At 72.6% G+C, this 92,689-nt stretch carries 69 protein-coding genes; 50 read left to right on the forward strand and 19 right to left on the reverse strand.

Annotated elements, in window-relative coordinates; translation table 11 throughout:
* Nucleotides 1-255: 255 nt before the first annotated feature.
* Entirely contained in the window at nucleotides 256-1,731 is a 1,476-nt protein-coding gene (locus tag ABZ671_RS18060) for an NADH-ubiquinone oxidoreductase-F iron-sulfur binding region domain-containing protein (protein ID WP_357858822.1), read from the reverse strand.
* Nucleotides 1,728-2,822 (reverse strand): ferric reductase-like transmembrane domain-containing protein, encoded by a 1,095-nt coding sequence (locus ABZ671_RS18065; RefSeq protein ID WP_357858825.1) that lies wholly within the window; start codon nucleotides 2,820-2,822, stop codon nucleotides 1,728-1,730. The genes ABZ671_RS18060 and ABZ671_RS18065 overlap by 4 nt, the downstream gene beginning before the upstream one ends.
* A 466-nt stretch (nucleotides 2,823-3,288) precedes the next feature.
* On the opposite strand from ABZ671_RS18065, the gene ABZ671_RS18070 reads away from it, so the two are divergent.
* From ABZ671_RS18070 to ABZ671_RS18080, 3 genes are all read left to right on the forward strand, one after another.
* Nucleotides 3,289-5,100 carry a hypothetical protein gene (locus ABZ671_RS18070; protein ID WP_357858828.1) on the forward strand — a complete coding sequence of 604 codons (1,812 nt, stop codon included), beginning with the start codon at nucleotides 3,289-3,291 and terminating at the stop codon, nucleotides 5,098-5,100.
* Nucleotides 5,101-5,337: 237 nt separating this feature from the next.
* The gene (locus ABZ671_RS18075; protein WP_357858831.1) at nucleotides 5,338-5,826 is read left to right on the forward strand and encodes a hypothetical protein; all 489 of its coding nucleotides are present in this window, start codon (nucleotides 5,338-5,340) and stop codon (nucleotides 5,824-5,826) included.
* A 180-nt stretch (nucleotides 5,827-6,006) separates the two neighbouring features.
* Nucleotides 6,007-6,813, forward strand: a complete 807-nt coding sequence (locus tag ABZ671_RS18080) for an AfsR/SARP family transcriptional regulator (RefSeq protein WP_357858834.1) — start codon at nucleotides 6,007-6,009, stop codon at nucleotides 6,811-6,813.
* Between the two features lie 122 nt (nucleotides 6,814-6,935).
* Here ABZ671_RS18080 and ABZ671_RS18085 read toward each other — a convergent pair whose 3' ends face one another.
* The 3 genes from ABZ671_RS18085 to ABZ671_RS18095 form a co-directional block, all read right to left on the reverse strand.
* Nucleotides 6,936-7,607, reverse strand: coding sequence for a response regulator transcription factor (locus ABZ671_RS18085; RefSeq protein WP_357858837.1), 672 nt, complete (start codon nucleotides 7,605-7,607; stop codon nucleotides 6,936-6,938).
* Nucleotides 7,604-8,689, reverse strand: coding sequence for a sensor histidine kinase (locus tag ABZ671_RS18090; RefSeq protein WP_357858840.1), 1,086 nt, complete (start codon nucleotides 8,687-8,689; stop codon nucleotides 7,604-7,606). Before ABZ671_RS18090 ends, ABZ671_RS18085 begins: the two co-directional genes overlap by 4 nt.
* A 92-nt stretch (nucleotides 8,690-8,781) precedes the next feature.
* On the reverse strand, nucleotides 8,782-9,444 hold the full coding sequence (locus ABZ671_RS18095; protein ID WP_357858843.1) for a DUF3995 domain-containing protein: 663 nt from the start codon (nucleotides 9,442-9,444) through the stop codon (nucleotides 8,782-8,784).
* A gap of 199 nt (nucleotides 9,445-9,643) precedes the next feature.
* Between ABZ671_RS18095 and ABZ671_RS18100 the strand changes: the two genes are divergently transcribed.
* The 25 genes from ABZ671_RS18100 (at nucleotide 9,644) to ABZ671_RS18220 (ending at nucleotide 53,473) form a co-directional block, all read left to right on the forward strand.
* Nucleotides 9,644-10,849 (forward strand): beta-ketoacyl-[acyl-carrier-protein] synthase family protein, encoded by a 1,206-nt coding sequence (locus tag ABZ671_RS18100; protein ID WP_357858846.1) that lies wholly within the window; start codon nucleotides 9,644-9,646, stop codon nucleotides 10,847-10,849.
* Nucleotides 10,849-11,970, forward strand: coding sequence for a beta-ketoacyl synthase N-terminal-like domain-containing protein (locus ABZ671_RS18105; protein ID WP_357858849.1), 1,122 nt, complete (start codon nucleotides 10,849-10,851; stop codon nucleotides 11,968-11,970). Before ABZ671_RS18100 ends, ABZ671_RS18105 begins: the two co-directional genes overlap by 1 nt.
* Before the next feature lie 4 nt (nucleotides 11,971-11,974).
* Nucleotides 11,975-13,075, forward strand: a complete 1,101-nt coding sequence (locus tag ABZ671_RS18110) for a beta-ketoacyl synthase N-terminal-like domain-containing protein (RefSeq protein WP_357859014.1) — start codon at nucleotides 11,975-11,977, stop codon at nucleotides 13,073-13,075.
* Nucleotides 13,065-13,982 carry a beta-ketoacyl synthase N-terminal-like domain-containing protein gene (locus tag ABZ671_RS18115; RefSeq protein WP_357858852.1) on the forward strand — a complete coding sequence of 306 codons (918 nt, stop codon included), beginning with the start codon at nucleotides 13,065-13,067 and terminating at the stop codon, nucleotides 13,980-13,982. The genes ABZ671_RS18110 and ABZ671_RS18115 overlap by 11 nt, the downstream gene beginning before the upstream one ends.
* On the forward strand, nucleotides 13,979-14,791 hold the full coding sequence (locus tag ABZ671_RS18120; protein WP_357858855.1) for an alpha/beta fold hydrolase: 813 nt from the start codon (nucleotides 13,979-13,981) through the stop codon (nucleotides 14,789-14,791). Before ABZ671_RS18115 ends, ABZ671_RS18120 begins: the two co-directional genes overlap by 4 nt.
* Nucleotides 14,788-15,690, forward strand: a complete 903-nt coding sequence (locus tag ABZ671_RS18125; RefSeq protein WP_357858858.1) for a thioesterase — start codon at nucleotides 14,788-14,790, stop codon at nucleotides 15,688-15,690. Before ABZ671_RS18120 ends, ABZ671_RS18125 begins: the two co-directional genes overlap by 4 nt.
* A complete protein-coding gene (locus ABZ671_RS18130) occupies nucleotides 15,687-16,406 on the forward strand; it encodes a DsbA family protein (RefSeq protein WP_357858862.1) in 720 nt (239 codons plus the stop codon). Before ABZ671_RS18125 ends, ABZ671_RS18130 begins: the two co-directional genes overlap by 4 nt.
* A gap of 21 nt (nucleotides 16,407-16,427) precedes the next feature.
* Nucleotides 16,428-17,372 (forward strand): beta-ketoacyl-ACP synthase 3, encoded by a 945-nt coding sequence (locus tag ABZ671_RS18135; RefSeq protein WP_357858865.1) that lies wholly within the window; start codon nucleotides 16,428-16,430, stop codon nucleotides 17,370-17,372.
* 166 nt (nucleotides 17,373-17,538) lie between these two features.
* Nucleotides 17,539-18,528 (forward strand): 2,3-diaminopropionate biosynthesis protein SbnA, encoded by a 990-nt coding sequence (gene sbnA / locus ABZ671_RS18140; RefSeq protein ID WP_357858867.1) that lies wholly within the window; start codon nucleotides 17,539-17,541, stop codon nucleotides 18,526-18,528.
* A 17-nt stretch (nucleotides 18,529-18,545) separates the two neighbouring features.
* Entirely contained in the window at nucleotides 18,546-19,565 is a 1,020-nt protein-coding gene (sbnB, locus tag ABZ671_RS18145) for a 2,3-diaminopropionate biosynthesis protein SbnB (RefSeq protein WP_357858870.1), read from the forward strand.
* Nucleotides 19,566-19,582: 17 nt separating this feature from the next.
* Nucleotides 19,583-20,545: an ATP-binding cassette domain-containing protein gene (locus ABZ671_RS18150; RefSeq protein ID WP_357858873.1), complete on the forward strand. Its 963-nt coding sequence runs from the start codon at nucleotides 19,583-19,585 to the stop codon at nucleotides 20,543-20,545.
* Nucleotides 20,542-21,330 (forward strand): ABC transporter permease, encoded by a 789-nt coding sequence (locus ABZ671_RS18155; RefSeq protein ID WP_357550464.1) that lies wholly within the window; start codon nucleotides 20,542-20,544, stop codon nucleotides 21,328-21,330. Before ABZ671_RS18150 ends, ABZ671_RS18155 begins: the two co-directional genes overlap by 4 nt.
* Before the next feature lie 112 nt (nucleotides 21,331-21,442).
* The gene (locus ABZ671_RS18160) at nucleotides 21,443-30,664 is read left to right on the forward strand and encodes an amino acid adenylation domain-containing protein (RefSeq protein WP_357858876.1); all 9,222 of its coding nucleotides are present in this window, start codon (nucleotides 21,443-21,445) and stop codon (nucleotides 30,662-30,664) included.
* A 2-nt stretch (nucleotides 30,665-30,666) separates the two neighbouring features.
* Complete coding sequence (locus ABZ671_RS18165) at nucleotides 30,667-45,612, forward strand: amino acid adenylation domain-containing protein (RefSeq protein ID WP_357858879.1); 14,946 nt, start codon at nucleotides 30,667-30,669, stop codon at nucleotides 45,610-45,612.
* A complete protein-coding gene (locus ABZ671_RS18170; protein ID WP_357858882.1) occupies nucleotides 45,609-45,842 on the forward strand; it encodes an MbtH family protein in 234 nt (77 codons plus the stop codon). Before ABZ671_RS18165 ends, ABZ671_RS18170 begins: the two co-directional genes overlap by 4 nt.
* Before the next feature lie 10 nt (nucleotides 45,843-45,852).
* Nucleotides 45,853-46,590 (forward strand): 3-oxoacyl-[acyl-carrier-protein] reductase, encoded by a 738-nt coding sequence (gene fabG, locus ABZ671_RS18175; RefSeq protein WP_357858885.1) that lies wholly within the window; start codon nucleotides 45,853-45,855, stop codon nucleotides 46,588-46,590.
* Between the two features lie 74 nt (nucleotides 46,591-46,664).
* Entirely contained in the window at nucleotides 46,665-47,081 is a 417-nt protein-coding gene (locus ABZ671_RS18180; RefSeq protein ID WP_357858888.1) for a 3-hydroxyacyl-ACP dehydratase, read from the forward strand.
* Complete coding sequence (locus ABZ671_RS18185) at nucleotides 47,074-47,556, forward strand: 3-hydroxyacyl-ACP dehydratase FabZ family protein (protein WP_357858891.1); 483 nt, start codon at nucleotides 47,074-47,076, stop codon at nucleotides 47,554-47,556. The genes ABZ671_RS18180 and ABZ671_RS18185 overlap by 8 nt, the downstream gene beginning before the upstream one ends.
* 36 nt (nucleotides 47,557-47,592) lie before the next feature.
* Nucleotides 47,593-47,850 (forward strand): acyl carrier protein, encoded by a 258-nt coding sequence (locus tag ABZ671_RS18190; RefSeq protein ID WP_357858894.1) that lies wholly within the window; start codon nucleotides 47,593-47,595, stop codon nucleotides 47,848-47,850.
* An 81-nt stretch (nucleotides 47,851-47,931) separates the two neighbouring features.
* Nucleotides 47,932-48,747, forward strand: a complete 816-nt coding sequence (locus ABZ671_RS18195) for an alpha/beta hydrolase (RefSeq protein ID WP_357858897.1) — start codon at nucleotides 47,932-47,934, stop codon at nucleotides 48,745-48,747.
* Nucleotides 48,748-48,766: 19 nt separating this feature from the next.
* A complete protein-coding gene (locus tag ABZ671_RS18200; protein ID WP_357858900.1) occupies nucleotides 48,767-49,390 on the forward strand; it encodes a DsbA family protein in 624 nt (207 codons plus the stop codon).
* On the forward strand, nucleotides 49,387-49,854 hold the full coding sequence (locus ABZ671_RS18205) for a cobalamin-dependent protein (protein ID WP_357858903.1): 468 nt from the start codon (nucleotides 49,387-49,389) through the stop codon (nucleotides 49,852-49,854). Before ABZ671_RS18200 ends, ABZ671_RS18205 begins: the two co-directional genes overlap by 4 nt.
* A 44-nt stretch (nucleotides 49,855-49,898) precedes the next feature.
* Complete coding sequence (locus ABZ671_RS18210; protein WP_357859017.1) at nucleotides 49,899-51,194, forward strand: methylaspartate mutase; 1,296 nt, start codon at nucleotides 49,899-49,901, stop codon at nucleotides 51,192-51,194.
* 95 nt (nucleotides 51,195-51,289) lie between these two features.
* Complete coding sequence (locus ABZ671_RS18215; RefSeq protein WP_357858906.1) at nucleotides 51,290-52,888, forward strand: FAD-binding oxidoreductase; 1,599 nt, start codon at nucleotides 51,290-51,292, stop codon at nucleotides 52,886-52,888.
* 33 nt (nucleotides 52,889-52,921) lie between these two features.
* Nucleotides 52,922-53,473, forward strand: coding sequence for a GNAT family N-acetyltransferase (locus ABZ671_RS18220; RefSeq protein ID WP_357858909.1), 552 nt, complete (start codon nucleotides 52,922-52,924; stop codon nucleotides 53,471-53,473).
* A gap of 244 nt (nucleotides 53,474-53,717) precedes the next feature.
* On the opposite strand, the gene ABZ671_RS18225 is transcribed toward ABZ671_RS18220, so the two are convergent.
* Nucleotides 53,718-54,947, reverse strand: a complete 1,230-nt coding sequence (locus ABZ671_RS18225; protein ID WP_357858912.1) for a helix-turn-helix domain-containing protein — start codon at nucleotides 54,945-54,947, stop codon at nucleotides 53,718-53,720.
* Nucleotides 54,948-55,031: 84 nt separating this feature from the next.
* On the opposite strand from ABZ671_RS18225, the gene ABZ671_RS18230 reads away from it, so the two are divergent.
* Both ABZ671_RS18230 and ABZ671_RS18235 read left to right on the forward strand, forming a co-directional pair.
* Complete coding sequence (locus tag ABZ671_RS18230) at nucleotides 55,032-56,114, forward strand: ferredoxin reductase (RefSeq protein ID WP_357858916.1); 1,083 nt, start codon at nucleotides 55,032-55,034, stop codon at nucleotides 56,112-56,114.
* A 16-nt stretch (nucleotides 56,115-56,130) separates the two neighbouring features.
* Nucleotides 56,131-57,267: an acyl-CoA desaturase gene (locus tag ABZ671_RS18235; RefSeq protein WP_357858919.1), complete on the forward strand. Its 1,137-nt coding sequence runs from the start codon at nucleotides 56,131-56,133 to the stop codon at nucleotides 57,265-57,267.
* Between the two features lie 11 nt (nucleotides 57,268-57,278).
* Here the strand turns inward: ABZ671_RS18235 and ABZ671_RS18240 are convergent, their stop codons facing one another.
* Nucleotides 57,279-57,992 carry a VOC family protein gene (locus ABZ671_RS18240; RefSeq protein WP_357858922.1) on the reverse strand — a complete coding sequence of 238 codons (714 nt, stop codon included), beginning with the start codon at nucleotides 57,990-57,992 and terminating at the stop codon, nucleotides 57,279-57,281.
* 263 nt (nucleotides 57,993-58,255) lie between these two features.
* Here ABZ671_RS18240 and ABZ671_RS18245 point away from each other — a divergent pair, with 263 nt between their 5' ends.
* The 8 genes from ABZ671_RS18245 (at nucleotide 58,256) to ABZ671_RS18280 (ending at nucleotide 65,577) form a co-directional block, all read left to right on the forward strand.
* Nucleotides 58,256-59,431 (forward strand): alanine--tRNA ligase-related protein, encoded by a 1,176-nt coding sequence (locus ABZ671_RS18245; RefSeq protein ID WP_357858925.1) that lies wholly within the window; start codon nucleotides 58,256-58,258, stop codon nucleotides 59,429-59,431.
* Nucleotides 59,432-59,594: 163 nt separating this feature from the next.
* Nucleotides 59,595-61,361: a CocE/NonD family hydrolase gene (locus tag ABZ671_RS18250; protein WP_357858928.1), complete on the forward strand. Its 1,767-nt coding sequence runs from the start codon at nucleotides 59,595-59,597 to the stop codon at nucleotides 61,359-61,361.
* Nucleotides 61,362-61,536: 175 nt separating this feature from the next.
* Nucleotides 61,537-61,872, forward strand: coding sequence for a hypothetical protein (locus ABZ671_RS18255; RefSeq protein ID WP_357858931.1), 336 nt, complete (start codon nucleotides 61,537-61,539; stop codon nucleotides 61,870-61,872).
* 256 nt (nucleotides 61,873-62,128) lie between these two features.
* Entirely contained in the window at nucleotides 62,129-62,896 is a 768-nt protein-coding gene (locus tag ABZ671_RS18260) for a hypothetical protein (RefSeq protein WP_357858934.1), read from the forward strand.
* 416 nt (nucleotides 62,897-63,312) lie between these two features.
* The gene (locus tag ABZ671_RS18265; protein ID WP_357858937.1) at nucleotides 63,313-64,503 is read left to right on the forward strand and encodes a helix-turn-helix transcriptional regulator; all 1,191 of its coding nucleotides are present in this window, start codon (nucleotides 63,313-63,315) and stop codon (nucleotides 64,501-64,503) included.
* Between the two features lie 126 nt (nucleotides 64,504-64,629).
* Nucleotides 64,630-65,016 (forward strand): hypothetical protein, encoded by a 387-nt coding sequence (locus ABZ671_RS18270; RefSeq protein WP_357858940.1) that lies wholly within the window; start codon nucleotides 64,630-64,632, stop codon nucleotides 65,014-65,016.
* 172 nt (nucleotides 65,017-65,188) lie between these two features.
* Nucleotides 65,189-65,407, forward strand: coding sequence for a hypothetical protein (locus ABZ671_RS18275; RefSeq protein WP_357858942.1), 219 nt, complete (start codon nucleotides 65,189-65,191; stop codon nucleotides 65,405-65,407).
* Nucleotides 65,404-65,577 (forward strand): hypothetical protein, encoded by a 174-nt coding sequence (locus ABZ671_RS18280; protein ID WP_357858945.1) that lies wholly within the window; start codon nucleotides 65,404-65,406, stop codon nucleotides 65,575-65,577. Before ABZ671_RS18275 ends, ABZ671_RS18280 begins: the two co-directional genes overlap by 4 nt.
* Before the next feature lie 125 nt (nucleotides 65,578-65,702).
* On the opposite strand, the gene ABZ671_RS18285 is transcribed toward ABZ671_RS18280, so the two are convergent.
* Nucleotides 65,703-66,566 (reverse strand): NAD(P)H-binding protein, encoded by an 864-nt coding sequence (locus ABZ671_RS18285; RefSeq protein WP_357858948.1) that lies wholly within the window; start codon nucleotides 66,564-66,566, stop codon nucleotides 65,703-65,705.
* Nucleotides 66,567-66,703: 137 nt separating this feature from the next.
* Here ABZ671_RS18285 and ABZ671_RS18290 point away from each other — a divergent pair, with 137 nt between their 5' ends.
* Nucleotides 66,704-67,318 carry a TetR family transcriptional regulator gene (locus tag ABZ671_RS18290; RefSeq protein WP_357858951.1) on the forward strand — a complete coding sequence of 205 codons (615 nt, stop codon included), beginning with the start codon at nucleotides 66,704-66,706 and terminating at the stop codon, nucleotides 67,316-67,318.
* Between the two features lie 150 nt (nucleotides 67,319-67,468).
* Here ABZ671_RS18290 and ABZ671_RS18295 read toward each other — a convergent pair whose 3' ends face one another.
* On the reverse strand, nucleotides 67,469-68,089 hold the full coding sequence (locus ABZ671_RS18295; protein ID WP_357858954.1) for a TetR/AcrR family transcriptional regulator: 621 nt from the start codon (nucleotides 68,087-68,089) through the stop codon (nucleotides 67,469-67,471).
* A gap of 126 nt (nucleotides 68,090-68,215) precedes the next feature.
* Here ABZ671_RS18295 and ABZ671_RS18300 point away from each other — a divergent pair, with 126 nt between their 5' ends.
* Nucleotides 68,216-69,082 (forward strand): SDR family oxidoreductase, encoded by an 867-nt coding sequence (locus ABZ671_RS18300; RefSeq protein ID WP_357858957.1) that lies wholly within the window; start codon nucleotides 68,216-68,218, stop codon nucleotides 69,080-69,082.
* Between the two features lie 110 nt (nucleotides 69,083-69,192).
* Here ABZ671_RS18300 and ABZ671_RS18305 read toward each other — a convergent pair whose 3' ends face one another.
* Nucleotides 69,193-69,744, reverse strand: coding sequence for a MarR family winged helix-turn-helix transcriptional regulator (locus tag ABZ671_RS18305; protein WP_357858960.1), 552 nt, complete (start codon nucleotides 69,742-69,744; stop codon nucleotides 69,193-69,195).
* Nucleotides 69,745-69,835: 91 nt separating this feature from the next.
* Between ABZ671_RS18305 and ABZ671_RS18310 the strand changes: the two genes are divergently transcribed.
* The 4 genes from ABZ671_RS18310 to ABZ671_RS18325 all read left to right on the forward strand — a co-directional run bounded on the left by ABZ671_RS18310 (nucleotide 69,836) and on the right by ABZ671_RS18325 (nucleotide 72,529).
* Nucleotides 69,836-70,411 carry an NADPH-dependent F420 reductase gene (locus ABZ671_RS18310; RefSeq protein WP_357858964.1) on the forward strand — a complete coding sequence of 192 codons (576 nt, stop codon included), beginning with the start codon at nucleotides 69,836-69,838 and terminating at the stop codon, nucleotides 70,409-70,411.
* Between the two features lie 101 nt (nucleotides 70,412-70,512).
* Entirely contained in the window at nucleotides 70,513-71,406 is an 894-nt protein-coding gene (locus ABZ671_RS18315) for a class III extradiol ring-cleavage dioxygenase (RefSeq protein ID WP_357858967.1), read from the forward strand.
* 222 nt (nucleotides 71,407-71,628) lie between these two features.
* Nucleotides 71,629-72,201: a DNA alkylation repair protein gene (locus ABZ671_RS18320; protein WP_357858970.1), complete on the forward strand. Its 573-nt coding sequence runs from the start codon at nucleotides 71,629-71,631 to the stop codon at nucleotides 72,199-72,201.
* A gap of 19 nt (nucleotides 72,202-72,220) precedes the next feature.
* A complete protein-coding gene (locus ABZ671_RS18325) occupies nucleotides 72,221-72,529 on the forward strand; it encodes a hypothetical protein (protein WP_357858973.1) in 309 nt (102 codons plus the stop codon).
* 79 nt (nucleotides 72,530-72,608) lie between these two features.
* Here the strand turns inward: ABZ671_RS18325 and ABZ671_RS18330 are convergent, their stop codons facing one another.
* From ABZ671_RS18330 to ABZ671_RS18350, 5 genes are all read right to left on the reverse strand, one after another.
* Nucleotides 72,609-73,694 carry a hypothetical protein gene (locus ABZ671_RS18330; RefSeq protein WP_357858976.1) on the reverse strand — a complete coding sequence of 362 codons (1,086 nt, stop codon included), beginning with the start codon at nucleotides 73,692-73,694 and terminating at the stop codon, nucleotides 72,609-72,611.
* 298 nt (nucleotides 73,695-73,992) lie between these two features.
* Nucleotides 73,993-74,496 (reverse strand): GNAT family N-acetyltransferase, encoded by a 504-nt coding sequence (locus tag ABZ671_RS18335; RefSeq protein ID WP_357858979.1) that lies wholly within the window; start codon nucleotides 74,494-74,496, stop codon nucleotides 73,993-73,995.
* Between the two features lie 31 nt (nucleotides 74,497-74,527).
* Entirely contained in the window at nucleotides 74,528-77,056 is a 2,529-nt protein-coding gene (locus ABZ671_RS18340) for an FtsX-like permease family protein (RefSeq protein WP_357858982.1), read from the reverse strand.
* A gap of 1 nt (nucleotide 77,057) precedes the next feature.
* Complete coding sequence (locus ABZ671_RS18345; protein WP_357859020.1) at nucleotides 77,058-77,831, reverse strand: ABC transporter ATP-binding protein; 774 nt, start codon at nucleotides 77,829-77,831, stop codon at nucleotides 77,058-77,060.
* 38 nt (nucleotides 77,832-77,869) lie between these two features.
* A complete protein-coding gene (locus ABZ671_RS18350; protein ID WP_357858985.1) occupies nucleotides 77,870-78,001 on the reverse strand; it encodes a hypothetical protein in 132 nt (43 codons plus the stop codon).
* A gap of 126 nt (nucleotides 78,002-78,127) precedes the next feature.
* Here ABZ671_RS18350 and ABZ671_RS18355 point away from each other — a divergent pair, with 126 nt between their 5' ends.
* On the forward strand, nucleotides 78,128-78,373 hold the full coding sequence (locus ABZ671_RS18355; protein WP_357858988.1) for a cation transporter: 246 nt from the start codon (nucleotides 78,128-78,130) through the stop codon (nucleotides 78,371-78,373).
* Here the strand turns inward: ABZ671_RS18355 and ABZ671_RS18360 are convergent.
* The gene (locus tag ABZ671_RS18360) at nucleotides 78,370-81,315 is read right to left on the reverse strand and encodes a BTAD domain-containing putative transcriptional regulator (protein WP_357858991.1); all 2,946 of its coding nucleotides are present in this window, start codon (nucleotides 81,313-81,315) and stop codon (nucleotides 78,370-78,372) included. The two genes, ABZ671_RS18355 and ABZ671_RS18360, sit on opposite strands and share 4 nt — an antisense overlap.
* A gap of 398 nt (nucleotides 81,316-81,713) precedes the next feature.
* On the opposite strand from ABZ671_RS18360, the gene ABZ671_RS18365 reads away from it, so the two are divergent.
* Complete coding sequence (locus tag ABZ671_RS18365; RefSeq protein WP_357858995.1) at nucleotides 81,714-82,139, forward strand: CBS domain-containing protein; 426 nt, start codon at nucleotides 81,714-81,716, stop codon at nucleotides 82,137-82,139.
* Nucleotides 82,140-82,188: 49 nt separating this feature from the next.
* Nucleotides 82,189-85,890 (forward strand): FHA domain-containing protein, encoded by a 3,702-nt coding sequence (locus ABZ671_RS18370; protein WP_357858997.1) that lies wholly within the window; start codon nucleotides 82,189-82,191, stop codon nucleotides 85,888-85,890.
* Here the strand turns inward: ABZ671_RS18370 and ABZ671_RS18375 are convergent.
* A complete protein-coding gene (locus ABZ671_RS18375) occupies nucleotides 85,873-86,259 on the reverse strand; it encodes an NAD(P)-binding protein (RefSeq protein ID WP_357859000.1) in 387 nt (128 codons plus the stop codon). The genes ABZ671_RS18370 and ABZ671_RS18375 overlap by 18 nt on opposite strands.
* Before the next feature lie 12 nt (nucleotides 86,260-86,271).
* The gene (locus ABZ671_RS18380) at nucleotides 86,272-86,469 is read right to left on the reverse strand and encodes a heavy metal-associated domain-containing protein (protein WP_357859002.1); all 198 of its coding nucleotides are present in this window, start codon (nucleotides 86,467-86,469) and stop codon (nucleotides 86,272-86,274) included.
* Between the two features lie 222 nt (nucleotides 86,470-86,691).
* Here ABZ671_RS18380 and ABZ671_RS18385 point away from each other — a divergent pair, with 222 nt between their 5' ends.
* Together ABZ671_RS18385 and ABZ671_RS18390 are read left to right on the forward strand one after the other, a co-directional pair.
* Entirely contained in the window at nucleotides 86,692-89,937 is a 3,246-nt protein-coding gene (locus ABZ671_RS18385; RefSeq protein WP_357859005.1) for a heavy metal translocating P-type ATPase, read from the forward strand.
* Between the two features lie 29 nt (nucleotides 89,938-89,966).
* The gene (locus ABZ671_RS18390; protein WP_357859008.1) at nucleotides 89,967-90,602 is read left to right on the forward strand and encodes a DJ-1/PfpI family protein; all 636 of its coding nucleotides are present in this window, start codon (nucleotides 89,967-89,969) and stop codon (nucleotides 90,600-90,602) included.
* 79 nt (nucleotides 90,603-90,681) lie between these two features.
* On the opposite strand, the gene ABZ671_RS18395 is transcribed toward ABZ671_RS18390, so the two are convergent.
* A complete protein-coding gene (locus ABZ671_RS18395; RefSeq protein WP_357859011.1) occupies nucleotides 90,682-91,395 on the reverse strand; it encodes a spermidine synthase in 714 nt (237 codons plus the stop codon).
* Between the two features lie 172 nt (nucleotides 91,396-91,567).
* Here ABZ671_RS18395 and ABZ671_RS18400 point away from each other — a divergent pair, with 172 nt between their 5' ends.
* Nucleotides 91,568-92,572, forward strand: coding sequence for a zinc-binding dehydrogenase (locus ABZ671_RS18400; protein ID WP_357859023.1), 1,005 nt, complete (start codon nucleotides 91,568-91,570; stop codon nucleotides 92,570-92,572).
* Nucleotides 92,573-92,689: the final 117 nt, after the last annotated feature.

Genomic DNA, 92,689 nt, shown 5'->3' on the forward strand with positions numbered 1-92,689 from the left:
GCCAGGCCATGTCCAACCCGGCCACCAATCTGGCGATAACCGAGAACGTCGAGCCCGCCGCCCGAGCCGGTGCGCCGCGGAGAACGCGGCGACGGCGGGGTCAGGGGATTCGCAGTACGCGGCGGAGGACGGCTGGTGAACGCATCCCGGCCAGTCGGACCACACGGGTGCCACCGGCAGCGGCTGAACGCGCCGACCGTGCCCGCATGGCCGCTGGCGCGACGTGGTCCTCCTGGAATGCCGCAGCACCCAGGATCACTTGGCGGACAGCGGCGCTTCCTGACGCAGGGCGAGGGCTGGGCACATGGCGATCGCCTTCCGCGCGCTACTGTCCAGCCAGGGTGGGACCGGCGCCTCCGGCAGGGACGGATAGCCGTTCGGGTCCAGCGTGATCAGTTCGGGCGCGAGTTGGGCGCACAGTCCGTGTCCGTCGCAGCGGGACCAGTCGACCATGAGCCGGCCGGCTGTCGATTCCTCGCTCTCGGGTAGCGGCAGTACGCCCCGCACCGGCGCGCCGCAACCGCCGCGCGCCAGGTGCGTCGCGATGTCCTCGGTGAACGTGTCGATCGCGGAGAGCGCGAATCGGACGGTGCCGTCCGGGTGGCTGCACGCGCCCCGCCCGCGGACCCCGCCGGCCGCCGCGCGGATGCGCTCCAGCGCGGCGGCGCCGCCGCTGCCGTCGCTGAGCGCGCTCATCGCCCGCGCCAGATCGGGCAGGCCCAACTGGCACGGTCCGCACTGGCCGGCAGACTGCCCGGCGAGGTAGCGCAACACTCGGGCGGCCTCGCCGAGCGGACAGGTCCCGTCCCCAAGGGGCAGCATGATGCCCGCCCCGAGTGTGCCGCCGACCGTGTCCAGGCCGGCGCGGGACACCTCCGCGCGGGCGGCCGCGGCCGGGGTGATCCATTTGCCGTGGAATCCGCCGGTCAGGAGGCCGGGACCGATGGTGGCGGCGCAGAGGTCGAGCACGTCCGCCAGGGGCATGCCGGTGGGCACTTCCAGCACGGCCGGCTGCCGGGCGGAGCCGCCCACGGTGAGCAGCACGGTGCCGGGTTCGTCGGGGGTGCCGACCTCGCTGTACGCGTACGGACCGAGATGCGCGGCGACGGCCAGTTGCGCGTACGTCTCGGCGTTGGACAGCAGGGTCGGCCGGCCGCCCACGCCGGCGTCGCTGGCCAGGCTCTTGCGTCCGGGCGGGATCGGGACATCTCCATTGAGGCCACGGATCAGCGCGCCGCTCTCGCCGGAGATGAACCGGTGCGGCATGGTGACCAGTCGGGTGGGGGCCGGCATCCGGCGTTCGGCGACGGCCGCGAGCACCGAGTCGGCGGCCACGCCGTCGTCGGTCACCCCGATGACGATGCTCTCGGCCTTGAGCGCGTGCGCGGCGAGCGCGGCGCCGTCCAGCACCAGATGGGGGGCGCGGGTCAACAGCGCCTTGTCCTTCCAGCTGGCCGGCTCGCCCTCGGTGCCGTTGACGACCACGGTGACCGGAAGGTCCCGCCGCTGGGCCGAGCGGGCCACCGCGTCGAGCTTGCGGGCGAACGGGAAACCGGCCCCGCCGCGTCCCTTCAGGCCGATTTCCTTGGCGAGGTCGAGGATGGCCGCCAGGCTGAACGGGCGGAGATTCCCGTGTACGGCCAGGTGCACCCGGTGGTCCAGGCGTTCGGCCCGGTCCAGCCCGGCGGTCAGGCGTGGCGGGCCGAGGTGCCCGACGACAGGTACGGTCACCGGCCGACCTCGTTGCGGATGTACGCCCAGAACTCCTCGTCGGTGATCTCGACGGTCTCGTCGAGTTGACGCGCCAGGACGGGTTCGCCGGCCGGGGCCGGGCTGTGCGGCGGGGACACCGGTCGTTCCTCGCGCAGCGGCCGGTACGGCCGGTAGTCACTCGCCCGGCGCTGGCGGGGCGCGGCGACGGTGCGTTCAGCCGCGGGCGCGGCGACGGTGCGTTCAGCCGCGGGCGTGGCAGCCGCGTGCGCCGGTCGGTGGGCCGTCTTTTCGTCCGGTTCCACGTCGGCCCACTCGGTTGCGCCCAGGGTGGGAATGAGAACGTTCGTCGCCAGTGGGGTGGCGGCGGCCGGTTCCGGCTGGCGCGTCGGGCGCATCCGGCGGGTGGTCTGCGCCGCGGCTAGGTGTGTGCGGCGGCTCAGGGCCACGAAGAGGCGCACCAGCAGGGCCAGGGTGACCAGACCGATGCAGATGCTGTAGCTGACCACCACCCAGGTGGGGGCGGGCCGGCCGGACGTGAGCCCGTGGACCAGGGCGAGGCCCCAGGCGGCGTACGCGGTGGCGTGCAGGACCCGCCAGCGGCCCGGCCGTCGGCTTTGCGCGTACGAGGCGCGGGTGACACCGGTCCAGGTCGCCACGATCATGAGGTAGCTGGCCAGCGTGCCGAGCCCGACCTGGATCGGCCGGTGCGAGGCGAGGAACGGGACCGCTGGGTCCCACAGTTGGGCGTGGCCCTCGATGAGCTTCGTCGCGACGTGGATCGCCAGGCAGACCATGGCGGTGGCCGCGGTGGCCCGGTGCACGATCTGCAGCAGGATCCGGTGGCGGATCAGCAGAAGCAGCCGGTCGGTCGCGGCCAGCCCGATCATCACCGTGATCGAGAGGCCGACCAGGCTGAACACGCCGGTGAAGAACTCCAGGAACGCGAAGGACCTGGCGATGGCGACCCTGCCGACCGGCGTGAAAGCCGCGGCCGTGACCACGGCCACGGCCGCGCCGAGGGCGAGTCGCCGGGTGCCGTTGCGGCGCGCCGGCCGGGCGGCCAGGCCAGTGGTGCGGAGCGGCGACCGGGTTGTCCTCCCGCCGTCCATGTCACCTCCGATATCGCGACGCGCTGCGCCGTTGTCCCCGGCGGTCGCCGCGTGCGAACATCCGGCTGCGCAGGGGGATTGGCCTGGTGCCCGGTGGGTTTCTACCAGTGTCGGGCATAGCAGGCAACCGTCCTTTATGAGAACTTAAGGTTTGCCGCGCCGGGCATAGGCCGCCGCACGGTTCGATCGCCGACGATGCGCAGATCACGGGAGGGATGACGATCGAACGGCACCGAGCCGCAGGCGAACTTGGTTGCGCCGCAGCACTCCCGGCGTCATCGGTGCGGACCTACGGCCGATAGCCGCGATGGCGCTGGCGCGCTTACCCTGACCGGGTTGCTTGCTGTGACGTACCTCGGAAGTGTTCTGCACGCCGCCTTCCGATCGCCGCATGCCTGGCGAGGCGCGGTCACTGTGAATGTTGGCTTTTCCGGAACGAGTCGCTGCCGCAAGGGAGTCGGGCTTGATGGGGCAAACGGGCATCAGTCAGGTGGTCAGCGCCCCGTCCGGGGTGCGGCGCATTCGTTCAGAGGCTGAGGCCGGCGAGCTCGCGTACCGGTTGTTGATGCCGGGGCGGCGGTGGCCGATCGTGGTGTTGACCATCCCGGGGGAGCACGACGAGCCGTTCGGTGATCCGGGCGAGATCAAGGAGGCGGTCGGCGACCTGGCTGAGGTGGTGCTGATGCCCACGAGCGACATCTCGTGGGCGTTCTCACGAGCAATGCCACCGATGACCCAGGTGTACGGCGGCGCGGGCCGGGTCTATCCCGTCGATCACGCCTGGGTTTCTGATCCTGGGCGCAGCCGGTTGCGGTTCGCCTACTCGCCGCATGACCGCAAACGGATCACCGACCAGTTGATCAGCGATGCGCTGCAGGCGGCTCTGGCAGCCGGACTGGTCGAACCGCGGACTCGTTCCGGAACGCAGGAGCGGTCCGGCCGGGTGCAGGGCGTCATCGGATCGCGCGCGCTGGTCACGTTGGCCGACATGTCCATGGCCACGGTGTGGGAGGAGCTGACCGTCCCCGGCGTGGCGTTGGACCGGGTGCTGGTCAAGGGGCAGACGGTGTCGGGCCGCTACGACCCTGAGTCGCGGCGGCTGGATCTCCGTGCCGCGCTGCGGTTCGCCGACGCCGCTACCGCCCGCGCCGGCATCGATCAGGCCTACCGTGTCGGCGACGTCATTCTCGCCGAGGTGGCGGCCGTGGCCGACGACGCGGTCGCCGTCCGGCTGCTGCCCGGCCTTGAGGTCGAGGTCGACAGGGCGGCGGTCACCAGCAACCACAAGGACACATTGGGCAATCTCTTCAGCGTCGGCGAGATCGTCGCCTGTCGCCTCGTCGCGGCCGAACCGCTGCGGCTGCGATTGGACGACGTCGACGACGAGGAGGTGCCCAGGCCGGCGCCGAGCCTGCTTCCGGGTGGGCCGCCGTGGCTGCGCCCGCCCGAGCCGGAGCCGCAACCGCCAACTGCGGCGGCGTCCCGGCCACCGGTGGCGCCGCCGCGGCAACTCGTCGAGCCAAACGTGGCGCCTCGGCAGCCGACGCCGTTGGACCTGGCCCGACGGCTACCCCCGTCGCAGGGACCGGCGACGGCGCGAGCCACCCCGGCGGCGCCGGGGGTTGACCTGACGTACGTGTCGCAACTGAGTAACGAGCTGGCGGCCGAGCGGGCCACCCGCAAGGCCCTCGCCGACGAGCTGGGTGGTTTACGGGCGCGAGCCGCCGAGCTCGAGGCCCAGCTTGCCCAGGCGACCCTCTCCATCGAGCAGCTACAGACCCGTTACCGTGGCGCCGACCTGGCTCGGCAGCGTCTGGCCAGGCAGCTCAAGAGCGCGCAGGGCCGCGCCGACCAGACGGCCCGCGTGGCCGGCCCGCTGTTCCTCGATCCCGAGGAACAGTTCCGCTACGAGGTCACCTGCGAGTGGGCGCAGCGCATTCCCGCCGCCGAGAAGGCCGACAAGCCCCTCGCCAAGTACGCGCTGGCTCCGGATTTCCTTGAAACCGTTGAACAGCTCGAAGGCATCAGCCGGGCAAAGGTCGTAGCCGTGGTGGTGGAGGTGCTCACCGGCCAGGTCCAGCACCTCGCGGGCCGTGACCTGCACCCACTGCGCACGGGCGCCGCCGGCAGCCACAACGTTCGCCGGCCTGACGGAGCGACCTGCTGGCGGGTGGCGCTCCAGCGAGAGTCGGCCTCCGCGCGCCGGCTGCACTACTGGCATACCCGCGACGGGTACGAGTTCTCTCGCGTCGCGCTCCACGACGACTTCCGGCCGTGACAGTCGGCGTTCGCGCGCCGGTCCGTGGCCCGGCCGGCGGTGCGGACCGCCTTCGACCGGCCATCGATGTCGCCTCGACCCGGGCATGGTCACGTCGGTGACGGGCGGAAGCCCCGGGTGCGGATCGGGCGTCCGGCCGTGGCGTTGGCCAGGCCGGTGGAGCAGAGGCGGTCAGTTGTGCTGCGAGAGACACTCCGGCGATGGGATCCTCGGGTCTGGAACGCGACGCCGGAAGAGGTGGCGTCCGACTATCCGTGTGATCGCCACCTGACCGTGCCGTTCCGCTCGTTCGTCCGGGCCGTCGACGTGGCGGCGCCGGTCCCCGTGGTGTATCGGTGGTTGTGCCAACTCAAGGTCGCGCCGTACAGCTACGACCTGGTCGACAACCTGGGGCGGCGCAGCCCCCGGGTCCTCACCCCGGGCGCCGAGGAGCTGGCGCTGGGCCAGAAGTTCCTCATTTTCGAGGTGGTCGATTTCGTCCGCGATGAGCATCTCACCGGCCTGATCGGGCAGCGGCACCGGCGCAGCTACGGCGAGGTGGCGGTGACCTACCGGGTGACACCGTGCGCGGCCGGCACCCGGCTGGTCGGGCGACTCGACGTCGGCGCCACGACCGTCTTCGAGCAGGCCCGCCGGGCCGCGCTGGCGGTCGGTGACGCGCTCATGGGCCGCAAGCAGCTGCTCACCATCAAGGAGCTCGCCGAAGCCACCGCGGTTCAGGAGTGAGTCGTGTCGGAGGCGGCTGGCACACTCATTTCGGCGCCATCGGTGCGCCGGTTGTGCGCACCCTTCGGCGCGGTGCCGTACCTCTAAAGTTGTATCGACGGTGGACTATTGATGCGAGGTGGCTCTCCTTGGACGCAGCGGCATTGATGTTGGCCGGCGGACGGCTAGCGTCTAGGCCAGATGCAGAGAGAAGAGGGTCACAAAATGCTCCGCTTCAACATTCTTGGCGGTCTGGAAGTCCGGCAGCACGGCCTTGATTGCACGCCGACCGCGCCCAAGGTTCGTGCCGTTCTCGCGCTGCTGCTGCTACGGGCGAACCAAACGGTGAGCCAGGACGCCATCTTCGACTGGTTGTGGGGTGACCGGCCGCCACGAAGCGCCGCCACCACCACACAGACGTACGTCTACCAGCTCCGCGCACTGTTCGAGCGGGTGGGCGTCGCCGGCTCCGCCGACCAGCTCCTGATCACCCGACCGACCGGTTACCTGCTGTCGCTCGGCGAGGAACAACTCGACGCCACCGTCTTCGCCCGCCTTTGTGCCGAGGGCGGCGCGTTGCTGGACGCGGCTCAGCCGGCCGAGGCCGCCCAGCGACTGCGCCAGGCGCTGTCCCTGTGGCGGGGGCCGGTGCTCGCCGACGTCCGCGTCGAGGACTCGATGGCCGCCGACATCGCACACCTCAGCGAACTGCGGATGCGGGCGCTGGAGCTGCGCATCGAGGCGGACGCCCGGCTGGGCCGCTACCGGGAACTCGTCACCGAGCTGCGGGGCCTGGTCGCGGCGCATCCGTTCAACGAATGGTTCCACGCCCAGCTGATCACCGCGTTGAACCGGTGCGGCCGGCGGGCCGAGGCACTGCACGCGTACCGGAACCTCCGGCAGACCCTCTCCGACGAACTGGGCCTGGAACCAACGCCGGAGCTGCAGGAACTCCAGCGGCAGGTGCTCAACGGCAGCCCCGTGCGGCTGCTCGCAACCGTCAGCTGACCGCAGGCCGGCGCCCCCGACTTCCGGCCCGCGCGAGCGGATGTCGAGGAGCGGGGCGCCGGCCGGTTCGGGCCGGCAACGTCAGCGACGCCGACCCGGCCACGGGCCGCCGTCGAAGGTGGTCAGCCGCGTAGCCGTGGGGCCGACGGCTTCTCCGGGCTGACCAGGTTCATCGCGATGGCCTTGTTCACCGCGTCGATCCGGGACACCGCGCCCAACTTGGCGAACACGTTGCGCAGATGCCGTTTGACCGTGCCCTCGGTGATGTCCAGCCGCCGGGCGATCTGCGAGTTGCTGTACGCCTGCGCCACCAGGCCGACGATTTCCACCTCTCGATCGGACAGAACCCTGGCGCCGGTGTCGCTGACCTGCTCGAAGCTCTCCCGCGAAATCGACAACATGATCCGGTCGGGGTCGGCCCGCACGCTCCGCAGCGTCGCGACGAGGTCGTCCCGGGTCACGCTCTTCAACAGGTACGCCCGAGCGCCGGCACCGAGCAGCTCCCGCACCACGGTCGGCTCGTCGAACATGCTCAGGATGATGATGCGGGTGGCCGGCGCCGCCGCGAGGGTCCGGGTGATGGTGGTGGCGGCGTGATCGCCGGGGATGCCCACGTCGAGCAGCATCACGTCCGGCCGGTGCGCGGCGACGAACGCCACCGCCTCGCCGCCGGTGCCGGCCTCACCGATCACGGTCAGGTCCGGTTCCATCGACAGCAACTCACGAAGCCCGTGCCGGAACAGGGCGTGGTCGTCGACGAGCAGGATCCTGGTGGGCGCGGAGGACGGTGTCATGCCACGGCCCCGGCCAGCGGGATGTACGCCTCGATCATGGTGCCGTGCCCCGGCGTACTGTGCAGGGCGAGCTTGCCGCCGAGCAACTCGACACGTTCCCGCATCGAAGCCAGCCCGCCCCCGCCGCTGGCCGTGCCGGCGTCCGGATCGAAGCCGACGCCGTCGTCGCTGACCCAGGCCCGGACCTCGTGCGGCGCGATGTCCACGTGACTCAGGATGGTGTTGGCCGACGAGTGGCGGAAGGCGTTGCGCAGTGCCTCCCGGACCACCAGGAACAGCTCGGCCAGCACCTCGGGAGGCACCCACGCCTCATCCCCGCGGACCGCGAGGTCGACCGTCGCGTTGCCCTCGCCCATCACGTCGAGGAAGCCCCGTAGGGCCTGCTCCATGTTGTCGAACTTGGACTCCAGCCGCAGGTCGGTGGCCACGCCCCGGACCGCCTCCAGGGTGTGCAGGCTGGCCCGGTAGGCCACGTCCATCTTGCTCTGGCTACGGTCGGGATCGGTCTTTGCGTATGCTCCGGCCAGTTCGAGGTTACGGCTGACGACGCTGGCTGATCCGCCGACCCGGTCGTGCAGCTCGCGGGCGATCCGGCGTCGCTCGGCGAGCTGAGCCTCCTGGACGCGGTCGAGCAGGAACGCGACGTACATCTCGGAGGCCCAGCGGATCCGGGTCGTGATGCTGCGCTGCAGAGCCTGGGTGGCCGTCCGGATGATGCAGGTGGCGTCCGGCTGGCCGGACGCGGTCTCGATCACCGCGTCGAGCACCGGCTCGAACAACTCGTTGGCGGTTCGCAGGGACTCGACCGGGTGCACATTGCTCTGGACCCCCGCCGACCCGGTCTGCCAGAGAAAGGCGATCGCCGTCTCGTCGACCTGAATCTGTCCTGTTCGGACACTGTCGGTGACATCGATGAGCACCTGCCGTGCCTGCGCGATCGCCTGGTTGAGAAGGGCTTCTTCCAGCCCCAGCGGGCCGCAGATCCCGATCAGACGCTTACGGAAAGTGTCTAAAACGGTTTCGTGGCGGGCCTCGAACGCGCTCGCGACAGCGATTCCCGTAGCGAGCGCGTTTTGATCCATCGGTCCCTTACCCTCCGTCGAGCCATCCCCCCGACAGGCAAGTTTCCATGGCTTCCCGGTTGGCCGGCAAGATCCGCTGGTACATGAATCAACTAGTTCACCAATTTGTGTTGTTGCGTTGTCCGCGCGGTGAGCCGCGTGTAGCGGATTGCCGTGAGGTTGAACAGCAGGCCACCAGAAAGCCAAATCGGATCCCACAACAGCAGATGCCACGGCAGCGCCGCGCGGCCCAGCCCGGCGGGGACGTCGACCACCCCGGCCACGATCAGCAGGTGCTGCACCACGTTGGCCAGGGCGTACAGCGACAGCAGGGTGGCGGCGCCCCAGCCGGCGAGCAGCAGCAGCCAGCGTGGCGCCCAGCGCGGTAGTTGCCGCACCAGCGCGAAGGCGAGGGCCGCAGCGATCAGCTTGAGCACCGCGGTGGCCCACAACAGGGCCACGAACGACGGCTCCCGGGCCAACGCCGGGCCTTCCACGGCCGGGCCGATCGTGCCCGCGCCGACCAGGCCACCGGCCGCCCAGTAGAAGCTGAGCGCGGCGAACAACAGCGACCAGAGGCAGGCGCCGTATCCGGCCCACGCGCCCGGCCGGACGCCGTCGCCCTTCGTCGGGTCGGCTGGGCCGCCATCACGCCGGCCATTGATGCTCGCTGCGGTGCCGCGGGTCAACGGGTCCTCCCGTTTGGTCGGGTTCGTCAGGTCAGTCGGGATGGTATCGGTGGCCGTCGGTGCGGTCGCGCCGCCGGCATTCGCCACGCTCGCCCGGCCTGCTCGAAGTGCCCTCTACCCTCGCTCGACCGGCAGCCCGGTGTGTTCGAGGCGACGTCGAGGCCGACGCGAGGCCGCCACAAGGCGGTGCCTCGACGGTGAGAACCCGACCACGCTGCGGATGACGGGACGGCGCGCGGCGCTCGCCGCCGGACGCGGCCCAAGGACTCACAAAGGACTCCGGGTGATGAACCGACGGGTTGTGGTAACCGGGCTCGGTCCGGTGTCGAGCATCGGCATCGGCGTCGACGCCTTCACGACGGCGCTGCGCGCCGGGCGCAGCGGGATCACGCCGATCGCCAGCTTCGACACCACCGGCTTCCTCACCGACCGGGCCGGCGAGGTGCACGACTTCGCGCCGGAGGGGATGCTGGCCCGACTCGACCCGGCGGAATGGGGCCGCAGCAGCCAATTCGCCGCCGCCGCGGCTCGGCTCGCGCTCGCCGACGCGCAGGCCACCGACCTGGCGGACCGGTCCGACCGGTTCGGCGTCTGCATGGGTACGACCAGCGGCGAATCCCAGGTCGTGGAACGGCTCACCGAGCACTGGCTGGCCCGCGGTTACCCCAGCACACCGGAAGCGCTGGCCCGCCAACTGCCCGCGGGCCGGGTCGCCGAGGCGGTCAGCCGCGAACTTGGCCTGCGAGGTACGACGCTGACCGTCTCGACCGCCTGCTCGGCGAGCAACTACGCCCTCGGGTACGCCTTCGACGCCATCGCCACTGGCGAACAGGACTACATGATGGTCGGTGGCGCCGACTCGGTGTGCCGGTGGGCGCACGCGGGCTTCTACCGGCTGGGCGCGCTCGCCGCCGAGCAGTGCGCGCCGTTCGACCGGGACCGGGCCGGCGTGATCACCGCCGAGGGCGGCGTCGCGCTGTTCCTGGAAAGCCTGGACTCGGCGCGGGCCCGCGGCGCCCGCGTCTACTGCGAGGTGCTCGGCTACGGGCTCACCTGTGACGCCAAGCATCCGACCGCCCCGGACGCGGCGAGTGTGGCCCGCTGCATGCGGCTGGCCCACCGGGACGCCGGCATCAAGGCCGACGAGGTCGACTTCATCTGCGCCCACGGCACCGCCACCCCTGCCAACGACACCGCCGAGTACGAGGCGGTGCGTGACGTCTTCGGCGACCGGATGCCGCCGATGAGTTCGATCAAGTCGATCCTCGGCCACACGATGGGCGCGGCGAGCGGATTCAGCGCCCTCGCCGGCGCGCTGGCCATCTCGGCCGGCTTCCTCGCGCCGACCATCAACCACGTGACCACCGACCCGGCGATGCCCGGTCTGGACGTCGTGCCGAACGAGGCACGCCCCGCGCAGCCGCGCATCGTCCAGGTCAACGGGTTCGCCTTCGGCGGCAACAACGCCATCACCATCCTTGGACGGCTCTGATGACCGTGACGACAGATTCGCGTGCCGAGACCTTCGCGCTCGGCGTCTCCGGCTGGGGTGTGCTCTCCCCGTACGGGCTGGGCGCCGACGAGTTCACCGCCGGGCTGCGCACCGGGCGGGACGGCACGACCGACGCGGCGAAGCTGACCGACGCCCCGGTCCCGGACCCGCGGGCGTACGCCCTGGCCAGTTTCCGGGCCCGCGACCACCTGGGCCGCAAGGGCACCAGCTTCCTCGACCGGCGGACCGCCTTCGCCGTACTGGCCTGCCGGCAGGCGCTGGCCGACAGCGACCTCGTCGTCGGCGACGACAACCGGGACCGGGTCGGCGTGGTGCTCGGCACCGGCGTCGGCAGCCTCCAGTCGACCAGCGACTACAGCCGCGACACGCTGGTGCAGGAGAAGCCCTACCTGGTCAACCCGATCCTGTTCCCCAACACCGTGCTCAACTGCGCGGCCGGCCAGGCGGCGATCTGGCACGGGCTGCGCGGAATCAACGCCACCCTCGCCGGCGGTCCGATGGCGACCCTCGCCGCCCTCCGCTACGCGATGACCGTTCTCGGGCGCGGCCGGGCGGAGGCGCTGCTGGTCGGGGCGATGGAGGAGTACACCCCGCACATGGCGTGGGCCGACCACCGGGCCGGCGGCGCGTCGACAACCGCCGGGGGCGAGGGCGGCGCGGTCTTCCTGGTCGAGGACGCCGCCGCCATGCGGGCCGCCGGCCGGGAACCGGTCGTGGAGATCCTCGCAGTCGACCTCGGCCACACCGGCGGGCGGACCGACCTCGCCACGGCGCTCGCCGACCGGGTGCGTCGGATGCTGCGCCGGGCCGGCGTCGCCCCCGAGGAACTGGCCACCGTGGTCACCTCCGGCGCCGCCGCCGAGCAGGACGCGCTCAACGCGACCATCGGCCCGGACGCGAGCCGCGTGGCGATCACCGACCTGGTCGGCAACTGCCCGACCGCAGCCGGAGCGCTCCAGGTCGCCGCCGTGCTGGCGCACCACCGGGGCGAGCCGGAGCACGACGACTGCCTCTCGCTGATCGTCGCCAGCACCGCCGACGGCTCCGTCGGCGCCGCTCTGCTGAAGGGGAACGGGCGTGCCGCTCGCGATCACCGGTAGCGCGATGCGCACCAGCCTCGGCGACAGCACCGAGACGTACCAGGCGTTGCTGGCCGGGGAGTCCGGCCGGCAGCCGCTGCGGCACGTCGCCCCGGACGGGGTCAACGTCCGCTACGGCTATCACGTCGACGCGACCGGACCGGAGCGCCCGTACCGGGCTGGCGGCTGGCTGACCGAGTGCGTGGCGGCGGCGGCCCGCGACGCCGGCCTCGACTGCGCCCGGCAGCGTGTCGTCGCGATCGTCGGCACCGGGCTGCGCGAGCTGCGCGCGGTGGAGCGGTGGCGGGCGGACGGGCAGCCGGTGGACCCGGACGCGCTGCACTTCGGCACCGCCGTCCGCAGCGCGCTGCCCGGGATCGAGGACGTCGTCACCGTCTCCAACGCCTGCGCGGCCTCGTCGCACGCGCTCGCCCTGGCCGCCGACCTGATCGAGCTCGACGAGGCGGACGCGGTGCTGGCCTGCGGCGCGGACGCGATGGCCGAGAGCATGCTCGCCATGATCGGGCGGGTCGGTGACGAGTCCAGCGACGCGGTACGGCCGTTCGACGCCGACCGGAAGGGGGTGCTGCTCGGCGACGGCGCGGTGGCCGTCGTGGTGCAGCGCGCCCCGGACACCGGGGCCGCCGTCGAGCTGCGCGGGGTGGGCCTGTCGTGCGACGCGTACCACGAGACCGCGCCCGACCCGGACGGCCTGCGCGCCGCGATGACCGACGCCTACCGGCGGGCCGGCCTGCACCCGGCCGACGTCGGCCTGGTGCTGGCCCACGGCACCGGCACCGCGCTGAACGACCCGACCGAGGCCCGGGTGCTGGCCGGGCTCTTCGCCGACGCCCACCCCGGGCCGCTGGTCACCGGGATCAAGGGCGCGATCGGGCACACCTCCGGCAGCGCCGGGCTGATGAGCCTGCTCGTCGCCGTCGAGGCACTGCGCCACGGCCAGGTGCCGCCGGTGGTCGGACTGCGTACGCCGATCCCCGAGGCGGCCCCGCTGAACCTGGTCGTCGGCGAGCCGGCCGCCACCGACGCCCGGGTGGCCCAGGTCAACGCGTTCGGATTCGGCGGCGTCAACGCCGTCTGCCTGGTGGAGGTGCGGCGTGAGCGGTGACCGGGTGGCGATCGAGGCCGCGAGCGTACACGTGCCGGGGATCGCCCCGGACCGGCTGATCGCCTCGGCCACCGAGCCGGACTGCGGCCCCGACGATGCGCACACCCTGCTCGGCCGCAAGGGGCTGCTGTTCAAGGAGCCGGCGGTGCGGATCGCGATGTGCGCCGTACACCGGGCTCTGAGCCTGCCGCCCGGCCGGCCGGCCGCACCGGTGGCCGGCGCCGTCGGCACGGCCGTGGTGGTCAGTTCCAACTTCGGCAACGTCGCCACCGTCTGCGACATCGTCGACCAAGTGCGCGTGGGCGGCCTGCGCGGGGTGAGCCCGATGCAGGCGCCGAACGCCTCCAGCAACATCATCGCGAGCAGCATCGCCATCCGGTACGGCTTCACCGGCCCCAACCTGATGGTCTGCTCCGGCGCGACCGGCGGGCTCGACGCGCTGCGGCTCGGCGCCCTGCTGGTGCGCAGCGGCCGGGCACCCCGCGTCATCGTGGTGGGCGCCGAGCCGGCCGACGAGATCGCCACCGCGCTGCGTGCCGCCGCCGGCCTGCCGTCAGGCCCGCCGCACGGGATCGCCGCCTGCGTGGTGCTCGCCCCGGCCCGGCGGCCCGGCGGGGTGCGGTTGCACTCGGTACGCCGACACCGCGCACCGGAGGCGATCCCGGCGGCCGGACCGCGGGCCATCCGACTGTCCGGCGGCGACGCGTCCGACGACCTGGCCGCCCTGATCGACGCCGGCTACGGCGCGGCCGGGGTGCTGCAGACCGCGCTCGCCGCCCGGTGGCTGACCGACCCGGCCACCCGACCCGACGGCGTCGACGACGCCGGCGAGGCGGTGCTGACCTGCGGCTCGGCCGGCGACGGATTCGCCACCGCGCGGCTGTACCGCGACGGAGACCCGACATGACCTGGCGTCTGCTCACCGCGCCCGGGGCTGACCCGGCTCCCAGGCGCGGGCGGGTGGTGGCGGCGGTGCACGGCCTGGCCGACAACGGAACCACCTGGCAGCACCTGGCCGCGCTGCTCGGCGCCGGATACCGGTGGTACACGGTAAACGCCCCGTGGAGCGCCGACCCGGGCCGATCCCTGACGGACGGCGCGAGACCCGCCGACTGGCTGCGGCGGGCCCTGGCGGCCCTGCCCGAACCCGTCGACATTCTCGTCGGCCACTCCTTCGGCGCCAACGCCGTACTGGATCACCTGGCCGCCCGGCCGGAGCCCGCGGTCCGCGCCGCAGTGCTGCTCGCTCCGCTGGTTCGCCCCGAGGATCGGGCCCCGCACCCGGTGCTGGTCGCCCGCACCCGAGCGGCGATCCAGCAGGTCGTGGCCGACGGGCTGCGGGCCCGGCTCGGCCCGCGCGCCGCCCACGTCGACGACGACGTGCTCGCCGCGATGGTGGACAAGGCCGTCGCGCGGGTGCCCGACGGCGCCACCGAAGTGGTCCTCGACCGGCTGCTCGCGACGCCACGGCCCGCGCTGGGGCAGATCGACACCCCGACCCTCGTCCTGGCCGGCCGAGGTGACCAACGGCTGGCCGGGGTACGGGCCCGCTCGCTCGCCGTGATGCCGGCGGTGGAGGTGCACATCCACCCGCACTACGGCCACTTCTGTCACATCACGCAGGCGGCCGAGGTGGCCGCCGAGTGTGCCGAGTTCCTCGACCGCGTCGCCCCGGCACCGTCGCCGACCGGTCCCACCCTGGAGGTTGTCACATGACCGTTGCCCTCGACGCCCGACCGACCACCTACCGCGGGCGGCCGCGGTACGAGGGTGCCAACATCGGCACCTGGGTCGGCTTCAAACAGTTCGTATACCTGGCCGAGGACGCGGTGCTGCAGCACTACCGCGACCGGGGAACCGGGCCCGGCCGGCTGTTCCACGACTCCGGCGTTCAGTTGTCCATCGTGGAGCATTCGGTGCGGCTGCCCGGCCCGGTCTTCGTCGACGACGAGGTGCACGCCGAGGCGACGCCCGTGCCGAGCGCCAACGGCGCCGAGGACACCTTCGTCGTCACGCTGACCGTCGAGCGCGACGGGCAGCCGGTGCCGGTGCTCAAGGGCAAGGTCCGGGTCGCGTTCGTCGCGCCCGCCGGGACCCTCGACGCACCACCGGCCGAGGTCGCCGGCCGGGTGGTGGCGGACCTCGCCGCCCTGCGCCCCCCGGCCGAGGCGCCCGCCGCGTTCCGGTCCGGCTTCCGCTGGAGTGAGACCATCCCGTACCCGCACTGCCAGTTCTCCGACCGGATGCAGCACTCCGGCTACGTACGCGACCTGGAGGAGGTGGTGCACCGGTACCTCGCCGCGCGGGGCATCTCGATCCGGCGGATGCTCACCGAACGCAACTGGATCCCGGCCGTGACCCGGTCCCAGGTGCGGCTGCTCGCCGACGCGTACCTGGAGGAGGAGCTGCACACCGTCTTCACCGTCGACGACATCGTCAAGGACGTCATGTTCACCGGCCGGATGGACTGCTACGTGGTGCGCGACGGCCGGATCGTGCACACCGCCACCGCATCGATCACCCACGGGTACGGGGTGGCCAGCGGCCCGGACGCCGGCCAGGTCGCCGTCATGGACGAGCAGACGCAGACCGCGCTGCTGTGGAGCGCGCCGTGACCGATCGACCCAGGGTGTACTTCTCGTTCCAGAGCCCGTTCAGTTGGATGGCGCTGCGCCAGCTCGAGGAGCGCGTGCCGGGCTTCGCGGACCGGTTCGAGTACGTGCCGTTCTGGGACCCCGACGCCCGGACCCGCGCCGGTCTGGAGGCCCAGGGTGCGGACTTCCACTACACGGTGATGAGCAAGGCCAAGCACCTGTACATCCTGCACGACACCAAGCGGCTCGCCGCCGGCTTCGGCTACCGCCTGGTCTGGCCGGTGGACGTGGCCCCCTGGTGGGAACCGTCCGCGCTGGGCTGGCTGCGCGCCCGCGAACTGGGCTGCGAACGACAGTTCTACCGGGTCGTCACCGAGGCCCGCTGGGATCGGGGCGACAACATCAGCGATCCGGCGGTGCTGCGGGCCGCCTGCGACACCGCGGGGCTGCCCGGCGCCGAGCTGATGGCCGCCGTCGACGACGACCGGATCCGGAACCTGGGCGTGGCGGCGCTGGTCAGCGCGCACCACGACGAGGTGTTCGGCATCCCGTTGTTCATCGTCGACCGGCAGCGCTACTGGGGCGTGGACCGGGTCACCGACGTCGAGGCGGCGGTGTGGGCGTCGCGCGGTACCGGCCCGGCAACCGGGTCACCCGATCTGCTGGACAGCCTGCCGGTGGCGGCGCTGGCCACGGTCGGCTCATTCGACCACGACGAACCCGGCGGCTGCGGCTAGCCGGTACGGAAGGAGACGACAGTGCGCACCTGGCAGGGATCCCGCATCGCCGGGCTCGGGTACTACCAACCGCCGCGGGTACTGACCAACGAGCACCTTTCCCAACTGGTCGACACCGACGACGCGTGGATCCGCAGCCGGGTCGGCATCCAGCAGCGACACGTCGCCGAGGATCAGTCGGTGGCGGACATGGCGACCGCAGCCGCCGGCAAGGCGCTCGGCGCGGCCGGCGTGCAGCCCGCAGAGGTGGACCTGGTGGTCGTCGCCACCTGCACGTCCATCGACCGGGTGCCCAACGTGGCGAGCCGGGTCGCCGCGAGCCTGGAGATGGCCGGGCAGGCCGCCTACGACATCAACACCGCATGCTCCGGCTTCTCCTACGCGCTCGCCACCGCCGACCACGCCATCCGGGCCGGCGCCGCCGGCACCGCGCTGGTGATCGGCGCGGAACGGCTGACCGACTTCCTCGACTGGCAGGACCGCAGCACCTGCATCCTCTTCGGCGACGGCGCGGGGGCCGCGGTGCTGGTCGGCGCCGACGAACCGGGCGTCGGCCCGGTGGTGTGGGGCGGGTCCGCCCAACGCGGGCCGGCGATCCGCATCGAGGGCCGCGAGGCGCGGATCGCGCAGGACGGCCAGACCGTGTTCCACTGGGCCACCACCGCCCTCGCGCCGATCGCGGAGGAGGCCTGCCTGCGGGCCGGCATCAAGCCGGCGGAGCTGGCCGGATTCGTGCCGCACCAGGCGAACCTGCGCATCATCAACGCGGTCGCCCGGGACCTCGGGGTCGAGCAGGCCGTGATCGCCCGGGACATCGTCTCGTCCGGCAACACCTCGTCGGCGAGCACACCCATCGCCCTGGCCAAGCTGGTGGAGCGCCGGGAGATCCCCACCGCCGCACCCGTGCTCCTCCTGGGCTTCGGCGGCGGCCTGACCTACGCCGCCCAGGTAATCCACTGCCCTTGAGGGGCGCGCCGCCCGCTCGGGCTCGAGCAGGTTGCAAGCCGTCTCCGATTGTGATCCGAGGACAACCCGAGGTGGGTGGTCGACCGTGAGCGCGTCACCTGGCGTGAGCCGCCGGGCCCTATTCGAGCCGGGGGAATACGAGTGTTCCAGTGCGGAAGTGATAGCCGTGAACCGTGAGGCGCTGCTGGGCAGCCTGGCCATGGTCGGGCGGGCGATGCCGCGTACCCCGCTGGTGCAGTTGCGTCACGACCGGCTGAACCTGTACGCCAAGTTGGAGTACGTCAACCCGAACGGCAGCTCCAAGGACCGCTCGGCGTACTGGATCCTGAAGCGGGCCGTCGAGCGCGGTGACATCACCGAGCGGACCACCATCGTGGAGTCCTCGTCGGGCAATTTCGCCATCTCGCTCGCCTCGTTCTGCCGCTGGATCGGGCTGACCTTCATCCCGGTGATCGACCCGAACGTCAACGCCAGCACCGAGGCGTACCTGCGCCGGCTGTGCGACCGGGTGGAGAAGGTCACCGAACCGGACGCGGCGGGTGGTTACCTCTCCACCCGGCTGCGTCGAGTGGAGGAGCTGCGGGCGGAACTGCCCTCGGTCTACTGGCCCAACCAGTACGCCAACCCGGACGCCCTGGAGGCGCACGACCTGCTCACCGGCGCCGAACTCTGCCGGGACCTGCCCCGCATCGACTACCTGTTCGTCGGGGTGAGCACCGGCGGCACCATCGCCGGGCTGTCCACCCGGCTCAAGCGGCTGCACCCGGACGCCTGGGTGGTCGCCGTCGACGCCGAGGGCTCGGTCATCTTCGGCGGCCCGGCGGCCAAACGGCGTCTGCCCGGGCTCGGCTCCAGCATCGTGCCGCCGCTGGTCGGCAAGGCCAGCGTCGACGACGTGATGATCGTGCCCGAGGCGGACGCCGTACGCGGCTGCCACGAGCTGTTCGAGCGGCACGGACTGTACACCGGCGGGTCGACCGGCAGCGTCTACAGCGCCATCGAACGGTACTTCGCCGACCACCGGGGACCTCGACCGACCGTCGCCTTCCTGTGCGCCGACCGGGGCCACGGCTACGCCGACACCGTGTACGACCCGGAGTGGGTCGCCCGCTTCATCGCCCAACGCGACCGCGGCCAGTCCGTGGCGCTGGTGTGAGAGGAACCCGAGACAGCATGTCCCAGACCCCGCCGACCGTTCAGCCGTTCACCGTGGTCACCGCGGCCGAGGTGGCCGCGGCCATCGAGGCCGACCGGGCCGCCTGCCTGGACGCGGTACGCCGCGCCTACCTGACCCACGACGAGGCGGACACCGCGCTGCCGCACAGCAGCTTCCTGCGCTTCCCGCAGCTGCCCCGGGACCGGATCATCGCCCTGCCCGCCTACCTGGGCGGCGACTTCGAGGTGGCCGGCATCAAGTGGATTGCCAGCTTCCCCGGCAACACCGCGCACGGCATCCCGCGCGCCTCGGCGGTGCTGCTGCTCAACGACCTGGCCACCGGCTACCCGTACGCCTGCCTGGAGTCCTCGCTGATCTCCGCGACCCGCACCGCGGCGTCCGCGGTACTCGGCGCGCAGGAGCTGGTCGGCGGCCGGCGGGTGGCCAGCGTCGGCTTCATCGGCACCGGCCTGATCGCCGAGCACGTCCGTCGCTTCCTGCGCGACCTGGACTGGGAGATCGGCGAGTACCGGCTGTTCGACCTGGACCCGGCGGCGGCCGAACGGTTCGCCGCCACGGTGCAGGCCGACGGGGTCGGCGCGGTCAAGGTGGTCCCCGAGGCGGCCGACGCGTTCGGCGCCGACCTCGTGGTGCTGGCCACCGTGGCCGGCGAGCCGCACCTGCACGACCCGGCGCTGCTCGCCCACCGACCGGTGGTGCTGCACCTGTCCCTGCGCGACCTGTCGCCGGAGATCGTGCTCGCCGGCCAGAACATCACCGACGACGTCGAGCACGCGGTCCGCGAACGGACCTCGCTGCACCTGGCCGAACAGCGGGTCGGGCACCGCGACTTCGTCGCCGGCACCCTCGCCGACGTGCTGCGCGGCCGTATCCGCCGGGACCCCGACCGGGCCGCGATCTTCGCGCCCTTCGGCCTCGGGGTGCTCGACCTCGCCGTCGGGGCGTGGGCCTTCGACCGGGTACGCGCCGCCGGCGGCGGCCGCCCGATCGCCGACTTCTTCCCGCCGGCGAACTGACTCTGGAGGGCTGGCACGTGGACCTGACGATCGAGGCCGAGGGGCTTCGCAAGAGCTACGGCAAGCACACCGCGCTGGCCGGGGTGGACCTCGCCGTGCCGGCCGGCACCGTGCTCGGCATGCTCGGCCCGAACGGCGCCGGCAAGACCACCATGGTGCGGATCCTGTCGACCCTGCTCGCGCCGGACGGAGGCACCGCCCGCGTCTGCGGGCACGACGTGGTCCGCCAGCCGCGCGAGGTGCGCCGCCGGGTCGGCCTCACCGGCCAGTACGCGGCAGTGGACGAGCTGCTCACCGGCCGGGAGAACCTCGCCCTGATCGGCGTGCTGCACCACCTCGGCCGCCGGGCGGCCCGCGCCCGGGCCGACGAGCTGCTGGAGCGGTTCGGGCTCACCGACGCCGCCGGCCGGGCCGCCCGCACCTACTCCGGCGGCATGCGGCGTCGGCTCGACCTGGCCGCGAGCCTGGTCGCCGACCCGCCGGTGCTGGTGCTCGACGAGCCCACCACCGGGCTGGACATCACCAACCGCCGGACCCTGTGGACGATGGTCCGCGAGCAGGTGGCGCGCGGCACCACGGTGCTGCTCACCACGCAGTACCTGGAGGAGGCCGACCAGCTCGCCGACCGGATCCTCGTCCTCGACGGCGGCAAGGTGATCGCCGAGGGCACGCCCGACGAGCTCAAGCGCAAGGTCGGCGACGAGCAGCTGCAGATCCGGCTGCGCGACGCCGGGCAGCGCACCGCCGCGGTGACCGCCCTGACCGCCGTCACGGCGCACCAACCAGTGCTCGACGACGACGGGACGACCCTGCGGCTGCCGTTGACCGACGGGCTGACCGGCATCGCGACCGTGGCGACGACGCTCGACGCCGCCAAGATCGACGTCGAGTCCTTCGCCAGCTGCGCGCCGACCCTGGACGACGTCTTCCTCTCCCTCACCGGACGCAGCACCGCCGAGAAGCCGGAGGCCACGGCATGACCACCCTCGCCGTCGAGACCTCGGCCCTGGTGGGCCGCCACCTGCGTCACCTTTCCAGGGTGCCGATGCGGTTGCTCGGCGTGACCGTGATGCCGGTCGCGTACGTGGTGATCTTCGGTTACCTCTTCGGCAGCGTCATCGAGGTGCGCGGCGGCGGCTACCGGGAGTTCCTGATGGCCGGCATCTTCGCCCAGATGATGCTCACCAACCTGCAGCACACCGGGCTCGGCGTCGTCGACGACCTGGGCAACGGCATCGACGACCGGTTCCGCTCGCTGCCCATCGCCGGGCTCGCCGTACCGCTGGCCCGGGCCGTGGCCGACCTCACCCGGGTGGTGGTCGCCTGCGTCGCCATGGCGGTGGTGGGCTTCGCGATGGGCTGGCGGACGCACGCCGGGGCGGGATCGGTGCTCGCGGCCTTCGGGCTGCTGCTGCTGCTCGGCTTCGCCGCCTCCTGGCTCGGGGTCCTGCTCGGGCTGAAGCTGCGCTCCTCGGAGGCGGTCAGCGCGGTGGCCTTCCTCGTCGTCATGCCGATGACGTTCCTGTCCAACGCGTTCATCCCGCTGCACGGGCTGCCGGGCTGGCTGCGCGCGGTGTGCGAGTGGAACCCGCTTTCCGCCGTCGTCGCCGCCTGCCGGGACCTGTTCGGCAACCCGGGTTCGGCCGGCGACGCGCTGCCGATGCGGCACCCGGTCGCCGCCTCGCTGCTGCTGACCGGCGTGCTGCTGGTGGTCAGCGCGACGCTGGCCACCCGCACCTACCGGGCCGCCGCCCGGGGCCGCTGACCCGGCCGCGTCCGCAGCGCCGCCCGTGTCGGTCCGACCGGCCGGGCGGCCACCCGCCGAGCTCTTGTTCACCCCCGCGAACACGCCGCGTCCGTAGCTCCGGAGGACTGCTGTGCCCGACCACGAGCCTGGTTCCTGCCCGCTGACCACCGCGCAGTTCGGGGTCTGGCTGGCCCAGCGACTCGACCCGGACAACCCGATCTACCACCTCGCCGAGTACGCCGACCTGACCGGCCCGCTTGACCGCGCGGCGTTCGAGGCGGCGCTGCGCCGCACCGTCGCCGACACCGAGGCGCTGCGGATCCGGGTCGAGGAGCCCGTCGAGGGGCAGCCCGTGCTGTCGGTGTCGCCGTCGGTCGACTGGGCGCTGCCCGTGCTCGACCTGCGCGCCGAGGCCGACCCGTACGCCGCCGCGCTGGACTGGATGCGCGCCGACGCCGCCCGGCCGGTCGACCCGGGGCAGGCGCCGCTGTTCCGGTACGCGCTGCTGCGCCTGGCCGACGACCGGACCCTGTGGTACCAGTGCTATCACCACCTGGCCCTCGACGGGTACGGCATGGTGCTGGTGGCCCGGCGGGTGGCCGAGGTCTACACCGCACTGAGCGGCGGCGACGAACCCGCCCCGGCGCCGTTCGGGCCGCTGCGGGCACTGGCCGAGGCGGAGGCCGCCTACCGGGACGGTGAACGGTTCGACCGCGACCGCCGGTACTGGACCGAGCGGTTCGCCGACCGGCCCACCCCGGCCAGCCTCGCCGACCGGCAGCCGGCCACCCCGCGCCGGCTGATCCGGCGTACCGCCGGGCTGGATCCGGCGACGATGGGCCGGCTGCGGGCGGCGGCCCGGGAACACGGCATCGCCGTGCCGGCGATCGTGGTGGCCGCGGTGGCGGCCTACTTCCACGGGTTGACCGGCAACGAGGACGTGGTGCTCGCCCTGCCGCTGACCGCCCGACAGAACGCGGCGGCTCGCAGCACCCCCGGCATGGTGTCGACGATCGCGCCCCTGCGTCTCGCGGTACACGCCGAGGCCGCCCTCGGCGCGCTGGTCGCCGGCGTCTCCCGGGAACTGCACGACGTGCTGCGCCACCAGCGCTACCGGTTCGAGGACCTGCACCGCGACCTGGGCCTGACCGGCGGCGTGTCGGTGCTCGGCCCGCACGTCAACCTGCTGCTCGACGCCGGTCCCGGCGGGGCCGCCACCATGTTCGGCGCCGCCACCGGCACCGACCACAACCTCGCCGGTGGTCCGGTCGACGACCTGGCCGTCGTGCTGGACGCCCGGCGCGGCGACACCGACGTCCGGCTGGACCTGGACGCCAACCCCGACCTCTACGCCGACGCGCAGGTCGCCGGGCACGCCGAACGCCTCGCCGCCTTCCTCGACACGTTCGCCCGCGCCGCCGCAGACACGCCGGACACCCCGGTCGGCCGGCTCGACCTGGCCGGTGCGGCCGAGCGCCGGCTGGTGCTGCGCGAGTGGAACGACACGAGCCGGCCGGTGCCGGACGTGCGGCTGCCCGCGCTGATCGAGCAGCAGGTGGCCCGCACCCCGGACGCCCCGGCGGTGACCTGCGGCCCGACCACGCTGACGTACGCCCAGCTGAACGCCGCCGCCAACCGGCTGGCCCGGCTGCTGGTCGCCCGCGGCGCCGGCCCGGAACGGCTGGTCGCGCTGGCGCTGCCCCGGTCGGCGCAGATGATGGTCGCCCTGCTCGCCGTCCTCAAGGCCGGCGCCGGATACCTGCCGGTCGACCTGCGCTACCCGGCGGACCGGGTCGAGTTCATGCTGGCCGACGCCGACCCCCGCCTGGTGCTCACCGTCGGCGGCGCCGGGGACGGCCTGCCGGTACGCGACCCGAACCGGCTGCTGCGCCTCGACGAGCCCGCCGTCGCCGCCCTGCTCGCCGCGCAGGACGACACGGACCTGACCGACGCCGACCGGCGGCGTCCGCTGCGCGGCGCCCACCCGGCGTACGTCATCTACACCTCCGGCTCCACCGGCCGGCCCAAGGGTGTGGTGGTCAGCCACGACAACGCGGTCGACCTGGCCTGCTGGGCGGTCGCGGAGATCGGCCCGGCCGCGCTGTCCCGGGTGCTGGCCAGCACCTCGCTCAACTTCGACGTGTCGGTCTTCGAGATGTTCGGCCCGCTGGCCTGCGGCGGCGAGATCGAGGTGGTCGACGACCTGCTCGCGCTCGCCGAGCGGGCCGACGGCTGGTCCGGCAGCCTGATCAGCGCGGTCCCGTCGGCATTCGCGCAGCTGCTGGCCGGGGGCGCGGTCGAGGCCCGCGCCGACCTGGTGGTCCTCGCCGGTGAGGCGCTGTCGGCTCAGGCGGTCCGGGACATCCACGCGGCGCTGCCCGACGCCCGGGTGGCGAACATCTACGGCCCGACCGAGGCCACCGTCTACTCCACCGCCTGGTACGGCGGGGACCTCACCGACGCCGTCGCCCCGCCGATCGGCGCGCCCACCACCAACACCCGGGTGTACGTGCTGGACAGCGCGCTGCGTCCGGTGCCGCCCGGCACCGTCGGCGAGCTGTACCTGGCCGGCGCGGGCCTGGCCCGGGGCTATCTCCACCGGCCCCGGCTGTCCGCCGAACGCTTCGTCGCCGACCCGTTCGGCCCGGCCGGCGCCCGCATGTACCGCACCGGCGACCTGGTCCGCTGGCGGGCGGACGGCCACCTCGACTACCTCGGCCGGACCGACCACCAGGTCAAGGTGCGCGGCTACCGGATCGAGCTGGGGGAGATCGAATCGGTGCTGCTGGCGCACCCGGGCGTGGCCCAGGCCGCGGTGGTCGCCCGCGACGACAGTGGGGTCACCGCCCAGCTCGTCGGGTACCTGGTGCCGGTCGACGCCGAGGCCGCGCCGACCCCGGCCCAGCTGCGCGAGCACGTCGCCGCGGCGCTGCCGGAGTACATGGTGCCGGCGGCGTTCGTGCTGCTGGACGCGTTGCCGCTGAACCCCACCGGCAAGCTGGACCGTCAAGCCCTGCCCGCACCGGACTTCGCGGCGGCGGCCGGCGCCGGACGGGCCGCGGCCACCCCGCGCGAAGAACTGCTGGCTCGGCTCTTCGCCGAGGTGCTGGGCCTGCCCGAGGTCGGCGCCGAGGACGGCTTCTTCGACCTGGGCGGAGACAGCATTGTCTCCATCCAACTGGTCAGCCGGGCCCGGCAGGCCGGGCTGCGCCTCACCCCCCGCGACGTGTTCACCCACCGCACGGTGGCCGCCCTGGCCCGGGTGGCCGGAGAAATCGGCTCGGCCGAGACCGAGGACCCGGACGCCGCGCTCGGGGACGTGCCCCTGCCGCCGATCGTCGACTGGCTGCGCGGCAGGGCGGGCAGCACCCGTTCGGTCGACGGCGTCGCGCAGAGCGTCGTCGTGCGTACTCCGGCCGGGCTGCGGGAGGCGGACCTGGCGGCCGGGTTGCAGGCGCTGCTGGACCACCATGACGCCCTGCGGCTGACCCTGCACCGCGAGGGCGGGGCCTGGCGGCTGACGGTCCCGCCCCGGGGCACGGTGTCCGCCGCAGACTGCCTGCGCCGAGTCGCCGCCGGGCCGGCCGCCGCAGGCACCGCCGGGTCGGACGCCGAGATTGCCGCCGCCCGCGCCGACGCGCTGGCGGGGCTGCGCCCCGACGCCGGGCAACTGGTGCGGGCGGTGTGGGGCGACGCCGGGGCGGACGGCCCCGGCTGGCTGGTGCTCGCCGTCCACCACCTGGCCGTGGACGGCGTGTCCTGGCGGATCCTGCTCGACGACCTGGCCGCCGCCGTGGCCGCCTGCGCCGCCGGTGCGCCAGCCCGGTTGACGCCGGTCCCCACGTCGTATCGCACCTGGGCGCGGCAGGTCACGGCCGCAACGCCCTCCTCGCCGGCTGCCGCCGATTCCGGGGTGGCGGCGGCCGAGCCGGCCGGGTCCGTCGTGGACCCACCGCTCGGGTGGCGTCCGGTCGGCCCGGACGACACCGAGGCGGCGGCCCGCCGCCGCACCGTGGCGCTGCCGGCGGACCGCACCGAGGCGCTGCTGCGTACCGCCCCACGGTGGCACGCCGGCGTCGACGACCTGCTGCTGGCCGCGCTGGCGGTCAGCGTGGCTGACTGGCGCCGCCGCCGCGACCCCGCTGCCGGCGGCGGTCTGCTGGTCGACGTCGAGGGACACGGCCGCGACGGCGTCGACGGGCTGGACCTGTCCCGTACCGTCGGCTGGTTCACCCGGCTGGCCACGGCGCGGCTCGACCTCGGCGACCTCGACCCGACCGAGGCCCTCGCGGGCGGCCCGGCCGCCGACCGGGCGGTCAAACGCATCAAGGAACAGCTGCGGGCTACCCCGCGCCTTGAGGGGGCCGCGCAGGTCGGCTTCAACTACCTGGGCCGGCTGACCGCCGACGACGGCGCCGACTGGTCGCCGCTCACCGTCGCCGGTGAGGTCGCCGCCGGTGGGACCAGCACCCTGCCGATGGCCCACCCCCTCGACATCAACGCCGTGGTGGTGGACGGGCCGGACGGGCCCCGGCTCACCGCCGAGTGGAGCTGGCCGGACGGGGTGCTCACCGACGGCGACGTGCGGGACCTCGCCGACGGCTGGCTCGCCACGATCGAGGCGATCACGCGGTACGCGACCCGGCCCGGCGCCGGCGGTCGCACCCCCTCCGACCTGCCCCTGGTCGAGCTGGACCAGGCCGAGGTGGAACGCCTGGAACGGCGGTACCCGGCGCTGGTCGACGTGCTGCCGCTCGGCCCGCTGCAGGAGGGGCTGCTGTTCCTGTCCGCCTACGACGAACAGGCCCCGGACATCTACACCGTCCAGTTCGTCTTCGACCTCGACGGCGAGCTGGACGCCGCACGGCTGCGCACCGCCGCTCAGGCGCTGCTCGACCGGCACCCCGGGCTGCGCGCCGGCTTCACCCACCGCGACCTGCGCCGCCCAGTGCAGGTGGTGCCCGAAACGGTCGAGGTGGCGTGGCGCGAGCCGGACCTGACCGGGATCGACCCGGCCGAGGTGGACGCCCGGCTCGCCGACCTGCTCGCCGCCGACCGGGCGGAACGCTTCGACCTGACCCGCCCGCCGCTGCTGCGCTTCACCCTGATCCGGCTGCCCGGTGGGCGCTACCGGCTGGTGCTGACCAACCACCACATCCTGCTCGACGGCTGGTCGATGCCGGTGCTCGCCGGGGAACTCTTCGCGCTGTACCGCACCGCCGGCCGCACCGACGCGCTGCCGCCGGTCGCCGACGCGCGGGCGTACCCCGGCTGGCGGGCCCGGCAGGACGGGCCCGCGGCCGAGGCGGCCTGGCGCGACGCGCTCGCCGGCCTGACCGAGCCGACCCTGGTGGCGCCGGCCGCCGCCGAGCGTGGCCCGGTGCCGCCGGCCAAGCTGCTGCGCGAGGTGCCGACGTCGCTCACCGAGGCCCTGGCCGGCGCGGCCCGGGCGGCCGGGGTCACCCTCAACACCGTCGTGCAGGGCGCGTGGGCGGTGCTCGTCGGCAGCCTCACCGGCCGCGACGACGTGGTCTTCGGCGCCACCGTCGCCGGCCGCCCGGCCGAGCTGCCCGGCGTGGAGACCATGGTCGGTCTGTTCATCAACACCGTGCCGGTGCGGGTACGCCTGGACCCGGCCGAACCGGTCACCGCCGTGCTGGCCGGGTTGCAGGAACGGCAGACCGCGCTGCAACCGCACCAGCACCTCGGCCTGCCCGACATCCAGCGGCTGGCCGGCCACGGCGAACTCTTCGACACCCTGGTGGTCTTCGAGAACTACCCGGTCGACCCGTCCGTGCTCGACCTGGCCGGCACCGGGCTTGCCGTGCGCGGGGTGCACGGGCTCGACGCCACCCACTACCCGCTCACCCTGGTGCTGGTGCCCGGCGACCGGCTGGGGCTGCGGCTGGAGTATCGGCCGGACCTGATCGACGAGACCACCGCCGGGGCGCTGCTGGAGCGGATGCACCGGCTGCTGGCCGACATCGCCGCCAACCCTGCCGTCCCGGTGGGCCGGCTCGACCCGGCCACCCCGACCGAACGCCACCGGGTGCTCGCCGAGTGGAACGCCACCCGACACCCGGTCGACACGGCCACCCTGCCCGACCTGCTGGCCCGGCAGGCGGCCGCCACCCCGGACGCCACCGCGGTGGTCTTCGAAGGCACCCGCCTCAGCTTCCGCGAGTTGGACGAGGCGAGCAACCGGCTGGCCCGGCTGCTGATCGGCCACGGCGTCGGCCCGGAACGGTTCGTCGCCGTGGCGGTGCCCCGCTCGCTGGAGCTGGTCGTCGCGCTGTGGGCGGTGCTCAAGGCCGGTGCCGCGTACCTGCCGGTCGACCCGGACTACCCGGCCGACCGGATCGCGTACCTGCTCGACGACGCGCGCCCGGCGCTGCTGCTCACCACCCGGGCCACCGCCGCGCTCGGCGCCGGCCTGGTCCTCGACACCGACGAGGTACGCCACGCCGTGGCGCAACACTCGCCCGCCACGCTGACCGACGCCGAGCGGCACGGGCCGCTGCGCCCGGCCAACCCGGCGTACCTGATCTACACCTCCGGCTCGACCGGCCGCCCGAAGGGCGTGGTGGTGCCACACGCGGGCATCGTCAACCGGCTGGCCTGGATGCAACACGAATACCAACTCATTCCGGCCGACCGGGTGCTGCAGAAGACCCCGTCCGGCTTCGACGTGTCGGTCTGGGAGTTCTTCTGGGCCACCATCGTCGGCGCCGCCCTGGTGGTGGCCCGACCCGAGGGGCACAAGGACCCGGCCTACCTGGCCGGGCTGATCCGCGCCGAACGGGTCACCACACTGCACTTCGTACCGTCCATGCTGGCGGCGTTCCTGGCCGAGCCGGCCGCCGCCGGCTGCACCGGCCTGCGCCGGGTGATCTGCAGCGGCGAGGCGCTCCCCGCCGACCTGGCCGACCGGTTCTTCACCACCCTCGACCCGGCCGACGTCGGCCTGCACAACCTGTACGGCCCGACCGAGGCGTCGGTCGACGTGACGTACTGGGCGTGCCGGCCGGGGGAGCGGACCGTGCCGATCGGCGCGCCGGTCTGGAACACCCGGCTGTACGTGCTGGACGGGTTCCTCCGGCCGGTGCCGCCCGGCGTGGCCGGCGAGCTGTACCTGGCCGGCGTGCAACTGGCCCGCGGCTACCAGGGCCGGGCCGGGCTCACCGCGCAACGGTTCGTCGCCGACCCGTTCGCCGCGACGCTGGCCGCCACCGACCCGTCCGTCACGCCCGGCGAACGGATGTACCGCACCGGGGACGTGGTGCGCTGGCGCCCCGACGGGGTGCTGGAGTACGTCGGGCGGACCGACCACCAGGTCAAGATCCGAGGCTTCCGGATCGAACTGGGCGAGATCGAGGCGACCCTCGCCGAACACCCGACGGTGGGGCAGTGCGTGGTCCTCGCCCGGGAGGACCAGCCGGGCGTGAAACGACTCGTCGCGTACGCCGTACCGGCCGCCGGGCGGCAGGTCGACGCGGCCGTGCTGCGTGAGCACGTCGCCGAACGGCTGCCGGAGTACATGGTCCCGGCGGCGGTGGTGGCCCTCGACGCCCTGCCGGTGACCGCAAACGGCAAGCTCGACCGGGCCGCCCTGCCGGCCCCCGACTTCGCCGAGGCCACCGCCGACGGGCGGGCACCGTGCACCCCGCGCGAGGAACTGCTCGCCGGTCTCGTCGCCGAGGTGCTCGGGCTGCCCCGGGTCGGCGTCGACGACAGCTTCTTCGACCTCGGCGGCGACAGCATCGTCTCCATCCAACTGGTCAGCCGGGCCCGGCAGGCTGGGCTGGAACTCACCCCGCGCGAGGTGTTCACCCACAAGACCGTCGCCGCGCTGGCGACGGTGGCCCGCGAGGCGACCGGCACCGCCACGACCGATCCCGACGCCGGCATCGGCGAGCTGCCACTGACCCCGATCGCGCACTGGTGGCTGGACCGGGCCGGCCCGCTGGGCGGCTTCCACCAGTCGGTGGTGGTGCCCACGCCGGCCGGGTTGACCGCCGGCCGGCTGCGCGACGCGGTGCAGGCGCTGCTCGACCACCACGACGCGCTGCGGCTGCGACTGACCGGCCCGGCCGGGCAGCGGGGACTGGTGATCGGCCCGCGCGGCAGCGTGCCCGCCACTGACCTGATCACCCACGTGCCCGCCACCGAGCCCGACCTCACCGTGTTGGCCGAGTCGGCCCGGGCCGACCTGGACCCGGTGGCCGGCCGGATGCTGCGCGTGCTCTGGTGCGACGCCGGCGCCGATCGGCCGGGGCAGCTGCTGATCCTGGCCCACCACCTGGTCGTCGACGGCGTCTCGTGGCGGATCCTGCTGCCCGACCTGGCCACCGCCCTCGACACCGCGCCCGGCATGTCGCCCCGGCTCACCCCGGTCGGCACGTCGCTGCGGGAATGGGCGCGGCACCTGGTCCGGGACGCGCACAGCCCGACCCGGCTGGCCGAGCTGCCACTGTGGACCAAGCTGCTCGACCAGGCGGAGCCGGCGCTGGCCCGGCGCCCGCTGGACCCGGCCCGGGACACCGTCGCCACCCTCGCGCAGCTGCACGTGGAACTGCCCGCCGAGCTGACCGAACCGCTGCTGACCGTCGTACCGGCGCTGTTCCACGCCCGGGTCGACGACGCGCTGCTGGCGGCGCTGGCCCTCGCCGTGACGCGGTGGCGGCAGCGGCGCGGCCTGGGCGCCGACCCGGCGGTGCTGGTGGACCTGGAGCGGCACGGCCGCGCCGACGACGTGCCGGGCATCGACCTGTCCCGCACCGTCGGCTGGTTCACGAGCCTGGCTCCAGTCCGCCTCGATCCGGGGGCGGTGGAGTGGGACCAGGTGCGCGACGGCGACGCTGCCGTCGGAAGCGCACTGAAGCGGGTCAAGGAACAACTTCGGGCCGCGCCCGACGACGGCCTCGGCTACGGCCTGCTTCGACACCTGAACAGCGAGACCGCGCACGTGCTGGCCGAACTGGCCGAGCCGCAGATCATGTTCAACCACCTCGGCCGGCTGGGCGGCGCCGAGGGGAGCGGTTCCGCCGCGCAGTTCGGCGGCGGGGCGGACCCGGCGCAGCCGGTGGCGTACCCGATCGAGGTCACGAGCTGGACCGTCGACACCGCCGACGGGCCGAGGCTCACCGCGGTGTGGCGCTGGCCCGGCGGCCTGCTCGACGACAACGACGTCCGTCAGCTCGCCGACGACTGGCGGACCGCCCTGGACGGCATCGTGGCGTACGCGGCGGCCGGCGGCACCGGCGGACACACCCCGTCGGACCTGACGCTGGCCTCGCTGTCGCAGGACGAGATCGACGAGTTCGAGGACGAACTGGAAGCGGAGTGGGAGTAACGATGGTGAAGCAGTCACGCGTCGAGGACATCCTGCCGCTGTCACCGTTGCAGCAGGGGCTGCTGTTCCACGCGCTGTACGACGGAACGGCCTCGGACCTCTACACCGTGCAGTTCGCGCTGGACCTGACCGGTCCGGTCGACGGCGACCGGATGCGCCGCGCCGTCGCCGCGATCCTGGCCCGGCACGCCAACCTGCGGGTCGGCATCCGGCAGCGCAAGACCGGCGAGTCGGTCGCGGTGGTGCCGCGCGAGATCGCCCCGGCGTGGCAGGAGCACGACCTGACCGGCCAGCCCGCCGCCGACCGCGACGACGCGGTGGCCCGGCTGCTCGCCGCCGACCGCGCCGCCGGCTTCGACCTGGCCCGCCCGCCACTACTGCGCGCCGCGCTGATCCGGACCGGACCGGAGCAGTCCACACTGGTGCTCACCAACCACCACGTGCTGCTCGACGGCTGGTCGATGCCGCTGCTGGCCAAGGAGCTGTTCGCGCACTACGTCGCCGGTGGGCACGACCGCACGCTGCCGCCGGTCACCCCCTACCGCGACTACCTCGGCTGGCTTGACCGGCAGGACCGGTCCGCCGCCGAGGACGCCTGGCGGGAGGCGCTGCGCGGGCTGGCCGGGCCGACCCTGCTCGTACCCGCCGACCCGGCGCGGCCCCCGGCGGCCCCCGAACAGCTCGCCGTGGCCCTGCCCGCACAGCTGACCGCCGGGCTCACCGCCACGGCCCGCAAGCTCGGCGTCACCCTCAACACCGTCGTGCAGGGCGCCTGGGCGCTGCTGCTGGGCGCCCTCACCGGCGACGACGACCTGGTCTTCGGCGCCACCGTCGCCGGCCGGCCGCCGGAGCTGCCCGGCGTCGAGTCGATGCTCGGGCTGTTCATCAACACGGTGCCGGTGCGGATCCGCCTCGACCCGGCTGAGCCCCTGGCCGCCCTGCTGACCCGGGTGCAGGACGAGCAGGCGGCGCTGATGGCGCATCAGCACCTCGGCCTCGCCGAGATCCGCCGGCAGGCCGGCACCGGCGACGGCGACCTGTTCGACACGCTGACCGTCTTCGAGAACTACCCCCTCGACCCGGCCGCGCTGGACCTGCCCGGCACCGGCCTGCGGGTCACCGCCGTCACCGGCCACGACGCCACCCACTACCCGCTGACTCTCGCCGTGCTGCCCGGGGACCGGCTCACCCTGCGGCTGGACCACCGACCGGACCTGTTGGACGCACCGGCCGCCCGGCGTATCGCCGACCGCCTGGTCCGCCTGCTCACCACCGTCGTCGACGCGCCACACACCCCGGTCGCCGCGCTCGACGTGCTCGATCACGCCGAGCGCGCCGCCGTCCTGCACACCTGGGCGGCCGGACCGCCGCCCGTGCCGGCGCGCACCTTCCCCGAGCTGTTCGCCGCCCAGGCCACGGCCCGACCCCAGGCGCCCGCCCTCATCGGCGACGACGACACCATGTCGTACGCCGAACTGGACGCCGCCGCCGACCGGCTGGCCCGGCTGCTCGTCGAGCAGGGTGTGGGGCCCGAGCGGCTGGTCGCGCTGGCCCTGCCGCGTAGCCCGGAACTGGTCACCGCCGCCCTAGCCGTCAGCAAGGCCGGCGGCGCCTGGCTGCCGGTGGACCCCGACTATCCCGCCGACCGCATCGCGTTCATGCTCACCGACGCCCGGCCGGTGCTGCTGGCCACCCTGACCGGGATCGACCTGCCCGACACCGACGTGCCCCGACTGCTGCTCGACGAGCCGGCCACCGTCGCGGCGTGGTCGGCCCGGCCCGCCGGCCCGGTCACCGACGCCGAACGCGCCGCCCCGCTGCGGCCCGAGCATCCGGCGTACCTCATCTACACCTCCGGCTCCACCGGCCGGCCGAAGGGCGTCGCGGTCACCCACGCCGGCCTGGCCAGCTTCACCGCCGCGATCGTGGCCGACTTCGACGTCAACCCCACCAGCCGGGTGCTGCAGTTCTCCTCGCCCAGCTTCGACGCCTCCGTGCTGGAGCTCTGCGCCGCCTTCGGCGCCGGGGCGGCGCTGGTCGTGCCGCCGCCCGGTCCGCTGGTCGGCGACGACCTGGCCGCCGTGCTCACCAGCCAGCAGGTGACCCACGCGCTCATCCCGCCGGCCGCCCTCGCCGGCCTGCCCGACGTGGCCCCGCCGGTGCTGCGCACCCTGGTGGTCGGCGGCGACGCCTGCGGCGAGGACCTCGTCGCCCGGTTCGCGCCCGGCCGGCGCATGGTCAACGCGTACGGGCCGACCGAGATCACCGTGGCCGCGACGCTCAGCCGGCCGTTGACGCCCGACGCCGGCGCCCCGCCGATCGGCACCCCGGTCACGGGCGCCCGCGCCTACGTGCTCGACCGGTTCCTGCGCCCGGTGCCGCCCGGCGTGCCGGGGGAGCTGTACGTCGCCGGGACCGGGCTGGCCCGCGGCTACCTGGACCGGCCGGCGCTGACCGCCGAACGGTTCGTCGCGGACCCGTTCGGCGTCGAGCCCGGCAGGCGGATGTACCGCACCGGCGACCTGGTCCGCTGGCGCGCCGACGGGACGTTGGAGTTCGTCGGCCGGGCCGACGCCCAGGTGAAGATTCGCGGCTTCCGGGTAGAGCCGGGCGAGATCGAGGCGGTGCTCGCCCGCCACCCGGCCGTCGCGCAGGTCGCGGTCCTCGCCCGGGAGGACCAGCCGGGCGTGAAACGCCTGGTCGGGTACGTCGTACCGGTCGCCGGCGCGCTGGTCGACCCGGCCGCGCTGCGGGCGCACGTCGGCGCCAGCCTGCCCGAGTACATGGTGCCCGCGGCCATCGTCGGCCTGCCGGCGCTGCCGCTGACCCCGAGCGGGAAGCTGGACCGGCGGGCCCTGCCGGCCCCCGGGTTCACCGGCGCGGGCGGCGGCCGGGCCCCGGCCAACGAGCGCGAGACGCTGCTCGTCGGGCTGTTCGCCGAGGTGCTCGGGCTGGACACGGTGGGCGTCGACGAGAGCTTCTTCGACCTCGGTGGCGACAGCATCGTGTCGATCCAGCTGGTCAGCCGGGCCCGCAAGGCGGGACTGTCGTTCAACCCCCGGGACGTCTTCGTACACCGCACGGTGGCCGCCCTGGCCGCCGCCGCGGCCACGGACGACGCCGCTCCGGTGGCCGCCGACGACGGCACGGGCGAGGTGCCGCTGACCCCGATCGTGCACTGGCTGCGCGAACGCGGCGGCCCGATCGACGGCTTCCACCAGTCGATGCTGGTGAACACCCCGGCCGGGCTACGACCGGAGCACCTGGTCGCCGCCGTGCAGACGCTGGTCGACCACCACGACGCGCTGCGGCTGCGGCTGGTCCGCGACGAGCCGGGCGGCTGGCGGCAGGTGATCGGCGAGCGGGGCAGCGTGATCGCCGCCGAGCTGGTGACCCGCCTCGACGCGACCGGCCTGGACGCGGCCGAGCTGCGCGGACTCGTCGACGAGCAGGCCAAGGCCGTCCAGGCCCGGCTGTCGCCGGGCGACGGGCGGGTGCTGCGGGCGATGTGGTTCGACGCCGGGCCCGACCGTCCCGGCCGGCTGCTGCTGGCCCTGCACCACCTCGTCGTCGACGGGGTGTCGTGGCGGATCCTGCTGCCCGACCTGGCCGCCGCCGCGCGGGCGGTCGCCGCCGGGCGTACCCCCGAACTGGAACCGGTACGGACCTCGCTGCGCCGCTTCGCCGGCCAGCTGGTCGCCGAGGCCGCGCGTCCGGAACGGACGGCCGAACTAACCGGCTGGCTGGACCGCCTCGACACCGCCGAGACCCCGCTCGCGGGCCGGCCGCTCGACCCGGCACGGGACACCGTGGACACCGGCCGGGCGCTGACCGTCACCCTGCCCGCGGAGCGCACCGCGCCGCTGCTGACCCGGGTGCCGGCCGCCTTCCACGGCCGGGTCAACGACGTGCTGCTCACCGCGCTCGCCCTCGCCGTCACCCGGTGGCGACACCGGCGCGGCGAGCAGGACACCACCGGCCTGCTGGTGGACCTGGAGGGCCACGGCCGGGAGGAGCTGGCCGCCGGCCTGGACCTGTCCCGCACCGTCGGCTGGTTCACCACCATGTACCCGGTCCGGCTCGACCTCGGCCGGCTCGACCTGACCGAGGCGTTCGCCGGGGGCGCCGCCGCCGGCCGCGCGGTCAAGCGGGTGAAGGAGCAGCTGCGCGCGGTGCCCGACAACGGCATCGGCTACGGGCTGCTGCGCTACCTCAACCCCGCCACCGCCGGCCAGCTGGCCGAGCGGCCCGCCGCGCAGATCGGCTTCAACTACCTCGGCCGGTTCGCCACCGCCGACGGCGGGGACAGCGACTGGGCGGTCGCCGCCGACACCCAGGCCCTCGGCGGCGGTGCGGACGGCGCCCTGCCGGTGCCGCACGCCATCGAGGTCAACGCGGTCACCCGCGACCACGCCGACGGTCCCCGCCTGTCGGCGACCTTCTCCTGGCCGCAGAGCCTGCTGGGCGAGGCGGAGGTACGCGAGCTGGCCGACGACTGGCTGGCCGCGCTGGACGCCCTGGTCGACCACGCCGCCGCCCCCGGCGCCGGCGGGCACACCCCGTCCGACCTGCTGCTGCGCCTGTCGCAGGAGGAGATCGAAGCGATCGAAGCCGCCCAACCGGCCGCGAGCGACCTCCTGCCGCTCTCGGCGCTGCAGGAGGGGCTGCTGTTTCACGCCCTGTACGACGGGCCGGACCGCGACGTCTACACCGTGCAACTCTGCTTCGACCTGGCCGGCGAGCTGGACGCAGTGGCCCTGCGCGACGCCGCCGACGCCCTGCTGGCCCGGCACGCCAACCTGCGCGCCGCGTTCCGTCAGCGCCCCACCGGTGAGTCGGTGCAGGTGGTGGTGGACGGGCTCCGCGCCGGCTGGCGTACGCACGACCTGCGTACGCTGGCCGGCGCGGAGCAGGCCGAGCGGGTCCGTGAGCTGCTCGCCGCGGACCGGGCCGAGGGTTTCGACCTGACCCGCCCGCCGCTGCTGCGGTTCACCCTGCTGCGCCTGGCCGACACCGCACACCGGCTGGTGCTCACCAACCACCACATCCTGCTCGACGGCTGGTCGGTGCCGACACTGATGCGCGAGCTGCTGGCCCTGTACGCGGCCGGCGGCGACGACCGGCAGCTGCCTCGGGTGGCGCCCTACCGCGACTACCTGGCCTGGCTCGGCACCCAGGACCGGGCCACCGCCGAGCGGGCCTGGGCCGACGCCCTCGCCGGCCTGGCCGAGCCGACCCTGCTCGCCCCGGCCGACCCGGCCCGGGCCCCGGAACTGCCCGAGCGGATCACCGTCGACCTGCCGGCCGAGCTGACCGCCGCGCTGCAGGCGCAGGCCCGCCGGCACGGGGTCACCCTCAACACCATCCTGCAGGGCGCCTGGGGCGTGCTGCTCGGCGCGCTGACCGGCCGCGGCGACGTGGTCTTCGGCGGCACCGTCTCCGGCCGCCCGCCGGAGATCGCCGGGGTGGAGACCATGGTCGGGTTGTTCATCAACACCCTGCCGGTGCGGCTGCGGCTCGACCCGGCCGAGCCGGTCGCCCGAATGCTGTCGCGCCTGCAGGACCAGCAGTCCGCGCTGATGGCCCACCAGCACCTGCCGTTGACCGAGGTGCAGCGGCTCGCCGGGCACGCCGACCTCTTCGACACCCTGGTGGTGTTCGAGAACTACCCCCTGGACCCGAAGCTGCTCAGCCTGCCCGGCACCGGCCTGCGGCTGACCGGGGTGTCCGGGCGGGACGCCACCCACTACCCGATCACCGTCACCGCGATCCCCGGCGAGCGGCTGAAGCTGCAGCTCGACCACCGCGCCGACCTCTTCCCGGCCGACGCCGCCCAGCGACTGGCCGACCGGCTGCTGCGGCTGCTCGGCACCGTCGCCGCCGACCTGGACACCCCGGTCGGACGGTTGGACGTCCTCGACGCGGCCGAACGGCGGCTGGTGCTGGCCGACTGGAACGACACCGCCCAACCCGAGCCGACACTGGCCGGCGGGGTGGCTGCCCGGTTCGCCGCGCAGGCCGCCCGCACCCCCGACCAGGTCGCCGTCCGCGCCGCCGACGGCACCGCGCTGACCTACCGGGAACTCGACGCCCGTGCCAACCGGCTGGCCCAGCATCTGGTGGCGCTCGGCGTCGCCGTCGAGGACCGGGTCGCGCTGCTGCAGGAACGCTCGATCGACCAGGTGGTGTCGGTGCTGGCGATCCTCAAAACCGGCGCCGCCTACGTCCCGTTGGACCCGCGCTACCCGGCCCACCGGCTGACCCACATCGCCGTCGACACCGCCAGCTCGCTGCTGCTCACCGACCGGGCCATGGCCGGCCTGCGGTTCGACCACGACCTGACGGTGGTGACCGTCGACGGCGCCGCCGCCGCCGAGATCGCCGCCCGGCCGGACGCCGACCCGGCCCGTCCCGCCCACCCCCGACAGCTCGCCTACGTCATGTACACCTCCGGGTCGACCGGCACCCCCAAGGGCGTCATGGTCACCCACCACGACGTGCTCAGCCTCGCCGCCGACCGGTGCTGGCGCACCGACCGGCAGCGCCGGGTGCTGCTGCACTCGCCGCTGGCCTTCGACGCCTCCACGTACGAGCTGTGGGTGCCGTTGTTGAACGGCGGCGAACTGGTCGTGGCGCCGCCCGGCGAGTTGAGCATGGACGACCTGCGGGCCGTCCTCACCGGCGGGCAGGTCACCGCGCTGTGGCTGACCGCCGGCCTGTTCCGGCTGCTGGCCGAGGAGACCCCGGAGGCGTTCGCCCGCGTCCGGGAGGTCTGGACCGGCGGCGATGTGGTGCCCGCGCCGATGGTGCGCCGGGTGCTGGCCGCCTGTCCCGGCCTCGTGGTCGGCGACGGCTACGGCCCCACCGAAACCACCACCTTCGCCTCCCATCACCTGATGCACGTCGTGGCCGAGGTGCCCGACTCGGTGCCGATCGGCCGGCCGTTGGACAACATGCGGCTGTACGTGCTGGACGACTACCTGCGCCCCACCCCGCCCGGGGTGGCCGGCGAGCTGTACATCGCCGGCGCCGGCCTGTCCCGCGGCTACCTGAACCGGCCCCGGTTGACCGCCGAGCGGTTCGTCGCCGACCCGTCCGGTGCCGGCGACCGGATGTACCGCACCGGCGACGTGGTGCGCTGGCGGCCCGACGGCACCCTGGAGTTCGTCGGCCGCGCCGACGAGCAGGTGAAGATCCGCGGGTTCCGCATCGAACTCGGCGAGATCGAGGCGGTGCTGGCCCGCGACCCCGCCCTGGGCCAGGTCGCCGTGGTGGTCCGCGAGGACCGGCCCGGCGACAAACGCCTCGTCGCGTACGTCGTACCGGCCGCCGGGGCGGTGGCACCCGACCCGGCCGCGCTGCGCGGGCACGCCGCGCAGGTGCTGCCCGAGTACATGGTTCCCGCCGCGGTGGTGGTGCTGGACACCCTGCCGCTGACCGGCAACGGCAAGGTCGACCGGCGGGCCCTGCCGGCCCCCGACTACGCGGCCGGCTCCACCCGCCGGGCGCCGCGCACCCCGACCGAGGAGACGCTCTGCGCGCTCTTCGCCGACGTGCTCGGCCTGCCCGAGGTCGGCATCGAGGACAGCTTCTTCACCCTCGGCGGCCACTCCCTGCTGGCCACCCGCCTGGTCAGCCGGATCCGCACCGCGCTGAACGCGGAACTGGCCATCCGGGACCTGTTCGAGTCGCCCACCGTGGCCGGGCTCGCCGAGCGGCTCGGCGGCGCGCGGCAGGCCCGTCGGGCGCTGGAGCCGATGCCCCGCCCGGAGCGGATCCCGCTGTCGTACGCGCAGAACCGGCTCTGGTTCATCAACCGGCTCTCCGGCGCCGACTCCCCGTACAAGATCCCGATCCTGCTGCGGCTGACCGGCGACCTGGACGTGGCCGCGCTGCGCGCCGCCCTGCGGGACGTGCTCGACCGGCACGAAAGCCTGCGCACGATCTACCCGGACGCCGACGGCGACCCGTACCAGGTGATCCTGGACGCCGACGGGGTCTGCCCGGAGATCATCGTGGAGGCCGTCGACCCGGCGCAGGTGCGGGAGCTGATGCTCGCCGAGACCCGGCGCGGCTTCGACCTGGCCGTCGACCCGCCGCTGCGGGCCCGGCTGTTCGCCCTCGGCGACGGCGAATACTTCCTGCTGCTCGTGCTGCACCACATCGCCGGTGACGGCTGGTCGATGGCCCCGCTGGGCCGGGACTTCACCGCCGCGTACGCCGCCCGGGTCGCCGGGCGGGCACCGCAGTTCACCCCGCTGCCCGTGCAGTACGCCGACTACGCCCTGTGGCAGCGCGCGGTGCTCGGCGACGAGTCGGACCCGGACAGCGAGATCGCCCAGCAGGTGCGGTTCTGGCGGGACGCGCTGGCCGGCGCCCCGGACGAGCTGACCCTGCCGGCCGACCGGCCCCGCCCGCCGGTCGCCAGCCACCAGGGCGGCATGCTCAGCTTCGCCATCGAACCGGCCCTGCACGAGCGGCTCAACGCCCTGGTGCACGCCACCGGCGCCAGCCTGTTCATGGTCTGCCAGGCGGCCCTGGCCGCCCTGCTCACCCGGCTCGGCGCCGGCACCGATGTGCCGATCGGCAGCCCGATCGCCGGCCGCACCGACGACGCGCTCGACGACCTCGTCGGCATGTTCGTCAACACCCTGGTGCTGCGCACCGACACCGCCGGCAACCCCACCTTCCGGCAGCTGCTCGACCGGGTCCGCGAGGCCGACCTGACCGCGTACTCGCACCAGGACACCCCGTTCGAGCGGCTGGTCGAGGTGCTCAACCCGCCCCGGTCGATGGCCCGCAACCCGCTGTTCCAGGTCATGCTGGTGCTGCAGAACAACGCCACCGTCGACCTGGACCTGCCCGGCCTGCGCGTGGCCGTCGACAACGTCGGCGCGCACGCCGCCCAGTTCGACCTGTCCATCGACCTCACCGAACGACCGGCGACCGGTGGTGGGATCGACGGCCGGCTCGACTACAGCCGGGACCTGTTCGACGAGGTCACCGCCGAGCGGATCCTCGCCGGGTTCGTCCGCATGCTGGAGGCCGCCGTCGCCACCCCGGACGCCCCGATCGGCGCGGTCGACGTGGTCGGCCCGGCCGACCGGCGGCGGCTGCTGCACGACTGGAACGCCACCAGCCGGCCGCTGCCGGACGAGGACCCGGTCACCCTGATCCGGGCGGTGGCCGCGCAGCGGCCAGACGCGGTCGCGGTGACCGACCCGCGCGACGCCCTCACCTACGCCGAGCTGATGGGCCGGGCTGACGAGCTGGCCGCCCGGCTGCGTACCGCCGGGTTCGGGCGGGGCTGCCTGGCCGCGCTGCTCACCGACCGGGGCGCGGATGCGATCACCGGGGTACTGGCCGCGCTCAGCGCCGACGGCGCGTACCTGCCGCTGGACCCGCGCTCCCCGGTGGCCCGCAACGCCGACCTGCTGGTCGACAGCGGCACCCGCTGGCTGCTGGTCGACGCGGCGCACGAGGCGCTGGCCGCCGAGGTGGTCGCCGCCGCCGGTGTCCCGGTCACCGTGCTGCCGCTGGCCCCGGTCGGCCCGCCGGTCGCCCCGGCGCCGCTGGTCGCCGGCCTGGCCGACCTGGCGTACGTCATCTTCACCTCCGGTTCCACCGGCCGGCCCAAGGGCGCGATGGTGCACCGGCGGGGAATGCTCAACCACCTGCTGGCCAAGGTGGAGGACCTGGACCTCACCGACGCGGACGTGGTGGTGCAGAACGCGGCGCTCACCTTCGACGTGTCGGTCTGGCAGATGCTCTCCTCGCTGGTCACCGGCGGCAGCGTCGACGTGGTCGACGACGACACCGCGCTGGACCCGGGCGCGCTGTTCGGCCGGGTGGACCGACACGGGGTGACCATCCTCGAGGTGGTGCCGTCGCTGCTGCGTACCGCCCTGGACGCCTGGGACGCCGGCGCGCCCGTGCCCGAGCTGGCGACGCTGCGCTGGCTGATGGTCACCGGCGAGGCGCTGCCGCCGCAGCTGTGCCACCGCTGGCTGGCCCGCTACCCGTCGATCCCGCTAATGAACGCGTACGGGCCGACCGAGTGCTCCGACGACGTCACGCACGCGATCATCACCACCCCCGCCGACGCCGACGGCGACCGGGTGCCGATCGGCCGGGCCATCCGCAACACCCAGCTGTACGTGCTGGACGCCAACCTGCAGCCGGTGCCGCCCGGCGTGCCCGGCGAGCTGTGCGTCGGCGGCGTCGGCGTCGGCTTCGGCTACCTGGGCGACCCGCGCCGCACCGCCACCGTCTTCGTCGCCGACCCGTACGCCGAACGACCCGGCGCCCGCCTCTACCGCACCGGCGACCGGGTCCGCTACCGCCCCGACGGGCAACTGGAATTCCTCGGCCGCACCGACGACCAGGTCAAGATCCGCGGCCAGCGCATCGAACTGGGCGAGGTCGAGGCGGCGCTGCGCGCCGCCGCCGGGGTGACCGCCGCCGCCGTGGCGGTCAACACCGACCCGGCCGGCACCAACCGCCTCGTCGGCTACGTCGTCGGCGACGCCGACCCGGAGACGGTCCGCGACCACGTCGCCGCCAGGCTGCCGGACGCCATGGTGCCCTCGGTGGTGGTCCGGCTGGACGCCCTGCCGCTCAGCGCCAACGGCAAGGTCAACCGCAAGGCGCTGCCCGCCGTGGACTTCGGGTCCGCCGGTGGGCGGGCCGCCCGTACTCCGCAGGAGGAACTGCTCTGCGGCGTCTTCGCCGACGTGCTCGGCGTCGAGCGGGTCGGCGCGGACGACGACTTCTTCGCCCTCGGCGGCCACTCGCTGCTGGCCACCCGCATCGTCAACCGGATCCGCGCGGTCTTCGGCGTGGAGCTGCCGATCCGGGCGGTCTTCGAGACCCCGACCGTCGCCGGCCTGGCCGCTCGGCTGCTGGCCGGCGCGGACAGCCGCCCGCCGCTGCGCCCCGGCCCCCGCCCCGACCTGGTGCCCGTCTCCTACGCCCAGCGCCGGCTGTGGTTCCTCAACCGCTTCGACGACTCCGACATCAGCTACAACGTGCCGCTGGCGCTGCGGCTGCACGGCGACGTGGACCGGGCCGCGCTGCACGCCGCGCTGGCCGACGTGACGGTCCGGCACGAGACGCTGCGCACCGTCTTCGGCGAGGTCGACGGCGAGCCGTACCAGCGGGTCCTCGACCCGGCGGCGGCCGTGCCGGTGCTGGTCGAGCACGCCGTCACCGAGGCGGAACTGCCGGCCGCGCTGGCCGCCGCGATCGGGCACCGGTTCGACCTGGCCGGCGAGCCGCCGCTGCGCGCCGACCTGTTCCGCCTCGCCGACGACGAACACGTCCTGCTGCTGCTCATGCACCACATCGCCAGCGACGGGCAGTCCGCCGGGCCGCTCTCGGCCGACCTGGCCGCCGCGTACACCGCCCGGCGGGCCGGCCGCGCGCCGGACCTGCCCGGCCTGCCCGTCCAGTACGCCGACTTCGCGCTCTGGCAGCGCGCGGTGCTCGGCGACGAGACCGACCCGGACAGCCTGGCCAGCCGGCAGACCGGCTACTGGGCGCAGACCCTCGCCGGCCTGCCCGAGCAGCTGGAACTGCCGTACGACCGGCCCCGCCCGGCGGTGTCCAGCCGGCGCGGCGGCAGCGTCACCTTCGACGTGCCCGCCGAGCTGCACGCCCGGCTGACCGGCCTGGCCCGCCAACGGCAGGCGAGCCTGTTCATGGTGGCCCAGGCCGCCCTGGCCGCCCTGCTCACCCGGCTCGGCGCCGGCGAGGACGTCCCGCTGGGCACCCCGATCGCCGGCCGCGTCGACGAGGCCGTCGACGGGCTGATCGGCTTCTTCGTCAACACCCTCGTGCTGCGCACCGACACCGCCGGCGACCCCACCTTCGGCCAACTGCTGGACCGGGTCCGCGCCACCGACCTGGCCGCGTACGCCCACGCGGACGTGCCGTTCGAACGGCTGGTCGAGGTGCTCAACCCGGCCCGGTCGGTGGCCCGGCACCCGCTGTTCCAGGTCGTGCTGGCCGTGCACAACCACGCCCGCCTCGACGTGGACCTGCCCGGCCTGACCGTGTCCGGGCTGCCGGCCGGCACCGGCGGGGCCAAGTTCGATTTGAACGTCAGCCTCGCCGAGCGGCAGGACGACGCGGGCGCCCCGGCCGGGCTGGCCGGCCGGATCGAATACAGCGCCGACCTGTTCGACCACCACACCGTCGAGCGGATCGCCGACCGGCTGCTCACCATGCTCACCGCCCTGGCCGCCGACCCGGACCAGCCGATCGGCGCGGTGGACCTGCTCACCGAGGCCGAACGCGAGCGGGTGCTGGTCACCTGGAACGACACCTTCGCCCCGGTGCCGGCGGCCACCCTGCCGGAACTGTTCGCCGCGCAGGTCGCCCGTACCCCGGACGCGCCGGCCCTGGTCGACGCCGGGACCGAGCTGACCTACGCCGAGCTGGACGCGCACACCAACCGGCTGGCCCGGCTGCTGATCGAACGCGGCGTCGGCCCGGAACGGTTCGTCGCGGTGGCGCTGCCCCGCTCGGCCCGGCTGGTCTGCTGGCTGCTCGCGGTCCTCAAGGCCGGCGGCGCGTACGTGCCGGTCGACCCCGGCTACCCGGCCGACCGGATCGCCTTCATGCTCGCCGACACCGCCCCGGGGCTGCTGCTCACCGACACGGCCACCGCCGCCGAACTGCCGGCGAACACCGCCGACCTGCCGGCGGTCGAGCTGCCGCGGCTGCTGGTCGACGGGTGCGACCGGGACGGCTACGCCGCCGACCCGGTCACCGACCCCGACCGGACCGCCCCGCTGCGGCTGACCAACCCGGCGTACGTCATCTACACCTCCGGCTCGACCGGCCGGCCCAAGGGGGTGGTGATCGAACACCGCTCGCTCACCGACTACCTCACCTTCGCCGGCGGCGACTACCAGGGCGTACGCGGCAGCGCGCTGCTGCACTCGTCGGTGTCGTTCGACCTGAGCGTCACCGGCATGTGGGTGCCGCTGACCGTCGGCGGCACGGTGCACGTCGCCGGCCTGGACGACGACCCGGCCACCCGCCAGCGGCTGACCCGGCACGCCTGCACCTTCCTCAAGGCCACCCCCAGCCACCTGCCGCTGCTGGCCGCCCTGCCGGACGACTACGCCCCGACCGGCGAACTGCTGCTCGGCGGGGAGTTGCTGCTCGGCGAGATCGTCGACGAGTGGCGCCGCGACCACCCCGGCGTGGCCGTCTACAACATGTACGGCCCGACCGAGACCACGGTCAACTGCACCGAACACCGCATCGAACCGGGCGCGGTCATCCCGCCGGGCCCGCTGCCGATCGGCGGCCCGCTGGCCAACACCCGGCTGTACGTGCTCGACCCCCGGCTGCGGCCGGTGCCGCCCGGCGTACCCGGCGAGCTGTACGTCGCCGGCGCCGGCCTGGCCCGCGGCTACCTGGCCCGGCCCGGCCAGACCGCCGGGAAGTTCGTGGCCGACCCGTACGGCCCGCCCGGCACCCGGATGTACCGCACCGGCGACATCGTGCGCTGGACCGACACCGGCGAGCTGATGTTCCTGCGCCGGGTCGACGACCAGGTCAAGCTGCGCGGATTCCGGATCGAGCTGGGCGAGATCGAGGCCGTCCTCGCCGGCCACGAGGACGTGGCCCGCTGCGCGGTGATCGTCCGCGAGGACCGCCCCGGCGACCAGCGGCTCGTCGGCTACGTCGTACCGGCCACCGGCCGAACCCCGCAGCCGGCGCAGCTGCGTGCCACGGTGGCCGCGGCGATGCCCGAGTACATGGTGCCGGCGGCCGTGGTGGTCCTCGACGAGCTGCCGCTGACCCCCAACGGCAAACTGAACCGGGCCGCCCTGCCGGTGCCCGACGCCGCCGACACCGGGGCCGGCACGCAGCGGCGGGCCCCGCGCAGCCACCGGGAGCGGGTGCTGTGCGGCCTGTTCGCCGAGGTGCTCGGCGTACCCGAGGTGGGCATCGACGACGGCTTCTTCGACCTGGGCGGGCACTCGCTGCTGGCCACCCGGCTGATCAGCCGGGTCCGCGCCACCTTCGAGGTGGACCTGGCGATCCGTACCCTGTTCGAGGCGCCGACGGTGGCCGAACTCGCCGACCGGCTCGACACCGCCGACGACGGCCGGGGCGCGTTCGAGGTGCTGCTGCCGCTGCGCCGACACGGCTCCCGGCCGCCGCTGTTCTGCGTGCACCCGGCCAGCGGCTTCAGCTGGTCCTACTCGGGCCTGATGGGGCACCTCACCGACCGGCCCATCTACGGCCTGCAGTCGCGGGGCCTCGCCGAACGCGACGAGCTGCCGGGCGACGTCGGGCAGATCGCCGAGGACTACCTGGCCCGGATCCGCGCGATCCAGCCGGCCGGCCCGTACCACCTGCTGGGCTGGTCGTTCGGCGGGCTGATCGCCCACGAGATCGCCGCCCGGCTGCGCGCCGACGGCGAACAGGTGGCGCTGCTGGCGATGCTGGACTCCTTCCCCAAGACCGAGGCGGAACGCGCCGAACCGGCCATCCTCAACCGCACCGAGTTCCTGGCCGGGATGCTGCAACTGGCCGGCTACCCGGCCGACGCCGCCGACGCCCAGCCGGTCGACGAGGAGCGGGTCGCCGAGCTGCTCAGCCGCAACGAGGGCGTCCTCGGCCGGCTGGAGGCCCGGCACGTCACCGCCCTGTACGAGGTGTTCGCCAACAACTCCCGACTGGCCCGGGAACACCGGCCGGGGCACGTCGACCTCGACGCGCTGCTGTTCGTCGCCACCCGCGACCGGGCGCCCGACACCGACCCGGTGGCGGCCTGGCGACCCCACCTGTCCGGCGCGGTGCGGGTGCACGACGTCGACTGCCACCACAACGACATGACCCAGCCGGAGCCGCTGGCCGCCATCGGCCGGGTGCTGGCCGAGCGGCTGAGCGCGATCGACACCGAACGAAAGGACCAACCGCGATGAGCAGCAACCCGTTCGAGAACGAGGAGGGCCGGTACGTGGTGCTGGTCAACGACGAGGGACAGCACTCGCTGTGGCCGTCGTTCGTGCCGGTGCCCGACGGCTGGCACACCGCCTTCGGCGAGGACAGCCGGCAGGCCTGCCTCGACTACGTCGAGCGCGAGTGGACCGACATGCGCCCGAAAAGCCTGATCGCCGCCATGGCCGCCGACGGCGCCGACGCGGACCGCTAGGAGGATTCTGATGGAGCAGCGCACCGCGCTGGTCACCGGCGGCTCGCGCGGCATCGGCCGCGCGGTGGCGCTGCGGCTGGCCGAGGACGGGTACGACGTGGCGTTCTGCTACCGCAGCGGCGGCGAGGCGGCGGCGGAGACCGCCGACGCGGTCAAGCAGCGGGGTGTCCGCTGCTTCCACGCCCCCTGCGACGTGGCCGACCCGGACGCGGCGACGGAGTTCGTCACCGCCGCCGAGGCGGAACTCGGCCCGCTGGACGTGCTGGTCAACAGCGCCGGCATCGTCCGGGACAAGCCGCTGGTGCTGATGCCGTTCGCCGACTGGGCGGCGGTGGTGGACACCAACCTCACCGGCACCTACAACTTCTGCCGGGCGGTGGCGTTCAACTACATGAAGCGCAAACGCGGCACCGTGATCAACATGTCCTCGGTCGCCGGGGTGTACGGCAACGCCACCCAGGCCAACTACTCGGCCAGCAAGGGCGGCATCAACGCGATGAGCCGCGCCCTGGCCAAGGAACTGGGCCCGTACGGCATCCGGGTGAACGTGGTGGCGCCCGGCTTCATCGAGACGGACATGACCGCCTCCCTGCCCGACAAGGCCCGCGCGAAGGCCGTCGGCATGATCCCGCTGCGCCGGCTCGGCCAGCCGGCAGACGTGGCGGAACTGGTCTCCTTCCTGGCCTCCGACCGGGCCGCCTACATCACCGGCCAGGTGTTGCAGGTCGACGGCGGGATCGTCCTCTGAGGCCCGAGCCGACCCTGAGCCGGCCTCGAGCCGGCCCCGCTGAAATGCGGACAGCGGATCACGAAGGAGGGGTCATGAGCCGCAGTTTCGCCGCCCCACTGGACGCGGTCGACCAGGTGCAACGCAGCGCCGACGGCATCACCGCGACCAAGCGGATCGTGGCCACCGACCCGTACCTGGAGGGCCACTACCCGGGCTTCCCCATCTACCCGGGAGTCTTCACCCTGGAGTCGGTCTACCAGGCGGCCCGCCAGGCCGTCCAGGCCGGCCGGGGCCCGCACGTCCGGGTCGAGCTGGCCGCGGTGCGCTCGGTGCGGTTCAAGGCGCCGCTGCTGCCCGGCGACGTCCTCACCGTCGACTGCCGGCTGACCGACGACCCGGACGACCGGGGGAGGGTCCGGGCGGTCGCCGACTGCCGCCGGGGCGACGGCACGGCCAGCGCCAAGGTCACCCTGGAACTGCGCGTGCTGCGGGAGACGACCGGTGCTTGAGTACGCCGACCTCACCGCGATCCTGCCGCACCGGCACCCGATCCTGCAGGTGGACCGGGTCCTCGACATGGAACCCGGCCGTCGGATCGTCGCCACCAAGGCGGTCAGCGGATCCGAGCCGTGCTTCGCCGGCCTCGCCGACGGCCTGCCACAGTCCGCGTACGCCTATCCGGCGTCGCTGATCGTGGAGTCGCTCGGGCAGGCCGGGGCGGTGCTCTGGCTGCTCACCGCCCGAGCCGCCGGTGAGACCACCGACGGCACCCTGGTGTTCGGCGCGGCCCGGGACTTCGAGTTTCTCGGCGCCGCGTACCCGGGCGACGTCATGCGCCACGAGGTGATCGTGGAGTCGCTCAAACCCCACAGCGCGGTCATGCGCGGCGAGACCCGAGTCGGTGAGCGGCTGATCGCCGTCGTCGGCTCGATGCTCGCGGTCGCCCGGCCGGACACCGAACTGGCCGCCGGGCCGACCGGCTGAGCCAGCAACCACATCCACAGAGAGGGAGACAACACGATGACCCAGGTCATGAGCAACCGGATGAACGAGTTGCGCGAGGTCGTCGCCGAGGTGCTCGAGGTCGAGCCCGAGGAGATCACCGAGACCAGCCACTTCATCGACGACCACGACGCGGACTCGCTGCGGGCCATCGAGATCCTGGCCCGGCTGGAGAAGATGTACAAGATCGAAATCCCGCAGACCGAGCTGCCCAAGATGGAGAACCTGCGCGCCGTCTACGACGTCGTCAAGCAGTACGCCGGCTGGCAGGACTGACCCACATGACCGCCCCGGTCCCGCCGCGGGGAGCCGCCACCAGCCGGCCACCCCGCGGCGGGCGAGGCTCGGAGGTACGCCGTGACCTGGTATCCCGTCGTCGAGGTGGTGCGCGACGGCGAACGCCTCGCCGTGCACCGTGGCCCGGGCAGCGGCCCGGCGCTGGTGCTCGCCCACGGCCTGGAGGACACCTGGCGCACCTGGCAGCCGTTCGTCGACGCGCTGCACGGTGACCTCCCCTTCACCCCCTACGCCCTCGACCTGCCCTGGCGGGCCGGCGCGCAGTACGCCTGGGTGCACCGCACCGGCCCGGCCGACCTGCTGCGGCACGCCCTGGCCCTGCTGCCCGAGCCGCCCGCCCTGCTGGTGGGCCACTCGTTCGGGGCGAACGCGGTGCTGGAAATCCTCGCCGAGGCCGACCGGCCCCGGCTGGACGCCGCCGTGCTCCTCGCCCCCTACTTCCGTCCCCCCGACGACCCGATCGACTGGCGGCTCTTCGACCGGGAACTCGCCCGGTTCCGCGCGGTGATCGGGGAGGGCGTCCGGCTCAAGCTGGGCGACCGACGGCACACGCTCGACGAAGACCTGGTCGACAGCATGGTCGCCAAGACCCTCGACCGCGTCGGCCCGCTCGGCTTCGTCGCCCTGCTCCGCCAGTTCATCACCACCACCGACCTCGACCTCGACACCGTCACCGTGCCGACCCTGGTGGTCAGCGGCGCCACCGACGCGGCCCTCGCCGGCCCCCGCACCGACGCGTTCCGCCGCGCGATGCCGGCGGCGACCGTGCACACCAGGGCCGACGGCGGCCACTTCTGCCACCTGGAGCAGGCCGCCGCGGTGACCACCGAGATCCGGCAGTTCCTCGCGGCGCTGCCCGCACCGACCGTCGCCTGAACCCGAGGAGACCCCCGACATGCGTAAGCCCCCCCGGCTCTACTTCTCGTTCCGCAGCCCGCGCAGCTGGCTCGCCGTACGTCAGCTCACGGAACGCTGGCCGGAAGCGCCGGACGCCATCACGTTCGTGCCGCACTGGGTGCCGGACGACGGGCTGCGCGCCGCGTTGGCCGAGGCGGACTCGGACTTCCTGGACACCCCGATCAGCCGGGCCAAGCACGAGTACCTGCTGGCCGACACCAACCGACTGGTACACCGGTTCGGCTACCGGATGGTGTGGCCGGCGGACATGGACGTCGACTGGGCGGTGCCGCACCTGGCCTGGCTGCACGCCGACCAGCAGGGACGCGGCTGGGCGTTCTACCAGGCGGCGGTGCGCGCCCGCTGGGAGCGCGGCGAGAACATCAGCGACCCGGCGGTGCTGGCCGACATCGCCACCGAGGCGGGCATCGACCCGGCCGGGGCACGGGCCGCCGCAGCCCACCCGACCCTGCGCGAGGCGGCCGTGCGAGCCCTCGCCGGCGCGTACGACGACGACATCTTCGCCGTGCCCTACTTCATCGTCGGCCGGCACCGGTTCTGGGGCCTGGAGCGGCTCGACGGCTTCCTCGACGCCCTGACGACCACGGGCGTACGCCGGTGACCGCGCCGGCACCGCTGCACCCGGGCACGGCCGCCGGTGGCCGCACCGTGCTGCTCGGCACGGTCGCCTCCGACGCGCACACCTGGAACCTCGTCTACCTGCAACTGCTTCTCGAGGAGGCCGGGCACCGGGTGATCAACCTCGGCGCCTGCGTACCGGAGGAGCTGTTCGCCGCCGAGTGCCACCGGCACCACCCCGACCTGGTGGTGGTCTCCAGCGTCAACGGGCACGGCTGCACCGACGGCAAACGGCTGGCCGCCACGCTGCGCGCCGACCCGGCGCTGGCCGCTGTGCCGATCGTCATCGGCGGAAAGCTCGGCGTCGACGGCCAGCTGACCGGTACGCAGGTCAACGAGCTCTTCGCCGCCGGCTACACGGCCGTCTTCGACGACGGCGCCGACCGGAACCGCTTCCTGGAGTACCTCGGCCGCCTCGAACTCGTAGCGGCGGGACGGTCGGGGTGACCGCCGACGTGCCGCGCGGATCGCTCGGGGTGACCGCCGGCGGGGTGCCCCGCGGACCGTTCGCCACCGCCGTCGCCGCCGCGCGGGCCCGCGGCGAACTGGTCGTGCAGCCCCGGATGGGCTTCGGCGACCCGACCGCCATGCGGACCGGGCTGACCGCCGTGGCCCGGGCCCGGGCGACCACCGTGGGCACGGTCACGCTGGACAGCTACACCCGGGTCGGCGACCAGTCGGCGGCGGTACGCGCGCTTGCCGACGGAGCACCCCTGAACGGCTACCCGATCGTCGCGCACCCGGTAGAGGTGACCCGCTGGGTGCTCGCCGGCGCGCAGCAGCACGGCGTGCCGGTGCAGGTACGGCACGGCTCGGCGCGGCCCGAGGAGATCTTCGCCGCGCTGCTGCGCACCGGCGTGGACGCCACCGAGGGCGGCCCCGTCTCGTACTGCCTGCCCTACAGCCGGGTGCCGCTGCGCGACGCCGTCGACAGCTGGGCCCGCTGCTGCGCCGCGTATACCCGACTGCGCGACGTCGGCGTCGAACCGCACCTGGAGAGCTTCGGCGGCTGCCTGCTCGGCCAGCTCTGCCCGCCCAGCCTGCTGGTCGCCGTGGCCGTGCTGGAAGGCATGTTCTTCCGGCAGCACGGGCTGCGCAGCGTGTCACTCAGCTACGCCCAGCAGACCAGCACGGAGCAGGACGAGGAGGCCCTGGCGGCGCTGCGCCGCCTGACCGACGAACTGCTGCCCGACCTGGACAGCCACGTCGTGCTCTACACCTACATGGGGGTGTACCCGCGTACCCCGCAGGGCGCGCTGCGGCTGCTCGGCGCCGCCGCCCGCCTCGCCGTACGCGGGGGAGCGGCCCGCCTGATCGTGAAGACCCCGGCCGAGGCGCACCGCATCCCGACCATCGAGGAGAACGTGGCCGCGCTGGAGCACGCCGCCCGGGTGGCCGCCGCCGAGCGACCGGCCACCACCGACGCCCCCGACACCGGCATCTACGCCGAGGCGCGCACCCTGATCGAGGCGGTGCTGGAGCTCAGCGACGACATCGGGGTGGGCCTGCGCCGGGCCTTCGAACGCGGCCACCTCGACATCCCGTACTGCCTGCACCCGGACAACGCGGGCCAGGCACGCGGCTACATCACCGCCGACGGCCGGCTGGCGTGGGCCCGCGCCGGCCGGATGCCGGTGACCGTCGACCGGTCGGCCAACGGCCGGCCGGCGGAGATGACCAGCGACGGACTACTCACCGCCCTGTCCCACGTGGCCGACCGATACGACTCGATGCCGCCGGCGGTCGGGCCCGCCGAGCCCGTGCTGGAGCTGACGTCGAAAAGGTGAAACCAGCTCGAACGTCGCGAAGGTGACGACTCCGGTCCGGAACATTGGCGCTGAGGCGAGCCCGCCTCCCAGAGCGTCTCTCGTGAGGACCTTAGATGATCAACAGGCGGGACGTGCTGCGGGCAGGCACCGCGGGAGCCCTGGGGGCGGGAATGGTGGGCCTGCTAACACCTCCCGCTGCCGCCGACCCACCCGATGAAGTGGCGGAGCGGGTCAGCCGACGGGACTGGGAGCGGCTGGCACATGCGCTGTCGCCGTGTTCCACCCTCTATCGGCCGGCAGACCCCGGCTATCCGCCCCTGGCGCTCCCGTACAACCATCGGTACGCCGGGATCCATCCCGCCGGGATCGTGGCGTGCGGCAGCACCGGCGACGCCCAGGTGGTGATCCGCTGGGCCCGCGCGGTGGGGCTGCCCGTCGTGCCCCGCTCCGGGCTCGGCCACAACTACGCCGGATACTCCACCACCGACGGCCTGCTGCTCAATATGGCCCGGATGCGCCGGATCGTCGCCACCCCGCAGCCGGCCGCCCGCTCCCAGACCCGGACCTACGGTCCGATCAGGGTCACCCACGGCGCGGGCACCGTCACCGTGGGAGCCGGAGTCACCAACGCCGACCTGCACCCGATGCTGGAGGACCGGGGCATGTTCGTGCCGACCGGCCGCTGCCCCACCGTCGGGGTGGCCGGGCTGGTGCTCGGCGGCGGCATCGGCTTCAGCGACAAAATGTTCGGCCTGACCTGCGACCGGCTGGTCTCGACGACCGTGGTGCTCGCCGACGGCCGCGTCGTGGAGGCCAGTCAGGACACGCACCCCGACCTGTTCTGGGCCTGCCGGGGCGGCGCGGGGAACAACTTCGGCGTCAACACCTCCTTCACCTTCCAGTACGAGCAGTTCCAGGGCAACGTGGGCTTCTACCAGCTGAGCTGGGGCCTGGACTCCGTGGTGCCGGTGATCGCCACCGCGCAACAGATCGCCGTGCACACCCTGCACGACAAGCGGTTCCACCTCCGCGTCGGCATCGGCACCCGCGGGCTCACCACGGACCAGATCCACGCCAACGCCGGCGCCAACGCCATCGGCCAGTTCTACGGCCCCCTGGCGGAGTTGCGTGCCATCCTGGCCCCGCTGCTCGCCATCGGCACGGCCGAGGAACGCGCCCGCAACAACGCGTCTGTCCGTGAGGTCACCCCGGGCCAGGCGAGCGTGCTGCTGAGCGCCACCACGCCGGTGGAGAAGTTCGCCGCCAAGTCGGCGGTGCTGCACACCCACACGCTCCTGACCGATGCCCAGGTCGCTGCCGCCGCCGAACGGCTGCTGGACTGGCCGGGCAGCGGCAACCCGGACGGGGCCGGCTTCGCGATGTTCGCCCTCGGCGGCGAGATCAACCAGGTGCCGCCGGACGCGACGGCGTTCGTACACCGGAACGGCGTGTTCATCCTCGCCGCCGAAACCTCCTGGGCCGACTACGACCCGCCCTGCGTCGCCACGGCGAATCTGCGTTGGCTCCGCGACTTCTACGACGCGATCTTCGGTGGCACGCCGCCCCGGCACTCCTACCAGAACTTCCCCGATCCGACGCTGCCGGACTGGCGGCGGGCCTACTACGGCGCGAACTACGACCGGCTGGTCCGGGTGAAGCGCACATACGACCCGACCGACTTCTTCCGCTATCCGCAGGGGATAAACACCTGACGTTCCCGAACCGACGCGGTAATCTCCGCCGCCATGGTGCATACCCGACCGATCGAACCACCCACCGCGCCGCTCACCGACGGCACGGTTGCGCTGAGACCCCGGCGGGAGCCCGACCTCGCCGCGATCGCCGAGGCCAGCCACGACCCGGAGATCCGCCGCTGGCTGGACGACGAACCGATGGACGCGCAGGCGCGCCGCGGCTGGGTGGCGCGGGGCGAGGAGCTATGGCGCAGCGGAAAGGCCGCCCCGCTGGTGATCGCGGACGCCGTGACCGACGAGCCGGTCGGCAGCATCAACCTTCAGTTCCGCAGCGACACGGAGGCCACCGTCGCGTACGGGGTGTTCCCGCAGTGCCGGGGGCGGGGCATCGCCCCGAGGGCTGTCCGGCTGCTGGCCCACTGGGCCTTGTCTGACCTCAAGCTGGAGCGGGTGATCCTGGAGGCGGACGTGCGGAACACCGCCTCGATCCGGGTCGCCGAGAAGTGCGGCTTCCACCGGCTCGACACCCGCAGCGAGACGGCGGCGGGCGACGGGCAGCAAAGCATCGCCGTCTTCGCGCTTTACGACTCCGTTCCGGGGTGATGTCGGCATCAGGGCTCAGGCTTCCTGCCGCCGCTCGATGATGTCGGCGCGGACCCGGGCGGGCGGTGGACCGGCTGTTGAGCCACGCTTTGGAGCTGATGGCGCAGACGATTCAGCGGCCCCCAGGAGCCGGGCGGCTGAGTCGCTTGCGACGTCAGCTCCGAAGGCACCACCGCAGTGAACACGCCCGGCCGGGCCAGCCAGTTGCCGGAGGCACGACCGCCGATCCGGATGGCGGCGCGGATCAGCCCGGCTCGGACGGAGGGGCGGGCGCCACGGCCAGGGCGAGGGTGAGGTCGAGGACGGTGGCCGGGTCGTGCAGCCGGTCGCCGTACAACTCGCGCAGCTTGCCCATCCGGTAACGGACGGTCTGCGGGTGCACGAACAGGTCGGCGGCCACGTCGTCGCGGCGGCCCTGATGCAGCAGCCACGAGCGCAGCGTCTCGGCGAGCCGGTGCGCGGTGGCCGGGGGCAGCGACGCCAGCGGGCGCAGCGCCTGTGCGCGCAGGTCGGCCAGCCCCTCCGGGTCCATGCTGAGCAGCAGCTCCGCCAAGTGCTGCTCGGTGTCGACCGGCCCGGCGTCCGGCTCGCCGAGACCCAGCGCCAGGGCCCGGGTGGCCCGCTGGTAGGAGGTGGCGACCCGATGCCACGGCCGGGCCGGCCCGAGCACCGACCGGCGCCGGGGCAGCAGCCGGGTGAGCTGGCGGCGTCGGCCGCCGTGCATGTCCGGCACCAGGAGTACGGCCAACTCCTCGGCCTGGTTCATCCCGGGCAGGTCCTCGCCGCTCTCCAGCGTGTGCGGGCTGAGCAGGGCGAGCACCGCGCGCAGGTGATGGCGGGGCAGCAGAACGACCGTCAACGTCTGCGGCAGCGGCCAGTCGGCCCGCTCGGCGCTGCGACGTAGGCTGTCCTCCGGCTCCCCGGCCAGCAACTGCTGGGTGAGGCGTTCCAGGTTGCGCCGCCGGGCCCGCCCGGCGCTGGCCAGCTCGTCGGCGTGCCCGGCGACGCTGGCCGCCGACAGCTCGTCGATGTACGCGAACATCAGCTCGGCGAACTCGGCTACTGTTCCCGCGGCCAGCCCGCTGCGTACGGTGGTGGTGGAAACCTCCCGCCACGACACCCGCGCCCCCACCCGGTACGCGGCCAACAGCGCGTCCATGCTCCGCCCGGAGCGGGCCTCGCCGCTGCCCAACGCGTACGCGGCCTCCAGCGCGGGGGTCAGCGGGGTGCTCGGGTCGGCGGACTGCGACCCCTCGATGAGCTGCAGGAACGTGCCGAGAGCGATGCGGACCGCGTTCTCGATCTTGTCGCGCATCGCGCCGGTGAGCGCACCCGAGTAGGCGGGTACCTCGGCGATGATGGCGCTGACCGTCCGCTCCGCCACCACCGGAAGGTGGTCGCGGAGTCGGGAGGCGACCCGTTCGTCCAGTTCGAGATGGGCCGCACGGGGCGCTGCCCACGAATCCTCCGACATCCTTGTTCTCTCCGCACAAAAAACCGTGACCATTTCACCTTAGCCGGACAAGATGTTATGCGATCAGGTAGCCACCCTGGTCACATGACCACAACCGTCCGCCCGAAGGCCTCGTTCCGGCACCGGCTGCTGCGGCTGGCCGAAACGGTCACCACACCCGTGCTGCCGGGCGACTACCTCGACATGGTCGCCCCGCTGCGCGCCGGCGCCGCGCTGCGCGGCCGGATCGTCGCGGTACGCGCCGAGACCCGGGACGCGGCGACCGTGGTCATCCAGCCCGGCCGTGGCTGGCGCGGCCACCAGCCCGGCCAGTACGTGCGCCTCGGCGTCGACGTCGACGGCGTACGCCAGTGGCGGGCCTACTCGATCACCTCCGTGCCCGGCGCGACGGACCGCCACATCGCCATCACCGTCAAGGCGATCCCGGACGGCAAGGTCAGCAACCACCTCGTCCGCCACATCCGACCCGGCACGCTCGTCCAGCTCGACCAGGCACAGGGCGACTTCGTACTCCCCGACACCACCCCCGAGCGCGTCCTGTTCCTCACCGCCGGCAGCGGCATCACCCCGGTCATGGGAATGCTCCGCGCCGGCCTGCCCGCCCGGGCCGACGTCGTACTCGTGCACTCGGCACCCACCCGCGACGACGTCATCTTCGGCGCCGAACTGCGGGCGCTCGCCGAGCGCGGCGCGCTGCGGCTGATCGAACGGCACACCGATACCGACGGCCAGCTCGGCGTACCCGAGCTTGACGACCTGGTGCCCGACCACGCCGAGCGGCAGACCTGGGCCTGCGGGCCGGTCGGCCTGCTCGACGCGGTCGAGGCGCACTGGGCCGCCCGCGGCATCGCCGACCGGCTGCACACCGAACGGTTCCGGCCGACCGTGATCTCCGCCGGCGATGGCGGCACGGTCACCTTCACCCGCGCCGACGTGACCATCGAGGCCGACGGCGCCACCCCCATCCTCGACGCCGGCGAGAACGCCGGGGTGCTCATGCCCTCGGGCTGCCGGATGGGGATCTGCTTCGGCTGCGTCGTCCCCCTGCGCCAGGGCGCCGTGCGCGACCTGCGCAACGGCGACCTCACCACCGCCGTCCCCGGAGACGGCGTACTCATCCAGACCTGCGTGTCGGCGGCCGCCGGTACCTGCGACATCGAACTCTGACCTGGAGGCCACCGACATGACCGCGATCCAGAACAAGGCCCGCAACCCGATCGCCCACCTGAGCGCCGAGGACATCGAGATCATCGGCAAGGAGCTGGACGCGATCCGGGACCGGGTCATCGCCGAACGGGGCGAGCGGGACGCGCGGTACATTCGGAAGGTCATCAAAACCCAGCGGACGCTGGAGATCAGCAGCCGGGCGGTGCTGCTCTTCTCACTGTTCCCGCCGGCCTGGATCCTCGGCACCGCCGGCCTCGCCGTCGCCAAGATCCTGGACAACATGGAGATCGGCCACAACGTCCTGCACGGGCAGTGGGACTGGATGCGCGACCCGAAGATTCACTCCACCACCTGGGACTGGGACCACGTCTCCCCGGCCGACCAGTGGAAGCACTCGCACAACGAGCTGCACCACCGCTACACCAACGTGCTCGGCAAGGACAACGACCTCGGGTACGGCATCATGCGGGTCGACGAGGACCAGCCGTGGAGCAAGGGTCACCTCGGCCAGCCGTTCTACAACCTCCTCAACGCCTGCTTCTTCGAGTACGGCATCGCCGCGTACGACCTGGAGCTGGGGCAGAACCTGAAGAACGGCGGGCACAAGACCCCCGAGTTCCGCGCCCGCGCCCGCGCGGTCGGCCGTAAGATCCGCCGCCAGGTGCTCAAGGACTACATCGTGCACCCGCTGCTGTCCGGCCCGTCGTTCCTCACCACCCTGGCCGCCACCTTCACCGCGAATCTGATCCGCAACGTGTGGAGCCACTCGGTGATCATGTGCGGGCACTTCCCCAGCGGGGTGGAGACCTTCGAGAAGACCTCCATCGAGGGCGAGACCAAGGGCGAGTGGTACCTGCGGCAGATGCTCGGCTCGGCCAACATCAGCGGCAGCCGGCTGCTGCACATCATGGCCGGCAACCTGTCGCACCAGATCGAGCACCACCTCTTCCCCGACCTGCCCAGCAACCGCTACCGGGAGATCGCCCCCGAGGTCCGGGCGCTCTTCGACCGGTACGGGCTGAAGTACACCACCGGTTCGCTGCCCAAGCAGGTCGCCTCCGCCTGGTGGAAGGTCATCCGGCTGTCGTTCCCCAACCGCCGCCGCAAGAACGCCGACTCGGTTACGCCGGCGCTGGTCTCAGCAGGCGCCTGACCGGCGCAGCCTCAGGCGTCCTTCCGCACACAGAACTCGTTGCCGTCGGGATCGGCCAGCACGACGACCCCGTCCCCACCGACCTCGAGTCGAGTGGCTCCGAGGGCGATCAGCCGGCCGACCTCCGCCTGCTGGTCGCCGCCGGCCGGGACGAGGTCGAAACGCTGCCGGTTCCGCACCTTCTTCGGAGCCAGGGGCGGGCCTCCCCACGCGACCTTTGTGCCGCCGTGCGGTGACTGGATCGCGGTCTCCTCGTCCTGATCCCACACCAGCGGCCAGCCCAGCGCCTCGCTCCAGAACAGACCGACCTCCCGGGTGCCGTCGCACGCCACCTCCCCGAGCAGGCCGCACCCGGCGAGGTAGGCGTTGCCCGGCTCGATCACGCAGAACTCGTTGCCCTCGGGGTCGGCCAGAACGACATGCCCCTCCTCGGGGCGCTGCCCGACGTCGAGGTGGCCACCGCCGAGTTCGAGCGCCGCGGCCACGATGTGCTGCTGGTCGGCGAGGCTGGTGCTGGTCAGGTGCAGATGCAACCGGCGGCTCTGCCCCACCTGCTCCGCGCGGCCCGGGGCGAACCGGAGGCCGAGCTGGGTGTCGTCGCCGGGCAGGAAGGCAGCCCCACCCGCGTCCTCGACGACCTCCCGGCCGAGCATGCCGGCCCAGAACCGCGCCACCCGCGCCGGGTCGTGCGCATCGAAGGTCACCGCCAACAGTCGCGAGATCATCATCCGACCGTAGACACGGGCCAGCAAGACAACAAGGCGTTTAAAACCGGTGGGCGGCACCGCCATGATCGGCTACCCTCCCGGCATGCAGATCAGGCGCAACACCGCCGCAGCCGCGCGAGCTTCCCGCTCGCCGGTTGCCGCCGCCTGATCCGTACCTCATTTCTCGCCGGCGACCGGAAACGGTCCGCCGGCGTCGCCGTCTCACGCCACCGCACGCGCGGCGGACCCTTTCCGGTCGCACCCGACCCGGAAGGCCCGCCATGACACCCGACCAGATCGTCCACACCTTCCTCGACCACTACCGCCACCGCGACCACCGGGACGCGCCGGAGAGCCCGCTGATCCCACCGCCCGGCGACCCGGTGCTCTTCACCACCTCCGGCATGCACCCGCTCACCCCGTACCTCCTGGGCCGCCCCCACCCCGGCGGCCGGCGACTGGTCAACGTGCAACGCTGCCTGCGCACCACCGACCTGGACGAGGTCGGCGACCCCACCCACCTCACCGTCTTCCACATGCTCGGCTCCTGGTCGCTCGGCGACTACGACATCGCCACCAGCCTCCGCTGGGGCTTCGAACTGCTCACCGAGGGCTTCGGCATCGACCCCGGACGGCTGCACGCGACCGTCTTCGGCGGCGACGACCAGATCGGCCCGGACGAGACCTCCCGGGCCACGTGGACGGAACTGGGCGTACCGGTCGAGGCGAACCGCGCGGACAACTGGTGGTCCAACGGCCCGACCGGCCCCTGCGGACCCGACTCGGAGATCTTCGTCTGGACCGGAAACGGGCTGCCGCCAACCGGCACACCCAGCGGCGACGACCGCTGGATGGAAGTCTGGAACCACGTACAGATGCGCTACCACCGACACGACGACGGCCGCCTCACCCCGCTGCCGATGTCCAGCATCGACACCGGCATGGGGCTGGAACGCCTGGAAATGGTGCTGCGCGGCGACCGGTCCGTCTTCGAGGGCGACGGGCTGCGGCCGTGGGTGGACGCGGTCCGCGACCGATGGCCACTGCACGGCCCGGACCTGCGGATCGTCGCGGACCACCTGCGCTCCGCCGTGGTGGTGCTCGGCGACGGCGTACGCCCCGGCAACACCGGACGCGGGTACGTACTGCGCCGGCTGATCCGGCGGGCGCTCACCGTGCTGTGGCGCGACGACCCGACCCGCGGCCTGACCGACCTGCCCGTCGACGCGTACGCGGACACGCTGCGCCGATTCCGGCAGCGGGCGGAGGTGGGGCCGCTGCGCGCGGTGCTGCTGGACGAGGAGCGGCGCTTTCGCGAGCTGCTGCGCCGGGGCCGCCCGGTCGTTGACCGGCTACGCGGGCGCGGGCCGCTTACCGAGCGCGACTACCACTGGCTGCACGACACCCACGGGCTGCCCCGCGACCTGGTCGACGGCCTGCTCGCCGAGACGAGCTGACCCGAGCAAAGGACACGGGAAGGTAACTAGGGGGTACAAGGTCGGTGAAGATCGTTAGCGTCGATGCCTAACCGGACGGCGTCGTCTGGAGTTAGGTGGAGGACAAATGAACCTTCGGAGGAGGGTGGTGTCGCCCGTCGCGGCGGCCGGTGCACTGGCCATCATGACGAGCCTCACCGCGGGCGCCTTGCCCGCAGCGGCCCAGGCCGCCCCGGCGTCCGCGGCAGCTGGCGTCACCAATGAGCAAAACCCGCGCGTCCCCGCAGGGGCGCTGTGGACGGAAGAATACTTCAGCTCCTCGGACGGCAGCGACGTCGAGCTGCACGCCGACGTGCTCCGCCCGGCACACCTGCCGGCGGACGCGAAGACACCGGTGATCCTGTCGGTGGGCCCGTACTTCGGTCACGCGGGGGAGACCGCTCCCGCCGGTTTCAAGCAGACCGGGCCGTCGGCGCGTTTCCAGGACTTCATCGACGGCGCGCGGCTCATGGAGCGCGGATACAGCTTCGTGATGGTCGACCTGCGCGGCTTCGGCGGCAGCACCGGCTGCCTCGACTTCATCGGCCCCGGGGAGCAGGCCGACATCAAGGCGGCCGTCGAGTGGGCGGCGAGCCAGCCATGGTCGACCGGCAAGGTGGGCATGTACGGCAAGTCGTACGACGCCAACACCGGCCTGGCGGCCAACACCCTCAAGCTCAAGCCGCTGAAGGCGATCGTCTCTCAGGAACCGACCTGGAACAGGTACAACTACCTGTACAGCAACGGCGTGCCGCGCTCCAACGTGCTCAGCACCCCGCGCAGCTACTACTCGATCGCCACCATGGCCCCGCTCGCCGACGACACCGACCACTACAGGGCGAACGCGGCGTACGAGAAGAGCCACCCCGAGTGCGAGACTGACAACATCACCAACACCCAGAACCCCGACCCGAAGTCGGACTTCTGGCGTGCCCGTGACTTCGCCTCCCGCGCCGCCGGCTCCCAGACGCCGCTGTTCGTCACCTCGGGCTTCATCGAGGACAACACCAAGCCCGAGCAGATGCAGCAGTACCTGGCCAACCACCACGGCCCGCAGCGCGGCTGGATCGGCCAGTGGGAACACGTACGCGGCAACGACACCACCGCCCAGGGCCGGCTCAAGATGGGCCGGGCCGGCTGGTTCGACGAGGTCCTGCGCTTCTACGACCAGTACCTGCGCGACATCAAGCCGACGGTGATCGACCCGGCGTTCTCCCTGGAGGACAGCCTCGGCAACTGGCGCGCCCAGCCGACCTGGCCGATGACCAGCGACGCGTACAAGGTGCGGCTGGAGCCCGGGCAGTACGTCGACAACGGCAGCCGGACGCAGACGGCCGCCCGGTTGATGGCGGAGCCGGAGTCCCAGGGCCTGGACATCGAGTACGCGACGGAGACCGACTCGCTGTCGGCTGACCAGCCTGGTCTGCTCGCCGCCGACACCCCCGCTAACAGCTACTGGAACTGGTCCACGCCCGCGTCCCAGCAGGTGCGGATCACGGGCAGCCCGGAGATCAGGCTGATGACCCGGGGCCAGGGCAACGCCTGGGTACGGATGTGGGACGTCGCTCCGGACGGCAAGGCGACCATGTTCAACGAGGCCGTCGGCGCGCTCAATCACAGTGGGTCAACGTCGCTCGAACTGAAGGCGACGGACTGGACCTTCGAGCCCGGGCACCGGCTGGGCGTCCAGATCGGCACCGTCGGCTCGACCGGCTGGCGGGCCGTAGCCTCGGGCGAGACGATCACCGTCACCGACGCGCACCTCTCGCTGGAGGTGCAGGACCCGCGGTTCGACTCGCCGACCCAGGGCGACCGCTCGCCGTACCTGGACACGTACCTGAGGGCGAACACCACCACCCTCACCAAGGTGGGCACCGGCACCTTCCCGCTGGGCGTCACCCGGAAGGGCTGATCGCTGAGGGTCGCAACGTAGGAATGACCAAGCGCCTGCCCGGCACCCGCCTACGCGGGTGCCGGGCAGCCCGTTACAGTCGGGGTGCAGAGCGCCAGGGGGAGATATGCGCGAGCACTCGACGCAGGCAGACATCGAACCTCCGGTACCGAACCGCCCATGGGCTGCCTCGGCGTTGCGGTTCGCCGTTGAATCGGTCGCCTGGGTGGCCACCCCGTGGGCGCTGTCCGGGGTCTCGATTCCGCTGGCCGTCGCGGCGGTGGTGGTCCTTATCGGACTGCCGACCATCTTCGCCACGCCGGGCGACAAGGCACACGTGCTTGTTTCGGTGCCCGGCTACGTCACGATCGGGATGGTGGTGCTGCAGATGGCGGCTGCGGCGGTGGCGTCCTGGATCGCCTGGCCGACCGTGGTCGCGAGCATCGTGTCCGTGCTCGTGGCCGCCACCATCGTGGCGGAACTCCCGCGCTGGCGGTGGCTCCTGGTCCACCCGCCCACCAAGCGCGGATGACTTCGAGCGCAACAGTCAGTAGGGGCAGCATCGAGAACGGCGTCAAGTTTCGCTTGGCACGGTAGGTCCGGTGGCGGTCCGCTCCCCCTCAGAGCAGGTCGGCAGCAGACGGGATGCAGATGGTCCGTGTCGGGGGGACACACCTTGATGCCTGGCCCTACCATAGGCCACTATGTCGTCTCTGAATGTCCCCCTCGCCTCCGAATTTACGGACGCTGCGCAAGCGTGGGGAAGTCTTATCGGGGGAATTGGATCAATGCTCGCCGTGATCGTTGCGACCTCGCTCCTGCTCCATGAGATGCGAACACGCCGCAAGGCTGAGGAAGATCTAGCTGCCGCGCGGGAGGAGTTGCACACTGATCGCCGCTTGCGCTTTCATCCGATCGTCGTATTTGACCAGGGGCCTGTAACGGTGCCAGTCAAAAAGCGGAGATTTGGTCGCAGGATCGCCGGAATCAATCCGAAGGCGGTCGAAGAAGCCTTCCCTCCCCAAACTGCAGGCCTGGAAGTAATGGACAGCACCAGGCCGTACGGCTCCATCCGTAATATCGGTGCGGGCCCGGCGCTAGATGTTCGAGTCTGGTGGGTGGCGGAGAGGCTGCACTTCGGCGACGATGTCTTTATGGTTGACTCCGCTAAGCTGATAGAGCCGAAATTCAGCGAGGGTTTCAACGATCTTCCAGCCGTTCCGTCAATTTTTGGGACTGACGACAGTGCGGAAATGACCCGTATACCAACATTTCTGATTGCCGACTTCGACCAAAAGATAACAAGGGTTGAGGGCGTTTTAAGGATCACGTATTCGGACATCTTTGGCAATCATCTGGAGACCCGACAATTAGTGCGAATGTTTGTCGAAAGAGATGGAGGTGAGCCGGATCTCTTGGTGACGTTTGCTGATCTGCTGGTGCTGCCCTCGCCGAGGAATGATGGCGTTGCCCCCACTCAAGGGCGGGCCAGCAAGGCTCTGCCCGCTGTGGCGAAATTGCAAGGGTTTGAGTGCGACCAGATCGGGGGCGACTGACGCGGCAAAGGCGAAGGTTGCTGAACGGTGCCGAACCTGTCAGTAACGTCAGTCGAGGATGGAATGCTGCCAGCGTGCCGAGCAGATCCCAGTAGCCATCTTTGACCACGATGCCAGGTGCAGCAGCAGCTCAGAGGCCGAGCCGACCGCTTCGATCGCCTATGCCCCCGGCATGCGGCGCCGTGGTCGTTGCTCATCTGCCCTCCCTGTGCCGGTGAGTCCGTCTGTCCGAAGGCTGTAGACGATAGACGTTAATTCCTGTTGGGACCGCGAATCGCGAGGGCAGGGGGAGTGAGGTTCCCGGAGCACACGGTGACGCGGCCAGAACATATGCGGTGTACCGTCCGAGTGGTGGCTGGCCAGTCTGCGGACTGGCTCCGCAGTCCCAGTCCTCCACCTGGGAAGCAGGCGAAGGTATGGCTAGGAAGACCGACACGATCGGTGCCCGGATCCGGTACTGGAGGATGCGCCGTGGCGGGATGAGTCAAGCCGTCCTCGCTGGGCTGGCGGGCGTCAGTCAGTCGTATATCTCGCAGGTCGAGTCTGGGCGCAAGACCATCGACCGTCGCTCCACTCTGGTGGCGATTGCCGCCGCGCTGCAGGTCACGGTGGCTGACCTGCTCGGTCAAGGCACGGAACCCGGTGACCCGGCCCGGGAGCGCGCCGCCGAGTGCGTACCGGCGATCTGGTCCGCTCTCATCGAGATCGAGGATGGCGAGCGGAGGCCGTTGACCCGGACCAGGGATGAGCTGGCCGCCGACATCGCCCGCAGCGACCAGCTCCGCACCCGCTCCAACTATCCGGCGATGGCCCGGTTGCTCCCCGGCCTTCTGTTGGAGGCTGCCGCTGTCGAGGGGACCGTGTTTGCCCAGGTGGCGTACCAGGCTTCGGCATGCCTCCGGCATCTTGGGTACCGGCACCTGGCGCTCAACGCCGCGCGGGTCGCGATGGTCGCAGCCGAGAACGTCGAGGATCCGGCGTGGCTGGGGGCGTCCCGATTCGCGTACACGCAGAGCCTGCCGATCGAGGCCGCGTCGTTGGCCGCACGGGCCGCCGACCGGTCGCTGGCTGAGCTTCAGGCAGCCGCCGCCGACGAGCGGGTTCGGCAGATGCTCGGCCAACTGCACCTCTCGGCCGCACTAACCTCGACGGTGAGCGGGCGGCCGGACGTCGCTCGCGACCACCTCGCGGAGGCGGCCCGTGAGGCGGCGACCCTCGGGGATCCGCCAGACGGTGCCGGGTTCAACGGCTGCGGGTTCGGCACCACAAACGTGGGATTGTGGGAGATGTCCATCGCGGCCGAGCTGGGTGAGTCCGGCCGGGTGATCGAGCTGTCCCGAACGGTACGGCCGCAGATTCTCGCCGCGTCGATTCGCCAAATGTCGTACTGGCTGGACCTCGGTCGGGCGCTGGCCGAGTCCGGCCGCCGGGATGCTGAGGCACTGGTGGCGTTCGTGCGGGCGGAGCAGGCCGCGCCGGTGCCGTTCGTGTTGAATCCTCTTGCCCAGGATGCCGTCGTGGCGATGGCGCAGCGGGCGAAGCGTCGCGCCGTTCCGAAGGAACTTCACCTGCTGGCCGGCCGGTTGGGCATCAACCTGGCGCCATAACCAGCGGTAATTTCGCCATTACCGATCGGCCCTAGTGTCCGGTTCGGGTGAGGCATTCGCCTCCCTTGGCCGGGTGCGGCGGCGTCTCATGGGCTGGCCGTCGCGCCCCTACCAGTGGAGGTGGGGATGGGCGGTCGGGACGACGCCGCCAGGCTGAGCACGGGCAAGCAGATCCAGGCGGCTGAGCAAGAGGCGGCGCGGCGGCGGCTCCTCGCCCTGGCCGAAGCGGCTCGGATACCGGTCGATGAGATCACGCGGGCGGTGCCGGACCGGCAGTGGCGCCGCTCCACCAGCAGCGCCGGTTGCGATGACCTCTCGACACCACGCACACAGCGCGTCTCGTACGAGGAATACCTGCTCGCGACCGCCCTGACGCTCGCTCGGCGGCACCGGCCGGTCTGGTCCTGGCGGAACTGGCGGCGGATGTGCCGGTGCGGTGGCGAACTGCCCTGCCACACCCGTCACCGGATCCCGATCAACCGGGGCCACTGGCCGCAGGGGGAGATCCAGTGAACGACGAGCAGGAGCAGGTGATCCTCGCGGTGCACGTTCGTGGGCTGGACTGGATGTGTGTCGGGTGTCGGGGGTGGTGGGCGCGGCTGGCTCCGTACCCGTGTTGGCGGGTGGGGTGGGCGACCAGCCGGCGGGTCCGGACGATCATCGCGTGCTGCCTGGGGGTTCCGGCATGACGACGCACGGGCCGGTGTTGCCGATCTGGACCTGCGGCGGGTGCGGGGCGCCGTGGCCGTGCGCGACGCGTCGGCGGGAGCTGCGGGCGGAGTTCGAGGGTGCGCCGGTCTCGCTGGCGGTCTACATGGGGGCGCAGTTCGTGCGCGCGGCCGAGGATTTGACCTGGGCGTCCGCCGGTACGCTGCATCGGCGTTTCCTCGGTTGGATGCGGTGAGCATGCTGCGGCCGGGCGATGAGAAGTTCCACTACAGCGACGGCTCGCACCGGTGGATCCCGCCCGGCCCGGACTACGACCAGGAGGTCTGGGACGAGCAGGTACGCCAGCACAAGCAGGGCCACCTGCGCAACGAGCGTCCGAAGGTACGCATTCAGCGTCTTGTCTGATGCCAGTGCCCCGAGTGAACATGTAAGCGCCGGGACCGCTCAGAAAGCAGGGGGTCAGGTTCTGTCAAGGGTGGATCACGGTGACCACCGGGCGACGAGCCCGAAGTATTCGCCGATGGGACCGGTCAGTTCGTCGGGTGGGGGCCCTCGGTGAACACGGTGGCGTGGTCGGCGGCCCACTGACGGAACGTTCGCGCTGGCCTTGCGAGAAGGTCGGACACCGTCGAGGTGACGTATGCCGGGCGTCCCATCGTGGCGTTCCATGCGGCCAGGAGCATGTCCACCGCCGGGCGCGCGGCTTCTGGGGTTTCGCGTCGGAACTCGTCGGGCGGCATTTCCTCGAACGTTAACTGGCGGCCCAGGGCGTCTCCGATGATGCTTACCTGTTCGGCCTGAGTGAGTGACTCGGGGCCGGTCAGGACGTAGTCGCCGCCGGCGTGTCCGTCCTCGCACAGGGTCCGCGCGATGACCGCGGCCACGTCTCGATCGTCGACGGGGGCCGTCTCGGCCGCGCCGTACGGCCACCGGACCACGCCGTCGCCACGGATAGCGGCGGCCCACCAGAGCAGGGCGTTTGACGCGAACATCCCCGGCCGGATGATCGTTGAGTCGAGCCCGGTGGCCGCGATGAGCCGCTCGATCTCGGCGTGCAGCGCCGCCATCGGGTTCGGTTGCTGGAAGAACGGGTGCGGGGTCCGGTGCGGTGCGGACAGGTAGACGACCCGCTGTGTGTGGGCGGCCAGCCGGTCGACGACGGCCGCCGCAGTCTGCGGCGGGGCGGTCCAGACGAAGAAGACCGTACTGATGGCGTGTAGCGCGGCGTCGAGCGATTCGGGCACGGTGAGATCGCCGGTGACGATCTCGACGTTGGTGGGCAGTGCCGCAGCCGACTCGGAGCGGCGCACGAGGGCGCGGACCGGCACGCCCGCGTCGGTCAGCAGGTCGATGACGGCGCGTCCGACCCGGCCGGTCGCCCCGGTGACAAGCACCGGAGGTCCTCCTGTAGGTGTCATGGCAGCCTCATCGTCGTTGACGGAGTGCAGCGGGTGTCCGTCGGTTCCATGACCCTCATTGAATCGTCACCGAGTTAAAAATGCAACCCGGTAATGAATGTTACTCTGGCAAGGTGATCGAGCCGGTCGGGCTGCGGGCCCGCAAGAAGGTACGAACCCGGGACGCGATCGCTGATGCGGCGATTTCAATGTTCCTGGCGCGTGGGTTCGACCAGGTGTCGGTGTCCGACATCGCCGCGATGGCCGAGGTGTCGAAACCGACCCTGTTCCGCTACTTCGCGACGAAGGAAGACCTGGTCCTGCACCGGTTCGCGGACCACCACGGTGAGGCCGCACGCGTGGTACGCGACCGTCGGCCCGACATCACGCCGATGAGGGCGCTGCACCGGCATTTCCGGGCCGGTCTCGATCGCTTCGAGCCGGTCACCGGCCTCAACGATCATCCCGAGGTGGTGGCGTTTCACCGGCTGGTGTTCACCACACCAAGCCTGGCGGGACGGCTCATGCAGTACATGCTCGACGATGAGGGCGCGCTGGCCGCCGCCCTCGGGCCGGGTATCGGGGCCCGGCTGCAGGCCGCCCAGGTGATCGCGGTTCAACGCGTACTGGCCCGGACCAACTGGCAGAAGATCGCCGACGGGCGGACCGCGCAGGATGTTCAACTCGAGGCGGTCGCCGACGCGAACCAGGCCTTCGCCCAACTGTGCCATGGAACGGACAGTTCCTAGCCCGCTGCGGCGGAACACTCGGGCCAGCGCCGCCGAGGAATGCGCCAACTCGCTGAGACGAATACGCCGCCAACCCGTTGAGACGGCCTGGCAAGGCGCAGGCGCAGCGGTGCGGTCGGGGACGTGCCCTTGTCGGCGCCCCTCGTTGGTTCAGTGACCGGGCCGGCGTGGGCGCAGGCCGTTGAGGGCGGTGGTGACGACACGGCTGGCGTAGTCGGCGGTGAGCGGCCCGCTACGGTGCAGCCATCGATTCTGCACCGGCCCCCAGATCATCTCCACGGCCACGTCGAGGTCGATGTCCTCGGCGATTTGTCCGGCCTGCTGAGCGCTGCGCAGTCGTTGCCGTTTGAGTTCCTTCATCGGCCCGTCGAGCCGTTCGGCGTAGGCAGCCGCCAGCTCGGGGTCGTGCGTGATCTCGGTGGCCAGTGCGCGCATCGGTTGGTCGTACCGGGGGTCGTTCAACTCCGCGACGGTGGCGCGTAGCACCGCTGTCAGGTCGGCCTCCAGGTCGCCGGTGTCGGGCAGCGCTGCGGGCTCGCCGTCGCTGCCCTCGCTGAGCATCAGGAACGCGTCGAAAAGGATGGTGCCCTTGGACGGCCACCAGCGGTAGATGGTCTGCTTGCCGACGCCGGCTCGCGCGGCGATGCCTTCGATGCTGAGTTTGGCGTACCCGACCTCCTGCACCAGCTCGAACGCCGCCGTGAGGATGGCCCGTCGGGAGGTTTCCTTGCGGCGGGCCGCGTTGGCGGGGGTTTTGCGCTGCGTCGTCACGTGACCAACATACCGGAAACTAGACGGACCGTCTCGTCTTGACGCGGAGATTCTGATCGCCTACGGTTCGAGGCAACAGCGAGACGGACCGTATCGTCTCGCCGCGACGCACGGGAGGCCCCGAATATGCGCACCTCATCCAGCACTGCTCCGCGTACCTGGTTCATCACCGGCGCCAGCCGCGGTCTCGGCCGCGCATTCACCCTGGCCGCGCTCGAACGCGGTGACCGGGTGGTCGCCGCTGCCCGGACCATCAGCGCAGGCGACTTCGACGAGGGTCACCGTGACCGGCTGCTGGCCCTGACGCTGGACGTGACCGACCGGGCGGCGGTCTTCGCCGCTGTGGCCACCGCGGTCGAGCATTTCGGGCGGCTCGACATCGTCGTCAACAACGCCGGCACCATGTCCATGGGCATGATCGAAGAGTTCACCGAGGCTGGGGCGCGGGCCCAGTTCGAGGTCAACTTCTTCGGCGCGTTGTGGGTCAGCCAGGCCGTGCTGCCGCACCTACGCGCCCAACGGGCCGGCCACATTGTGCAGATCTCCAGCATCGCCGCACTCGGCGGCTTCCCGAGCACCGGGATGTACAGCGCGAGCAAGTTCGCCTTGGAAGGCATGAGCGAGGCCCTGGCGATGGAGGCGGCGGCCTTCGGCGTCAAGGTCAGCATCGTGCAGCCCGGTGGTTACTGGACCGACCTCTACACGAGCATGACGTCCACTATGCCCATTGAGGCGTACGGGCCGCTGCGCGCCGAACTGGAGCGGCAGTGGGCGGAAGGCTCGATCGACAGCGAACCCCGGCTGGCCGCCGAGGCGGTGCTGAAGCTGGTCGACAGCGACGAGCCCCCGCTGCGGCTCCTGCTCGGCAGCATGGTCTACGACCTGGCGTTCGACATCTCGCGCCGACGAATGGACACCTGGGCGGGCTGGGAGCAGGTCAGCCGGGCCGCGGAGCGGGCCGTCCCCGCGCCGTTCGCCCATCACCATTCCTGACCAGACCTGGCCGGTGACGCCAGTGCTCGACCGTCTGCCGTCCGGGCCGTGCCCTGCATGAGCGGGCCGCGGTCGAGGCGGACTTCCTGTCGCTGGGCCTTGACGAATGGTCATCGCCCCGGCGGCGTAGTGGGGTCGGTGCGCTGGCGAGCCGGCTCGGCAGCGTCGGCTGGTGTGGTGGGGCGCTGGTACGGGGCGGTCATCACACCGTCGGGGTCCAGTCGGTCGAGGATCGCGTCAGTGATCTTGGCCAGCTGCGTAACCTGCTCCGGCGAGAGCACCTCGAACACGTGGTGCTGGACGTTGGCGACATGCCCGGGCGCGGATGCGACCAGCTTCTGCCAGCCCGCCTCGGTCAGCCGGGCGTTGGTGGCCCGCCCGTCCTCGGGGCAGGGGAATCGCTCTACCAGGTTACGGTCCTCCATCCGCCGGACCGCGTGGGACAGCCGTGGCAGGGTGGCGTTCGTGCGTGCGGCGAGGGCGGTCATCCGCAGCGTGCGTTCGGGCGCCTCCGACAGCATCGCGAGCACCATGTACTCGAAGTGGGTCAGCCCGGCGTCACGGCGCAGCTGCGAGTCCAGGGCGCCGGGGAGCAGCTCCGCCACGGCGACCAGCCGCACCCATGTCGCCAACTGTTCGCTGGTCAACCACTGCATGCTCATCCTCACACTCTACCGAAATAGTTGACGGGGCAAGTAAATCTGCTTACGGTGTTACTTGAAGTTTCAACTATCCGCTTCGAAAGGAATTCCCATGGCGCACATCTCGATCATCGGCACCGGCAACATGGGCCAGGCCATCTCCAGCGTCGTCACCAGGGGCGGCAACACCGCCGAACTACTCGGGAGGGCCGACGCCGACAAGCCGGTCACCGGCGACATTGTCGTCCTCGCGGTTCCTTACCCGGCCATCGATCAGGTGCTCGCCGAGCGTGCTGAGCAGCTCAAGGGCAAGATCGTCGTCGACATCACCAACCCGGTGAACTTCGAGACCTTCGACTCCCTCACCGTCCCCGCCGACAGCTCGGCCACTGCCGAGATCGCCGGCAAGCTGCGGGGATCGCGGGTGCTCAAGGCGTTCAACACCACCTTTGCCGGCACGCTTGCCGCCGGCACCGTCGGCCCGTTGACCACGACCGTCCTGGTCGCTGGCGATGACGCGGACGCCAAGGCCACCCTCATCGACGTGATCCGCGCAGCCGGTCTGCAGGCCATCGACGCCGGTGCGCTCAAGCGGGCCCGGGAGCTGGAGGCCCTCGGCTTCCTGCAGATCAGTCTTGCCGCGAACGAGAAGGTCTCCTGGACCGGCGGCTTCGGCGTCGTAGCCTGACCCGCCTGGACGCCATCCCCGCCGCGTTGGCCCGCGGACGCCGGCTTCCAGGACAGCAGCCGGCGCCCGCGACGCCAGCAACCATCCCCGAGGAGAACTCGATGACCAATCACGCCACCGCAGCCGCTGACGCGCTCATCCCCGCTCAGCACCCGTTCGCCGCGCACCTGCGGCGGGCCGCCACCCTCGAGAAGGCTCAACGGCACCGGCCGTGGACGTCGGCCGACGGGCCGCTGCCCGCGCTCTACCTCAGCCACGGCGCCCCGATGCTGTTCGAAATGACCGACTGGATGACCCAGCTGCACACCTGGGCCCGGGCCCTACCCAGACCGCGGGCGATCCTGATCGTCTCCGCGCACTGGGAGTCCGCGCCGCTGAGCATCACCAGCACGAAGCCAGTCGATCTGGTCTACGACTTCGGCGGCTTCCACCCGATGTACTACCAGATGCGCTACGACACCCCACCCGCCGTGGACCTGGCCCAGCAGGTCGTCGCGCTGATGCCGGACACGGAGCAGGTCCACGAGCACCGCAGCCGCGGCCTGGACCACGGCGCCTGGGTGCCGCTGAAGATCATGTACCCGGACGCGGACATCCCGGTGTTGCAGCTGAGCATGCCCACCCATGACCCGGAACGGCTGATGGCGCTGGGCCGGCGGCTCAGGACGCTTCGTGAGTCTGGAGTGCTGGTGATCGGGTCGGGCTACATGACTCACGGGCTGCCGTTCCTCGACTGGCGGAACCCCGACAAGGTGCCCGGCTGGTCGGCTGACTTCGACCACTGGGCTGCCGGGGCGCTGGCCCGCGGCGACGTCGACGAGCTTGCCCGGTTCCGCTCCAGCGCCCCGGGCATGCCCTACGCCCACCCCACCGTCGAGCACTTCACCCCGCTGTTCGTCACCCTCGGCGCCGCCACCGATCCCACCGCAGCACCGACCACCACCATTGACGGCTTTGCGATCGGCCTGGCCAAACGGTCGCTGGAGGCCGCCTGACCCGGCCGCCTTCACCGCGCCGGCTTCAGGAGTACGATCCGGCGGCCTGGGTCGCGGTAGGTTGCACTGTCATGGCCACGACCGCGGACGTCCGTGATGAACTCGCCAGCCTCGCCGACCCCCGACGGGCGGCGGAGGTGAGCCGGTTTCTGCAGATGGCCCCGGGGGGGGTACGGCGAGGGTGACCGGGCCATCGGCGTCTCGGTGCCGGAGCAGCGCAGGGTGGCCGGCCGGTTCTGGCGCGACCTGTCGCTGGCGGACACGGTGGTGCTGCTGACGAGCGGCGTGCACGAGGAGCGGCTGACGGCGCTGTTCATCCTGGTGGGCAGGTTCGCCAAGGGGGACGAGGGGGAGCGGGGCAGGATCTTCGAGATCGTCCTGGCCAACACCGATCGCATCAACAACTGGGATCTGGTGGACTCGTCCGCGCCGTACATCGTCGGCCCCTGGCTGATGGACAAGGACCGGAGCGTGCTGGATCGGTTGGCCGAGTCGAGTCTGGTGTGGGACCGGCGGATCGCCGTCATGGCAACGTTCGCCTTCATCAAGGCTGGCGACTTCGATTGGACCTTCCGGCTCGGTGAACGGCTCCTGCGTGACCCGCACGACCTCGTCCACAAGGCGGTGGGCTGGATGTTGCGCGAGGTGGGCAACCGTGACCGGGCTGCGGCGGAGGAGTTCCTGGCCCGCCGTTACCGGGTCATGCCCCGGGTCATGCTGCGGTACGCGATCGAGAAGTTCGAACCGCAACGCCGCAGGGAGTACTGTCCGGTGTGGTCACCTATGATCCGGTGACCACATCGAAGGGGGCCGGATGGAGACGTGGCGTGTGCTGGCCGGGTTCCTCATCCCTCTGGTCATGACCCTCGTCGGCGTCGTCTTGGCCACTAACTTTCGCGGAGCGGCGGAGTGGCATATGCGGCAGTCGATGAGTGCCGCAAGTGTGCTGCGGCGAGTTCCGCCATGGCGCTTGCTACCGGACCCCGATCACGACCGGCGCCTGGCACGTTTCGTCCTGCTGGACCGAGCGCTTGGCGTGCTTTTCACTGCCGCCGGCCCAATTCTCCTGGTCTTCCACTGCTACCTCATTTTCACTGATGAGCAGGCCTTTTCGCATCGATGAGAAAGCCGCGTTCGGGAGAGGCGGAGGCAACAGGACGGCGCCGGGCCCGAACCGGACCCGGCGCCTACGCTCCGATCGATCAGGCGGAGTAGTAGCGGATGGTGTTGTACAGGTCAGCCACCTGGTTGCCGTAGTACGGCGAGAACATGTACTGCGGCATGGTGGTGTACTTGAAGTCGTTGTGCCCGTTGAGGTAGCCCCAGTTGCCGTCGAAGGCCATCAGCCAGCCGCCGCCGGAGGACCCACCGGTCATGTAGTTGACCATGTAGATGGTGCCGCCGCCACCGTCGTAGGTGGAACCGTTCTCGGCGGTGAGCACCTCACCGTTGAACGGGGACGCGGCCGGGTAACCGAAGGCGTAGTCGTACTGGCCGATCGGGAAGTTCCAGGCGATGCCCTGGCCGCCGAAGTAGTCGGCGATCCGCCAGCCGCCGTTGCGGGCCATCACCGCCGACCCGACGTCGTTGGCGAAATCGTTGTTGTTGTTGAAGAAGGCGGTTTTTGCCCACAGCTGGATGGCGTACCAGTAGCCGTAGGGGGCCGAGCCGTTGTTGTAGTTCGGGACGAAGACCCAGTTGGTCGCCCAGGCCTGGTTGCCGGTGAGGCAGTGAGCCGCGGTCCACACCGAGGACTTGCCCTCGGTGTTCACGATGGTCGCCGAGCAGACGTAGTTACCGCCGCCGAGGGTGAAGAAGACCTTGCCGGACGTGCGGGCCGTCGGGTGGCCGACCGGGTAGTTCGGGAAATAGGCCTGCGTCGACATGTCCGACGGCGCGACGGTGGTGGTGCCGCTCGCCTTCGGCTCGGCGGCGGGCGCGGCCGGGGCCACGCTGACGGACGGTCCCTGCGGGCGGGTGGCGCTCGTGGTCCGGTTGCTGTCGCGCGTGGCGAGCGCCGCCTTCACCGAGGGGATCTCGGTGTCCGGCTTGGCCGCTTTCATCCGGGCCGGGGTCCAGTACGCGGCCAGGGCTTGCTGCCGGGCGTCGGGGCCGTTGCCCGTGGCGGTGCTGGCGACCTCCGGGCTGAGCTGTGCGGTGGTTCCGATGACAGTGTTCGTCGAGGTGGTGAGGGTGGTCGGCGAGGCGCTGGCGGTGCCTGCCGTGGTCAGCGCTGCTGCGGTCAACAGCGCGGCTGCGGTCAGGCCACGAAGCAGTCTCGTGGACATGGTCCCTACCTTTCGGCTAATGGACGGGGAGTCCAAAATGTTGCCCGCGTTGGAACTTCCAGTCATCACCTCATCGATACGTTAGGCAGATGGAGAAAGAAGTAGCCAAAGGATTAATGACCCCTTATGCATTGACAATTATAAATGACAATAAGTGGTTTCGTGAATATGTCGAAAGTGAACTCGCAAAAGCTGTCGCCGGCAATTGCGCGGAACTGCCCGGCCCAACGCCGCGGTGGCCGCTCCACGTGGGGCGGCCACCGCGATCCGCAGCCGGACGAAGGCAGGGCCGTCGGTGTCACGGGACGAGGCGGTAGCCCGTCTCCGTCTCCGGTGACAGCAGCGGCAGGTAGCTCTCCGGGCGCCAGCCGGCGATCACCTTGGTGAACAGTCCCGCGCCGAGCCGCTGGTAGAACCGCTGCGCCCCCGCGTTGTCCGGCTTGACCTCCCAGCGGATGACGAGCCCGTCCTCGGCGGCGGTGCGCGCGAGGGCGAGCATCAGGGCACGTCCGACCCCGGCGTCCCGGGCGGATGCCCGGACCCAGATGTCGTCCAGCGCGAGGATGTCGCGCCCGGACCACAGGTGTACGCGGCGCAGCGCCGAGACGTACCCGAGCGGTTCCCCGGCCCGCTCGGCGAGCAGGACGATGATGTCGCTGCGGCCGAGCAGGCCACGCCAGCCGTCCACGCTGACGGTGACGTGTTCGCTGTCGCCCTCGTGGGCGGCGAGCTCCCGGACCAGGGTGTCCACGGTGTCGGCGTCGGCCGGGCCGGCCGAGCGGATAGTAACGATTGAAGTCATGATCTGCTCCTTACGCGAAGGGAGTGGCGGCTCAGGGCGTGCCGATGGCGGCGAGGACATCCAGCCGGGCGGCGCGGCGGGCGGGCAGCAGGCCGGCGAGCAGGCCCGCGGCGAGTGCGACGGCCAGCACCACCAGCAACCGGCCGGCCGGCACGGCCAGCACGGTCGGGGCGTCCCGGCCCAGCGCGCGGACCGTGGCGGCGGCGAAGCCGGCGCCCAGCACGATCCCCAGCACGCCGGCCAGCGCGGCGACCAGCACCGCCTCGGCGCGGATCATCCAGCCGAGCTGCCGGCGGGTCATCCCCACCACGCGCAGCAGCCCGATCTCGGCGGTGCGCTCGGTGATCGACAGGGCGAGGGTGTTGGTGATGCCCAGCAGGGCGATCACCACGGCCAGCATCAGCAGCACCGTCACCAAGCCGAGCACCTGGTCGATCATCTGGGTACGGCTGGCGACCGCGGCGGCCTGGTCGCGCAGTTCCGCGGTCGGGGTGTCGGCCAGGGCCCTCTTGATCGCCTGTTCGGCGGCGGCCCGGTCGGTGCCGTCGGCGGTGCGGATCAGCACGCTCGCGTCCATCTCCTCGCTGTAGTTGCGGGCGAACGTGTCCAGCGAGATGAGGTAGTCGGTCGACAGGGCTCGGGCATCGCCGTTGCGCAGCAGGCCGACGACGGTGAGGCGTTGGGTGCCGGTGCGGGAGAACGTCATCGGCAGCTCGTCACCGACGCGCAGGCCACGGTCGCGGGCCACGGACTCGGCCAGCACGATCCCCCCGCCGTTCAGCGCCGCCAGGTTGCCGGCGGTGAAGTGCAGGTTCGCCACCCGGGCCAACGTCGCCGGGTCCACACCGGTCAGCGCCTGGGTCATCGACCCGTCCCGCCAGTGGCCGTAGCGCAGCCGGGACGCGACCGCGACCTCGGGCAGCCCGCTGACCCGCTCGTACACGACGGGGGAGAGGCCACCGAGCATCTCGTTGCGGGCGCTCTCCACCAGGTGGTCGGCGGTGATCACCTCCGTGTACGACTGCCGGACCGAGCTGTTGACCGAGGTGCCCAGCACGGCCATGAAGCTGATCAGCGCGAGCCCGAGGGCCAGCGCCAGGGCGGTCGCCGCCGTACGTCGCGGGGTGCGGGCCGCCGAGTCGGTGGCCAGGTGGCCGGTCACGCCGGCGGCGGCCAGCGGCCGGCCGACGAGGCGTACCAGAGTGGGGGTGATGGCCGGTCCGAGCAGCGCGAGCCCGCCGACGGCGCCCAGCGCGGCCAGGCCCAGCAGCGCGACCGGCGCGTCCGTGGCGAGCACCGCCACCGTGGCGGCCAGGCCCACGACGGCGGCCAGCGCGCCCGCGACCACCCGAATCCGTCCGGTGCGCGCGGCGGCCGCCTCGCGCAGCGCCGCCACCGGCGCCACCGCCGCCGCGCGGCGGGCCGGCCCGACCGCCGAGCCGACCGTGACGAGGACGCCGATCGCGAAGGCCACCAGCACGGTACGGCCGGTCAGCACCAGCCCGCCCTCCGGCAGCGCCACGCCGAACGCGCGGGCCAGGCCCCGGATGCCGGTGGCGGCGCCGACGCCGAGCACGAGCCCGACGGCCGAGGCGGTGAGCCCGACCAGCAGCGCCTCGCCGAGCACCGAACGCAGCACCTGCCCGCCGGTCGCACCGGCGGCCCGGAGCAGGGCCAGTTCCCGGGTCCGTTGGGTGACGACGATGGCGAACGTGTTGGCGATCAGGAACGCGCCGACCAGCAGGGCGGCGCCGGCCAGGGCGAGCAGCACCAGCTGCAGCCAGCTGATCTGGTCCCGGGCTGCCGCCGCCCCGGCGGCCGCGATGTCCCGGCTCGCGGAAACCTCGTAGTCGGCGCCGATGACGGCGGTGATCCGGTCACGCAGTTGGTCGGGGGCGATCCCGGGCGAGGCCACGACCGCCACCTCCGAAACGCCGGTGCCGAGCCGCAGCAGGCGCTGCGCCGAGGGGAGGGTGACCAGGGCGACGGTGCTGTTCGGCAGGCCGCCCCGGTCGCCGAACCCGGCCAGGCCGACCACCCGCAGCCGGCCGTTCTCGGTCGCCCGGACGGTGACGGTGTCGCCGATCCGGACGCGCTGGGCGCGCGCGGTGTCCTCGTCGAGGACCACCTCGTCGTCGGCGGCCGGCGGTCGGCCGCTGCGGATGGTGAACGAGCCCATCGGCGTGGGCAGCCAGGAGGCCAGGACGGACGCGCCGCCGGGCACGACCGCCTTGCCGGCCACCTCGAGCAGGCCCTGGCCGCGTACCGCCGGCCGGGCGTCGGCCACCCCGGAGACCGCGGCGACCCGCGCGGTCAGGTCGGCCGGGAGCGGGTCGCGGGCGACCTCGACGCCCATCGCGGAGTCGAAGGCGACCGCCTCCCGCACGGTCAGGTCGACGCCGGCGGTCGCGGTGCGGAACTGGTCGTCGAGCAGCCGGGTGGAGGTGTCGGTGAGGACCAGGCCGCCGGTGGCGAAGGTGACGCCGAGGACGACCGCGAGCAGGGTCAGCGCCAGCCGGGCCCGCCGGGCCAGGGTGGTACGCAGGGTCAGACGCCACATGTCAGTTCGCTCCGGTGGTGGCGGGCGCGGCCAGGCGCGCCATGCGGGACAGGATGGTCGGCACGGTCGGTGCGTCGAGTTCGCCGTCGATCCGGCCGTCGGCGAGGAACACCACCCGGTCGGCGTACGCGGCGGCGTGCGGGTCGTGGGTGACCATCACGATGGTCTGCCCGAACTCGTCGACGGCCTGCCGCAGGAAGCCGAGCAGCGCCTCGGCCGCCTGCGAGTCGAGGTTCCCGGTCGGCTCGTCGGCGAAGACGATCTCCGGTTGGGTGATCAGGGCGCGGGCCACGGCGACCCGCTGCTGCTGGCCGCCGGAGAGTTCGCTCGGTCGGTGTCGTAGCCGTTCGGCCAAGCCGAGGGTGGCGACCAGCCGGTCCAGCCGCTCCGGGTCGGGGCGTCGGCCGGCCAGGGTGAGCGGCAGGAGGATGTTCTCCCGCGCGGTCAGGGTCGGTACCAGGTTGAAGCTCTGGAAGACGAAGCCGATCCGGTCCCGCCGCAGCAGGGTGCGTTGCCGCTCGGTCAGCTGGCCGAGGTCGGTGTCGCCGAGCAGGACCTGCCCGGCGTCGATGGTGTCCAGGCCGGCCAGCGCGTGCATCAGCGTGGACTTGCCGGAGCCGGACGGGCCCATGATGGCGGTGAACCGGCCGGCCGGGAGGGACACCGTGGCGCCGGCCAGGGCGCGGACGGCGGCGTCACCACGGCCGTAGGTGCGTACGACGTTCTGCGCCCGCACGGCGGCGGCGGTCGAGGTGGGGCGGGGCAGCGTGCTCATGGTCATCGGGGATCTCCTGTCAGGTCGGGGCGGTTGGCTCAGCGGGGGGCCCGGTGGCGCGGCGTGTGGCGCGCGGCGCGAACCGTGGCGGCGTGGCGCTCCCGGCGCAGCCGGCGGGCCAACTCGGCGCGCTCCAGCCGGCACAGCTCGGCGGTGAGTAGGTGGTTCACGGCGACTCCTCGGTCGGTGCTGATCGGTGACACGAGGAGAGTGACCGGGCGTGCTGTCCGGACACTGGCTGCCGGCCGGCGCGGCGCGGACAGCGAATGGACAGCGGCGGCGACCAGGCTTGCGGCATGGTGGAACGGAACGAGCCCGCGGCGCCGGCGCGGGTGGCGATCGTGGTGCTGCCGCCCGGGATCTGCCGGCGCTGCGTACGCAGGGTCAGCCGGCGGGTGAGTGACCTGCCCGGGGTGGTGTCGCTGGAGTTCGATGCCGACGCGGGCGTGCTGCGAGTGGGCGGGGAGGTGGATCCGGCCGCGCTGCGCCGGGCCGGCCTGAAGGTCTGCCCGGCCGGACCGGACTGCCGCCGGCTCGGCTAACGCGCGGTGCTCTCCAGGGCCGCCGCCGCCCGCCGGGCCGCGTCGGCCTCCTGCCCCCGCCCGGCGGCGGCCGCCGCCTCGGCCGTCAGCGACCAGAGCCGCTGCCGGGCCCACGGGAACTCCCGCTCCTCCAGCAGCTCCACCGCCCGGCGGCACTCGTCCGCGGCGGTGACCGCGTCGCCGTCGGCGTACGCGATCCGGGCCCGGCCCCAGGCCGCCCAGGCCTGGCAGCGCGGGTTGCCGCTGCGGCGGGCGGTGTCGGTCGCCTCGGCGAGCATCGCCGGCACGCCGTCGACCTCGCCCCCGTCCAGCCGGGTGTGCGCGAGCTGCACCAGGGTGAAGGCCAGCGCGTGCGGGGAGGGGTTACGGCGGGCCTCGGCCGCCGCCTCCTCCAGGGTGGCGATCGCCTCGTCGGGCCGGCCCGCCTCGCGCAACGCGACGCCGAGGTGCGCCAGGATCCCGGCCGGCAGCAGCCGATCGCCGGCCTTCCGGGTCCAGTCAAGGCTGCGGGCCCACTGTTCGGCGGACCGCGCGAAGGCGCCGGTCCGCAGGTCCAGCAGCCCTTCTACGTAGTGGATCGTCCCGTGCCACCAGGGGTCGTCGGTGTCGCCCCGCTCCCGGCAGGCCTGGGCGACCATCGCCCGGTACTCGTCCGCGTCGCCGTCGTACTGGCCCTCCCAGGCGACGACGAGCCGCGAGGTCGCGGTGTTGACGGGGTCGCCGAGTCGCTCGAACTCGGCCAGGCTCTCCCGCGCGGCGGCCCGGGTCTGCGCGGTGGGGTAGTAGACGCCGAGCAGGCCGATCCGTTGCAGGGCCGCGGCCCGGGCGGCCGGGGCGGCCTCACCGGCGGCGAGCAGCGCGGTCAGCGCCCGCATGCCCTCGTGCCGGGGGCCGTAGTTCCAGAACAGGAAGAGGGCGTCGGCGAGTCGCAGGCCGGCGTCGACCGCGTCACCGCGGTCCAGGCAGCGGTCGACGGCGGCACGGAGATTGTCGTGTTCCTCGGTCATCCGCGCCCAGGCGTCGGCGTCGGAGCGCACGTGCGGGCCGTACCGCTCGGCCAGCTCGGTGAAGTGGGTGAGGTGCCGGTCCCGGGCCGTCTCGGTCTCGCCGGCCTCGGCGAGCCGGGCGGCGGCGTACTCCCGAATCGTGACCAGCAGCCGGAACCGCCCGGTGGCCGGGTCCGGCACCACGAGCGAGCGGTCGACCAGCCGGAACAGCTGGTCGAGGACCTCGTCGCCGGCGAGGCCGTCGAACGCGCAGACCTGCTCGGCGGCGGTCAGGTCCCAACCGCCGCGGAACACCGCCAGCCGGCGCAGCAGCCGCCGCTCGGCCTCGGACAGCAGGTCGTGGCTCCAGTCGAGGGTGGCCCGCAGCGTGCGGTGCCGGGCTTCGCTGGTCCGCGCCCCCGCCGTGAGCAGCGCGAACCGGTCGTGCAGCCGGGCCGCGATCTCCGCCGGCGGCAGCGCCTTCACCCGCGCGGCGGCCAGCTCGATGGCCAGCGGCATGCCGTCGAGCTGCCGGCAGATGTCCGCCACCACCGGCGCGGTCGCCGCGTCGAGGGTGAACCCGGGGCGCACCGCCCGCGCGCGATCGACGAAAAGGGCCACCGCCGGGCTGTCACCCAGTCGCGCGATATCGGCCGGCCCCTCGGGTACGCCCAGCGGAGCCACCGCCAGCTGGGTCTCCCCGGGCACCGCGAGGGCTTCCCGGCTGGTGGTCAGCACGGTCAGCGCGGGGCAGGCCGCGACGAGCCGCTCGACCAGTTCGGCCGCCTCGTCGATGACGTGCTCGCAGTTGTCGACGACCAGCAGCGTCCGGTCGGCGCCGAGCCAGGCGACCAGCGCGGCGGTCGCGGCGGGCCCGGGGCCGCCGGTGGTCACGCCGAGCTGGTCGGCGACCGCCTCGGGAAGGTCGGCGCCGCTGGGCAGCGCGGCCAGGCGGACCAGGTGCACCCGGTCGGCCAGGGTGTCGTCGGCGTGGCGCACCGCCTCCAGAGCGAGGGTGGTCTTGCCGACGCCGCCCGGCCCGGTCAGCGTCACCACCCGCGCCTCGCGCAGCCGGTCCAGCACGCGCTGCACGTCGTCCTGGCGGCCGATGACGGAGGAGAGCCGGCGCGGCAGGTTGTCTCGCTGCGGCACCCGGGGGGCGGCAGTCGGGGCCGGGGCGGGCACCTGCTGCCGCAGGATCGCCTCGGCGAGCGCCTGGAGTTCGGGTGCCGGGTCGATGCCCAGCTCGTCGGCGAGGCGGTGGCGCAGCGCGTGGTAGGCGGTGATCGCGTCCGCCTGCCGCCCGGCCCGGTAGAGCGCCAGCATCAGCAGCCGGTGCAGCCGCTCGCGCAGCGGGTGGGCGACGACCAGGTGTTCCAGGTCGGCGACCGCTTCGGCCTGCCGGCCCGACTCCAACAGCAGCTCCAGCCGGTCCTCCATCGCGCCGAGGCGCAGCTCCTCCAGCCGGGTTGCTTCGGCCAGCGCCCACTCGGCCTCGCCGACGTCGGCCAGGGCCGGGCCCCGCCACAGGTGCAGCGCCTCGTCGTAGCAGGCCAGCGCCGCGGCCGGTCCGTCGCCGGTGGTCGCGGCGCGGGCCCGGTCCAGCAACCGTTCGAAGCGGTACGCGTCGACCGCGTCGGCGGCGATGGCGAGCTGGTAGCCGGGGGCGCGGGTGACCAGCAGCTCGCCGCCCGCCCCGGCGGCGACCAGGGCTCGGCGCAGCTTGGACACCCGTAGCTGCAGCGCGTTCGTGGCGTCCGCCGGGGGCTGGTCGCCCCAGAGCGCGTCGGTGAGCGCGTCGGCCGAGACCACCCGGCCCGGGGCGAGGACCAGCCGGGCCAGCAGCGCGCGGACCGCCGGGGCGAGGGGGGTGGCGGGTCGGCCGGCCACCTGCAGCTCGACGGTGCCGAGCACGCCGAAGCTCACCGTGGTGGTGGGCCCACTGTCCCGGCTCATCGCACTCCCGTCCCGCCGCGGTGCCGGCTCCGGGGCCCGCTCCGATCGCCGGGTCGCCGCCCGGGCGGGCCCTATGGTACGCCGCGATCAACCTCGGCCGAGGCTGCCCAGAGGCGGTCTTGGCTGTCATCCGGGGTCTCTCCCTGATCGGTCGATCAGCCGCGATTTGTGCAGTCGCGCGGTGTCCGCCGTTCGTCGGATCATCACGGATCAGCGCTCCAGCTAAGCTCAACGGGTGCCGGCGGACACGCGGCTCCGGCCCCGTGTCAGATCGGTTGCAAGCCCGTACGGAGCACCTCTTGTACCGGATTCGGCATTCGTGGTCGCCAGGTGTGGCGGAGATTGTGCGAGCCGGCCGTAGATCGGACCTGGGAGGTGGCGTGCAGGTCAGCGACGTAATGACAGCTTTCCCTGCATACATACGGCTCGGCGCGACTATCCGGCGGGCGGCCGAGGTGGTCAGTGTGTCGGAGGTCGGCCATTTGATGGTTCTGGACCACGAAGGCCGGTTCGTCGGGTCACTGTCGGAAGAGGACCTGGTGCGGGCCATGCTGCCCGCCTTCGACGACGTTACCGCTGGTGGTGGCACGCTCGCCGACGCGTTCCGGATCTTCCTGGAGCGGGGCCGCGCCCTCGCCGACCGCGTCGTCGACCCCCTCGTCGTACGCGACGCGGCGACGGTCCGCCCGACCGAGGAACTCGCCCGGGCGGCGATTGTGATGATCGACCGCGGGATTCGAAGAATCCCCGTGGTCGACGACGGGAAGCTCGTGGGCACGCTGTCCCGGGCTGATCTGTGCCGAGCGGTGATCTACCATTCCTGAGCTCCGGCTGATTCTGACCGATCGGCACACGGAAACGACCAGCGAGCGGGTGTGTGCACTGCCGATCACCCTGGGTCGAGACAGCGGCGCGGCGGCGGTGGTGCTGGACGACCACAGCGTCTCCCGGCGGCACGCGCGCCTCGAGATCGTCGACAACGATCTGGTGCTCACCGATCTGGGCAGCACCAACGGCACCTACGTGAACGACGAGCGGGTGACGCGCCGGGTGCTCGTCCCCGGGGATCGGCTGCGGATCTGCCGATACGAGCTGACGTGGACGTTCCTCGACCCGAACGCGACGATGATCTTCGACGGGTCTCGGACCTTGCTGCGGCCGGTGGCGCCGCCGGGCGTCGCTGCACGACGGGTGGTGGAGGCCGCCGAGGCGCACAACCGGCAGGTCGGGCACGAACTGGACGGATTCCTGTCGCTCGCGCACGGATTTCTGCCGGTCGAACCACCGTTGCTGGCCTTCCCGGACTCGCACCGGGCCTGGGACGACATGACCGACCGGCTCCCCGACCTGTTCCGTCGGCTCACGCTGCGCAGAGCGTTCGACGCGATGCCGGTGCTCGACGCCAGGCCCGAGGCGTTGCCCGACAGGTACCTGTTGCGCGCCTCGACTTTGCTCGGTGTCTTCGCCCACGCCTATCAGTACATGGCGATCGATCCGCCGACCGCTCTGCCCGACTCGCTGCTGCGACCGTGGACCACAGTCTCGCGCCGACTGGGCAAAAAGACCCCGGCCGTCTCGTACATCGATCTGTTCTTCTACAACTGGCGGCTGCGTGATCCGGCCGGCCCACGGGCGCTGGACAACATGGACCTGCTCGTGCCGACCTGGAACAATGCGGCGGAGCGGGTGTTCTATCTGGTCACCACCGAATTCGCGATGGGGCTCACGCCCGTGCTGGGCGCCATGCTGGCAGCCCAGGAAGCCGTGGTCGCGGACGATCCGGCCGCCTTGGAAGGCGCGCTACTGGTGATCCTCGACCGGTTGCAGCACGTCACGCAGGCCATTTACCCGCAGATCGATCCCAACCCCCGCGCCCGGCACGCGCTCGACCAGGTGCTGTGGGCAAAAACGGTCGGCACCGCCGGTGTTCCGATCTTCGACGGCGCACCGAGCCCGAGCGGCACCGCGCAACCACAGATCCACGCGCTGGACGCGTTCCTTGAGCGCCGAGACTACGGCTCGCTGGTCGGGCAACAGAGCAGCTACCTCGCCGGCTTCTTCCCACGGCACTGGCAGGAGCTGGTGGCGGCGTTGCGCGAGGTGTCGGTGCGCCAGTACGTCGAGGACACCCGCAGCAGCACCCTGCGCGGCATCTACAACGCCGTGCTCGACGCCTATGTGGGTGACCGCGGCTGGATGGGTCTGCATCGCATCAAGGCGTACGGCTTCCTGGAGGTGGCGTTCAAGGTCGGCCGGCAGGTGACCACGGGCGCTCGGTTCACCGGGCTTTTCAAGGACCGAACCTGGGACAAGGTGGACGACGAACTGGCCGTCGTCCGCGAGGAGCGCCGCCTGCCGGTGGGTGCGCCGGTGGTGTTCGGGACCGCTCGTCGGGGTCGGGTCGTCACGGGCGAGTCTGGTGCCTGGACCTGCTATCTGGACATCGACGTCGCCGGGCAGGGCGTGCACCACCTGCCCGGCGACCGGGTCGGTGTGCTGGCGGAGAACGAAGACGAATTGGTGCGCCGCACGGTCGCCGCCCTGCAGGCCACCGGCGACGAGTTGGTGCGGCTCACCCCGAAATGGCGAGCGGCGGTGGCCTGCCGGGAAGGCTACGGCGAGGTCGATGTGCTGCCACTGCGGACGCTGTTGCGCTTCGCTCGGCTCCGACCGATCGGACGGGAAGTGGCGAAACGGTTGGTGAAGCTGACGGCCGTAGGTGCGTGGCAGCGGGTGGTGGACGCCCGCATGGAGGACCAGTGGGAGCTGTGGGATGTCCTGAACCTGTTGTACGCGGGCGGATATGACGTCACCCGGCTGTGGAAGGCCGATGGGACCGAGAATGACGCGTTCTGCGCGGTGATTCCGCCGGAGCCGTTCCGGCTGTACTCGATCGCTTCGGCTCCGCCGCCCGGCGAACCGGCCACCACGCTGCACCTGGTGGTCGCCGGCCTCGGCTACATCTCCGCCCGCACGCCGTGGTCGTATCCGCGGGAACGGCGGGGTGTGGCATCGCATTTCCTGCGGCGGGCGAGCCTCGAGGGCCAACACCGGCTGTCGCTGCAGATCGTCTCCACGCCCCGGTTCCGGCTGCCGGCCGATCCAGCCCGACCCGTCGTCATGTTTGCGGCCGGCTCCGGGATCGCTCCGTTCCTGGGGTTCGTCGCCGCGCGCACCGGACCCGGCGAGAACCGGCTCTATCTGGGGATCCGGACACCGGACGAATTCGTCGAGCGCACCGACCTGGATGCGGCAGCGGCCGCGGGCCGGCTGAAGTTCACCGTCGCGTTCTCCCGCGCCGGTGCCGCGATCGAATTCGATGGCCGGCGCCACGTCGTCCGGGCCGGGCAGCGACGCCGGGTGGACGACGTGATCCGCGCCGAGGCGGATGCGCTCTGGGAGCTGTTGCAGCCCACCGAAGAGGGCGGCCGCGGCGCATTCGTTTACGTGTGCGGCAGTTCACGGTTCGCCGTCTCCGTGCTCCAGGCGTTGACCGACGTCGTGCCCGGCGACGGCCGCGAATTCCTCCGCCAACTGGTGGCCGACGGACGTCTCGCCGAGGACGTCTTCACCACCTATCTGGGCCACGCGCAGCAGACCCCCCGCTTCGAGGTGTCGGATCTGGTGCGGCACGACACCTCCGACGCGGGTTACTGGATGGCGATCGGCGGCGCGGTGATCGACGTCAGCGAATTCATTCACCTGCACGTCGGCGGTCCACACATCATTCGCAATTACGTCGGGATGGACGCGACCGCGGCATATCGAAAAGTGCTGCACCACGCGCACGCCGAGATCGACTCCCAACTCTCGATGTACCAGATCGGCCATCTGCGCCGGCTGCAGTTCGGCGCGCGCTGGGGCGTGGTGCTCACCGAGGACGGTCTGCACGCGCTGCCGCTGGAAGAACTGTTCCGGACCTGGGTGCGGTTCGTGTACATGCTGGTCGGCATGGGAAATGCCCTGACCGCCGACTACGGATTCACCACCTCGGTCACGACCCTCGGTGAAGACCCCCGAGAGCTGACGCCCTTCAAGGCGCAGTACATCATTGAGGGGCACCGACGGTTCCTGGTCAGTTACCTGGACGGGCTGCTGCACAACGACCTGCGCACCCTGTGGCAACTCACCGTCGGCTTCTGCGACCCGCAGCTGGACATCCGGTCCTTCGACGCCGGCCTCGCCGCCATGTCGACGCGGCCGGACGTCACGCTGGTGCGGCAATCCGTCTCCGCCGTCAAGGAGCTACTGCTGGCGGGAGACAACCTCGGGCGGGTCACCCCGCTGTGCCGCACGTACGCGCACGCCGACGTCCAACTGCTACGCGACCTGAAAACCGCGGTGCTGGAGGGTATTCGGGCGTTCGAGATCCACGAGGCCAGCGTCGTCGAGCAGGCGGGCAGCACACTGCTGAACGCGACGCGCGAGGCGCTCGCCGCGGTCTCGGCCTACTACCAGCGCCTCGCCGGGCAGACCCGTGGTCACGGCATCACCGCCGACGGTGCGGTCGAGGAGGCGATCCCGGTCGACCGGGGCCTGCCCGGCCATGGCGGTCCGCTACTCCTTTCCGATTGACGCCCATGCTGGATCTCGCGGACCGGCCGGAACGGGAGTGCACGTGCCAGTGTCGCGATACGACGATCCAGCATCATGGTTGAGCTTCCACCCTGGGACCAGCCGTCTGTCCTCGGCCAGCCGGGCGGCCAGCACCTCGGCGTCCCGGCCGACCCAGCCGAGCACCGCCGAGCCGCGGGTGCGCTGCCAGGGCAGGCCGAGGAAATAGAGCGGGGTGAACAGGGTCAGCGAGTCCCAGCGCTGCCGCCAGGCGTCGCCCACCCGGGCGTGCGCGTCGAGCATCGCGAACGGCACGCCGGCACGGCGCAGGTGATAGCCGAGCGCCAGCCCGGCCTGCCCGCCCCCGACGATCACGGTGTCCAGGTCCATCGGTCCGTCTCCTCACGCGACCTGGTGGCCGGCCTCGCCGATGGCCGCCACGACGGCGGCCCGGTCGGCGTCCCCGTCGACCCGGACGGTCCGGGCCGCGAGGTCCACCTCCACGCCGTGGACCCCGGCCACCTGGCCGACCTCCTCCCGGATCGCCTCGACGCAGCGGCCGCAGCTGATGTTCGGCACGGAAAGCACGAGCTGGTTCACGGGTTCACTCCTTCGTCCGGTGAGCCGCCGAGGTGGCGACCCGGCAGCCCGAACCGTGCCGGTGGGCGCTGTCCGCGCCCTGTCGCGTACGCCGGAAGGGGGTGACGGGGCGCGGACAGCGGGCGGACAGCGGCGGCCGGGAGCGTGGCGACACCGACCCGCAGCGGCGGGCGGGAGGCAGCCAGGGCGCCTGCGACGCCCCGGTACGAAGGGAGCAGTGCGATGACGACACCGACCGTCGCCTCCGGCACGCTGGACATCGGCGGGATGACCTGTGCGTCCTGTGTCCGGCGGGTGGAGCGGGCGCTGGGCCGGGTCGAGGGTGTGGAACGGGCCGAGGTCAACCTGGCGACGGAGACGGCGAGCGTCGGCTACGACCCCGCCCGGGTGAGCCCGGCGGCGCTGATCGCCGCGGTGGAGCGCGCCGGCTACACCGCCACCGTGCACGCCGACGAGCCGCCCCGGCCGGGCCGCGCGCCGCAGTCCCCGACCCCCGACGCCGACGACGCCGAGCGGGCCCGGGCGCAGGAGCGGGAGGTCACCCGGCTCAAGCGGATCTGGCAGCTCACCCTCGCCACCGGCCTGTCGATGATGGTGCTGATGTACGTGCCGCTGTCCATCGACGCGATGGACTGGCTGATGCCGGCGCTGCTGGTCGTCGCGACCGTGGTGCAGTTCGGGGCGGGCCGGCCGTTCTACCGGGCGGCCTGGGCGGCGGCCCGACACGGCGGGGTCAACATGCACACCCTGGTCGCCCTCGGCACCACCGTCGCCTACGCCTACAGCGCCTTTGTCACGCTCTGGCCGGCGGCGGCCGAACGGCTCGGCCTGCCGCTGCACGTCTACTTCGAGATCTCCGTGGTGGTCATCGCGCTGGTGCTCTGCGGCCGCTGGATGGAGGCCCGCGCCCGGCGGCAGACCGGCGCGGCGATCGGCGCCCTGCTCGGGCTGCGCCCCCGCACCGCCCGGGTGCTGCGCGACGGCGTCGAGACCGAGGTGCCGGTCGAGTCGGTCGTGGTCGGCGACCTGGTCCGGGTCCGCCCGGGCGAGCAGGTGCCGGTGGACGGCGCCGTCGCCGACGGCGCGTCCACGGTGGACGAGAGCATGCTGACCGGCGAGAGCATGCCGGTGTCGAAGACGGTCGGGGACGTGGTCATCGGCGCCACCGTCAACCGGACCGGGTCAATGGTGCTGCGGGCCACCGCCGTGGGCCAGGACACCACCCTCGCCCAGATCGTCCGCCTGGTCCAGCAGGCGCAGGGCGCCAAGGCGCCGATGCAGCGGCTGGTCGACACGGTCTCCGCCTGGTTCGTCCCGGCGGTGATCGGGCTGGCCCTGCTCACCTTCGGCGTCTGGGCGGTCGCCGGGCCCGACGACGGGCGGCTGACCCTGGGCATCGGCACCGCGATCGCGGTGCTGATCATCGCCTGCCCGTGCGCGCTCGGCCTGGCCACCCCGACGGCGATCATGGTCGGCACCGGCAAGGCCGCCGAACTGGGCATCCTCATCTCCGGCGGCGACGCCCTCGAACAGGCCCGGCGGGTCACCACCGTGGTGTTGGACAAGACCGGCACGCTCACCCGCGGCCGTCCCGACGTTACCGTCGTCCACACCGTCGACGGCGTCGACGCCGACCGGCTGCTGGCGTACGCGGCGGCGGCCGAGACCGGCTCCGAGCACCCGCTCGGCGAGGCCATCGTCCGGCACGCCCGCGCCCGTGACCTGTCCGTCCCGGCGGCGGACTCCTTCGAGGCGGTGCCCGGCCACGGCGTTGAGGCGCGGGTCGACGGCCGCAGCCTGCTTATCGGCAACCCGGCCCTGATGCGCCGTCACAAGGTCGACGTCAGCGCCCTGTCGAGGGAGGCCACCGCGGTCGCCGCCGCAGGTGGCACCCCGGTGCACATCGCCCTCGACGGCCGGCTCGCCGCCGTGCTCGGGGTGGCCGACACCGTCCGGCCCGAGGCCGCCGAGGCGGTCGCCCAGCTCCGGGCGCTGGGCCTGCAGGTGTGGATGCTGACCGGCGACAACCGCATCACCGCCGAGGCGGTGGCCCGAGAGGTCGGCATCGAGCACGTCATCGCCGACGTCCGCCCCGAGGAGAAGGCCGCCCGGGTCGGCGCTCTGCAGTCGCGGGGCGCGGTGGTGGCGATGGTCGGCGACGGGATCAACGACGCGCCGGCGCTGGCCCGCGCGGACCTGGGCATCGCCATCGGCACCGGCACCGACGTGGCGATCGCCGCCTCCGACATCACCCTGGTCGGCGGGGACCTGCGCGGCATCGTCTCGGCGATCGCGCTGTCCCGGCGTACGGTCACCACGATCAAGCAGGGGCTGGGCTGGGCGTTCGGCTACAACGTGCTGCTCATCCCGGTGGCCGCCGGGGTGCTCTACCCGGCCTGGGGCATCCTGCTCGACCCGTCCCTCGCCGCCGCCGCGATGGCGATGAGCTCGGTCAGCGTGGTCACCAACGCGCTGCGGCTGCGCCGGTTCCGCCGGCCGGAGACCGCCGCCGCGCTGCGGCCCCGGCCGGCTGCCCGGATCGGTGACTGGGCGTACCTGACCGGGGTGGCCGCCCTCGCGCTCGCCGTGGGCGCCGGCTTCACCGCGCTGAGCCGTACCGACGCCGCCGCGCGCGGCATGAACGGGGTGCTGGCCTGGGCGCAGGGCACCGGCATGCCGATGCGGCCGGCGATGAGCACCATGATGACCGCCGAGACCCGACCGGTGCCCGCCGAGGAGGCCGGGCTGCGGGTCGACGTCCGGACGCCCGCCGAGGTGCCGCCCGGCCAGCCCGCCACGCTGCGGATCCGGGTCGTCGACGCGAAGACCGGCCGACCGGTCCGCGACGTCGGGCGCAGCCACGAGGCCTGGATGCACCTGATCGCCGTCCGCGACGACCTGGCCAGCTTCGCCCACGTCCACCCGCAGCCGACCGACCGGCCCGGCGAGTTCGACGTCACGCTCACCTTCCCCACCATCGGCCGCTACCTCGTCCACGTCGAGTTCCGGCGCAAGGGCCAGCTCACCGACGTGCTGCAGCGGCGCTACGTGGTGGTCGGCGACCCCGCCGACGTCATCCACCAGCGGCCGACGGTGTCCGGGCGGCAGCAGGTCGTCGACGGCGTCCAGGTGACTCTGGACGGGACCGCGAACGTCGGCCGCAGCAGCTTCACCTACCGCTTCGCCGACCCGGCCACCGGCCGGCCGCTGACCGGGCTGCGGCCGTACCTCGCCGCCGCCGGACATGTGGTGATCATGTCGGCGGCGGGCGACACCTTCGCCCACGAGCACGCCGAGACCTCCGACGCCGACGGCCGGCCGGTCTTCGCGCTGCCCGGCCAGACCTACGGGCCGGACCTCGACCTGCACGTCGACTTCCCCCGCCCGGGCCGCTACCGGCTCTGGGGCCAGTTCCGCCTGGCCGACGGCCACGTGATCACCGTGCCGTTCACCGTCGACGCCCGCTGACCATCCGTCACTCCTGGAAGGAAAGACTCATGCAGATCGCCGTCCTGCTCTTCGACCGGTTCACCGCACTGGACGCCGTCGGCCCGTACGAGGTGCTCGGCCGGCTCCCCGGCGCCCGCACCGTCTTCGTCGCCGACCAGGCCGGGCCGGTCACCACCGACACGGGTAGCCTCGCCCTCTGCGCCACCGCCACCCTGGACGAGGTGACCCACCCGGACGTGCTGGTCGTTCCCGGCGGCCCCGGGCAGATCGCCCGGATGACCGACACCCGGCTGCTCGACTGGCTGCACGCGGTGGACGCCGGCACCACCTGGACCACCTCGGTCTGCACCGGCTCGCTGCTGCTGGCCGCGGCCGGGCTGCTCGCCGGCCGCCGGGCCACCTCGCACTGGCTGGCCCTGGAGCAGCTGCCCACCTTCGGGGCGCTGCCGACGCCGGAGCGGGTCGTCGTGGACGGCAAGTACGTGACCGCGGCCGGCGTCTCCGCCGGCATCGACATGGCGCTCGCGCTGGCCGGCCGCATCGCCGGGGACGCGGTCGCCCAGCTGGTCCAGCTCGGCATCGAGTACGACCCGCGGCCGCCGTACTCCGCCGGGTCGCCGGGTACTGCGCCGGCGCGGCTGGTCGCCGCGCTGCGCGCCAACCCGGAGCGGGTGCTGGGCTGACGGCTGCCGCCCGGGTGCGCGCTCGCGCGCTCACCCGGGCGGCAGCCCCTGGGGCCGGCGGACCGGCCCGCACGTGGGCTCAGTGCCGGGCCACGTAGACGGTGTTCGCGGCCTCCCGGCGCTGCAGCGGGTTCGGAAAGCGGACGACGTGCGCCACCGAGGTCGGGAACACCTCGGTCAGCACCCGCTGGAACGCCGAGTCGGGCGGGTCGTTGGACCAGAGCGCGAACACGCCATCCGGGTGCAGCAGTGCGGCGAGCCGGCGCAGCCCGTCCACCGTGTAGAAGGCGGCGTGACTGGGATGCAGCACCTGACGGGGCGAGTGGTCCACGTCGAGCAGCACCGCGTGGAAGCGCCGGCCCGGCGACTCCGGGTCGAGGCCGGCACCGCCGGCGACCGCCGCGAAAAAGTCGGCCCGCACCAACCGGGTACGCGGGTCCGCGGCCAGCCCGGCGGTGAACGGCAGCAGGTCGCGCCGGTGCCAGTCGATCACGTCCTCGATCGCCTCGACCACCAGCAACGAGTGGACCCGGGGGTCCTCCAGCGCGGTCCGCGCGGTGTAGCCCAGCCCGAGCCCGCCCACCACCACGTCCAGGGCGTCCCCGGTCAGCTGCGCCAGCCCGAGCCGGGCGAGTTCGATCTCCGCGACCGGGAAGAGGCTGGACATGAGGAACTCGTCGTCGAGCTTCACCTCGTACACGTCGACGTCGAGTGACGGGTCGCGCCGTCGGCGCAGGCTGATCGCCCCGATCGGCGTCTCCCGCCAGGCCAGTTCTTCGAATCGCGCCGCCACCGTGGTGGTCCTCTCCGCCGGTCCGTGACCGGATGTTACCGGCCCGTCGAAGTGCGGCCGGGCCATCCGACCTGTTGCACCGTTTTTCGGAGCGGTGGGCATCGCTCGCCCCACGCCGGGTACACCTGCGGCGACTCCAGCTCGGCTGGGGAAGGAGCGGAGCGTGGCGGAGATGCTGGCCGGTCGGCTGCACGTGGCCGAGCGGGCGTTGCGGATGGAGACGGTGCCGGTGCCCGAGCCGGGACGCGGGCAGGTGCGGATCCGGGTGGCCGCCGCCGGGGTGTGCCTGTCGGACGTGCACCTGATCGACGGCACCCTGACCCCGTTGTACCTGGCGGGCGACGTGGTGACCCTCGGGCATGAGGTCGCCGGCACCGTGGACGCGCTCGGCGACGGGGTGCGAGGCTGGCAGCCGGGCCAGCGGGTGCTGCTCCAGGCGGGGGAGCGGGACCGCTTCGGCCTCGTGCTCACCCGCGGCGTCGACTACGACGGCGGCTGGGCCGAGTACGCCCTGGCCCGCGAGGACACCCTGGTCCCCGTCCCGGACCTGCTCCCGTTCGAGCAGGCCTGCATCATCCCGGACGCGGTCTCCACGCCCTGGGCGGCGATCACCGACACCGGGCGGGTCCGGCCGGCGGAGGCGGTCGCGGTGTGGGGCGTCGGCGGGCTCGGCGCGCACGCGGTGCAGCTGCTGCTGCTGATCGGCGCGGCCCCGGTGATCGCCGTGGACCCGCTGCCGGCGGCCCGGGACCGGGCGATCGCCCTCGGCGCGGACCTGGCCCTCGACCCGAAGGACGGCGGTTTCAAGGACGCCATGCTGGAGCTGACCGGCACCCGGGGGCTGGACGTCGCGTTCGATTTCGCCGGCGTCAACGCGGCCCGCGAGCAGGCCATGACCGTGCTCGGCCGGCACGGCCGGCTGGTGCTCGCCGGCATCGCCAACCAGCCGGTCAGCATCCCGTCGGACAGCCGGTTCAGCTACAACCGGCAGGTGGTGCTCGGCCACTACGGCTCGGAGGCCGAGCACGTCGGGCAGTTGGTGACGCTCACCGGGCTGGGCCGGCTCGACCTGTCCGCGTCGGTCAGCGACGTGCTGGCCCTCGCCGACGCGCCGGAGGCGGTGCGCCGGGTCGGGGACAAGCAGGGCAATCCGATCCGGCTGATCCTGCGCCCGTGAAACCCGGCCCGCGTGCAAGGAGGGGCCCCTTATTAACAGACGTCTGTTAATAAGGGGCCCCTCCTTGCACTTCAGGCGGGGGGGGGGGTCGCCCCCACCACCGGGTGGAGGGCGGGA

It is taken from the genome of Micromonospora sp. NPDC006766 (assembly GCF_040636055.1).
Classification (GTDB): domain Bacteria; phylum Actinomycetota; class Actinomycetes; order Mycobacteriales; family Micromonosporaceae; genus Micromonospora.

Bases quoted from the DNA above. Each gene is read 5' to 3' on its own strand.
- fabG (WP_357858885.1), top strand. From the start codon at position 45,853: ATGGAGCAGCGCACCGCGCTGGTCACCGGCGGCTCGCGCGGCATCGGC.
- ABZ671_RS18300 (WP_357858957.1), top strand. From the start codon at position 68,216: ATGCGCACCTCATCCAGCACTGCTCCGCGTACCTGGTTCATCACCGGC.
- ABZ671_RS18335 (WP_357858979.1), bottom strand. From the start codon at position 74,496: ATGACTTCAATCGTTACTATCCGCTCGGCCGGCCCGGCCGACGCCGAC.
- ABZ671_RS18220 (WP_357858909.1), top strand. From the start codon at position 52,922: ATGGTGCATACCCGACCGATCGAACCACCCACCGCGCCGCTCACCGAC.
- ABZ671_RS18355 (WP_357858988.1), top strand. From the start codon at position 78,128: ATGGTGGAACGGAACGAGCCCGCGGCGCCGGCGCGGGTGGCGATCGTG.
- ABZ671_RS18390 (WP_357859008.1), top strand. From the start codon at position 89,967: ATGCAGATCGCCGTCCTGCTCTTCGACCGGTTCACCGCACTGGACGCC.
- ABZ671_RS18090 (WP_357858840.1), bottom strand. From the start codon at position 8,689: ATGGATCAAAACGCGCTCGCTACGGGAATCGCTGTCGCGAGCGCGTTC.
- ABZ671_RS18125 (WP_357858858.1), top strand. From the start codon at position 14,788: ATGACCGTTGCCCTCGACGCCCGACCGACCACCTACCGCGGGCGGCCG.
- ABZ671_RS18155 (WP_357550464.1), top strand. From the start codon at position 20,542: ATGACCACCCTCGCCGTCGAGACCTCGGCCCTGGTGGGCCGCCACCTG.
- ABZ671_RS18360 (WP_357858991.1), bottom strand. From the start codon at position 81,315: ATGAGCCGGGACAGTGGGCCCACCACCACGGTGAGCTTCGGCGTGCTC.
- ABZ671_RS18245 (WP_357858925.1), top strand. From the start codon at position 58,256: ATGACACCCGACCAGATCGTCCACACCTTCCTCGACCACTACCGCCAC.
- ABZ671_RS18170 (WP_357858882.1), top strand. From the start codon at position 45,609: ATGAGCAGCAACCCGTTCGAGAACGAGGAGGGCCGGTACGTGGTGCTG.
- ABZ671_RS18120 (WP_357858855.1), top strand. From the start codon at position 13,979: ATGACCTGGCGTCTGCTCACCGCGCCCGGGGCTGACCCGGCTCCCAGG.
- ABZ671_RS18230 (WP_357858916.1), top strand. From the start codon at position 55,032: ATGACCACAACCGTCCGCCCGAAGGCCTCGTTCCGGCACCGGCTGCTG.
- ABZ671_RS18340 (WP_357858982.1), bottom strand. From the start codon at position 77,056: ATGTGGCGTCTGACCCTGCGTACCACCCTGGCCCGGCGGGCCCGGCTG.
- ABZ671_RS18365 (WP_357858995.1), top strand. From the start codon at position 81,714: ATGACAGCTTTCCCTGCATACATACGGCTCGGCGCGACTATCCGGCGG.
- ABZ671_RS18065 (WP_357858825.1), bottom strand. From the start codon at position 2,822: ATGGACGGCGGGAGGACAACCCGGTCGCCGCTCCGCACCACTGGCCTG.
- ABZ671_RS18215 (WP_357858906.1), top strand. From the start codon at position 51,290: ATGATCAACAGGCGGGACGTGCTGCGGGCAGGCACCGCGGGAGCCCTG.
- ABZ671_RS18310 (WP_357858964.1), top strand. From the start codon at position 69,836: ATGGCGCACATCTCGATCATCGGCACCGGCAACATGGGCCAGGCCATC.
- ABZ671_RS18110 (WP_357859014.1), top strand. From the start codon at position 11,975: ATGCGCACCAGCCTCGGCGACAGCACCGAGACGTACCAGGCGTTGCTG.
- ABZ671_RS18240 (WP_357858922.1), bottom strand. From the start codon at position 57,992: ATGATCTCGCGACTGTTGGCGGTGACCTTCGATGCGCACGACCCGGCG.
- ABZ671_RS18180 (WP_357858888.1), top strand. From the start codon at position 46,665: ATGAGCCGCAGTTTCGCCGCCCCACTGGACGCGGTCGACCAGGTGCAA.
- ABZ671_RS18325 (WP_357858973.1), top strand. From the start codon at position 72,221: ATGGAGACGTGGCGTGTGCTGGCCGGGTTCCTCATCCCTCTGGTCATG.
- ABZ671_RS18345 (WP_357859020.1), bottom strand. From the start codon at position 77,831: ATGAGCACGCTGCCCCGCCCCACCTCGACCGCCGCCGCCGTGCGGGCG.
- ABZ671_RS18400 (WP_357859023.1), top strand. From the start codon at position 91,568: ATGCTGGCCGGTCGGCTGCACGTGGCCGAGCGGGCGTTGCGGATGGAG.
- sbnB (WP_357858870.1), top strand. From the start codon at position 18,546: ATGTCCCAGACCCCGCCGACCGTTCAGCCGTTCACCGTGGTCACCGCG.
- ABZ671_RS18275 (WP_357858942.1), top strand. From the start codon at position 65,189: ATGACGACGCACGGGCCGGTGTTGCCGATCTGGACCTGCGGCGGGTGC.
- ABZ671_RS18260 (WP_357858934.1), top strand. From the start codon at position 62,129: ATGCTCGCCGTGATCGTTGCGACCTCGCTCCTGCTCCATGAGATGCGA.
- ABZ671_RS18085 (WP_357858837.1), bottom strand. From the start codon at position 7,607: ATGACACCGTCCTCCGCGCCCACCAGGATCCTGCTCGTCGACGACCAC.
- ABZ671_RS18315 (WP_357858967.1), top strand. From the start codon at position 70,513: ATGACCAATCACGCCACCGCAGCCGCTGACGCGCTCATCCCCGCTCAG.
- ABZ671_RS18305 (WP_357858960.1), bottom strand. From the start codon at position 69,744: ATGAGCATGCAGTGGTTGACCAGCGAACAGTTGGCGACATGGGTGCGG.
- ABZ671_RS18265 (WP_357858937.1), top strand. From the start codon at position 63,313: ATGGCTAGGAAGACCGACACGATCGGTGCCCGGATCCGGTACTGGAGG.
- ABZ671_RS18270 (WP_357858940.1), top strand. From the start codon at position 64,630: ATGGGCGGTCGGGACGACGCCGCCAGGCTGAGCACGGGCAAGCAGATC.
- ABZ671_RS18105 (WP_357858849.1), top strand. From the start codon at position 10,849: ATGACCGTGACGACAGATTCGCGTGCCGAGACCTTCGCGCTCGGCGTC.
- ABZ671_RS18250 (WP_357858928.1), top strand. From the start codon at position 59,595: ATGACGAGCCTCACCGCGGGCGCCTTGCCCGCAGCGGCCCAGGCCGCC.
- ABZ671_RS18385 (WP_357859005.1), top strand. From the start codon at position 86,692: ATGACGACACCGACCGTCGCCTCCGGCACGCTGGACATCGGCGGGATG.
- ABZ671_RS18190 (WP_357858894.1), top strand. From the start codon at position 47,593: ATGACCCAGGTCATGAGCAACCGGATGAACGAGTTGCGCGAGGTCGTC.
- ABZ671_RS18330 (WP_357858976.1), bottom strand. From the start codon at position 73,694: ATGTCCACGAGACTGCTTCGTGGCCTGACCGCAGCCGCGCTGTTGACC.
- ABZ671_RS18165 (WP_357858879.1), top strand. From the start codon at position 30,667: ATGGTGAAGCAGTCACGCGTCGAGGACATCCTGCCGCTGTCACCGTTG.
- ABZ671_RS18070 (WP_357858828.1), top strand. From the start codon at position 3,289: ATGGGGCAAACGGGCATCAGTCAGGTGGTCAGCGCCCCGTCCGGGGTG.
- ABZ671_RS18200 (WP_357858900.1), top strand. From the start codon at position 48,767: ATGCGTAAGCCCCCCCGGCTCTACTTCTCGTTCCGCAGCCCGCGCAGC.
- ABZ671_RS18225 (WP_357858912.1), bottom strand. From the start codon at position 54,947: ATGTCGGAGGATTCGTGGGCAGCGCCCCGTGCGGCCCATCTCGAACTG.
- ABZ671_RS18375 (WP_357859000.1), bottom strand. From the start codon at position 86,259: ATGGACCTGGACACCGTGATCGTCGGGGGCGGGCAGGCCGGGCTGGCG.
- ABZ671_RS18235 (WP_357858919.1), top strand. From the start codon at position 56,131: ATGACCGCGATCCAGAACAAGGCCCGCAACCCGATCGCCCACCTGAGC.
- ABZ671_RS18080 (WP_357858834.1), top strand. From the start codon at position 6,007: ATGCAGAGAGAAGAGGGTCACAAAATGCTCCGCTTCAACATTCTTGGC.
- ABZ671_RS18100 (WP_357858846.1), top strand. From the start codon at position 9,644: ATGAACCGACGGGTTGTGGTAACCGGGCTCGGTCCGGTGTCGAGCATC.